The sequence below is a fragment of the Ochrobactrum sp. A-1 genome (assembly GCF_022488005.1).
GTDB lineage: Bacteria > Pseudomonadota > Alphaproteobacteria > Rhizobiales > Rhizobiaceae > Brucella.
Genome location: NZ_JAKVQC010000007.1, coordinates 970503 through 1081445, shown reverse-complemented (window position 1 = coordinate 1081445; position 110943 = coordinate 970503). Strand labels below are relative to the sequence as shown.

Below are 110943 nucleotides of genomic sequence, written 5' to 3'. Positions count from 1 at the left end.
AATCGATCCGTGGCGCGATCCAGAGCGTGGACCGCGGGCAGAGCGAAGCGGCGCGCTCCATCGGCTTCGGGCGCGGCCAGACCATGCGGCTCGTTGTGCTGCCGCAGGCGGCTCGCCTCATGATCCGCCCGCTCGGCGTCAACGCCATTGCTCTTTTGAAAGGCTCGGCGCTGGTCTCTACGATTTCGGTGGTTGAACTGACCTATACGGCGCAGCGTTTCATTGGTTCGACCTACAAGCCGTTCGAGATTTTCGGCGTTGCAGCCGTTCTCTACATGATCATCATCTATGTCATGGCGCGCGGGGTCGATTTTCTCGACAAACGCTTCGCGGCGCAGTGAGGGAGGACTGGATGCAGGCTCTCGATTTCAGTATCGTCACTCCCTATACGGATCTGCTTTTGACCGGACTGTGGTGGACGCTTGTTCTGACCGTTGCATCGGCGTTCTTAAGCTTCGTATTCGGCATCGCATTTGCGCTGGTGGTGCTTTATGCGCCTGCCATACTTGCCTGGCCGGTACGGTTTTTCATGTGGTTGTTCATGGGAACGCCGCTTCTGCTGCAACTGTTCCTGATCTATTTCGGGCTGGTACAGATCGGCATCAATATTCCTGCCCTTGGTGCCGGTATTATCGGCCTTAGCCTGCACTTTGCCGTCTATAATGCCGATATCATCCGGGCAGGCATCGTGGCGGTCGATCCGGGTCAGATGGAAGGCGCCCGTTCCATCGGTTTCAGCCACGGTCAGGCTTTGCGCTATGTCGTCATTCCACAGGCGATCCGCAACACGATCCCGCCGATTGGCAACAACATGATCGTTCTTTTGAAGGATACGTCGCTGGTTTCGATCATCGGCATTGCCGAGTTGGTGCATAGCGCCCAGCTTGCCATCAGCGAAACCTTCAGCCCATTCGAATTCTATATCACCGTCGCGGCCATCTACTACGTGGTCAATCTCGTCCTTGAGGCCGGTTTGCGACGCATTGAAAGAAAAGTGGAGGTCACGCGATGAGCAGCCCCAAAGCCGCAAAACCGATGGTCGAAGTGAAGGGCGCCCGCAAAGCCTATGGTGAGCTGGAAGTACTGAAAGGCATCGACCTTTCGGTGGCGCGCGGCCAGATCGTGGCGATCATCGGCCCCAGCGGTTCCGGCAAGAGCACACTTCTGCGTTCGATCAATCATCTGGAAACGCTGAATGGCGGCGAAGTCTGGCTCGATGGCGTGCAGGTCAACCAGCCGCTGACTGGACAGGCGTTTGAAAAGCACATCAATGCCGTGCGCCAGCAGATGGGCATGGTATTCCAGCACTTCAATCTGTTCCCGCATCTGACGGTGCTCGAAAATATCACGCTCGGCCCGATCAAGCTCAAAGGCCTGGGCAAGGATGCGGCACGCACGCTGGCACTGGAGCTTCTGTCGAAGGTGGGGCTTGCCGACAAGATCGACGTCTACCCCTCGCGCTTGTCGGGCGGGCAGAAGCAGCGTGTGGCTATTGCGCGTGCGCTCGCCATGCAGCCCAAGGTGATGCTGTTCGACGAGGCCACTTCGGCGCTCGATCCCGAGCTGGTGGATGAAGTCAATGCGGTCATGAAGCAGCTTGCCGCCGAACATATGACGATGCTGATCGTCACGCATGAGATGCGTTTTGCAGGCGAGGTCGCCGATCGCATCCTGTTCATGGATGGCGGCGTGGTGGTGGAAGAAGGACCGCCGGATCAGATTCTGAGCAATCCGGTGCAGGAGCGCACCCGCTCTTTCCTCAAGAAATATCTGGCTGCGTGAGGTGTCGGCATGAGCGAGAGAAACGTTAACGAGTTCCCTGATTTCGGGCTGACCCCGGCGCAGCGTCGCGAAGCAGTCCTTGGCCATTATTACGAATATCCCGGCATGGACGGGCCGCGCGGCGAAATCTGGTGCTACACCGATGCCTATTCCTATTTGCCGGGCGCGACCGTCCATCTGCAGGTGAGCGCGACCGCCTCGCGTTTCGATATCGAAATCGTGCGGGACGGGGCGGTGGAAACACCGGTCTTCTCCAAACGCGGGATCGACTGCAAATGGCAGGAAACACCGGCGCAATGTTCGGTTGTTGGCTGCGGCTGGGAAACGACATTTGCCTTCAAGACGGATGAAAACTGGCCTTCCGGCGCCTATCGCATCACGCTGAAAGCGCATGGCAATGACGGACAGCCGATCCATTGCCATCACCTGCTCATCCTGCGTCCTGCGGCGGGCCGCAAGCCCGGACGTATCCTGCAGGTCGCCGCGACCGGCACATGGACCGCCTATAATACCTGGGGCGGTTCCAACCATTATCAGGGCATTACCGGGCCGAATGGCGATCAATATGCGACGACGGTGAGCATCGAGCGCCCGTTCTGTCGTGGCTTTGTTGTCCTGCCATCCGACGCGCCTCGCGTGCCGTTGGAATTTGTGACGCCGCCTGCCGCACCCCCGCGCTATCCGCATATGGAATGGGCCTATGCCAATGGCTATTCCAAGAAATATACCTCTTCCGGCTGGGCAAGCTATGACAGCCTGTTCTTCCGCTGGGCCGAGCGGGAAGGCTTTGCGGTCGATCTCGCCAGCCAGCACGAGCTGCATTTTTCGCCGGAAATCCTCGACGGTTATGATTGCGTGGCCTTTGTCGGTCACGACGAATACTGGACGTGGGAAATGCGCGATGCCGTTGATCATTATGTCGATGGCGGCGGTCGTGCGGCGCGTTTCGCGGGCAATTTCATGTGGCAGACACGGCTTGAGGACAACGGCAAGCGCCAGACCTGCTACAAATATCGCGCCCGCGCCGAAGACCCGGTCTATCGCTCCGCCGATCCGCGTCGCACCAGCGGTTGCTGGGAAGCGAAAGAAACCGGACGGCCCGCAGCGGAGACATTCGGGCTCAACGCACTGCGCGGGCTATATGTCGGCTGGGGCGGTTGCGCCCCGCGCGGCGTGCGCGGTTTCCCGGTCTATCGCCCCGAACATTGGGCGTTCACCGGTACTGGCATCTACTACGGCGATCTTCTCGGTGCCGACGGTCATGCCTTCGGTTACGAAGTCGACGGGCTCGACTATGTGATCCGGGGCGGTCTGCCGGAACCGGAGGAAGGCAGCGGTGCACCGGATGGATTGCAGATTTTGGCGCTCGGCATGTCGTCTCTCAAGGAGGAGAGTGCGGATATTCCAGCCGACGACCAGTTCCTCTCCGATGCCGATGCCAAATTCGTGGCCGATACGCTGATCGGCGACAACGGAGATGCAGCCGTGGAGCGCATCAAGCGCGGCTGCGGCATGATCGTTAATTTCCCGCGCGGCAAGGGCGAGGTTTTCCACGCCGGAAGCTGCGAGTGGGTGGCGGCCCTCAAGCGCGGTGACCGCATGGTCGAGCGTGTGACCGCCAATGTTCTCAACCAATATCTCAAGCGCTGACAGAGTAACGCCATGCTCAACACAAAAGCACAGAACGAACGCCCCGCATCGCATCTTTTCTACCAGTCGCGCCTGCGCAGGCCGCTGGTGGATCGTGCCGAGGGCATCTACATCTGGGATCAGGACGGACGCCGTGTCATCGACGGGTCGAGCGGCGCGATGGTGGTCAATATCGGCCACGGCAATCGCAACGTGCTTGATGCCATGAAAGAGCAGATGGACCGCGTGACCTTCGCCTATCGCCTGCATTTCGAAAACGAACCGGCGGAAGATCTGGCACGCATTGCCGCCGAGCGTATGCCGGAAGGTCTGGACAAGATTTTCTTTGTTTCCGGCGGCTCGGAAGCGGTTGAATCCTGCATCAAGCTCGCCCGCCAGTGGGCGGTCGCGACCGGGCAGGGCAAGCGCTGGAAAGTGATCTCGCGTTTTCCATCCTATCATGGCGGCACGCTTGGCGCTCTGGCTGTCACCGGCTATGCGGCTCTGAGCGAGCCCTTCGCGCCCATCATGCGCGAAATGCCGAAAGTTCCGGCACCGACCGCCTATCTCGACCGGGACAATCTCACGATGGAACAGCGCGGCCAGAAATATGCCGACATGCTGGAGGAGAAGATTCAGGAAGAAGGCCCTGAAAGCGTGCTTGCCTTCATCATGGAGCCGATTGGTGGGGCGTCCACCGGCGCGCTGGTCGCACCCGACAGCTATTATCCGCGTATCCGCGAAATCTGCGACCGTTATGGGATCCTGCTGATCCACGACGAGGTGATGAGCGGCGCCGGGCGTACCGGCAAGTTTCTCGGCGGCGACCACTGGAATTGCAAACCCGACCTCATAGCGCTTTCCAAGGGCTTTGCCTCCGGCTATTGCCCGCTTGGCGCGATGGCGGCACCAGCCCGTATCGTGCAGCCGGTTCTGGATGCGGGCGGCTTCCTACATGGCTTCACCTATGCCGGCAATCCGCTGGCCTGCGCAGCGGGCAAGGCGGTGCTGCAGGAGATTGATCGCCTTGATCTGGTCGGCAACGCTGCCCGTATGGGCGACGCTCTGAAGGGCGAGCTGGAGGGGCTTGCAAAACGCTTTCCCTTCATCGGCGATGTGCGCGGCAAGGGCTTGCTGCTGGCAGCGGAATTCGTATCCGATCCAGAAACCATGAAGCCCCTGCCGAAGGAACTGAACGCCCATCAGCGCATGGTCGATCTCGCCTATGAACGCGGACTGATCATCTATTCGCGCCGCACACGCGGCGGTGTCGAAGGCGATCATTTCCTCGTCTGCCCGCCCATGATCGTGAGCCGCGAACAGGTCGGCGAGATCACCGCCATCCTTGGCGATACGCTGGAGGTTCTGGCGCGTGAACTCCACCTGCCTGTGAATGCTTAAGGAAACCGGATCATGACCGACAAGAAGAAAACGCGTCGCAAGGTGATCATCACCTGCGCAGTAACGGGCTCCGTGCATACGCCGACCATGTCGCCGCATCTGCCGGTGACGCCGGACGAGATTGCGAGCGAAGCCATTGCAGCGGCGGAAGCGGGCGCATCCATCCTGCATCTCCACGCCCGCGACCCACGCGACGGCAGGCCATCCGCCAATCCGGACCTGTTCATGCAGTTCCTGCCGCGCATCAAGCAATCGACGGCGGCGGTGGTGAATATTTCCACTGGCGGCTCGTCGCTGATGACGCTGGAAGACCGGCTGGCCGCGCCGCTCCGGGCAGAGCCGGAAATGTGTTCGCTCAATATGGGCTCGATGAATTTCGCGCTGTTCCCGGCACTCGACAAGCCGCGTGAGTGGAAACATGCGTGGGAGCCGGAACTGCTGGAAGCTACCCGCCATTCGATCTTCAAGAACACTTTTGCGGATATGGAAGGCATTCTGACCAGTCTCGGGCAGGGCTGCGGCACGCGCTTCGAGTTCGAATGCTACGATGTCGGCCATCTCTATTCGCTGGCGCATTTCCGCGACCGGGGGCTGGTGTCCGGCCATCTGTTCATCCAGTTCGTCTTCGGCGTTCTGGGTGGGATCGGAGCCGATCCGGACAATCTCATGCATATGAAGCGGATTGCCGACAAGCTGTTCGGCGACGATTATTCCTTCTCGGTTCTGGCGGCTGGGCGGCATCAGATTCCGATGATTACCATGGCGGCTGCCATGGGCGGCAATGTTCGCGTCGGGCTGGAAGATAGCCTCTATGACGGGCGCGGCCAGCTAGCCAAGAGCAATGCCGATCAGGTGCGGCGCATCCGCGGCATCCTCGATGGCCTGTCGCTGGAAGTTGCGACGCCCGACGAGGCGCGTGAATATCTGGGCCTCAAAGGTGGAGACAGGGTGGCGTTCTAGTGGATTGAATTTGAAGTTTGAATCCCGGCTGACACATATGCTGTTTCAAACGTCAAATTCGAAAAATCCACTAGATACATATACTTGCTAGTGGTCTTTTCGATTCCAACATTTGCTCAGCGCTTGAGCCGAGGGATGCAAATGTTGGAATCAGACCACTAGAGCATGTCTCGCGAAAGTGGGAACCGCTTCCGCGGGAAAATCAGTCCACTGGACTGATTTCTGACCCCGCTACGACGAGATAAAGACATGCGTAAACCAGGAAATGATCTGATGCCGAAGATCGTGTTGGACAGCAAAACAGGCGTTGTGGTCCGGCTTGGCGAGCTTGCCGATGCCGAACAGATTCACGCAGCAATCTGCACGATGGGGGAGGGACTTGGCGCTGCGGGCAAAATCTCCAGCACCGTTGAGGATTTCCGCCGCTACGGCTTCGGTCCATACGCGGCTTTTACCAGCCTGATCGCTGAGGTGGACGAGGGTTTTGCCGGGCTCGCTCTGTTCTTCCCGATTTTCTCGACGTGGTACGGCAAACCCGGCGTCTACGTGCAGGACCTTTACGTTGATGAGGCCTTTCGTAGCAAGGGGATCGGCGAGGTGCTTTTGCGCCATGTCGCCTCCTGGTCGATGGCGCGAGGCGGCGTCTATCTGCGGCTGGCCGTGGACCGGGACAATGTCGCAGCGCAGAGATTTTACGAGCGGCTGGGTATCGGCTGGATCGAAGCCGACCGCGATCATGGCGCCTATGGCGATGATTTCGCCCGTCTGGCGCGCATCAATCAATTTAGGGAGCAGTCATGAAAGCCTTTTACGCTGTCGAACAGAAGCGTCACGACCCGAAAGCCTTTCTTTCCAGCGGTGCGCCGCAGCCGAACCCCGAACAGCCGGAGCGTGTTGAGCGCCTGCTCGCCGGTGCGAAGGCCGCAGGCTACGAGATCATCCGTCCGCAAAAACATGGCCTTGGCCCGATTGCAGCCGTGCATACGCCGGAATATCTCGAATTCCTGCAGCATATTTATGCTCGTTGGCGGCGCATCGAGGAGGCTTCGGAAGAGGTAATCCCGAACATCCACCCGCTGGCGCGTAATGGCCGTTATCCGGCGTCTGCCGTGGGGCAGGTCGGCTATCACATGACCGATACGGCTTGCCCGATAGCCGAGCATACATGGGAAAGCGTGTGCTGGAGCGCATGGAGCGCGGTCGATGCCGCCGATGCGGTGCTCGCAGGCGAGGTCGCGGCCTATGCGCTCTGCCGTCCACCGGGGCATCATGCCTTTGCCGATGTGGCGGGCGGCTTCTGCTTCGTCAACAATTCGGCGGTCGCGGCCCAGCGCCTGCGTTCGAAAGCCGAGCGCGTGGCGATCCTCGACGTCGATTTGCATCACGGCAACGGCACGCAGGGCATATTCTATGCTCGCCCCGACGTGCTGACCGTCTCGATCCATGCCGATCCGGTGCGCTTCTATCCGTTTTTCTGGGGCCATGCCGATGAGCGCGGCGAGGGCGCGGGGCTTGGCTACAATCTCAACCTGCCTCTGCCACGCAAATCGGGCGATGCCGAATTCCTTGCGTCACTCGACACGGCCTTCCGCCGCATTGAAGCCTTTGCGCCGGATGCGCTGGTGGTGGCGCTTGGCCTCGATCCGTTTGAAGGCGATCCGTTCGGCGGATTGTCGGTCACCACCGGTGGTTTCGGCCGCATTGCAGAAGCAATCGCAAAGCTTCGGCTGCCAACCGTCATCGTGCAGGAAGGCGGCTATCTCTGCGACGCGCTGGGCGATAACCTCACGGCGTTTCTGGGCGGCTATCAGTCGGTGGCGCGATGAGTGGTCTTGTTACCTTTGTCGGTGTCGCGCATCCGTGGATGTGCGATGTCATGGGACACATGAATGTCCGGCATTATGCCGGGATGTTCGATGATGCGAGCTTTCAGCTTTTGGGCCACATTGCCGGGAAAATTCCCGATGACGGTTTTGGTTGGGCGGATGTGCGCTCGACAACCGAATATAAACAGGAAGTGCCAGCCGGAGACCTGCTGACGATCCGTTCACATGTGCTGAAAGTCGGGCGCTCGTCGATCACGTTTCGCCAGATGATGGTGGGTTCGCTGGACGGCGAACTGCGCGCGGTTAACGAGACGACTACGGTTTGTTTCGACAAGCTTGTGCGGCGCTCAGCCGAACTCGAACCGGACATGCGCGTCCGGGCAGAAAAGCTGCTTGCGGATCATCCCGCCGGCTGACAGGAAAAATGCAGCACGCTTTTCGTGCAGTCGCATTGAAGGTCTCGCAGCAGGCCATCTTTGAGGCCGTAAATCCAGCCGTGAACGACGATATCCTTGTTCCGTTTCCAGGCTGATTGCAGAACCGGCGTGCGCGACAGGCTTTCCACCTGCGAGGCGACGGTCAGTTCGCAAAGCCTGTTCAGGCGTTCTTCGGAATCGGTAAAGCCGTCCAGTTCCATTTCATTCGCCTGTGCGATATCGCGAACCGGCTGGAGCCAGTTGTCGATGATGCCGTGGCCATAACCGGCCATGGCGGCACGCACGCCGCCGCATCCGTAATGACCGCAGACGATGATGTGTTTGATCTCCAGCACTTCGACGGCGAATTCAAGCACTGATAGCAGGTTGAGATCGGCGCGATGAACGAGGTTGGCGACGTTGCGGTGTACGAACACCTCACCCGGCTGCAATCCGGTGACGACATTGGCCGGAACGCGGCTGTCCGAACATCCGATCCAGAGATATTCCGGACGCTGCATTGATGACAGGCGGCTGAAATATTCAGGGTCTTCCTGGCGCTTTTCCGCCGCCCATTGCCGGTTATGTTCGAAGAGGTCTGATATCATGAGCCCGTCTCATCCGGATGATCTTCATTCTCAGACATAGACGGATATAGAAATATAGTAATTGATGTCGATCAAGTAAGAATTGCTTCGGCATGGAAGGAGCGGGACCAACACCCGCTCCTTATTGTTTCTTATGCCGCTGGCTTATCGCTACGGCCGATACCGAGCAGCTGGTAGAAGACGAGGGCCGCCAGCGTTGACGTCGCAATGCCGCCAAGGGCGAAATCGCCGATCGTCAGCGTGAAGTCGCCAGCGCCGAAAATGAGCGCCACACCGGCGGTGAAGAGGTTGCGGGAATCCGCGAAGTCTACCTTGTTGACGATCCAGATGCGGGCCATGGCCGAGGCAATGAGGCCGAACACCGAAACGGCCAGACCAGCCAGAACCGGGGCCGGGATCGTCTGCAGGATAGCGCCGAATTTCGGTGACATGCCGAGGATCAGCGCCATTATGGCAGCAATCACGAAGATCAGTGTCGAATAAACCTTGGTCATCGCCATGACGCCGATGTTTTCGGCATAGGTGGTGACGCCGGTGCCGCCGCCCGAACCGGAGATCATGGTCGCAAGGCCATCGCCGAGGAAGCCGCGGCCGATATAACGGTCCATGCTCTGGCCGGTGATCGAGCCGAGCGCTTTGATATGGCCGAGATTTTCCGCCACCAGAACGACAGCGACCGGCGCGATGAGGGTGATCGCCTGCCAGTTGAATTCAGGCGTGGTGAAATGCGGCAGGCCGAACCAGGCTGCGTTGCTGACGGCGGTGAAATCGATGCCGGGCACGATGCCGAGGCCGTTGCCGAGGATCAGGACCAGTAGATAGCCGAACAGCAGCGCGAAGAGCACGGACAGGCGCTTCGTTCCACGCGGTCCATAGGCGGCGATCATCCCCATGCAGAGAACGGTGAGCAGCGCGATGGTTATATGCGTGCCGCTTCCCTTCAACTGGCCGACAGCGACCGGCGCAAGGTTGAGGCCGATGGAAACGCCGATGGCGCCGGTGACGACCGGAGGCATCAGCCGTTCAACCCAGCCCGTGCCGATGGCCATGACCACAAGGCCGATAAAGGCATAGAGCGCGCCGCAGGCGATGATGCCGCCGAGCGCGATGGCGATATTGGGATTGGGGCCGGTGCCGCCATAGCCGGTTGCGGCGATCACGACCGCGATGAAAGCGAAGGACGAACCGAGATAGCTTGGCACTCGGCCTGCCGTCAGCACGAAGAACAGAAGTGTGCCGATACCGGAGAAGAAGACGGCCACATTGGGATCGAAACCCATCAGCAGCGGCGCAACGATAGTCGAGCCGGACATTGCAAGAAGATGCTGCACGCCCATCGGTATGGCGGCGGCGGCTGGCAGGCGCTCGTCAGGAAGCACGACGGCGTTTGATGTCAAACGCCAACTTGGAAAATAGCCCATGATGTCCCTCTGGAAAATATTATCCTGTTGCCTTTATCGCCTCATGGCGGCGATTTCCAGAGGCGATCGGCCCAAACAGCAAGCGAGTTGTTGATGAGTGGTCTCCACAGTTTTCAGCCTGTCACCGTCACGTGGCCCTTATCATCCGTCACCGTTCCGATGATGCTGGCAGATGGATAACCGGCGGCGCGAATACTATTCAAAAGCCTTTCGGCTTCCTCCGGCGCACAGGATACGAGAAGGCCGCCGGATGTCTGCGGGTCAGTCAGCAATTGCTGTTTCCAGAGCGGATAATCGTCCGGAAGCCGCACCTCATGGCCGTAGCTTGCCCAGTTGCGGGTGGAAGCTCCGGTCACGAAACCGGCTTGCGTCAGTCGTTCGGCCTGCTTGAGAAAGGGGAGAGCGGCACAATCAAGGGTAATGCCTGCATTCGAACCGCGAGCCATTTCGAGCGCATGGCCGAGAATGCCGAAGCCGGTGACATCGGTGACGGCATGAACGGCATCATCCTTGCCAAGTGCGGCGCCAACCCGGTTCAGAAGCGTGACGGATGCCATCATTTCATCATAACCGGCGCTGTCGAGTTCCTGCTTCTTGAAGGCAGCAGAATATATGCCGACACCGATTGCTTTGGTGAGTATCAGTGTGTCTCCGGCGCGCGCGCCGCTGTTTTTGCGCAGGCTCGAAAGCTTACAGGTGCCGATGACCGCCAGTCCATAGATCGGTTCTGGCGCGTCGATGGAATGCCCGCCGGCGACTGGAATGCCAGCTTCAGCGCAGATGCTGGAGCCGCCTTTCAGGATTTCGCGGATCATTTCGGCGGGCATCTTGTTCACCGGCATGCCGAGGATCGCCAGCGCCATGATCGGTGTTCCGCCCATGGCATAAACATCGGATATCGCATTGGTGGCTGCGATACGTCCGAAATCGAACGGATCGTCCACCATCGGCATGAAGAAATCCGTAGTGGCGATCACGCAATTTTCGTCATCCAGTTGCCAGACAGCGGCATCGTCGCCGGTTTCCGTTCCGACGAGAAGTTGGCTGAAAGGCTGCATGACCGGCTGGTCTGACAGCAGGTCCTGCAGAACGGCCGGAGCAAGCTTGCAACCGCAACCGCCACCATGGGCAAGCGTGCTGAGACGAATAGGCGATGCGATATCCATGATGTCCTCAAAATTTATATCGTTATTTCGCGTGCTGTCATCGCGTAGCGGAAAGCATCCGCATCGAGACAATCAAGACGGGCGCTGGCGACTTCGGCCTGCGGATACATCAGGAAGCCGAGTTCCGGCCCTTGCGCGGAGGGCAAGGCGATATCGCTGCCATCATTGAAGGCGATCCAGTTGCCTTCCCATGAACCGAATAGCTTTTGCCGCACGGCCATGACACGCGGATCGTCGGCGGTCAGCCCGCCCTTTTCCTCTTCAAGCATCACCTTGCGCACATCCGCCGGATCGGTCGCGACCCAGCCAATGCCGTCGAGATAGATTTCGGCGCGGCAGTGCTGAGCCTTGGTGATGACTTCGTTCTTCGCGCCAAGGCTCTTGTAGCCGAAGGCGGAAGGCGCAACGCGCACGCCATAGAGGTCGCGGGCCGGAATTTCCGCCGCCCTGACCAGAGCGACAAACAGCGGATTGATGTCGGCGCATTTGCCGCCGAGATCGCCGCTATCGAGCATGGCGACGATATTGCCGTCACCGCAGCCGCGTGTCGAGGCGCGTCGATAGGTGTTGGCGACGACCCAATCATAGATCAGGCGTGCCTTCTCCTGATCGGTGTCTGCACCCGCAACGATCTTGTCGGACGTCTGTTTGACGATGCCATCGACCGGCGCAAGGCGCGTCCCGGCCAGATAGCGTTCGCGTTCCGCGCGGGTCAGCGGTACGGCCTTTGCCGAGGCATCGAGATTGCTTGCACGGTCGCGGGTGGAGATGAGGCTGATGATTTCGGCTTGCGGGTTTGCTTCGTTTGCGTCCCATTCGAGGTAAAGCAGGCCGGTGCCGCTGGCCGGATCGCGGTCGAGCCGCGCGACCTTGGCGTTTGTCGTCCAGCGATTGCCTTCGGGACGGTTCCAGTCGTTGCCATTGAACCCCGCCATCGGAACCCAGACACGAATGACTTCTCCTGAAGCGGCAGGCGTAACGCTGGTGGTGATCTCGAAGCTGCGCCAGCCCGACGGCTGCGGCGCGAATGTGTTGTTGGCCGCTGACGCAAAATTCGGCAGCATGCTGAAGGCGGCGCAAGCCGCACCGGATTTAAGAAGTTCCCGACGGTTCATGACGATCCCCTTTTTGCTTTGAATTGTTCTTGTTGAAATTGCGCGAGAAAAATCGTTCCGCCCGCCTTCGGTCCGGAAAGCGGTAGGTATGCAATGATTGCAGGAAATCTGGATGCGGCTTTGCCCGATTGAAATGAGGCTGATCTGAGGATCGCAAAACACCGTCGCATCGGGTCAAGGAAGCCGACGCGAGGCAAGAGCCACTCAAAATTCAGGCCCCGAAACTCGGGAGCAACAAAAGAAGCCACGATGTTAGTTTGGCGATTTTACACAGGAACGTCAATCAGTCTGCACTCTTTCAAGTCATTCTTGTGACAATGCCTATGTAATAATACCTGACAAAGAAAGTCATGTTATTGATAAATGTGCTTTATTATTAAATTTTTTAGCCTGCAGTTCGGTTGACAACTTGGTTTTATTGCGGTGAACTGATGGTCAGGCAAGTCCAATTTAAAGAAGAATATGTTTCGGCATTTTTCTTCTGACGATCAGGGAGGTGCAGCGCAATGAATGTGGAGCTCTCACGCCGCCAGTTTCTGGGCGGAACGGGGGCGGTAGTGGCGGCTTCGGCGCTTGGGTCCTTCGGTTTTGGTGCGGTGGAAAGCGCCTATGCCGAATCCATCCGCCCTTTCAAGCTGACGAACACGACCGAAACCCGAAACACCTGCCCTTACTGCTCGGTCGCCTGCGGCGTCATTCTTTACTCCAAGGGTGACGTCAGGAAGAACGAGAAGGCCGAGCTGATCCATGTCGAAGGCGACACGGATCACCCGACCAATCGCGGCACGCTTTGCCCGAAGGGTGCGGCGCTGAAGGATTTCGTCAAGGCGAAGACCCGCCTGCAATATCCGCAGGTGCGCGAGCCGGGTTCATCCGAGTTCAAGCAGATTTCCTGGGAAGATGCGCTCGATCGCATCGCGCGGCATCTGAAAGACGACCGCGATGCCAACTTCATCGCGAAGAATGCGGCCGGCACAACGGTCAACCGCTGGACCTCGACGGGTTTCCTCGCAGCTTCGGCGACCACCAACGAAACGGCGTTTCTCACCTACAAGGTGGTGCGCAGCACAGGCATAGTAGCATTCGACAACCAGGCACGCGTCTGACACGGCCCAACGGTGGCGAGTCTCGCCCCAACATTTGGCCGCGGAGCAATGACCAACTCCTGGACCGATATCAAGAACACCGATCTCGTCGTCGTCATGGGCGGCAATGCTGCGGAAGCGCATCCGTGCGGCTTCAAATGGGTGACGGAGGCCAAGGCCAATCGCGGCGCCAAGCTGATCGTCGTAGATCCGCGTTTCACGCGCACGGCGTCTGTGGCGGATTTCTACGCGCCTATCCGGCAGGGATCGGATATCGCCTTCCTGCTCGGCGTCATCAACTACTGCATCCAGAATGATAAGGTGCAGTGGGATTATGTGAAGCATTTCACCAATGCCAGCTACATCATCAAGGATGGCTTCGAATACAAGGACGGGCTGTTTACCGGCTATGACGAGGAAAAGCGCGACTATGATCGTTCGAGCTGGGATTATGTGATTGGCGATGACGGCTATGCAGTCATCGACGATACATTGCAGAATCCGCGTTGCGTTTGGAATCTCCTGAAGCAGCACGTTTCGATCTTCACGCCGGAAATGGTGGAACGCATCTGCGGTACGCCAAAGGAGAAATTCCTGAAAGTGGCCGAGATGATGTCCGAATGCTCGGCGCCGGACAAGACGATGACATCGATGTATGCGCTCGGCTGGACGCAGCATTCCAAGGGGTCGCAGAATATTCGCTGCATGGCGATGCTGCAGCTCATCCTCGGTAATATTGGCGTGCGCGGTGGCGGCATGAATGCGCTGCGCGGTCACTCCAACATTCAGGGACTGACCGATATCGGCCTGATGTCCAATCTTCTGCCGGGCTATATGAACATCCCGGTCGAAAAGGAAACCGATCTCGAAATCTATATGTCGACACGCGGTTTCAAGCCGCTGCGCCCGAACCAGACGAGCTACTGGCAGAACTATCGCAAGTTCTTCGTCAGTTTCCAGAGGGCGATGTGGGGCAGTGCCGCGACCGTCGAAAACGACTTCGTTTATGACTGGCTGCCGAAGCTCGATGTGCCGAATTACGATATGCTTCGTATTTTCGATATGATGCATGAAGGCAAGGTCAACGGCTATGTCTGTCAGGGGTTCAACCCGCTGATGGCTGTGCCGAACCGCAAGAAGCTGACCGATGCTTTGTCGAAGCTGAAATTCCTCGTGACGATGGACCCGCTGGAAACGGAAACCTCGCGTTTCTGGGAAAACCACGGTGAATATAACGACGTGGATTCGGCTTCCATCCAGACGGAAGTGTTCCAGCTGCCATCCACCTGCTTCGCAGAGGATGAGGGTTCGCTCACCAATTCCGGGCGCTGGCTGCAATGGCACTGGCCTGGTGCTACGCCGCCCGGCGACGCGAAGACCGACAACTGGATCATGGCGCAGATATATTTGCGGCTGAAGGGGCTTTATAGCAAGGAAGGCGGGGCCTTCCCCGATCCGATCCTCAATCTTGTCTGGGATTATAAGGACGAAGGCGAGCCGACGGCGGAAGAACTCGCCAAGGAACTGAACGGTCGTGCTCTTTCCACGGTGACCGACCCGACCGATCCGACCAAGGTTGTTGCCGAGGCGGGCAAGCTTCTGTCCGGCTTCGCGGCACTGCGCGACGATGGTTCGACGGCATCGGGCTGCTGGATTTATTCCGGTTGCTTCACCGAGGCTGGCAATAATATGGCCCGCCGCGACAATCATGATCCGGATGAGACCGGCGCCTATCTCAACTGGTCGTGGGCATGGCCTGCAAACCGTCGCATTCTCTATAACCGCGCCTCTGCCGACCTCAACGGCAAGCCGTGGGATCCGAGCCGCAAGCTCATAGAATGGGACGGTTCGAAATGGACAGGCTATGACGTGCCGGACATTGCGCCGACCGCCAAGCCGGAAGAGGTCGGTCCGTTCATCATGAATGCGGAAGGCTCCTCGCGTCTGTTCTGCCGCGGCATGATGCGCGACGGTCCGTTCCCGGCCCATTACGAGCCGTTTGAATCGCCGCTCGCCAATGTGATCGCACCGAAAATCCGGGGTAATCCGGTGGCGCGCGTTTTCAACGACGACTTCAAGCAGTTCGCGGAAACGGCCTCGGAGGAGTTCCCCTATGCGGCGACCTCCTACCGCTTGACCGAGCATTTCCACTACTGGACGAAGCACGTCACGGTGAATGCCGTTCTGCAGCCCGAGTTCTTCGTGGAAATCTCCGAAGAGCTGGCGAAGGAAAAGGGCATTGCCAAGGGCGACTGGGTGCGCGTGTGGTCGAAGCGCGGTTCGGTCAAGGCCAAGGCCGTGGTGACCAAGCGCATCAAGCCGCTCATCTGCGACGGCAAGACGGTGCATGTGGTCGGCATCCCGCTCCATTGGGGCTTCATGGGTGCTGCCCGCAAGGGCTTCGGCCCGAACTCGCTGACACCGTTTGTCGGCGACGCGAATATCGAGACGCCTGAATTCAAGGCGTTTCTGGTCAATATCGAGCGCTCAAGCGCGCCTGTAGCTTAGGAGGGATTAGAGATGTTTCCACCCGTTCCCAATCCTAGCGTCCAGCCGCAACAGCCGCGTTTCGGTGAAAAGGACCTGATCAGGCGGTCGGCGTCGAATGTGACGCCGCCTGCAGAGCGTCAGACGGAGGTGGCGAAGCTCATCGACGTGTCGAAATGCATCGGCTGCAAGGCCTGCCAGTCAGCCTGCGCCGAATGGAACGACACGCATGAGGAAGTCGGCATCAATGTGGGTGTCTATGACAATCCGCACGACCTGACGCCGAATACCTTCACGCTGATGCGCTTTACCGAGTGGGACAATCCCGATACCGGCAATCTGGAATGGCTGATCCGCAAGGATGGCTGCATGCATTGCGAAGACCCCGGCTGCCTCAAGGCGTGCCCGGCGCCGGGCGCAATTGTGCAATATTCCAATGGCATCGTCGATTTCATCCATGATGAATGCATCGGCTGCGGCTATTGCATCAAGGGATGCCCGTTCAACATTCCGCGCATTTCGGAAGTGACCCACAAGGCCTACAAGTGCACGCTCTGTTCCGACCGCATCGCGGTTGGACAAGGACCGGCCTGTGCCAAGGCCTGCCCGACACAGGCCATCGTCTATGGCACCAAGGACGAGATGAAGGAATGGGCCGACGGTCGCATCAAGGATCTGAAGTCGCGCGGCTTTGAAAATGCCGGGCTTTACGATCCGCCGGGCGTCAGCGGCACACATGTCATGTATGTGCTGCACCATGCCGACAAGCCCGAAATCTACGCCAATCTGCCGAACAATCCGCGCATCAGCCCGGTTGTCGAGGCGTGGAAAGGCATGACCAAATATGCGGGCATGGCCGCAATGGGGCTGGCCGCAGCAGCAGGTCTGCTGCATTATGTCTTCAAGGGTCCGAACGTCGTGACAGAGCATGACGAGGAACAGGCCGAAAAGCTCACGGGAGAAAAAAGCTCATGAGCAAGACCGACTTTGACGATGTTGAACGCGGTGACGGGATAGAACCCGGCAAGCCGGTCAGGGTGCACCGCTATTCAGGCGGCGCGCGTTTCAATCACTGGATCACCGCCATCAGCCTCGTGCTGCTGGCCTTGTCGGGCCTTGCGATGTTCCACCCCTGGCTGTTCTTCCTGTCAGGTCTGTTTGGCGGCGGACAATGGACACGCGCTATCCACCCATGGATTGGCGTGGTGTTGTTCTTCAGCTTCCTTGGGCTTTTCGTGCGTTTCTGGAGTGCCAATCTGTGGAAGCGCGAAGACAGCCAATGGCTGGCACAGGCCAATGACGTGATTGCTGGCCATGAGGAAAAACTGCCCGAAGTCGGCAAATATAATGCCGGCCAGAAGCTTGTTTTCTGGTCCATGTCTTTGCTGATTATCATTCTGATCGTTTCCGGCGTGATGATCTGGAACGAATATTTCGGTTCCTTCACCAGCATCAACCAGCAGCGCTGGGCCCTGCTTGTCCATTCCATGGCGGCGGTGGCGGCGATCTGCGTCTGGATCGTGCATGTCTATGCCGCGATCTGGGTCAAGGGCACAATCCATGCGATGACACGCGGCACGGTTACTGGCGGCTGGGCATGGCGGCATCATCGCAAATGGTTGCGCGAACTGACATCGAAGCAGAAAGTGAAACAGGGTGGCAGCAAGCCTGCGGCCTAGAGCGCATCCCGAAAAGTGAGAAACGGTTTTCGGAACAAGATGCGCGAAAAAACAAAAAGATAGAGCATTTCCAATGATTCAATCAAAACAGGAAATGCTCTAGAAATTCGCACCAACGGGCTGTAATTTCCGTTGGTCGCCTCAGAATGACAGTATTCAGTGGTCCACGTGGCCCGTTGGGTTCGTGAGGAGTGATATGGCAGGCAAGAAAGATCTGGTGCCGGACCCAACGGTCATCGGCGAAATATCGGCCCCACCCTTCGTGCAATTGCCGGACCCCGGCGCGCTTTTTGCTAAAAGAGCAGAGCGTCTGCGTCTTTTGGGATCGGTCAGCCCGCTTAAACCCTATCTCGAATTTATTGCCGATCTGAGCGAGGCGCAGTCCGACATAGCGGCTGGTCTCGGTCCTGTTGCTGTGCCGCAGGGCCAAGAGCGGGGACGAGAGTTCGGCATGCCGTCGATCGATCGTGCGGACGCCATATCGCAAGCAGCGCTCGATACTATCTTCGACCGGCTGTTCGAGCGTGCTCGCAATATTGCCAAGCCGCAGGATGCAGCCGATGCGCTGGAGCGTGTGGCCAATAGCAGTGCGGGTGAACGTCGCCGGATGATTGAGGCAATTTTCGCCGGTGTTTTGCCGCCGGAAGCAATTGCTGAACATATCTATGTCTGGGCAGGCTTGCAGCTCTATTTCACGCGGCTTGCAGCGGCGCTTGACCCGAAATCGGTGAAACCCGTTGCCGATGGCGTTTGCCCGACTTGCGGCAGCATACCGTCAAGCTCGATGGTCGTAGGCTGGCACGGTGCGCATGGCGCACGCTTCTGCTCCTGTTCCGTCTGCAACACGCTCTGGCATTATGTGCGGGTCAAATGCGTGTGCTGCGGCTCCACAAAGGGCATCGGCTATAAGGAAGTCGAGGAAGGCGGCGGCATCATCAAGGCCGAAACCTGCGACGAATGCCAGCGTTGGGTCAAAATCATCTATCAGCAGCTTTCGGCGGATGCCGATCCGATGACCGACGATATTGCGAGCCTCGGTCTCGATATATTGATGCGCGAAACGCCTTACGGGCGAGGCGGCTTCTCTCCGCTTCTTGCCGGGCTGTGAGGTGTCATGGACCAGATCAGGGCTTCGCTGCGTCATCTTCCATCCGTGGATTCCATCTTGCAAATGCCCGAGCTTTCCGGGGCATTGGAGCGTTTCGGCCACGCATCAGTGACGGAGGCTGTGCGAAAGGCGCTGGGCGATGAGCGGGAGGCGGTGAAATCCGGCACCCCGCTTTCAAGCAACACGCATTTGGCTGAACGGGTTCTCCATTTGCTTGAAGCGTCGGGACAATCGAGCCTGCGCCCGCTGTTCAATCTGACCGGAACCGTTCTGCATACCAATCTGGGGCGCGCCATTCTTGCTGAAGCGGCCATCGAGGCCGCTACGCAAGCCATGCGGCAGGCGGTCTCGCTTGAATTCGACCTGTCGTCGGGCGGGCGCGGCGAGCGGGACGACCATCTGCGCGCACTTGTCTGCGAGCTCACGGGGGCGGAAGACGCAACCGTCGTCAACAATAATGCAGCCGCCGTGCTGCTGGTGCTGAACAGCCTTGCCGCAGGCAAGGAAGCCATTGTATCGCGCGGCGAACTGATCGAGATCGGCGGCGCATTTCGCATGCCGGACATTATGACCCGCGCCGGGACGCGGCTTGTCGAAGTCGGCACCACCAACCGCACTCATCCGCGTGATTACGAAAACGCAATCAACCCGGATACGGGGCTGGTACTGAAGGTCCATACCTCCAACTACCGGATCGAAGGTTTTACGCGGGAAGTCACGGCACCGGAACTGGCCACAATTGCGCAAGCCAAGGGCGTGCCGCTGGTCAATGATCTTGGCTCCGGCACGCTTGCCGATCTGACTTCTTTCGGTCTCGCACACGAGCCGACGGTGCGCGAAGCGGTCGCCGAAGGTGCAGATATTGTCACCTTTTCCGGCGATAAGCTTCTTGGTGGGCCGCAAGCGGGGTTCATCGTCGGGCAGCGCGACCTGATTGCCGGCATCAACAAGAACCCGATGAAGCGCGCCTTGCGTGTCGACAAGATCAGGCTCGCAGCACTTGAAGCGACGCTGAAACTTTATCGCAACCCGGAACGGCTTGCGGAAAAGCTGCCGACCATTCGCTATCTGGCGCGTCCGCAGGCTGAAATTGCCGCGCAGGCAGCACGGATCAAGCCGGAGCTGGAGAAAATACTCGGCCCGACTTTTATCGTGACGGTGACAGATTGCGCCAGCCAGATCGGCTCTGGTGCATTGCCGCTCTCGACCGTTCCAAGTGCCGGATTGTCGATTGTGCCGAAGGACGGCAGCGGCTCCGCGCTGACAGCACTTGCCGGTTCATTGCGTGCACTGCCCCTGCCGGTTATCGGGCGGATCGAAAAGGGCGCATTCGTGCTCGATCTGCGCTGCCTTGATGACGAGACTAGTTTCGTTCGGAACCTGTCATCCTATGCGGCTCGCTGATCTTTTCACCCGCAAGCCGAAGCCTGACACGACAGCTCAAGCGCTGGAAAAGGCGCTTGTCGCTGCAAAGGCGGGCGATTACGCAACGGCGCTTTCCATCTGGGAGCCGCTGGCACGTGCAGGCAATGCGCGCGCGCAGAACAATATCGGCGCCTGTTTTGCGGGCGGCATGGGCGTTGAGAAAAATGTCGACCTCGCGCAGCGCTGGCTGGCCTTGTCTGCTGCGGCTGGCGATGCTTCCGGCCAGCGCAATCTCGCTTCGCTGCTGTTCAAGGGCGAAGACATTGAAGCCGACTATCCGGAAGCGGCAAGGCTGTACCGGCTTGCCGCAGAACAGGGCGATCCACAGGCGCAGGACATGCTGAGCTGGATGCTCATGGAAGGCGAGGCAATCTCCGCCGATCCCGTCGAGGCACGCGAGTGGGCGCAGAAGGCGGCGGAGGGCGGTGTTGCGAGCGCCATGACGCGGCTTGGCATGATCTATCATAATGCTCTCGGCGTGCCGCGTGATCCGTCTCAGGCCGTACACTGGTGGCGGAAGGCATCCGCCGCGGGCGACGCGGATGGGGAAGGCATGCTTGGCGCGGCGCTGCATCTTGGCATGGGCGTGGAACGCGACCCGATAGCGGCTTACGAATGTCTCATGCGCGCCGAGGCGGGCGGCAGCGCGCTTGCCGCTCCTTTCATCGAGGCAGCGCGCAATGCGCTGAACGAAAAGCCATGATCGTCGGAACGGCGGGGCATATCGATCACGGCAAGACCTCGCTGGTGCGCGCGCTCACGCAAGTCGATACGGACCGGCTGAAAGAGGAAAAGGCACGAGGCATTTCCATCGACCTCGGCTTTGCCTATCTGCCCTTGTCCGGTGACGAAAAGGATATTCTGGGCTTCGTCGACGTGCCGGGACACGAAAAGTTCGTGCATACGATGTTGGCCGGTGCGGCGAGCATCGATTTCGTCATGCTGGTTGTCGCTGCCGATGACGGGATCATGCCGCAGACCCGCGAACATCTGGCAATCGTCAATCTGCTTGGCATCCGGCGCGGTGTCGCCGTCATCACCAAATCCGACCTTGTCGAACCTGACCGTCTTGCCGAAGTTGAAATCGCTATCCGCAATGAACTGGCGCTGACAGGGCTTGTCGACATTCCCGTTCTGGCGGTCTCGACCGTGTCGGGTGCGAGGATCGACGATCTTAAAACCATGCTGGAAACCGAAGCCCATGCATTCGGCGAGCGGCGGGCAAATGGACGCTTTCGTCTCGCGGTGGACCGCTCCTTTACGCTCAAGGGCGCAGGCACAGTGGTCACGGGTACGGTGCTTTCCGGTAAGGTCGCCATCGGTGACTATCTGGTCATCAGCCCGTCTGGCAAGGACGCGCGCGTCCGCACCATTCATGCGCAGAACAGGCCAAGCGAAACTGCTGAGGCGGGTGATCGCTGCGCGCTCAATCTGGCGGGTGACAGTATATCGAAAGAGGCAGTGCATCGCGGCGATATGCTGGTGTCACCCGGCCTTCATCGCCCGACGGACCGCATTGATGCATCGTTGCAAATCCTGTCCTCGGAGAAAAAGCCGCTTGGTCAGTGGTTCCCGGTTCGCTTGCACCATGCCGCAACCGAGGTCGGAGCACGCATCGTGCTTCTGCGGGAAGAAGAGCTTCGGACTGGCAACGAAAATCGCGTGCAGCTGGTGCTGGATCGTCCTGTTACGGCTGCTGCCGGAGATCGTTTCGTCATCCGGGATGTTTCCGCGCAACGCACCATCGGCGGCGGACGTTTTCTCGATCTGCGCCCGCCGCAACGCAAGCGCCGTAGCCCGGAGCGCATGGCGCAGCTTGACGCCCACTCCATTGACGACCCGGTGGAAGCGGCACGCGCACTTCTGTCTGTCGAGCCTTATTATCTTGATGCGACAGCATTCCTGCGCGACCGCGCTTTGCCGGACGATCCACAAGATCTGACGCAGGCGCTCGATGCCGTGATGCTCCCGCAGGCGAACTCCGTGCTCTTGCTGTTACCAGAACGATGGGATGCTCTGCGCGAGGATATTCTGGCCCGGCTCGGCACTTTCCACGAAGAAAATCCAGACCTGATCGGCATGGGTGTAGAGCGGCTGAGGTTGCTGTTGAAGCCGCGCCTGCCAGCACCAGCCTTTCGCGCGGCCATCGCTGCGCTGATCGAGGCCGACCTGCTGAGGCTGGACGGTGCCTGGCTTCGCCTCCGCGATCATGAAGTGACGATGAGCGATGCCGACGAGACGCTCTGGCAACGCATCGCGCCGCTGCTTGACGGTGAGGCTCGTTTTCGTCCGCCGCGCGTGCGCGATATTTCGGGTCGGCTTGATGAACGGGAGGAAGATATTCGCCGCCTGCTCAAGCTTTCAGGGCGCATGGGCCGGGTGCATGAAGTGGCACACGACCATTTTTTCCTGCGGGCGACAATTGCCGAAATGATCGGCATCCTGTCGGATATGGATGTGGCATTCGATAGTGGCTGGTTCATTGCGGCGCGGTTTCGCGACCGGGTGGATAGCGGTCGCAAGGTGGCGATCCAGATACTGGAATTCTTCGATCGTAACAGCGTCACGATAAGGCGCGGAGACATGCGCCGCCTGAACCGCCGCAAGCTGGACTTGTTCGGCGATTTCGCGCAAGGGGAGACACTGTCGTAGGTAGTAGAAGGAAGAAAGATATTGATACCGCTTGGGTAGCGATAAATTCTTCTATTGTTCGTGGCAGCATATACACGTTCACACTACCTATGTGATTTTTGACCGTTCCTATTTGACCACTTGCAAAATCACTAGATTCACGCTTTGAAGTTGCAGGGGACGGGGATCAATATGCGCGCTATTTTCTATACTGCACTATCATCCATCATAGTCGCGAGCACGCCAGCGGCTGCTTATTGCAGCAAGCCTTCCGCGCCGTATTGCGCAACGAGCTTTGGTGATTTTGACGATCAATGGGAATTTGATCGCTGCAAAAGCGAGATGGAAAGCTATCAGGACGACGTTCGACGATACATGAGCTGTAGGAATGATGAAGCACAAACTGCCGTTGAAGAAGCGCAAAGTGATAACAATCGGGCGTTAAATGAATTCAACGACGCGGTCTCGTCATTCAATAATCGAGCGCGATAATAACAAACACATAATGTGGGGATGGCTATGCGGGGAATAATCTTGGTTGTAGTCGCAATGACGTTGGCGGCATGCACGACGCCGATGCGAGAGGCACGCTTGAAACGTGAAGCGCAGCAATGTGAGGCTTTTGGATTTCAGCCAGGCACGGATGCATATGCAAATTGTAGAATGCAATTTGAGTTGAAACACAAGCAGGAGGCGGCTGAATTTGGACAATCCATCGGGAATGCGGTCAGCAGTTCGTATGGCGGCGGTTCGTCATCAGCGCCTCAACCGAAATCGGTCTATTGTACCTCTCATCAGAGCTACCCAGGCGCAACCGTGCAAACGATGTGTTATTGAGAGCGCTGCAACGCAAACGAGGAAGCAATGAAATCTTTATCGTCAGCCATCTGCCTGATACTGGTTCTGGCCGTCATTGGCGGCTGCGCCAACAGGTCGTGTAGAGACTGGCCGGGAACCTGCATCATTCAGTGATCGGCGGCTGGAAACCAGCCGTCCAGATTGACGCTCTGATTGCTGGTGCTGTAGGAATGAAATGGTAGCAACCGGGCGGAAAACCGCCTGCCGCTACGGTAGCTGATCAATATCTGGAAGGGATGCATGCCCGGTGGCATGTCCGGACTTCAAATCCGGGAGGGGCCGATAGACGGTCTTTGGTGGGTTCGACTCCCATTCTCTTCCGCCTCGTCCATTGATTTTATTACGTTTTTTAGAATTAATTACCCGATGCCATAACTCAGAAATGAGGTGAGCGGCAATTTATGCCGCCCGTTCGTTTATTCTCGCCTCAATCCATGCCTCTACTTCAGCGCGCACATAAGCAATTCGCTTCGCGCCAATCTTAACCGGGCATGGGAATTTCCCCTCCTTCGCCATCATGGCTAACAAGACGCGGGACATAGTCGTGACTTCTGATGCCTCTTTCGGAGACATGAGGCGCGGCTTGTTCTCATTTGCTAGTTCAGAGGCCATATCTCACTCCCTTTCCCGCAGTGCGGCGCGGCCGGCGTCGGTGATCGCGCATGATGCAGTCAGACCAGCATTAAGCATCGCAAAATGCTCGTCTGCGGTTATGGACACCGTTTTATAACCGATGGTTTCCCCGGTCGCATCGCGCTTAATTTTTTTGGCTTGCATAACGGTCCAGTTTTCAGGTGGCCCAAAGCAATCAACGATTTTCCCGTTTGAGCGAGATTTCCATGCGAATATTTCTGGTTCCTCGCATAGAAGGGATAGCATGCGTTTTTGGTTGCGCGTCAGCTTCATTCCCCACCGCCTTTCAGGGCTTGGCGCTGTGCCGTCTCACCGCTTATCTCGATATGATCGGCAATCTCGCGCAACAATGATGCCATTTGGCGCAATTTCTCTTGGTTCGGATCGCTGTCAAGATAAGGGCGAGAGTTAGGAACATCGCCTATCAGCGCAGAAAAGTAAGTCCGCGTCGGGTTGTGAAGATGGCAATATTCTCCGGCAGGGAACAGGCTGTCTACAAAAGCCTGCGCCTGTTCGCGTGTCAGCTTCATTCGCTCTGCTCACCTAGTGCGGATGCGGCGAGCATTACGCGCCAGCAATCGCTGAACGTTATGTCATAGTCTGCATCCCAATCTTCCTCATTGGCTGATGCCAGCATCCTCTCTGTCGGCTCCTGTAGAGCGGCGAGGATTTCGTTGAGGATATTCTCAGCGGTGACAAGAGTTGTTTCCTTGTCTGGAAATTCAAAATGAGAAGCCACCTTCTCAATGAGTTCCTTACTCGGCATTGCTGGAAACCTCCCGGAGAATAGCATCGCGCTCGATAGCAATCGTGTTGATGCAATTGGCGATACTGTCTTCAATACTTTTCTCAATGTTGTGCTTCGCAAAGGCAGAGATGGTCGCCATTGCCTCTCTCACGCCTGTGCCAGTGTGAGTAAAGGTTTGATCAATAGACACGGTAACGGTGAACAGGCCCGAGCTAATCAGCCTCTCGTGGTTGTTCCGAAGCCATTTCAGAGCCTTTTCATTGCTCTCAATGCATTCTGTGGCTTTGTTGATGCGTTCAAGGTTCATGGCTTGCTGGCCTCCTTTGCGCGCAAGATGGCGATGCAGATTGCCAGCGGCAACGTTGGCGCTTGCCCTTGGATAGTTTGGGCACCGTCAGATATTTCGACGGTCCACCCCACAGGCATGACGTCATTATCCAACCCTCTTGCCCGGATGTAATCCTGACCGATGTGTTCAAAGGTCCACCCCAGCAACACCCTCTCAGCCAGCGCGATTGCGGCGTCTATAGAGGCGGTGAGTTCCGGTATGGGACCATGAAGTACGCCACGCGGTTCGCCGGACATAAGATAGCGCCAGATTTCGCCATCCACTTCCCTGTCAGGCGCGTCTAGCTTGGAGAGGCGGGTAATAATCTCTGAAATCATCGTGCGAGCCTTTCCTGACAATCAAGGCCAACGTTCTCATCGCCAGCGCATTGGCGTTGCCAATCTGGGTGACAAGGCGCGACTGGATAGAGCGCATCACGCTGATAGCCTTCGTGGTAAACGTCGATATCGATAAGAATGCCGTTCACGCATTCGACGTCTTGGCCGAAACGATTATCCAACCAGCCGTTTTTGCAGTGCTTGCAGTTCTGGCTCATGACGGCTTCCCTCCCAGCACGGCGCGGGCTTCAACGAAATGACGCATAAGCAGGTATGCATTATTCCAGCCAAGTACGGGCTTATCTGAGGGCGTTCGTTCTGCGTAGCCTTCGGTGAAGCCTTTCATCGCTTCATTGAAGAACGACACGAACGGCTCCAGCGCCCGTTCAGCCGCCGCGAGCTTGGCTTCGAGGGCTTCGGCGCGGTTGTAATGGTGCAAGGTGCTTTCGTTATCGAGTTCGCGCTGCTTATCCAGCGCCTCTGCCAACTCCTTAACCCGCGCAGTCAGCGCCGCGTTGTCGGCTTCAATTGCTGCTATGCATTCATCAAGCTCGGCAGGAAGGTCAACGCCCTCGATTGCGTCGCCGTAGCCGTCATAACCAGATCGCTTCCGGATCACGGCTAGAACCTTCGTCGCCCATTCAGGCCACGGGGTCATCTGAAGCTCGGAAATTTGGTCTGCCTGTGCGTCGTTTTCTGATTGCAGACGGGTATTCTCCGCCCGTTCCGCCGCCAATAGCTTCTCAGCCTGCGAGCGTAGGCACACTTCTGTGCCAATCGACAGCGGTCGATCAATTATTGATAGACGAGACATATCGCCAAGACGGCTATCAACCTTGGCCACCGTCTCCAGTCCCGTATCTGTAGCGGCAGGCGCGGGGCGGGTGTTCCATTGCTCAACTGTGCAGACAATGGCACGACACGGACAATCCATGTTATCGCAGCACGCCATTTTCTTGTTACCCCGTATCCACTCATGGGCTTTGTATTGGCAAAACGGGCAAGGCTTCAGTTCACTCGCCATGACGGTCGCCTCCTGATGGTGCAGAGGGGAGACCGGCGTTATGGGCTTCAACTATCCGGACAAGCGTGTCGCGATGCACCTTAATGGGGTACAAAATCGGCTCATCATCATTGCTCGCCTGTTCAAGCTCAATGCCCCAGTAGCCTCGGGCACATGCCGCTTCGAAAATGCGCCAACGGCCCCCATCCCCCTCGACCTTACCGGCGTCGGCATGGTCCGGGATAATGAAGGACGTTTCGCTGTCGATAACGACGCGCTCTCCGCGCTGATGGAGCATCATGGCAAGGTTTGCAATGTCTACCGGATCGCCTTTCCAGATGTGCTGAATGAGCAAATAGGATAGGTATTCTGCCGAACAATCATCCTTATTTTCCCAACCGCCACGGCCTTCCTCGCGCTTCTTCGCAAGCTTCTGCTTCATGGCAATTGCAAAACGGTCAACTGCAAGATCGTCGGCATGGCCCGGGGAGGATAGGGCGCGGATGGCTGCGGCAATCGTTTGGTGGTGCAAATCAAGACCGGCTCGCTTTGAAGGAACCAAGCGAACCCCGTCAGGAGACGAAGTGTAAATGTGGCTTTCGATAAACTGTGCCGCTTCCTCCAACGCCAGCGAACGCGCTGCGGATGGCTGCTGTCTGCCAAAATCCTTGAGAGCGAAATCACGCTCCGCGCCCTTGTCGTGGTCATATGCCCGCAAGAGCCATTGCGGGTCCGGGTGCCACTCTGTTGAACCGAACCAAGGTCGAATAGGCGTGATGGCACGCTCAGAGGTTTCGCCGCGATAGTTCGTGTAAGTCAGCGTTATGGGATTTCCCATATCGAGAGCGGATGGCTCAAGAGCGGAGAGGATGCGAGCGGAATAATCGGCCTGCGCGGCGGCTTTGGCGGCTTCTTCGTTTGGAGCTTCACCGTTGGCCTCATTCCACCCGCCTTCGACTGACCAAAACCACTTTCCATTGGCTTCGTCATGCGTCCAAGTGCGATAGGTGCCGAAATCGGTGTCGCATCGTGAAAGCGTGTCACTCAGCGGCGGCCTGATCCAAGCCATCTTCTTCACGGCTACTTGCACGGGGAGGAAGGGGAGAGCGCTGAGATATGCGCGGATAGTCCGGGAGATTTCATCAACCGTTCTGGCGAAGATAGGATCATTCGCAGCTCTGATTTCCTCAAATTCACTATCGGTGGTATCCGGTGACGTGATCCGGGCGCATTCGCGTACGGCGGCAATGACGGCATTCGGGTCGAGTTGGATTTCTGCTCTCGTCATAGCTTTTCTCCCGCATTGCGAAATACGGCTTCAATGTTGCCTCGCACTTTCCCAAAATCTCGGCACAGTTCTCCGTCCCGCGACCGGGCGCTTGAACTGAGACGATTGAAGGCAAAAGCCAGAGCTGTGTAGGCTTCTCGAAGCGCCTTGAACGCAGGATCGTGAGCGTTAACGGCCTTCACGATTAGGGCTGCGTCTTTCTCCCGGTTGTCGTAGTTTGCCTGATAGTCTTCCTCATCCAGCAGGGTCGTTGCCACAAGCTGGTTTTCGGGTCCGAGAATAAGTGTCTCGTCTGGCGAGTTATTCTTCCATGGGCGACGGGTTGCACTGGTCACGGCTTCTTCCGGTAGGGTGGTCATGCTTGCGATCCTCCGACGATTTCTCCGGTGCGACGGTCCACGACCTCGCCGGATATGAGCTTCTTGAAGCGGGAGTTCTTTGAACCAGCCATGGACGGCTCTTTCCTGATCCCGCGATGCTTTTTCCTGATTTTGTTGACCTTGGATCGAACCGTGGCTTCTGCCTGGGTCTTGCGCTTGTGTGCGGTATCCAAGACAGCCTGAAGGTTACTCTCCCGGTTCTCGCCACCCAGCCAAAGCGGAATGATATGGTCGTACTCGACCTTATCTCCCGGCATGAACTGGCGTCCGGTGAGGGCGCACTTGTCGCCCTGTCGGTCTCGTATCCGATCCTTCACCTTATCAGGTGGCATGGAGTTGTCGGACTTGCCGACCCATTCAGGTACGGTCCGCATTATCCAGCCCTCGGAAGATCGTTGACCTGTGCAACGTCGATGTTTGCGATATTCGCGATGCGTTCCTTGTCGAACTCTTCATCACCTAGCATGACCTTGGACAAGAACACCGAAACAGCATCAACTCGTATGATCGTCGGCTTATCCACCCAATCGGGAGCGTTCTGCTTAATGCTCCGGTATTGGTCCCGTGCCACGTCCAGATCGCCGCCGACCATTGCCGAGGCGATAAGCATGTTGACCGAGTTCAATACCCAGGCATCGGCGTCAGCATCGGTAAGGGGTAGTTCAGAAGCGCCCTGTTCGCCCGTATCCGGCTCGCTGGCTGGCGTTTCTGGTTCTTCGGTAACAATCTCCGCTTCTTCGACTTTCGCGCTCTGTGGCTCGTTTCCGAATGGATCGGCAACGGTTTGAACCGGCGTGATGTTCTTGGCATTGTCAGCGCCTTGGAAGTCCTGCGCTTCCTCACGGTCATAGACACCGAGCAGAACTTCCGGCACATACCGGCGCGCCCATGAGCGGGCGGCGAAATAGCCAAGCTGCTGTTGCGGGTCTGACTTCCAAAGCGGGCTGTTCTTGGTCGTGATCGAGCCGATTGTCGGGGAGGTGTATTCGTACACTTCGCCATCCAGAATACCCGACACGGTGCAGGTCATATCGTTGCCGGTGCCCTTGTATTCGTACTTCAAACGGCCTTTGATGCCAGAGCGGGTATTGACCACGGCGGCAATAAGCTGGGCTTCATAAGCAATGGTGCCATTGACCGAATAGGACTTTGACGCCACTGCAAAAGGAGACATCTGCCATTCAAGGGCTTGCATGGCCACGGCCATACACGCACCGGCATTACCGCGCAGATGCTTCGGAAGGGCGATATCGGCCTTGCTCATCACCTCTGCAAAGCGAACAACTTCGCCAAGGTTCTGCGGTGCGATGCTCGATCCATTGGCACCAGCCGTTACCGAGACGCTGTTTATCGAGTTTTCGCGGGTTGCTACCTGGTTCATTCTACAGCCTCCAGCGCCTTCTTAAGCGCGATGTTCAGTTCTCGGATTTCTGACAGCCCCAAGGGCTTCCGGTCATTATCAGTATCGCCTATGGCGGCGTTGAAACCGCGTACCCAGCAAGCAATGTCCGATAGGCCGTTCTGCGCCCACTCTGCTTGCTTCTTGGTCATCCTAATGGTGACAATCGGTTCGCCTATCTCGGCATAATCTGCATCAAGGATCATCGTTCACGCTCCGATAAGCTTCTGCTGGTACCAAACCGGCATGTCTGTCTCATAAAGTTCGTCTAGCTGGGTCGTTGGCACCCAAGGCTCATCCGGTCCGAACTCGTCCATGTACCGGCGATAATTGGCGACCGCTTTAGCGATCATTTCTGATGCTCGGTCGTAGATCGGGTTATCCGGCGAGATCATTATTCCGTGCGAGATCGGTGCGGCTGACTTCTGCCAAAACACGAAGACAAACGCGAAGCTCTGGAAGTTGGCGACATTAATCAGCCATCCATCCATTCCAGCGGGCAGGCCAAAGACTAAGCCTTCCTGCAAGAGCCGCTTCATCTGTCTGCGGCCTTCCGAGTAATGGTGAGCCGACACGATGTAGTCATAATTGGCAATGGCGTTTCGACATGCCTGGGTAAACTCGATGCCCTTCTGGTTGTCGATTGATTTCAGATCAACGATTGACCGAGTTTGCAGATAATCGAAGCGCGCCTTGAACCTGATATCGCCATCCGTCCAGAATACTGAAACTTCCGGCAAACCACCCTCGAAAGCCTTTTCCAGCGTCCTGTTCTTCTTGATGAATAGCGAAGCAAGCAAAATCTTGTGGTAGTCCTTGATCTTGATCGGCTCTTTGCCTGCTTCTTTGATGGCCTTTATTTCGGCTATCCCGGCCTTCTCGTTGCCTTTTCCCATATACGGCGCATAGAGAGACTTGAACTTATCGACGCCTTCCAGAACGCACGTATGAAGGCGGCGACCGAATACCTTGGCTTCGGTATCATTGTCCTCGTGGTGCGGGTTCATCCAGCTTTCAAACCAGAAGTCCGGTGCACTATGAACGAGCTTTTTCAGGCCAGTTGATCCCAAAGCCTTATCAGCGTGATATTCTTCGTCGGACATACCGAAAAAGATGCCATCCTCATGCAAGGTGTCAGTCACGATCACCTCCCGCCAGAAGAATATCGTGCAGAGTGCGGCGCACCTGCTCGTTCTCTGGCTTCTCAAGCTCAATGGCGATGTAATCCCACTGGGTTCGGTGAGGCTCCATGTGACTGACCATTGCGGCAAGCACTGCTACCTGTTCTTCGCTGTTCATGTTTGCGAACACTGCGCCGAAGCTGTCAGCGTCTGCGTTGATGAATAGCGGATACCGGCTATCTACGCGTACCTCGATCTTCGACATCACGCGGCCTCCGAAACTATCTTGCTCTTTTCAGCGAGTGCTAGAGACAGCGCGTCATCTAATGTCTTGGCTATTCCGCTTTCACAGAGCCAGGTTCCTTCGTTGTCAACCCAATGCACGTAGACGGCGACGCGGTTAAAACCTTTAGAGGTGAATACCGTGGTGCTGATCGCGCTAAGTCCGTTCTCAGCGCATATGTTCCTGAGCGTGGTTTCCATGCTCACTCTCCCGAAAAATCTGCCAGCCCGACTTCCAGAGCGCGGACGTATTCAGCGTTCTCGGCTGCTAGTTCGCTCTGCATCTGGATTGCTGTCTGGATAACCTGTTGCGTGAACTGATCCGGTTTCTGTCTGTCGTGGCCGGATACGTGGATCGTCTGGGCGCGGTGCTTGCCGCTTACTTGGAGCAGGGCGGCCATCAGAGCACCTTTTTGATGGTCTCATCGATCTTCAAGAAAAGGTCGTTTGCTCGCTCTGGCTTGTAGTCTCCGTTTGCCTGATAGACATTCAGGAACATGTCTTTGCCGAAGGCTTTCCCGAGACGTTCAGACTGCCAGCGAACAGATTTGAGAGCCTCTTCCAACGTGCGGATACGGCTCAATGCAGCTTCCATCGCAGCCTTTGCGCCGGTCATAGCCTTAACAGCTTCCTTGTCCTTAGCGATCTGGGCTTCGGTCTTTGTGATTTCGTCGGACATGATTGCCTCACACTTTCTCGGCCAGATACCCGGCCCATACTGCAAACGTTGCGATGAAGGTTGAAACGGCGATGAAGGATGCGATGTCGGTGATCAGGTCACGCATGGCGGTTCTCCCGGCGCATCTCGCGCATGTGGTCTGCATGATCGTCGGCTGCTTGCTGGGCTTGTTCTTTGGCCTCTGACATCAGCCATTCGTTGAACCCACGAGCATCCATGAAGCGGTCACCAATCGACCAAGGCAGCTTCAATTCATCCTCGCCATCGAGGAAGCGAACGCTGTCTATTTCAACGGTTGGGTTTTCTGCTGGATCAGTCGCCGTTGCTGGCAGGAACCTGGTAACAGTGAACTTGACTTCCATCGTCAGTTCGAATTCAGTGCCACATTCCCAGCCGCTGATATGGACATCCTGACGTGCGGTAAAGCTATTCACGGCCTCGTCCTCTTGCTCTGGCACAGCGCGATAAAAGCGACGATCAGTGCCATGGTGATTAGGTGATCGAATGGGGAGAGGGTCATTTCACCCTCCGCTGACACACAACTTCCGTGGTCATCAGGCGAAGAGCTTCATCAGGCCCGGTCTGGTAGGGCCGGAAGATCAATCCGTTCGCGTGGTTCACGATGCCCTTGCCTACGAACTCGCAATCCTCACGGTCCCAGAATGGGCCGATCTGGCGCGTTACCCGGTTTTCGATCAGCACAAACCCAACGTGCGGATCGTGCGGCCTGGTAGCAGGTACGACGGACAGAGCCGTGGAAATCATCAGTGCAGAGAACATCAGGCTACTCCCCGATAGATCGATGGTGATTTGAAAGACCGCTCGTGGCGGACCTGATTGCGCCGATCCTCTTCTTCTTCGAAAGCCATCTGCTTGAAGAATGGCGTGTCCTTCACCCACAAAGGCGGGGCGTCAAAATCGCCAGAAAAGTACGGTGCGGCCTGTTCGTTGATGATTTCGCCGGTAAGCGTCGATCCATCGAAACGAACGATATCCAGTGCATTCCTGTATGTTGCCTCGTTAGCCACATCGAAGAACGTGGCACCGGAAACCAACATCGGATCGAACCATTCCCAGCCCGAAGACGTGGGCACCTTCAACAAGATGCGATCATCAGTATTCAAGGCTAGGTCTGACATCGCTCGATCCTTTCGGTGAGCAGTTTCACGACTTACTCAGGTCCAGTGTTCTAGTTCTTCCGGTCAAGTTGCGCGCACCGCGCCGCTGTTCACATGGCAACCTCCATCGCCTGTTTCGGCTTGGGTAAACTCTAAGGGTCCAGATCGGCGCGTTTGCTTCTTCGTGGACCGCTTTGATGACCTATCAATGCACTGCGCATAGGAACTAGTCAACACAAATCTATGCGCAAAGCATAAAAAAGTTTGACGCCTATGCATAGATCGGATTATCAATGGCGCATCGAAGCAGCGACGAGGGTGCAATTCCCTTGCTGATGAAGCTGCAAGCGCGGGGGTCGTAAGTCCTACGGTGCTGTCAGAAACAGAGGACGAGTGGCCGAGAGGCGCTCTAGCGTGTGTCCCATTCCCGGCTCCGGCCTTCAGGACATGCTAAACGATCCCCCCACCTCTGGGAAGGCTTTTGTCTTTCTGGGGGTAGGGGGGTCTTTAGCTGGAACCCTTCCCCCACCAACCTTCAGAACAAGAAATCAGAGATAAACACTGAAACGTAAGACAGTATGCGTTGAGAAAAAAACGCGCAACCAGCCCAAAGCGGTGTAGGAGGAAGTGATGACCTTCAGAACAACTACAGAATGCGACGGATGCGGAGGAAAGGTGGAAACACTGCATACCGAATTTGTCGATGAGATTTGGATTGATGGATATTCAGAACTTCGGTTTGCTTTCGGCAAGGAACTGGCGCACGGCTCGCTTCCAATAGAAAAGAAAAGCTTCATTGCCGGTTTCAAAGATGGGGAGGCCATTAGCGGTTTCGCGCATCTCGAATATCTCGGTACTGTCAAATCGCAGATTATCTATCGAGCTACGAAAATGTACGGCCCGGATGAACTCTATAGGTTTGAAACAGCACCAATTCTTCTGTTGCACTCCAACTCGTTAAGAACCAGGGCCGATAGGTGAGCACAATGGAAACCATCAACAATATTCTGGCGTGGCCGTACTACGGTCATCTTTTTATATTGATTTCGTCGTTATCGTTAATGTCCGTATCGATAATGTTATATCGAGTGACGAAGAACGTGTGCGATTTATGGTTAGCTTTAAGCGATACCTTGAATTGCACGTCGAGAGACGTCAACGTTTCGTTCGAAATAAGAAACCCGTCAGAAGATGAATGACGGAAATCGATATTATTAGACCATTCGACGGGGTGGTAGCTCGTATAGTTGCCCATCCCGTCCGAAATACCTTCGCCAGTCAGCGATATAAGCTTCGAATTTTTGGGTCTAATGACCTTTGCTTCGGTCACTTCCCACTTTTCACGGCTGGACGGTGAAAGCCGATAGATTACGTGGATTGGGTCTTTGCCTCGTTTCAGGTCCGTACCGCGAGGAAATTCAACCACCGGGTTATCTCTTTCCAGAGATTTTTCGGCAGCCTTTGCCGATCTTCGGCTGTAGCAATTTGCAAAAACAGTCAGGACTGTGGCGCTTGCAACGCCCCACATTGTCCAATCCAGCCAGTCCATCCCGCCCCCTGTTAGCCTAAGCCACCCCGGCCAATGCGATGAAGTGCACAGACACAACCTGGTCGTGATCGAAAATCAGTTCTTTCGGCGGGTTGAACTGCGACAGCACAAGTTCTTCGGCGTTGTGCCGAACGAACCGTTTCACGTAGGCATGTGGCGGTTCATGCTCATCAAACTGGATTTGAGCGACGACATAATCACCCTTCTTGACACGGCGGCGCGGATCGACAAAGGCAACTTCCCCATCCTCATAGCGTGGGTACATGCTGTCACCGGATATCTGGACGCCATATGCACCCGCGATTTCCGCGATTTGCGGCGGTGCCATCACCTCATACAGAATAGTACCGTTCATCAGAAACTGCCCGTCGATCCCGCCAACTGCCTGACCATAGACAGGGACCATTACACCGGAACCAGTTACTTTTTCGCCAATGGTGGCGTTGGGCTTTTCCTGTGGCAAAACGATCTTCGGGCGAGGTTGCGTTGATATGGCAACGGACGGAACCACATTTGTCTTGCCAGTTAGCAACCAATCAGCTGAGACCTTGAAGCGCCTCGCATAGACTTCAAGAGCTTCTGTCGTCACGCCACGGCTGCCGTTTTCATGACCGGCATAGGTTGGATACGGCACATTGAGCGCATTGGCGGCTTCCGCAGCGGATCGAAATCCGGCGTCTTTGCGGGCTTTTCTGAGGCGGTCAGCAATATTTTCCATCATGATTTGCTTTTTGCATAATTTTCTATGCAGGGGGCATTGACATTCATCTATGCGCAGCGCATAGATTATGCATGATTACGAGCAAGACCATTTCCGACCTACGAACCGCCCGCAAGTGGAGCCAAGAGCGGCTCGCTGAAGAACTAGGCGTTGACCAAGCAACCGTCTCGCGGATGGAGCGGGGCGGACATATGAGCCAGACGGTAGCCAAGCTGCTTGAGCGGCTTCTTGCTGAAAAGCCAGCGGAGGATGCAGCGTGAACATCTCGGACATCAAGATAGGAGATCGTCACCGAAACGATCTTGGCGATCTTTCGGCTCTCGCCAGAAGCATTGGTGCACAGGGACTTCTCCAGCCAATCGGCGTCACATCTGAAAATGTACTGGTATTTGGCGAGCGCCGACTGACCGCATGTCGCGATATTCTCGGATGGACTGAGATCGAGGCACGTATTGTCGATGTGACCTCCATCGTTGAAGGAGAGCACGACGAAAACGAGCTCCGTAAGGATTTCACGCCGAGCGAACGAGTGGCGATTGCGCGGGCGGTCGAAGAAGCGCTTGGCGATAGGCGGGGCGTCAACCAGTATACGAAAGAGGGTCCGCAAAATATTGCGGAAGCTCAAGGTAAAGAAACCCGCCAGATCGCTGCTGAGAAGGCAGGATTTGGGAACCCGGAAACATACCGCCAAGCCAAATCCGTTGTTGAAACTGGCGTCCCTGAATTGGTCGATAAGATGGACGCGGGAGAGGTTTCCGTTTCCGGTGCTGCTCTGATCGCCAAGCAAGACAAGGAAATCCAGAAAAAGATCGTCGCTGAGGACAATCTGAAAAAGGCGGTTTCCGAACTTCGACAGGCTGAAAAGCAGTTGAAGGAAGTCAAGGCCATGCCCGCGCCAGAGCCATTGACTGATGAGGAAAAGCAGCGGGCGTCCGAGATATTCGGAACCCAAGAAGATCGCGCCATCTCGGCAATCATCGATGAAATCATTGAACGCACAGACGGGCTTCCGACGCCAAGTGAGGCGGCGCGCAGAATACCGCAGGCCATTCGATACGCGGTCAACCCTGCTTCGATCCGCAAGTCTGCCGAATGGTTGATCACATTCGCTGAAATCTGGGAACAGGAGAGCATTGCTCATGAGCAAGAAGCGGCTGAGTGACGTTGTTAATGAGATATTCGACGGCATCCTTGCTGGCGAGGTTACAAACCAACGCCAAGCTGCTGTCGAACATTGGGACGATATCGATATCGACGGCCAGTATCTTGCCGGTATCGAAGGACTTTGCGGACGTATCAAGTCGAAGTGTCGGTCAGTAAAACTGATGACGAAGAAACATGCCGCTTCACAAACGGAAATGGTTTTCAGTCTTCCAGCGGTCGTATCTCTCGACGTTGATGGCATCACGCTTCTCCCCACTCGCGCATTGTCTCGCGCTGAATTTGTTCAAGCGATTGAGATTAGAGAACAGCAAATCCGTGACGATCAGAGAGCCGTTCGTGAATGGAAGCAGGCCCTGAAAACAGCAGACAAGTTCTGGTCTGTTCATCCTGACTGGTCATTCGGTCGCTGCCTTGATGCCGCGATGGGCCGAAAGTCATCCCATCGCCGCGCAGATACCGATCTGCACCCAACCATCTAACCCATTGCCTGCCGGGGACACCTCGCCCCCGCCTGTTACTCGGTAGGTAATAAGCCCGGAGATTTGATCTCCCTGACGGGTCTCCGGGCAACCCATTTCACAAAGGACTAGACCTATGAACATCACCGGAAAGGATCGAAAGGGTTGTACGCCGCCAAGCTGTTCCCCTTCGGCTTTCGTGGTGAGTTTTCAGGCCAAGTCCACAAGACGAGCTGAATGCCAGTGTCAGTCTTCCAGGCTTTCCGGGCAATCCGCTTCATCTTCATCTCTAACCGTCCCTTTTAAACACCGGCACGTTTCGTCGCCCGGCTATGGATCAACACATAGCTGGAAGGACGAACAAGGTGTTGTCATTCAAGGACAAGAACATGTTGCAGTGTGACACAGTAGAAGCTCAACGAATGATGCGAGATGCGTTCCCTACGCGCCGGACCGGCAGCGTTAAGGCGTCGATCTATCAAGCTTATCGTGCACTCAAGCCACTGCTTATCAAGGATTTTACCCCGCGTCGGGCGCGCTCGATTTGGGAAGGTGCTGCTCGTCGTATCGACGGGGAGGAAATGAACGCCCTTAGGCAACTGAAAATTATGGAGGCTCGACGTGAGCGAGAAGAGGTCAGTGAAAGACTTGCCCAGCTGGATGCTGCGCTTGCCCTTCTGGATCAGGCGACGGCTAGCGGATCGCTGGCGGCGTAAGTCCAAAAAGTACGTGTTGTGGTCAGAGAAGATCATCCCTGAACACCTTCAGTTTGTAAGCCGGAGGAAAGACCATGAAACCGAGTGAGGAAGCACTGGCAGCCAAGATTAAACAGCGGCTTGCTGCTGGATTTTCCAAGAGGAGCATAGCCACGGAACTCGGTATCAGCGTCAACGTGGTCTACCGGATTGGAAACCCAGAAAGTTACGCGGCCAGTTTGGCAAGAGGCATACAGAGGCGAAAAGAAAAACGAGCCTCTATGCCGGTTGGTGAAGTTTGCCAGCCAAGCGATGCTGCGCTGAAGCGCAAAGCAGAAGCCGAGGCAAGAATGGCCGAGCGCCCACGGTTCGATGACCGCACCAAGACAGGCATCCTGATGGGTGATCCAATTTTTCAGCGCAGCGCGCTTTACCAGAAGCAACAGCAAGAGGCCCCGGCCCGGAGGTTCGCATGAACGACCGTGTAGCCAGCATCCTGATAAATGCAGGGTGGTTTCTGATCGCTATGGCACTCATTTTCGGACCAGTCTCGTGCGTCGTGGCGAGGTATTGAGATGAAACGAAATCAGCCAGAATTACAGGCCCACAAAGCCATTATGGCGTATCTGGACCGTGTGCTTCCGAAGACAGTGCGAGCGTTTCACCCTGCCAACGGCGGGCGCAGAGACGCCAAGACAGGCGCAATGCTTAAGGCCCTCGGTGTGAAGGCAGGAGTTGCCGACATCGTTCTGGTACGTCAGGGCGGCGTCATGGCCTTTCTCGAAGTCAAAGCGGGGAAGGGATCGCCATCGCCAGCACAACGCGACTGGCAAGACTGGTGCGCCGAGAACGCAGTGCCTTACGCCATCGTCAGATCGATAGGCGATGTTCAGACGGTTCTCTTGGACTGGGACATTCAGACGAGGGCGGCAGCATGAATGAGATTTCACTAGGACGACGTCTCTCTGATGTTGTTGCGGAATATGAGTACAAGAAAGCCGCAATTCCGGAAGCTCTGGAAGCCTTTAACAAGGCTGGCAATGCCTTGAAGATGGCTTGCTCGATTGCAGGCACCTACGGTCGAGAGAACCTTGACACAGGTCGCATTCACGACAGCGCGATGGAGCGCAATCTCCTCAAGTCAGCTTGGTTCTTTGTTTATGACAAGTTGCAGATTTCTTATCTGGCGTCGGCAAACGACAAGCGTCGGTTTGAGCAAAGCATGGCTTCGCCGCCAGAGTTCACGCTAGACAACCTTCGCGCCACCTTTGGCGATTACTTGCTGGACCCTCGTGGCAATATTCTGCGCGGTTTGGCTGAGGTCTTCTGCGAACTCGATCAAGCATACAAGAGCCACGACAAGGTAAAGATCGGCGTTAAGGGTTTGCCTAAACGCGTTATCCTGTCCAATGTTGGCGGATATGGCTCGTATGGACGGGATCGTCTCATCAACCTTCTGAATGCTCTCGCTGCTTATCAGGGTAAGCCGTTGATTGAGCAAAAAGATATGGAGCCAGTCGACAGTTACCACAGCTATGCAAACGGTCACTTTACGGGTGTCGCAGAATTAGAAGGCCGTGGCGTAAGCGTTCGCAAGTTCATGAACGGCAATGCTCATGTGATCTTTGATGAGCAGGCGCTTCGCGATATCAATATGGCTTTGTCCGAATATTACGGCGATGTTCTGCCGGACGTGAGCGAAGACAAGCCAGAGCAGCGCAAGGAAAGCACAGCAGTAGCGAAAGACCTTCAATACTACCCAACCCCGCAAGCGGTTGTTGATCGCGTTGTAGGGTCCATCTACGGGCTGAAAGGCCAGCGTGTTCTTGAGCCTTCATGTGGGTGTGGTCGTTTCATGGATGCATTGCGCTCTGCCGGTGCTGATGTTGTTGGCTGCGAGATTGATCCAGTGCGCGTCTCGATGTGTCAGGCCAAGGGCCACAGCGTCATGCGGATGAACTTCCTTGAAACAGTGCCAAAGCCTGAATTTGATCGAGTGATAATGAACCCGCCATTCTACGGGACGCATTACGCAAAGCACGTCAACCATGCACTGCGCTTTCTCAAGCCGGGCGGTACACTGACAGCCATTCTCCCGATAACTGCCCGTTATGACCACGGATTGCTTGACGGTCATTGGGATGACCTGCCGGTCGGCTCTTTCCGTGAAAGCGGCACCAACATCAACACAACAGTGCTGACCATCTTTGCAGATAAGGTGGCAGAGAGGAGGGCAGCATGAGCGTTATAGCAGCAATTCGTCGGATGCTTTCCGATGGCCTTACAATCGAGCAGGCGCTTATCGCAGCCGAAGCAATCGAAAGCGAAGTGGCACCGAGGCGCAAAGCCAAGCCGGTGCAGGATGAGATCGAAACCGAGTTCGAACAACACTTCTGGCCGATCTATCCGCGCCGCGTCGGCAAGGGGCAGGCGCTCAAGGCATACCGATCAGCCCGGAAGACTGCCGACTTGGAGACAATCGTTGTCGGCGTTCGCCGTTACGCAGCAGCCAGAAGCGGCGAGAACCCGGAATTTACCAAGCACCCGGCGACATGGCTTAACGGCCAATGCTGGACCGATGAACCGGCAATGAAGGCGATACAGCACAGCCGCCCAGCAAACCCGCGTCAACAGATGTGGATTGACGAGTTCAACAAGCAGAACGGACCTCTCCATGAACCAGGTAGCGACAACGGATCATTACTGGACCTTGGCGACTGCGAAGGACAAAGCCGCAGCAATGGCGGGCCTGTCCGTCTTGCCTACGCGCGCTCTCGCTAACCCGGAGGCTGAGAAGATGGCTTATCAAATGGCATTGGATGGCGTCACAAAGCACGGGCTTAATACCGCGGTCAAAAACATAATGGCCGGTGCGCTTGGTCACGGATGGATGCCGTCACCTCCAGAGCTTCGCATTCAGATCGATGAAGTGATGCGCCCGCTCAAGGAAGCTCGCGCCCGCGACCAGAAAGAACGCCGCATCCTCGAAGATCAAGCCAAAGATCGCAAGCGGCGCGGCATGACGCCGGATCAGCGCCAGAGAGCCAACGAGAAGTGGCAGACGGCCAGAGCTGCGATGAAGATGCAGACCGAGGAAGAAAACGCCTATGAGGCGGCGCTTTCACGCCTTCAGGCCGCGTCAGAAACCAACGGCAACGAATTCAATCTCGACAGAATAACGAACGCGAAAACAGGGCCGTTCAAGCAGGTAGGGAGGGTACGTTGATGGGTTTCGCAGCCTATTCATCCAGAACCGAACGCGCAGCCCGCGCTTACATCGCCAAGAAGGCGGCAGAGCAGAAGGCAATTGAGGAAGCGAATAAGCCAGTCCAGATCGAGACACAGCCAGAACGAGAACTAACCGCCGTGGAACTGCTTGCAATGGAAGCCGTTCGCCAGTTTGAAGAAACCGGGACGGTAAGTGCCGAGATACGGACGCACAACATACCGGTGAAAGAAATCATCAAGGCCGTGTGCCACGGGACAGACATCACACCGAACGATGTACTCGGACATGGGCGCAGTTATCCAATCCGAGATGCACGACATAGAGCCATGTGCATCGCGGCGCTGGCTAAGAGGCAATCTTTGCCATCTCTCGGACGTGCGTTCAAACGCGATCATACGACCATTCACGCGGCTTTAAGAAAGCACGGTATCGAGCGCGAACCGATCCGCAAGAAGCGAATTCTCACCGACGATGACTTCCTTGAAATTCTCAGAATGAGAAAGCAGGGCATGGGACGGCACCGTATCGCAAGGCTGATGCAGATGGGTACGGCGCGAGTTGATGCAATTCTTAGCGGCAGAGAGGGCGTTGTTATCCAGTCTGTTGTTGTCGAGTTATTCCAGCAAGGACACGACACTTGCGATATAGCCCAGATCATCGGCCTGACAGAAGCGCAAGTATGTCAGCGTCTTTATCAGTCACGTGAGCGATCTCGCCATAACCGTACCAAGAGGGCGGCATGAACGAGTTCGCAGCCTATACGCGTGAAGTTCCGGGCGGCTGGTGGGCAATGCTCCGCTTCGCCAGCGACGGCAGACCGAAACCCGTAATGGGAGAGGGTGACAAGCCCATTGTGTACCGATCCAAGCTGGAAGCCACAGAAAGGGCGCTGCAAGACCTTCTGGCCTACATGAACACCGAATACCTGCGATGCGGTGAAACAGCGTCAGCGGCCCGCATAGAGGCAGAGAAGCTATTCCCGTCGCTCCAGCCAATACGGAAGAATGGGAAGGTTATCCAGGTTGAGCGGAAAAGGGCGGCAGCATGAGAAAGCTTGCAGCAATATTCCTCTACGAAAAGAGCGGACGTACTGCGCAGCCATGGGCAGAAGCCGGGATTGAATGCTGGTGTGTGGATATCGCGCATTCGATCCGCCGTGATAAGAAGGTCGGGAACATCAATTTCGTCTGGGGCGATGCCCGTTCGTGGCGTCCACCGTCTGGCCTGGATATCGTGTTTGTCGCTTCTATGTCGCCATGTACCGATGTCAGCGGAGCCGGTGCACGTGATTTCGTCAAGAAGGGCGGGATAATGCTTCGGGATGCTATCGAGATGTTCGAAGCTGGCCGTCAGGTGGCGGCATGGTCAGGCGCTCCATACTTCTGCGAAAACCCGGTCGGCGTCCTGTCCAGCATTCCGCACATAGGCAAGCCCGACTTCTATTTCCATCCGTGGGAATACGCTGGCTATGCGGATGATCCCGAGATGGAGAATTCTTCAAAGAAAACCTGCCTATGGACAGGAAATGGCTTTGTGATGCCAGAAAAACGTCCAGCTCAGGAACCCCACCGACAGGATTGCTGGAAAACACCGCCGTCAACTGACCGTAGCGACATTCGATCAGCAACCCCGAGTGGATTTGCAAGAGCCGTATTCGAAGCAAACTATTTGAATGGAGATGTCAATGAGAGAGCAGCACGGTATGCGGCACAGCCCGGAGTATCGGATTTGGTGCGCAATGAAAAACAGATGCGGCAATCCCAATTCCCCAGTCTTTTGTAGGTATGGAGGCAAAGGCATTTTGGTCTGTGACCGGTGGCGGAGTTCGTTCTTGGCTTTTTATGAGGACATGGATCCTAGGCCTACACCTAGGCACTCGATTGACCGCATCGATAATACCCTTGGATATGATCCCAGTAATTGTCGATGGACAACACCAGATGTGCAAAGTCAGAACAGGGAAAGATGCCATCTCACATATAACGGTGTGACGCGACCTATAAAGGAATGGGCAAAAATGTATGGCATCACCATCAAGACAATCAGGATTAGACGCCAAGCAGGGTTGCGAATGGATAAAGTCTTAGCGCCACGAACCCCTGCGGACAAAACATGGAATGGTCACAAGTTCTGGGAGGCGTCACCAAACTATCTATCAAGTCAAAATGCCCATTTGAAATGAGGAGGGCGGCATGAGCGACAACGTGAACCGCCCTAAGCACTACACAGCGTCAGAAACAGGGCTTGAATGCATCGACGCTATAGAAGCAGCCCTGACGACAGACGAGTTTCGCGGGTTCTGCAAGGGTAACGCTCTGAAATACATCTGGCGCGAGCGACACAAGGGCAAACCAACCGAGGACTTGGAAAAGGCGGCTTGGTATTCGAACCGGCTGGTTGAAACCATGAGGAAGAAAGCGAGGCTTGATCGATGACAGTTGACCCTCGCATTCCTGATCTGTGTGCAGAGTATGGCATAACCATCGTTGACGGTCGCTCATATCCTGGCATTCGGGAAACGAGGGCCGTAGTCACGATGAGCCGGATCATACAGGCAAAAGGGGAGGATCATTTTCGGATGGTCCTCTCTACCGTTGCAGAGACCGAGAATAATCAGGGGAACATTGATAAACATTTGCTCTTGGCAGTCAGTGATCTGATTACAGTGTGCAATTCTCTCGTAGAGAACCGCCCGATAGAATGGCTGGAGTGCTTCGATGCTGCACCGGTAGCAGAATTACAGTATATTGCGAAACACCTTCCCCATCAGCGATTTGCCTTAGTCGGGATGCTCTATGAGCGTGTAGTGAGAAGGTTTGGGCCAAACGCAGCCCAAGGTGATCTATTCGATGACAGAAGGATGGCAGCATGACCGAGCTTGAAATCATCGATCTGTTCATTCGCGCCGCTGCAATCGATCAGAAGTTGCCGAATGACGCCAAGCCGAAGAAGCTGAGAGGGCAACGGCTGCCAGGTATGTCGCCACAGACCGAGAATGATCAGACTGGATGGTCTCATCCGCCACAGAAGGACATAGTGCTTAAACGCCATGGTAAGAAGGTAAATCTTGGCAAGGCTTCAAAGCTTCACAAGAAGGACGCAGGGCCACACCATGATTTCCGTTGGAGCTTCTGGGAGAGCGACGAAATCAGCCGTAAGGACGTGTCTGACTGGGAACTGGCGATGAACCTGATTACCCTGTCCGCGTCTCCTGAGAACCGTCGCTGCCTCTGGGCGTGGTCGCGAGCAAAGGCCGGATGTCTCTATGTGCCGATAAAGAATAAGCATGGAACGGTCAGGCCAGAGAATGTATCGTTTGCCAAATGGTGCCGCCTAGAAGGCATTCACGAAGAAACCGGCAGAAGGCGCAAAACACGGGCAATAGAGATAATCCATCAACATCTTGTGCGGGGCGAAGCGCTCAATGACGAAATGTGGGATTTTACCCTGTTGCCAGTTGGCCCTATTTTCGAGCATATTTCAGATACAGTCGGAGCCGGTGCGGTTAGCGAAGAAGGCAGACGGCATTTGATGCAAGATGATGCATTCGCACCATTCATCGTACCGGATGATGGAGCGTTTGACTGGGCAGAAGCCCGAAACGAAAGACGCCGCCAGAAGTACGCTGAAAGGCGCAAGGCGGCATAAGCGGGTGCAAGTAGCAGGCGACCGAATGTCCAACCGGTTGCCGGGAGGTGCAAATCCTCCCACAGCGCCAGACACGCCGACATAGCTCAACGGTAGAGCAATGGTTTTGTAAACCGGAGGCTGTGGGTTCAAATCCTACTGTCGGCACCAATTCGGGGCAGCGCCTCAACAGAATGCGAGAGGGAGACACTCATTCCCGCCCTGTCTACGGATAGGCTCGCACACAGGAGCGGTCAGAACCGTAAACGAGCCGCTGTGGGCCGTCAGGCGACCAAACGCGAACGGTGACAGGCGGAGAGAGTGCCGCACAGAATTCGCCCTCATGCAGTACCGCCCCACTTATCCGGGTAGCGCGAGACATGAGGGCAACGAATACCGCACATGGTGATCGGCGCTGTTCCGGGATAGCAGCGGTCCGTTTGAACCGATCACAGACAAGTGGCCCGGCTATGTGCGGGAACTAATCAGAACGGCGGCGCTGAAATCCAGAAGCGCTTTTGCGATGACGCTATAGCCCTTCGGGGCAGCTAGATAGCGGGATGGTGACTTCTGTTCTGATCTAATTCGGTGCCAGTCACATCGTCACCTAATGACATAGGGCAGACTGGTTAAATGCGGGGCATGCGCCAAGCCGAACTATCTCCCAGCCGGAGGTATCCGGGTGCGATCTGATCAATCGCAAGAGAAGACGAGCGGTAAACGCGGTCAGGGTGATAACGTCTTAAAAGAAAGCTTCACCGGGATACCGGCAATCCCTCAGTAGAACCCGGCAAGTATCAGCCGTCGCCTTCAGGTGGCGGCTTTTTCGTATCATGGGGAGCGGTAATCTTTCACTCATCCCGCCGGGCGATAAGGCCATGGCTACACTCGTGTTTGAAGAGAACGCACCGACCGCTCCGGGGTAAGGCCCTCATAGAGCGGTGTGAAGTGGGCAGGCCCGGAACTTACCAACAGAGGATCGGATATGAAGACAGCGGTACGTTGCTTTCTGTCGAAGATGCTGCCGCTTGGCGCATATCTGCTGCCACCGATATCCCGTGAAACCAGAGTGCACCAAGGTAGGCTGTAATGCCCAAGCCCATCCAGTTCATGCAAGCCACATGGCAGGACATCGTAGGACTGCGGCACCATCACCTAGCCGCGATCATGCGAGGGCAGACGGATGAGGCCGACCAGATACGGGCAGAGATGCACGACCTGCTAGACGCCTACCTGGATCACCAGACCGAGGCATCAGTAGCAGCAGAGCTTAAGGCGAAGGGGTAGAGAATGTGGAACGCTGAGCGCGCAATCGTAAGAGCACCAAGGCCGTACGAGCACGTGGGAGTTAATGGTAAGGAAGCCATCAAACGAGTGGCAGACCTAACCTTCGCAGCGGAACGTCTTGGTATAGACGTGCATCTGTTCGCGCATATGAAGCAGCTTGCGCCATGCTTGGTTATCTCGGTCGGCAATGGCTAAGCTCCGCACCCTCAAGCCTCTCGTATCCACGATGAAGCCAAGGCTGGGATATGAAGGATAGACGAATAGCGCGCAGATCAGACCGAGATACAGCGCAGCCCTATAGGCAATGGTACAAGACAGCGAGATGGCAGAAGCTACGTTGGTCCATCCTCGTCCGTGACCTGTTCACCTGCCAGATGTGCGGTGTGATCCTGAGAGAAGGTAGATCGGAGAAGGGCGCAACCGGGTTAAGACCCGCAGTATGCGACCATCTGATACCACACAAAGGCGATGAGGCCCTGTTCTTCGCAGACAGTAACCTATGGGCAGTATGCGATAGCTGCCACGATGGAGCATGCCAGTCTATTGAGCGCCTTCACTATCGAAGCCCTGACCTGATCAGACGCAAGAAGATAGAGCATCGCATCGTCGGGCTGGATGGATACCCAACGGCGCCCAAAGATCGATGGGTTGATAGAAACCTTCATATTTGACCGCTTACAAGCATTTGGCGTGTTTGGCTGTATTGCATGCCGAATGTCGCTAATCTCTCTCTGTGGCCAGATATGAGGCAAACAGCATGGGGCGGGGGCGGTGAAAAGTCTGAGACCTGCTCGGCTGTAGACCCGCGTGCCAGGCATTTACACGCATCTGCAATTCAAAAAAAGGCAAAGGGCTGCAATGGCACGACCGCGAACGCCGACTGCGAAAGCGGCGCTGACGGGCGCTGACAAGGTAAACCCTGGCCGGTTTAAGCCCCGCAGTGAACCAATAACGTCAGGTCGAGGACTGGGGAAAGCCCCGGATTACCTGCCAAAGACGGCCAAGAAGGCGTGGGCCACATTCGCAGACGAATTGCCGTGGCTGACCTTCGAGGATCGGGGTGCGGTGGAAATCGTCTCATTGATGAGAGCGCATATTATGGACGGGAATACCGCTGAACTGCCTGCCAGCTTCTTCGGGAATTACCGCATGGCGCTTTCGTCGCTCGGTGCAACGCCAGTGGACAGAACGAAGGTTTACCAGCCCCACGAGGGCGAGGAAGACGATCCATTCGCAGAATTTGACGGTAGGGCGCATTGAACTATGCGCAGAAGGCGCATCAGTACGCTCGCGGCGTGGTTTCGGGCGCAATACCGGCTTGCAAGTATGTCTATCAGGCGTGTGCAAGACAGTTGAATGATCTGGATAATCCGCCAGCCGGGTATCATTTCGATGCTGTTCGGGCGGATCGGGTGTGCCGGTTTGTCGAGCTTTGTCCGCATATCAAAGGGCCTGCTGCTTCCCGTGGCGATCTCATGATCCTTGAGCCGTGGCAGGTATTCGTCCTGAGCACGGCATTCGGCTGGGTTGACGCTGAGGGCAACAGGCGGTTTCGCCGGGTGTATGTCGAGGTTCCCAGAGGTAACGGCAAGTCGTCTTTCTCGTCTCCGGTGGGTCTCTACATGCTGGCGCTGGATGGCGAAGCAGGTGCCGAAGTATATTCGGCGGCCACAACCCGCGATCAGGCCCGTATCGTATTCCGCGATGCGCAAGCCATGGCTCGCAAGATGCCAGGATATCGCAATCGCTTCGGTGTGGACGTGACGGCGCAAGCAATTGTGCAGTTGAAATCCTCCAGTGCTTTCAAGGCGCTGTCGGCAGAAGGCCACACGCTGGATGGTCTGAATATCCATCTGGCAATAGTGGACGAGCTTCACGCTCATAAGAACCGCGATGTTTACGATGTGCTGGAAACCGGCCTCGGCAAACGTCCGCAGTCGATGCTTTGGATGATCACCACGGCGGGCAGCAACAAGCACGGTATCTGCTACGAGGTGCGCAAGTTCGTCCTTGATGTTCTGGCCGGTCACGTCAGCGGTGAGGCTGCGGAAGCGGTATTCGGGATCATCTACACCATTGATGAGGGCGACGATCCCTTTTCAGAGGAGACTTTGCGCAAGGCCAATCCGAACTGGGGCGTCTCGGTTGATCCAAAGATTGTCATGCAAACGGCAGCAAAGGCCCGGCAGGTCGCGACGGCGAGGGCGAATTACCTCACCAAGCACCTGAATGTGTGGGTTGATGCCAATTCGGCGCTGTTCGACACCGAATGGTGGCGGAAATGCGAGGATCGGACGCTGGATGAGGCAGATTTTACCGAAGATGAATGCGTCATCGGCCTCGATCTCGCCAGCAAGATCGATATTGCAGCCCGCGTGAATACATACCGCAGGTTGATAGATGGGAAGGCACATTACTATGTTTTCCCGCGTTTTTACCTACCACGGGTTGCAATTGACGAAGATCGTCATCCGATGTATCGCGGCTGGGAGTTGCAGGGTGATATTACCGCGACTGCCGGTGAGACAATCGATTTCAGCATCATTGAGGATGACATTCGGGCGGAAGCGCCCGGCTTGAACTTGCAGGCGGTTGCTACCGATCCTTGGCAAGCCCAGCAAATGATCCAGAACCTCAAGCGGGACGGAATGCCCGCGGAGGAATACCGGCAGACAGTGGCAACCATGAGCGAGGCGACAAAGACGCTTGATGCACTCATGCGCGAAGGGCGAATTCATCATACCGGCAATGCAGTGATGAACTGGATGATCGGCAACGTGGTCGGGCATTACGACGCGAAAGAGAACGTCTATCCGCGCAAGGAAATGCCCCAGAACAAGATCGACGGAGCGGTAGCGCTCATTATGTCCCTCGGTTGGTTCATCCAGCAAGAGGCTGATGAAGGCCCATCCATTTACGAAACTCGCGGAATATTGGTGGTTTGATGGACATTTTGAACATATTCCGCCGTAAGACGCAGGCGACTGCGCCGCAGGTTCACGCCCAATCGGACGGACAGTTTATCGGGTTCGATGATCCGCGCTTTAAGGAGTGGATGCGCAACGGCGGCGATGGAGTTGCTTCGCCAATGTCGATCAAAGAGGCGATGCGGAATACTGCGGTGTTCCGATGCGTTTCCCTGATTTCATACTCCATTGGCATGCTGCCGATGCATGTCATTGATACTGAGACGAAAGAGAAGGCCCGCGAAAGCGGGCTTTTTTCATTGCTGCACTCAATGCCGAATGACTGGCAGACGGCCTTCAATTTCCGGCAGTATATGCAGCGGAACGCGCTCGTCCATGGCAACGCCTATGCTCTAATTGTCCGATCAATGGACCGAGTTATTCGCTTGGTGCCGCTTGATCCCACCACGATCCGGGTAAAACAGAACCGCGATTGGTCGGTTGTGTACGAATACACGCCAAAACAGGGCGAATTGCGCATTCTGAAGCCGAAAGACGTTCTGCATGTGTATGCGGACAGCGACGACGGCATTTGCGGCACGTCGATGGTCAAGATCGCGGCTAATGCGATTGATCTGGCGCGGGAACTGGAAACGTCGCAGCGTCGGCTATTCAAGAACGATATGCATCTCGGCGGTGCTCTGCTTCATCCCAATAAGTTGTCTCCTGAAGCTTATGAGCGCCTGAAAACGTCGATGAATGAGCAGTATGGCGGTTCGGAGAACGCCGGAAAGTGGATGATTGCCGAAGAAGGTATGAAACCTGAGCCGTTCACGGGCAGCGCCAAGGACAGCCAGCAGATCGAAAGCCGATCCATGCAGATCGAGGAGATTGGCCGCGCCTTTGGAGTACCACGACCTTTCCTTGGTGTTGATGATACGAGCTGGGGATCGGGCATTGATGTGCTGGGGCAGATATTCGTCCGGTACGCGCTCAATCCTTGGTTTACGGCGTGGGAACAGGCCGTCAAGCGCTCCTGTATGACGGACAAAGAGCGCGAACAATACGATGTCAAATTCAACGCTGGCGCTCTGTTGCGCGGCTCCATGAAAGACCAGGCTGATTTCTTCGCCAAGGCGCTCGGTTCTGGCGGGCATCAGCCATGGATGGATTACGAGGAGGTCCGCGAAACGATGGACCTGCCAGAGAAAGACATTGCGCCTAACCCACTAGCGCAGAAAGGTAATGGCAATGAGCCTCAAAACCCTGCCTGAGATTAAGGCCGAGCGCCTGCCGACGATCTGCGCTTTCGAGCCGGATGCGGATGCTATCGACCGCTGGAATGCTGGCGTACAGGCATCGCAGACCGCCGAAAACACAATCACCATACTTGACGTGATCGGTGAGGACTATTGGTCTGGTGGTGGCGTCACGTCGAAACGGGTCGCAGCGGCACTCCGGGCTATCGGCAACAATGAAATCTTTGTCGATATCAATTCTCCCGGCGGCGATTTCTTCGAGGGCGTGGCTATTTACAATCTCCTGCGCGCTCACCCGGCAAAGGTTACAGTGCGCATTCTCGGTATGGCCGCTTCCGCCGCATCTGTCATCGCAATGGCCGGTGACGAAGTTATGATCGGCAAGGCAGGCTTCGTCATGGTGCACAACGCCTGGGTGGTCGCGATGGGCAACCGCCACGATCTGGCCGAAGCTGCGAAGACGATGGAACCATTCGATGACGCGATGGCAACGCTTTATTCGGAGCGGGCCAACGTCAAGAAGGCAAAGGCCGCCGAATGGATGGACGCCGAGACATGGTTCAACGGCGAACAGGCCATAGAGGCCGGTCTCGCAGACAGTTATCTAGCTGCCGATCAGGTCAAGGAAGACAAGACCAAGGCAGACGCCAATCAGTCGGTTAACGCGGTGCGCCGTGTTGATGCACTGCTGGCGAAGACAGGTATTCCCAGGACTGAACGCCGTGCGCTTCTGTCAGGGGTCAAAGACGGCATGCCAGACGCTGCCGTTCACAGCAAGCACGACGCTGCTGATCTGAAAGCCGACATCGAGCGGCTTATCTCCACACTCAGGTCATAACAGGAGGTTTCCCATGACCAAGCATTTCAACTCGCGCAAGGTGCGCGGGATCGTGGCCGTGCGCGCTGAAACTGGCGATATCAAGGCTGCAATCGACGGTGTGAACCGCGCCTTTGAAGAGTTCAAGGCCGAACACACCAAGGAAATTAAGGACATCAAGGCCGGTCTTGGTGATGTGGTGCAGACTGAAAAGGTTGACCGCATCAATGAGCAGCTTGGCGTCATGTCTGCCGCCATTGACGATCTGAACATCAAGATGGCGCTTGGCAACGTACCCGGCAAGGAAGGCGAAAACGAAACCGCCGAAATGAAGGAATACAAGGCCGACTTTAACGAGTGGGTCCGTACCGGCGAGGGTGAGGGCAAAATCCGCTCTGCCAACAAGTCGGGCGTGATGGCTTCGATGTCGGTTGGTTCCAACCCAGACGGCGGTTATACCGCTCCTGTGGAATGGGATCGCCAGATCACTGACAAACTGGCGATCGTTTCCCCGATGCGCCGCTTCGCTTCGATCCAGAACGTTCGCGGTCAGGGTTTCAAGCACCTGTACAACATGCACGGTGCCGGTTCGGGCTGGGTTGGTGAAACCGATGCCCGCCCTGAAACTGCAACCCCGCAGTTTGCAGAGTATTCCTTCAAGTTCGGTGAAATCTACGCCAACCCCGGCGTGACGCAAATCCTTCTGGAAGACAGCGAAATCGACATTGCCGCCTATCTGGCCGGTGAGGTCGATCTTCAGTTCGCCCAGCAGGAAGGTGTTGCGTTCCTCTCTGGCGACGGCGTGAACAAGCCGAAGGGCGTTCTCATGTACGACGCCACGGCAGAAGGTGCTCTTCCGGCAGGTGAAAAGCATCCGCTCGGCCCAGTTCTGGAAGTCAACACGGGCGATGCAGCCGAACTGACATCGGATGGCCTTATCGATCTGGTCTATGCGATCCCTTCGGAACGCATCACGCCAAGTTCGGCCTTCTATCTGAACCGCAAGACGCATTCCGTCGTGCGCAAGATGAAGGATGGTCAGGGCAATTACCTCTGGCAGCCGCCTTATCAGGCTGGTCAGCCTGCCCAGATTTTGGGTTATGCGGCCAATGAACTGTCGGGCATGCCGGATGTTGCCGCCGCAGCGATCCCGGTCATCTTCGGTGATATGGCGCAGGGTTATCGCATCTTTGATCGCCTTGGCGTTCAGGTTCTTCGCGATCCATACACCAAGAAGCCTTACGTGCTGTTCTACACCCGCAAGCGTGTAGGCGGTGGCCTCTGGAACCCAGAGTTCATCCGCTACCACCGTGTAGCTGCATAAGGTTGGCTTTGCAGTCGGGCGGTTTACGCCGCCCGATCACCAAATTCAACCGGAGCAAGACCGATGAAATTCATCAAGCCATTCAAGGGCGCGACGGGTGGAAGCCCATACCCGACAGATTTCAATATTGGCGACGAATGCCCAGAGAACCTTATTCGGGCAGCGACCGAGGCCGGTGCTATCGAAGTCGAACGCCCGAAAGCAAAGAAATCGGACAAGGAATAAGCCGTGAAGCCGATCCGTGTAACCGCTCCAGCGGTCAAGCCTGTCACTTTGGAAGAACTCAAGGAAGCTGCGCGGGTCGATTTCAACGATGATGATACGATCCTCGGCGTCTATCTGGACGCTGCAATCGATCATTTGGACGGCTGGAGCGGCATTCTTGGTCGGGCGATAGTCAATCAGGACTGGAAGATTACCGCCGCTCTGTGGCCGTCTTTCGGCTTTGTGCTGCCGTTTGGCGATGTGTCTGCGGCTACGATCAAGTATCTCGATGTTTCCGGCGTAGAACAGACGCTGCCGGACACTGATTATGAGATCGTGGAGACGGCTACCGGCGCGATGATCCGATATCGGAACACGTTTGACCGTCCGGCGCTCTCCAACGATACGCTAGAGGCAATCCAGATCACGTTCACCACTGGTTACGGTGCCGACGCCACGAAGGTTCCGCCGTCGATCAAGGTGGCGATCCTGCTCTTGGCTGCACACTGGTACGAAAACCGGGAAGCGACTAGCGCGCTCGACATTCGCAAGATGCCTCACGCGGTCGATGCCCTGATCACTCCTCACCGAAGGGTTCTTTTCTGATGGCCGCAGACAACCGATCCGCAGGAAGCCTTTATTACAAGGTCGCGCTGGATAAGCGCGAAATGGTCTCGGATGGCATGGGCAATGAAGTAGGCCAGTGGGTCGAGCAGTTCCAGACCCGCGCCGAGTTCATTCACCTTCGCGGGTCCGAAGCTGTTATGGCCGCCCGTCTTCAGGGCAAGCACACCCAGGTTATCCGGGTCCGCAACTCGTCAAATACACGCCTTATATCCACGGACTGGATGCTGAAAGACGTTCGAACCGGAAAATCGTTCAATATCAGAGATATAGAGCACGAAGTTAACCGCCAGTTTATATCGCTAACATGCGAAAGCGGCGTAGCTACGGGGTGATGTCATGGTAGATGGCATCAAAGCCCTTGAGAAACGCCTGACCAAAACGATACCAGAAGTTATTCGCAAAGCCGCTTCGGATGCGATGGAGAAGGGCGCTCAGGAAGTCGTTGACATGATGAAGCGCCGGGTTCCGCGTGACACTGGAGAGTTGGCCAGCACCATCGGATGGTCATGGGGTGATGCGCCCAAAGGATCAATGATTATCGGTGAGGTTCGGGGCCGTCAGTATAACACCATGCGTATCGTTATCTATGCAGGCAGCGATAAAACGCGGGTCGGTAGTCGTAACCAGTTTCAGCTTGCACGGTTGCTTGAGTTCGGGACGCTGAAAATGGGGCCTAAGCCATTCTTCTTCGGGTCGTGGCGCGCAAACAAGAAGCGCGTTCGCTCACGAGTAACTCGAGCAATCCGAGAAGCGATCAAGAGGGAAAACGGCCTGTGAATATCTCCGAAGAGCTTCAGCGATACCTCTACGCAAAATTGCGTACCATCCCAGAGGTTGTAACTCTGGCGGGCAGTCGTGTTTACGACCGAGTTCCGGAGAATGTTCAATTCCCATATGTCAGCTTTGGGCCATCCGATATCGTTGATGATGGCGCTGAGTGCATCGAAGCAGAGACGCACACTATTCAGTTGGACGTATGGTCGCGGGCTGTGGGCAAGGGAGAATGCAAGAACCTGGTTGATGGCATCAAAAAGGGTCTTCAAAGAGACGCTCCCGTCCTTTCGGAAAACGCAATTGTGGAAATGATCGTCCCATTCACTCAGGTTGTTTCAGACCCAGATGGGCTGACCTCTCACGGTATTGTGCCGGTCGAGATAAAAGTGGAGATCGCGTGATGGCATGGGCAATCTTCAAGGTCGAATGCAATTGGTCTCGGCCACAAAGTCGGTTCTCATTCAACGCTAAGGCGTCACCAGAGCCGCAGGAACGTCCGCAGGACTTCATCGATTATTGCGTGTCGAAGGGCTGGGCCACCAAGGTTCAAAGCCCATCACGCGATGAAAAACGCGCTCTGAAGAGCCGTAACCGGGCGAAGTAAGCCCATTCACCTGAAACCGGGCCTCAAGCCCTTTTAAGGCTGGCGAATAGCTGGCCCGTTTTCGCATGGAGAAAGCACATGGCTACCAAGCCGATCACCGCCGCATTCCCTGATTTCATCCTCGAAGTCGAGACTGAAACCGCCGGTACATTCACGAAGGTATGCGGCCTCACTCAGCGCGGCATCAACCGTCAGCACAACATGCAAACCACGGAAGTGCCGCAGGATTGCGACGACGAAAGCCTGCCTTCCGCTATCGAGCGCGCTGTGCAGTCCTCGGAAGTGACCATATCGGCAAATGGCATCTGGGCAGCCCAGAGCCACGAAATGATGATGGACTGGTGGTACAACGGACAGGTGAAGAATATCCGCATCCAGCACGTCAAGGCGGCTGTCGGTGATACGGAATATGAAACCGGGCCTGCCTACCTGGTCAACCTCAACAATGCCGTCGAAAAAGGCCAGAAGGTCAGCGCTGATATCGAAATCCAGTTCGACGGCGTTCCGACCCGTACCGCTAAGGTTGCTCCATAATGCGACCAGCCCGTTCATTTGTGTGGCCAGCCGGTGAGCATGATTTCTGTCTCGGCATTGGTGAGCTTCGGGCGCTTGAACAGCGCTCGGATGCCGGATGCTTCGTCATCCTCACGCGCCTTCTGACATCGCAGTGGAAGATTGACGATGTACTGCAACCGATCCGGCTTGGCCTCATTGGTGGCGGTATGGATGAGCGCGAGGCGCAACGAACCATCGACCGGGCGCTAGAGATAGCCAGCCCGTACAGCCTTGCAGTTCCTGCTGCAACCATCCTGCATTCCTTCCTTATGTGGGATGAGGAGGCAGACCAGCCGGGGGAGTTAAAGGCGGGGACGGAAAAAGCAGCGCGCCGCTCCCGAACGGAAAAACAAGATGGTCCCAGTTCTACATGACTGGGGCCGCTCTCGGCCTGTCGCCCAGGCAGATCGATGACATGACGCTGTGGGAATTTAACTGCTGCGCAACTGGCTTCGCCAAGGCGAACGGCGCGGAAGACAAAGCACCTGATTATAGCGACGAAGTTCTAAGCGAACTCGGCATTGCCGGGTTCGAATGACGACTTGGAAGGATTGAACCATGGCTGACGATGCTGCCGCCCTGCTGATCCGCATTGAAGCCTCGCAATCCAAGGTCGAAAAGCAAATGGCCGCCATTGCTCGCCGTGCGGCCAAGGAGGCGCAGGCCGCTGAAAATAGCTTCAAGTCAGCGAATGACAATATGGCGAAGTCATTCAAGGCAGGCAGCGATAAGGCAGTGATGTCAGTCGGCGCAGTGCGAGCGGCCACTACCAATCTGTCTTTTCAGCTAAACGACATTGCCCAACAGTTAGCGATGGGCACATCACCATTTACGGTTATGGTCCAGCAGGGCAGCCAAGTATCCCAGATTTTCCAAGGGTCTGGGGGGGCAACTAACGCACTGAAGATGTTCGGCGGTGCGATCACTTCCATGCTCAACCCTATATCTCTTGCGTCTTTCGCAATCATCGGTCTCACGGGGTATGCCGTTCAATACTTCACTAGCTTGGGCGAAGAGACCAAAGGCGCTGATGAGGTCCTCAAAGGGCATTCTGAACTTATCCGCCGCATCAAGGATGCTTATGGCGAAGCGGCAGCCGGTGCGGAGGAGTATAGCGCCAAAAGCCGTCAGATACTGGCATTTGATATTCAGGAGCGCATTCGCGAGTACAAAGACACCATTGCGAGTGTTGCAAGCGATCTGAACGAACAGCTCTCGTCTATCCCAGCCGGGGAGTTCGAAGGTGCGACCTATACAATTCAAGAGCTTCAGGGCGCGCTTAGCAACCTACGGGAGGGCATCAAGAACGGCGATCCTGATATACGCAAGTTCATCAATCGCCTGATTGATATAGAAAACCAGACCGGAACGCCTGAAAGCATCAAGGCAATTATCCGGGAAATCATCAACTCCGGTAAGGCAGGCGAGGAAGTCCAATCCAAGCTTGAAACGCTAACAGGCGTGATTACGGGCGTTGGCACTGCGGCAAAGCGTCAGGCCGATAACGTCAGTGCCTTCACCAAATCGGTGCGAGAGCTTGCCAACATCGCGATCCCAGCCCTTTCCGAAATGGAGAAGGCCGAAAAGGCATACAGCGATGCTCTGCGCAACGCCACAAGCCGCGAAGAGCGTGATGATGCATATCGAGCTTTCCAGGCTGCGCAAGATCGCATTCGAGTTGCCCAAACGATCCCAACGCCTGGACAACGGCCAAACCCGGAAAGCTTCGCTCCAGAAAAGACGCCAAAGACGCCGCGTAGTAAGAAGGTGAAAGACAGCTTCGATGAGCTAGACGATATCGTGGCGAAATACGTGCGCGATGTGGTGAAGGCTGAAAGCGGCGGTCGTGTTAACGCCAAGAACCCGCTTTCCTCCGCAACCGGCCTCGGCCAGTTCATCGAAAGCACTTGGCTCGATCTATTCAAGAAGAACTTCCCTGACCGCGCCAAGAACATGTCGGATCAGACCATTCTTGCGCTACGCAATGATGCTGAGATTTCCAAGAAGCTGATTGAAGCCTATGCCCGCGAGAATGCGGCAATCCTTCGTCAAGCTGGTGTATCGGTCAATGAAGCTGCGCTTCAGCTTGCCCACTTCCTCGGCCCGAAAGGTGCCATCTCGGTTCTGACTGCGAAGAGCGGCACGTTGGTTAGCCAAGTTCTGCCACAGTCGGCCATATCGGCAAATCAGTCGATCCTCGGCGGCGGTAAGACCGTTGATGACGTGATCGCCTACGCACAGAGCCGTGTGTCGGCCTACGACCAGATGAAGGAAGCAGCGCGGGCCTACAAGCTTGAGCAGAAGGAGTTGAACCGGGAGGCGAAAGAGTTTGCCAACCTGGGCAAAGACCTTCTGGGCGGCTTCATCGATGACCTGCGGAATGGCGCGAGCGCTTCCGAGGCCTTGGCGAATGCGCTCCAGAAGGTCGCCAGCAAGCTCATCGACATCGCGTTAAACAATATCTTCAGCGGCGGCGGCTTGTTTGGCGGTGGCAAGGGTGGACTTTTCGGCGGCGCTATCATTCCCGGCATTCTGCATAGTGGCGGCGTGGCCGGTACGCACGGATATGGTCACGGTCGCGCAGTGTCGCCTTCGGTCTTTGCCGGTGCAAAGCGCTACCATACCGGCGGCGTTGCTGGCCTTCAGCCGGGCGAAATTCCGGCCATTCTTCAGCGTGGTGAAGTTGTCCTTCCTCGCGGTGCAGGGATGGTGAACAAGGCGAGAAGCACGGAAACAATCAACGTTGTTCTGCGGGATGACAGTGGACGAATGGCCCAGATTGCCGATCAGCGCATTCAGACAGCTTCCGGCGCGATTGTTCAGGTATCGGTGCAGCAAAGCGCCAAAGCAGTGCAATCTAACTTCCCGACTATGTTGGCAGACGCACAAGCGAGAAAAATGTAATGGCAACCATTCTCTGGCCCCGTTCGGTGCTCAAGCCGAAGCGCGACCCGTTCAATATTGCCCCGCGTACACTCGCAGGCCCTTCCAGCGTGTCGGGTGTGACGCAAGTTACGGCTTCCGATGCTGGTATCTGGAAGGCGACGTTCAGCGACATCATTATTCGTCGTGGATCGCCTTCCGTTCTCGCATTTCGGGCTATTGCGAACCTGTTGGAAGGCCGTTTGCGCCCGATCCTAGTTCCTCGCTGCTGCGCTTATCAACCGTTCGATCCTGACGGCAACGGCGCGGCTGATAAAGTGCCTCACTCCGATACCAGCCCGTTCAGTGATGGCGGGCTGTACCGCTCCCGATCAATCGATATCCGCCTGACCAGCAACATACCGCTGCGCGGGACGACGGCGAACATATCGCTTGTTACAGCGGGCCAATTGCAGCCGGGGATGGATTTCTCCATCGGCGAACGGATGTACCGTATTCGGACAGTTCAGATGACGGGCGAGAATACTGCGACGATCACATTCCGGCCTCCAGCCCGCGAAGCCGCGCCAGCTGGTAGCGAGATGGAGTTCGACTATCCAGTGTGCCGGATGCGCCTGGCTTCCGATAGCGAAATGGACCTCGATCTTGATCTGATTTCGCAGTGGTCATTCCCGACCGTCAATTTTATCGAGGACGTGTAATGTCGTTCTTTAACACGGCCCAGCTGGCAGAGTTCGCCAAGCATGAAGTGCGGCTGGATTTCCTTGTTGAGTTCCGCTTTGCGTCGGAGACGATGCGTGTCTGGAACGGTAACACTGCGCTGGAAACTGGCGGCAATCGCTATGAACCGATGTACGGCTATGGCTCGATTGACGGCATTGGCATGGCTTCGACCACTGCAGCACAGAATGTCACCTTCCAGCTTTCTGGCCTACCTGATGCTACATTGAACTTTCTCGCCATGGCGCTCAATGCCAATGAAGAGGTCGATCAGCGCATTGTGGTGATTTCCATTCAGCTGTTTGATGAGGAATGGCAACCGCTTGGCAATCCAGCCCCGATCTGGTGGGGCTTTATGCAGCCACCGCGCATCAGCCGCACTGAGATGCAAGGCACAGAAGGCGCGATCCAGTCCATATCGATGACCGCTGAGAATGCATTTTTCAACCGATCTCGCCCAGCTTATGGCCGTTATACAGACCGCGATCAGCAAGCGAGATCGAACGGAGATAAGTTCTTTCAGTTCGTCGGTTCGCTGCTGTTCAAAAGCTTCAAATATCCGGACTACTGATCTCATGAACATCGCTGACTTTATCGCCATGGAGGCTCGTAAGCCTTTCGCGTGGGGCGAAACCGATTGCGTATCGACAACGGATCGCTGGATCCGGCTGGCGACCGGACTGTCTCCGCTAGCATGGATCAACCGGACTTACGCCAGCGAGGACGAGGCCAATTCCATTCTTGCTGATCGCGGCGGTCTTGCCGTACTGGTCAATAGGGCCATGCGGGCGGTCGGTATTGAAAAAACCAGTGCACCCCGCGCCGGTGATGTCGGTCTGATTTTTCATCGTGACAAGCTCTGCATGGCAATTCATGCCGGTGATGTTTGGTTTGCCCATGATGAAAACGGCTTGATCGGTGCACCGTTGAACGCTGTCTGGAAAGCATGGAGAATTGAATGCCGGTAGCGCTATCAGGGTTGATTGCCACAATTGTTGGAACGGGTGCTGTAGGTGCCGCATTGCAGACTGGACTTGCGGCGCTCACCATGTTTGCTGGAACAACCCTTGGCGGATTGGCGCTGTCATTGGGACTGTCTTATCTGGCCTCGTCTTTGTTTCGGCCATCACAGCCAAAGCCGGAAGATGTGCAGCAACAAGTCCGCCAACCCACTGCACCGCGTGTGCGCCATTATGGCCGTGTCAAAACATCCGGCACATGGGCTTTTGCAGAAACCAAAAGCGGGAATTTCTACAAGGTCCTCGCGCTGGGGCAGGGGTCGTTCGATGCGATTGAGGAAATCTGGATCGATGATCTGAAGCTCGATCTGCTGCCAGATGGAACGCCTGTGCCCCCGAGCAAGTTTCGCGAAGGCACTGACAAACGCTCGCTTCTCCGCATTGAGACAAGGCTCGGGCAGGCCACTGAAACCGCCTATGATGAGATTGTTTCCAATTTTCCGCAATGGACAGCAGCGCATCGCGGTGATGGCGTGGCGTCTCTTCTGGCCTGTCAGTATGCAGTGGGACAGGAGTATTATCTCAGCCTTTTCCCAAATGGGATCAACACCAATTATCGCGTGGTTGCCAGAACCTCGAAGATCAGGAATCCGGTGACGGGCGCCATTGCGTGGAGTGATAATGCCGCTGCCGTCATCCGCGATTATATGAGCCATCGCGACGGCATGCGCCTGCCAGAAAACCTGTTCACAACGCCGCTGGCGCAAGCGGGCTGGGTCACCGCCTTTAACCGTGCCAATGAAGCAGTGGCACTTGCGGCAGGCGGCACGGAACCGCGCTATCGCCTGTGGGGATCGTATCAGCTCAATGAGCGCCCTGCTGATGTGCTGGGCCGGATGCTGTCCTGCTGCGATGGTCGCATTGTGCCTACGCCGGATGGCGGGCTGACCTTGGATATCGGCACATGGGCCGAACCGACGGTGGTCCTCGATGCTGATGCGATTATCGGGTTTTCCGATGTCGGGCGCGGTCGCGATGTGATGACCACCGCCAACACGATCCGCGCCACCTTCCTCGACCCCAGTCAGGATTATCAATCTACTGACGCTGATCCGTGGATGGATGAAAATGCGGTTGCCGAGCGTGGCGAGGAAGCCAAAGACGTTCAGTTCAATATGGCGCCATCGCATTCTCAGGCACGACGCCTGATGAAGCTCGAATGGTTTCGCGCAAATCCGAATTGGGTCGGCACGTTCAACACCAACCTGCGCGGGTTGGCGGCCTTTGGCGAGCGCTTCATTCGCATACAATACCCGCTGTTTGGCATTAACAGTGTTTTTGAAGTCCTTGATTTCAAATTCATTCTTGGTGAAGGCGGGATATTGCAAGGTGCGACCATTCAGGTTCAATCCATGCCGCAAACTGCTTACCAGTGGGACACCTCGCAGGAAGGCACGGCACCGGTTTCGGATCACACTGATGTCGATGACGATCTGCCAATTCCTGCTGAACCAACTGTGTTGTTTAGTGGAGCATCGGCAGAGCTGAGCTTCTCACCAAGCCCCAGTGCAATTCTCACATATATGGTGCGTTGGAAGAAAACAACAGATACCGATTGGACCACTGTTGGACCACTGACCAATGATGCTGAAAGTTTCACCACACCGGTGCTCGATGCGGTGACAGAATACGAATTCCAGCTGGCCTATCGCACCGAAAAAGGCCGGGTAGGCAACTACTCGCCAAGCACCGTAGCGACGACGCCAGCAGAAGAACCAGAAGAGCCGTAAGGCTCAAGCTCACCCCACACCACCACCTTCCTTCACCCTGCCTCGGCGGGGCGCTTCCACTTGGAGAATAAGAATGGCCTTTCCGAGCCTCGATCCTAGTCAGGTCTTTCGTGATTTCGTTATCCGCGGCATGCCTTCGTCTGGCGCGTGGAAGCCGAAAAAGACAGAAATCCGACAGATGCTAAAGAGCTATGAGGGCGCCATCCTTTCGCTCATTGCTGGGCAGGGCGGCGACATAGAGCTTACGCGAGGCGTGATTTATTTCAGTGTGACTGGCGGGACGGATAACGAAATCATCGCCGAACCCGATGCGGAATTACCGGAAGGGCCTGGTTCGGCCCTCTTCATTCTTGGGGGTCTCACGTCTGAGAACAGCGGCGCTGTCACCATCAATGGAAAGGAACTTCGGACGAACTCCGGCGGCCCGGTTCCAGCCGGCTTTCTCAACCCCGGCATGTTGATCGTCTTCGCGGATATGGGCGACCACTACCGGATGGCTTTCTTCGGCGATGCAGATGCAGCGGCAACGCGAGTAGAGGAAATTGCGGCACAGTTCGGGAATGTCGCTGAGGCGGTTGGGCAGGCGCAAGAGGCGGCTATTGCCGCGCAGACTGCCGCCACTTCGGTTATCGATGCGCTGGAATTCCTGAATACTCCGCGTTCTTTGCTGGAAGCTCTCTCAGATCCTCTACTGCCCACACCGTATTTCATCGATGGATGGACATCTGGCGACTTCGCGGGGTTCAATATGGCTAACCCCAATGGCGTCACATCCCTGCCAACGGACAGTATGCTTCAGCCCATCCTAGAGTTCAACGTGACGGGGACGGCAGGCACACAAACGCTGACAGTCAACTCAGGCGATGGAAGCAAAGGCCAAGGCGTTTGGGCGGCTGTAATCCAGCACGACGATAACACATATGGCGCGTACATGGTCACTGCGCTGGGATCAGGCTCATGCACAATCTGGCCGAACCTGCGGGCAACCGTCACCGCCAAGACCATGCGAAATATGGGGGGGTCTTCGAATGGGCAGCACTACACTGAGCCGGGATACAGAGCGCTCGCACATCGCGTATTCCGAGCGACGAAAGCTGACGCTTATCGCGTTCGCTATGTTGATGCATGGGATGCGCAGACCGGTGATGCATGGGATCCGGTCAATCCTCTTTCGCCGACGAGTGTATTAACTATCAATAACGTTATTGCAAACGCAGCCAATCGCGCACGGTGGGCATTTGTATCGCGGTCAAGGAGAGTTAGCAGGGGGTCTGGAACCGTAGGTAGAGGCCAAACGCGAGACTTTGACTTAAAGGGTAAGTCCGGAATGCTTGAAGTGTTCGCTAGTCGCGCTGACATATCTGCAAGCGGAAAGTTTTATAACGTCAGGATCATGGCGAGCGTCGACGGAACGCCGTTCCACGATCAGACATACACCGAAAATGATGGCTTGGTTCGCGTGTTCGTGCCGTTCCCCGCTGGGTCTGTTGGAACGGTGCTGATCGATCCTGTTGATGAGGCGGGGGGCAATACGTATGTGGATAATACCACATGGTGGGTCTATGACAGGCTTGAAACGTGGACCAATCGCGCCATCGATATCAACGCGAAGACAGTAGTTATTGGCGACAGTTGGACAACGTTCTACCCAACCGATCCCGCTTTGGTTGATGGTATTCTCGGCAGAGAACTGCGTTCCCTAATGGCTGCGGCAGGTGGTTCCGGTCAGGTCGTATCGGTCGGACAAGGCGGTCAAACGGCTGAATGGGGGCTTGCCAATTTCGATGCGCGAGTTTTGCCGGAAAACCCTAAGCAGGTCTTGATCCTGTTCTTCACAAATGACGCTGTTCAATATGGTCAGAATGGCTACTCGCGATGGATGACCGCAATGTTCAAGATTGGGCGAAAGTGCCAGATGATTGGGGCAAATCCGATCTATGTCATGCCGCTGCCAACTTCATCATTCGCGCAGAGTATCGATCACGGCATATGGGCAAGTGCGCTTGGGAAGGGTTTGCCTTTAGAGAGATGATGCTACGGCATCGTTGCCAATGCCTCACGCCAAGCCATAAAGCCCGAACCATTGAGATGGAGGCCGTCGAAAGTATATTCGGCCTTCAGCGTGCCTTCGGGGGAGAGGTGATCGTTAAGATCGATGTATCGGCAATTGGCTGCGGCTAGGCACAAAGCTTCGATCTGCGTGTTCAGGCTGTCTGCGACGGAATTTGCCAAAGCATTCCGTTGCGTCTTGATGATCGACTGGACACGGAGATCGCGGTCCCCGAAAGCATCGATAATCCGGCGGTAATTCGCTACGATGTCATCCTGGTCAATGCCAAGCAAGATGTCGTTGATGCCGATCAGGACGAACACTTGCTCTGCCGCAATGGTGTCCAGACGTTGCAGCAACCCACCAGTCGTATCTCCTGAGATGCCGCGATTAACGACATTTTTGCCGGGGAACATCTCAGTCCATTCCCCATGGTCGGTGATCGAGTCTCCCACCATAGCAACGTCACCGTGGTCCAAGGACTGCCGGTAGATATCCACCTTCTGTCGCCAATAGGATCGCTGCGAAGGATCTTGATCCTGTGCTGAATGGAACGCCTTGCGCGCCAGTCGGTAAACTGGATTGTCCTTGTCGGCAGCGGTGTAGACCCCGACCGCGAAAAATACCGCGCACCCTGCGACTACGGCCGCGACTTTGACAACCCATCTCATATAAGCAAGCCCCCGCTTACGAACCAGAATGAAGGGCAGCGTACATAACTGGCTGAACGCGCGCAATGGTTGCGCACTTGAACCCCGCCTGATCGTGCTGTACAGTTTGGCGATTGACAATATGGAATAATCCGAATGGCCGAGCCGACGAAATATGAACGTGGGTACTCATTTTCCGGCTTTCAGGCCATGAACCCACGCTTTAAAAGGCTCGCTTGTGATCTCCTGATCATACAAAGCAAGATGCCAAGCATCTGCATAAAACATCATTTTCTGTAGCTTTAACGGTGTGAGTATTTCACCATGCTCGCGCATCTCCGACAAAAGATAGTCGGCCAACAGATTTGATGCGTTGTTAACCCCCGGCTCAAACATCGCTTTCTCCATGGACTCGGCATTGCGTAACACAACCTCGCTGAGTCGTAAAATCACATTTATCCACAGGTAATCCACAAACACGGAAATACAATGGCTCTCCTAACTTTGGAGGCGGTCGCTCGTTTGCAGCCCTCAGCCTGTTCTTGTTACTAAAGGAAAATCCAACATGAATATGCATCTTGGCGATACCCGCCTCTTGATTGAGGCAGGTCGAAAGTACGGCCTATTGCGCAACCAGATGGCCTACGTTCTCGCGACCGCTTATCACGAGACGGCGCATACGATGAAACCGATCATCGAAAAGGGCGGAGAGAAATATCTCCGATCAAAGAAGTACTGGCCGTTCTTCGGGCGCGGGTACGTTCAGATCACCTGGAGGGATAATTACGAACGGGCTGGGAAAATCCTTGGCGTAGATTTCATCCGAAGCCCGGAACTGTTGCTGAAGCCTGAATATGCAGCACCGATCATTATCGCGGGCATGGCTGAAGGCTGGTTCACCGGCAAGAAGCTTTCCGATTACATCACCTTGCAGAAGTCGGACTTCAAGAACGCCCGCCGGATCGTGAACAAGATGGATCGGGCCGAACTGATCGCCGGATATGCGAGGGAATATGACAAGGCGCTTCTGTCCGAAGGCTATGGCGTCGAGCAGGTCGTGACCGCTTCCGCTGCGGAAGTGGTTCCCGTACCGGTCGAGGAAAAGCCCATATCGAAATCCTCCCGCTTCTGGACTTGGTTCGGATCGGGCGGCGGCGCGGCTGTCATGCCGTTTGTCGACTGGAAAGTGCAGTTGGTCATCGTGGCGGCGATCATCCTCGTTGCAGGCTATGCGATCTTCACCATGCCCCAGGCGAGGGCCAAGCTTGAAAAGCTGGTTGATGCGATATGACGGCAATCTGGGCGCTCATTCCCTCATGGCTGAAATACTCGCTCGCTGCCCTTGTGGCGGCGCTTCTGCTTCTGGCGGGTGGATACACTGCCGGAACCATCAAAGAGCGCCAGCGGGCCGCATTGGCGGCGGCAGAGGCCACAGCCAAGGCAATTCAGAAAAGGGCGAACATAGATGAAAAGATTATCGGTATGGATGCTGTTGCTCTCTGCCTCGAGCTTGGCGGGGTGCCAGAGCAATGCAACGAACTGCGCGGGTTGGAAGCCGATCAGCCTTAAACCGGCAACGGCTGTCTATCTCGCAGGAAACGATACACCGGCGGGTCAGGGTATCGCTTCTCACAACGCATTTGGGAAAACGCGGGGCTGCTGGTGATGGAGGACAATCCCATGGGCGACCGTCAGGTGATGGGGATGAACATCGATATGAAAATGTCTATCGGCAACGTCATCACAATAGGAGTTGTCGTGGTCGGCATTACTGGCAGCTATTACGCGGTGAAGGGTGGAGTTGATCAGAGCAAGATCGATATCACGAAGCTTGAAACCCGCATTGAACGGCTGGAAACCCAGAACGGTGATGTGCGGGACCGTATGACCCGCATGGAAGTCACCTTACAGAATATGGCTATCAATCTGGATCGTGTGGCGCGCTTTGTGGATAGCACAGAGCAGCGGAATATTCAGCCCGGAAATCGGTGAAGGGCGGATTTCATATACCTGGGTAATGCCAGTCACAGCCTTCTCGTAAATAACTAAGCCAGAAACGATGCCCAATCCTGCATCATCTCGCGGCGCTTGGCTAGCGCCGTGCCCCGGCGATATGCTGCTTCTGTTTTATCCCGCAGGCGGTGCGCAAGAGCGGCCTCTGCAATATCACGCGGATAATCTGTTTCGTCGCCCGCCCAATCGCGGAACGAACTTCGTAGGCCATGCAGGGTAGCATCACCAGCCCCGGCAGCACGGAATACCTTCACCATAGCCGTGTCGCTTATCGGCCTGCCTTCTTTCTCCCCTTCAAATACCAGATCGCCGGTCGTGCGCTGCTTCTGCGCCATGAGGATGGCTATCGCCCGATCCGATAATGGAACCTCATGCGGTCGTGATGCCTTCATCCGTTCGGCTGGAATAATCCAAAGTCGTTCATTGAAGTCGATTTCATTCCATGTTGCGGAACGCGCTTCGTTGGAACGTGTTGCCGTGAGTGCCAAAAACTCCAAAGCCCGCGCAGATACGGCAGTCGTCTCCCGAAGTCTTTTCATCACCGCCGGTAAGTCCTTATACGGCAATGCAATGTGATGACCTTTTGTCAGTTTTTTGCGCGCTGGCAGCAATTCCTTCAAGCCGCCGCGCCATGCTGCCGGATTATTACCGGCAAATAGACCACGGGCCGTTGCATGTTCAAACACGAGCGCGATGCGCTGTCGGGTACGGTCAGCGGTTTCGGGAATTTTCGTCCAGATTGGCTTGAGAACTTCAAGGACATCGTCGCGTGTAATGTCTGCTATGGCCTTATTATGGAGCGGCTTGGCATAGGTCCGCAGGGTCATGTTCCATTGGTCCTGATGCTTCTTGTTCTTTGACGATGCTAATTTGACGTCGAGAACGTCATTCATGACCTCGGCAAATGTTTTCCTGTCATGAAGCTTTTCACCACGCGCCAGCCTTTTCCGCATTTCATCGGCTTTCTCCCGCGCCAGTGCGAGAGAAACATGGGCGGTTCCTTGTCCATATCCGCCAAGGCCGGTTTCGGTGCGCTTGCCGTCTCGTTTATGGATGAATACCCACTGACGGCTTCCCCCTGCCCTGACACGCAGATATAATCCGTCGCCGTCGCTGTAAATGCCCGGCTTCGTGAGGCCCTTTATCTTCGTTTCGGATAACTTATTGCGGGCCATTTCCCATGTCCGGTTGTCATAACTTGGATATGGAAAATACGAAAAAGCAGGGAAAATGCAACAAGACGCGTCAACAATAACAATAGCTTATGGAAACCGGGGGACATTCTCTTCCGCCAATCGGCTTTTCAGGTCATCTCGAGCGTACGATGCTGAGCACATTGCGCACTACCTCGTCCTGAAGCGGACGCTGCTTCTCGATGTTGAAATGGCCGATATCCTTCATGCCCGAGAAATCGCGATTGTCGAGACTTCCCTTGAAACGCGGACCGGCGGTCAGCGGTAGACCCCAGCCATGCTGCTTGAAATAGAAGTTCACGACACGCCTTATATTGCCAGGAAGGGGATCTGGACCTGTTGCGGCAAAGATCGCCATATAGTCAACCTGAATGCCCTTCTTCTCGAGAGCCTCGGCAACATCGATGACGGCATTGGCGCCAAGCGAATGGCCGATCAGGATAACGGGCGCTCGGGGATTATGTTGCTGATCAGCGAGTATTTGATTCAATACGAGACGCCAGGCCACGTGGCTTTTGACATGTGCATCGACGCCATTGGCCTGCAATTGCTTGCCGATCTCGTCGATGCCAGCGGAGAAGATATCCCCGAAGCCACGCAGGAGGTAGACATCGGCTTGCGGCGAGTTTCTGGACGGTGTTGTTATTTTGGGCGCTGCCTGCGCGGCGCTGCCGTAAAGGGCAACAGCAATCCCGGCAAACAGCAGGCCACGACGGGTCAGGGCTTTCGAACGCAATGTATTCGGTTTTGAAATCATCTTCGACTACCTGTTGGAGCGCGTTCGAGAACCGTGAACGAGCTTTCGAACAAAGTGCATCAAGGCAGATATCTAGAGCGCCGGATTGTTTCAGCCAAATCACTAGAACTTGAGTTTTGGAATGACCCGGCCGGTTCGGCTGGCATATTCGTCATAGGATGTACCGAATGCCGCGCGCATCATCGCTTCCTCGTGATCGACCCGATAGAAATAAAGGATAGCGACGCCGACGAGCCCGGCAAGACCGGCGAACCAGTTCGGCAGCAGGCAGAATTGCGCAGTCGCCCACAGCCAGAATGACAGATACATCGGATGACGGACATATTTGTAGAGGCCATCGGTGACCAGCTTGTGCTCTCGGCGGATTTCAAGCGAGACGGACCAGTTTTTGCCCAACTGTCGATGGCTTGCATAGAAAAGCCAAAGGAAAGCGATTTCGACAAACAATCCGATCCAGGCCAGCCATGGCTGGAAAGCATAGTCGGCAAAAGCGGGAAAGCCGGTTGTGACATAGACGATCGGAATCAGCGACAGGCCGACGGTCGCCGCACCCAGCGCCAGCCTGTCAGCCAGCGTTTTTGCATTGTTGGCAACCTTGATCTTGCGCGCACGTCGCTGGTGCGGAATGCGGATAACGACCCAGGCGACAAGCCCGATGCCCCAAACGATTGCGGCCAGTGTCGGTGTCATTCGGCAATAGTTTCCTTCGTTGGCAAGGCACCGATTATTCGGTCGTCTGTCCGGTCTCTCAGCGAAATCGGCCCACAGCAAATCTGAAAGAAATCATACCAATAGGGCTTCGTATTTCCGAATACATATTGATAGTGCACGCGAAAAAGATTCCGCTTAACACGCTTGTAGATTTCCGGCTGCAGCATATCCTTTATTCGCACGGTCTTTGTGACAGGAAAGGGCCGTTGCGGTTCGCGTTTCAGGCCCATTTCAGCCACGGGATCGGTCTTGTAGAAATTGATGGCATCGGTCAGGCACTGGATTTCCACCCAGTCGATCTTGCCGTCGTCCACCAGCCGTTGCACGCCTTCGCGAAAATGCTTGCCTGCGGGGTGATAGCCCGCCTTGAGCGCGGTCGATCCAAGGGTGAGCACCGTCACTTTGGATGCGCGGCTGCTGAATGCCGGATCGATGGCAAGGCAGCGCGCTGCAACGTCCAGCATCAGCATGCCGCCGGTGCTATGGCCGATCAGAATGACCTCGTCATAATGTTTCGTGGTGACCCGCTCGACGATACCGGCAGCAAAACGCTGCATCAGGGATTCGCCGTCCTGCCGTCGTCCCCGAATGAAATTGAGTGAAAACGACCACAAATCCATCAGATGGTTGGTCGACCAGCGCTTGCCCAGAACGGCGAGTGCTACGGAGAAAACCACCAGACCGACGAGCCAGCTGATAACGCCCAGCCATTGGACCGTCCAGCGCGCCACTGCATAGCCCGCGGCAGCAAACAAGGCGAGGACGAAAAACGGGTAGAGGAAATAGAGCCCGAAGCGCCACGCCTTGGCAAAAAAACGAAAGGCTGTGCCCGTTAGGACAAAATCGCCGAATGCAACGAGATATTTGGCCAGCCTGACAGCAAGAGGGCGGTCGAAATCCGCCAGCACTATTCTGTCCAGCACGAGAAAATTGAAGTCTGTCTCTGTGGTCCAGCTCTTGTCGTCGGGCGCCGTTTCAATGGAAACGGTGCCGACCTCGCGCTCAGGCGATACATCCACAGGCGAAACGACGGAACGAACGCTCCAGAGCGCTTCGAACCGTTTGATTTCTCTATTCAATCGCCCGAAGAACGCCTCCGGCGTTTTCGGGTCGTAGCCGCCAATGAAGAAGACAGCGCGTCGTCGAACCGGTTGCTTCATGAGCAAACCGTAATTTGGGGTTCTCGGATTGTCGAGATCATTGCCGGTCATCCCCAAACAAATATGCTTGAACCGTTGCGGTGGCTTATCTCATATCGACCAGACCGCGCTTTATGGCTTCGCGGGTTGCTTCGGCGCGAGAAGAAACGCTCAGCTTTTGATAGATGGCCTTCACATAGTCGCTGACGGTGTGCTCCGATAGTCCAAGTTTGCGGGCGATCTCGCCATTCCGGTGCCCGGCTCCTATCTCCTTCAGCACTTCGGTTTCCCGGCGCGAAAGATGGATGAACTCGCCTTCCGGCTCCGTAGGTGCCGGATGGGCGGATATGGCTTTCACCCGCGCGACCAGATTGAGCCTTGCGCGGATCGTGAGGATGAGAACGTCGAAGTCGATCGGTTTCGTAAGATAATCGTCAGCGCCTGCCTCCCGGCCTGTCAGCTCATGGCTGCGGTCGGCAAGTGCGGTCAGGAACAGGAACGGCGTGCTGGCAAGGTCCGCGCGGGAGCTGCGAATCTGTTCCAGAAATTGCAACCCGTTGGTGCCAGGCATTAATATATCGCAGATGATGATGTCGGGTGTCGTCGTGTCCAGCACACGCAGCGCTTCGGTCGCATTGGCGGCGCCGACGGCGTTGAAACCCGAGGTACTCAGTTCATCGATCAGTTCTTCCAGTATGTGTGTTTCGTCCTCAATACACAGGACGGTGGGCATGGGGAGGATTTCAGGCAGTCGCATGCTGGGCCACCTTTGGTAGAGTCAGAATGAACACCGTACCTTGTCCTTCAATCGAAGTGAAGACAAGCGTTCCGCCGTGCAATTCGGCCAATGCGCGCGACAGACTGAGGCCAAGGCCGGTGCCTGCCATATGCGATGCGTTGCTGGCACGGAAAAAGCGCGTGAAGATACGATCCGCATCTTCCGCGGGTATGCCGATGCCGTAATCGCGAACGATGCAGCGGAACTCGTTTTCGTCTTCTTCCGTCGTGACTTCGATGGGCTTGTCGGCAGGGGAATATTTGGTGGCATTGCCAAGCAGGTTGACCAGAATTTGCTCGACCAGAATACCGTCGCAATAACAAAAGGTCTCGCTGTCCTGAATGTCTGTCACCAGCTCCAGCTCGGGATGCAGTTCCTGATGGTAGGCGCAGGTGTTGCGGACCAGTTCCGAAAAATCGACCGGTTGCCGGTTGATTTGAAAGCCGTTCTCATCGAGACGTTCCGCATTGGCCGTGCTCTCCAGAAGCAGGATCAGGCGCCGGCTGGCATTGCGCATGCGCTTGGCCTTATCAATGATGATTTCAGGCGTGAACTCGTCGGCGCGGCGGATGAAGCGTTGCGCAATGATGTCGATGATCGATACGGGCGTACGGAACTGGTGCGACACCGTGGTGATGAAACTCTTGTAAAGCTCCTTGGCCTTGCGTTCGTTCTCCAGCGCTTCACGTAAGGCGGCGGTGCGGTCGGCAACGGTGTGTTCCAGCTGCTGCTTGTACTCTTGCAGCGCCTTGTGGGCGCGCTCGGCCTTGCGCATGTTGGAAAATACCTGCCATGACAGAATACCTCCGGTGGCCATGATGCCCAACACCGCAAACATGATGAGATAGATCGATTGCAATTGCTGGTCGCGCTGCGCGCCGCCTCGGTCGCGCTCCAGGATCATCGCATCATTGGCAACTTTGGTCAGCTCCTCGCGCATGGGGACCAGTGCTTCGTAAATGGCAATCGGGTCGAATTTTTCCGGCTCCGCGTCGATCATCGCCTCGATCTCGGGAAGCCGGTCGGCATTGCGCTGGATGGTTTGGGCGCCGCCCGGAATGCGTGCGAAATATTTTTTCTGCGGAGCATCGGCCAGAAGCGCAAAACGGCTGTAAAGCACATCGAGACGGAGCGAGAGATCGGCGGTGTTGGCGTTACCGCTCGGAAATGTCAGCGCCGTTTCGCCCAGTCGCCCGGCGTCCCGCTCGGTCTGGGTTATCGCCCAGACCATGTTTTCGCCGACATAGGTTGCGAGCGATTTCTGGATGACGAGGAGCTGAATGAAAGCATAAGCGAGCAGGGCCGCAAAACCCACCATGACCAGGCCGGAAAGAATATAGCCCCGCTTGAGTTTCATTTCACCTCAATCTGCTTCAGCTGCCATGCCCAGCGATGATCATAGCGCGAATCGTTCAGTTCCTCATGCTGGTCGCGCGGGTAGACGATCCAGTATGGTCCCTTGTCACGCCGGTTCAGCTCCTTGCCGTTCATCTTGTGCGCAACGAGGACGTCGTATTTATAGGCGTCTTCCAGCGGAATGCTGATGCTGTAATCATTGAGCGCCAGCACGGTTATGGAGTGGCTGGTGGCATCTTTTCCGTCGACGCCCACCGTCGCCAGCACGTCGCGCAGCAGAACCCCGTCAAAGCTCTGCGGTCCCTCGGTCCAGGCGGTGTTCGTCTGCAGCGTGCTCTGCGGCAGTTTCGTGAAATCTTCGCCAGACAGCACGCGTGTCGTTCCGTCCGGAGCGACGATGGTCAGCGTGACGGGCGGCGCAGCTTCAACCGCGCCGGTGAAATATGTGATTTGGCAGATGGCGAAAAACGCGATCAGTGCCGGGAGCGCCAGAATACGCCGGAAAGCGAACATCCAGTTTGCGCATGACACGTGAGGTTCTCCAGAAACGAAAAATTGCGAATGTATCCAAGCTTAAACGGGAGGACGCGCACAATTTCAAGATTGTCTTGAACTTGCCGAGCGAAATTCCCCTTCAAAAGCGTCAATTCACACATAACATTAAAAAATTTTGGTCCAATTCCAAATAAATATCAAACTGATTCACGAGATCTTTCAATATCTACCGGTGGTTACAAGTCATTTTTGGATGAAATGGCCGGTTCTTCTTTGTGGTGCATCCCCCTGAATAGGGGAATTGTTTTTAGCTACTAGAGCGTTCACTAAATGAGCGCCGGCCTGTTGGGGCTTAGGAGGCTGGCGCAAAAATTGGGCGGGGGCTGCTTATCGACCGCGGGGAGTCGGGGTCGATAGGCAGCCAACCAGTCCGGATAGCGCGGAAGCGGCGATAACGGTTACTCTCGAAGCGAAGCGTTTCGAGCTACGAATAAAAACCGATCCTGCCTTTATCGAATGCTTTCTGGACAAGAATGGCCGACTGGCATCTGGTCGAGCCTTGTGAACCTGCCGTTCGGGTTCCTCGATCAGAGCGAGCTTGCACCTCTTTCGCGTCCTTCATCTGGAGGGCGCGCTTTTTTTTGTCCTCCAGATGAAGGCCACATTAGTCTTTCACCTATGTCTGGCAAATGCCCCCAATGCTTGGCGTGCGGGAATATACACCTATCGGTTGCAAGCATATAAAAGCAACTTTTTGAAAAAATTATTATTCTTCTTAGAAAGATGATACTTTCTTCTTTTTTTTCAGTGGTTTGCAATATAAGAGCGATGAAGCGTGTTCGCGCCGTCGAGTAAAATCTATACATTGCAGCCGGGTATCCGGGGGGATTCACATGACAGGCGTATTACGTCGTAGAGCGTGGCTGTTGATGACAACGGCGCTGATGGGGTTGACCGTAGAGCCAGCGGGTGCCCAGGGGGCTTCGGGAGGCGGCATTAACCTCGGAACAGAAGGCGCTGGTTTTAACATCAGTGGGGCAGGCAGTGACCAGACCATTGCATTCTTGAGCGGCGTTTCCCGCACCTTTGTTGTGCTGGGTTCCAATAGATTGACGTTCGGGGATGCTAACGATTACACCTTCGCTGGCTCGATCACCGGCACTGGCGGTATCGTCAAACAGGGAAGCGGAACACAGACCCTTGCTGGCGTCAGCACGTTTACCGGCGGCTTGACCATTGCCGAGGGAGCGGTTGCTTTGGGCATGGGCGGGTCTCTGTCGCCCATTGGCCCGGTAAACCTCGCAAATGCGGGAACCTATTTCGATATCAGAGCGGCAGGCGCCCAAACAATAGGCGGGCTGTTTGGGGTATATGGAAGCACGATCTGGCTCGGTGCCAATGATCTAACATTCGGTGACGCGACTAATACTGCTTTTGGCGGCATGATTAGTGGTACTGGCGGCATAATCAAGCAAGGCACCGGCACGGCAGTATTCACGGGTGCAAATATTTATACCGGCGGCACAACGGTCAACGGTGGTGTCCTTGCGCTGGGTGCAGGGGGGGGCGCTTGCAGCAATCAGTGCGGTCAATCTCAACGGTGTAGGCGCTTCTTTTGATATAAGCGCCGCAGGTGCCAATCAGACTATCGGCGGCCTGGACGGCACCGCCGGTACAACGGTCACACTCGGTGCCAATACACTTTTATTTGGCGATTGGATCAACCGGACATTCGCTGGGACAATCATTGGCACGGGGGGAATCGTCAAGAACGGTCTCGGAACAGAGACGTTGACCGGTGCCAACACCTTCACAGGCGGTACTACAATCAATGGTGGAACGCTGGCACTTGGTGCCGGAGGCTCACTTGCAGCGGGCAGTGACGTTAACCTCGGCGTACCCGGGGCCAATTTCGATATCAGCGGGGCCGTGGGTAACCAGACTATCGGTGCGCTGAATGGCGTCAGCGATACGGGCGTATCGCTGGGCGCCAACACGTTGACGTTGGGCAATGCGACCAACCGGATTTTCGACGGGGTGATCAGTGGCACGGGAGGTATCATCAAGCAAGGCAGCGGACAGCAGGTTTTCAACGGCGTCAACACCTATAAGGGGCTTACCGATGTCAATGCCGGTAGTCTCATCATAGGAGATACAAGCGGCAGCAACGCATCCGTTGCCGGTGATGTCACTGTTGCTTCCGGTGCAACAATTGGCGGACATGGTCGCATAGGCGGCAATCTGACGCTGAACTCGGGGAGTCATTTGAGCCCCGGCGCAAGCATCGGCACGCTTACTGTGGGCGGCAATTTCACAGCAGAGCAAGGTAGCCAACTTGATTTCGAGATCGGCGCACCCGGCGCGAATTTCTCGACTTTAGGCCAGAGCGATAGTGTCAAAGTCGAAGGTAACCTGACTTTGAACAGTGCCGTCTTCAATATCATCAATGGCGGCGGCATGGGGCCGGGCGTCTACAATCTGTTTAGCTACGATGGGTATTTACAAGCCCCGTCTGTTATATTTCTCGGCATTCCAGCCGGCGGTTATGTCGATTTTCTTTACAGCGCGCGAAATATAAATCTGATCAACCCGAAGGGGTTAAACCTAAATTTTTGGAACGCAAACGGTTTGGCCACTTCAGGACAAATGGGCGGTGGTACCGGTGTGTGGTCGAGCGTTGAGCGGAATTGGGCAGATGAACATGGTGCGATCACAGGGCCTTTAACCCCCCAGCCAAACTTTGCAATATTTGGCGGTACTCCAGGCGTCGTGACAGTGTATAATGATTACGGTCTGGTGCAGGCGACCGGAATTCAGTTTCTCAGCGATGGTTATCGCCTTAATGGTCAGGTTTTAACTTTGGTGGGCAGCGGCGGTGCCGCACCGCTCATTCGCGTAGGGAGCGGTTCGGCGGATAGTCGAACATTGATAGCGACCATTGACAATATCGTCGACGGTTCGGACGGTATCTCAAAAACCGACGCAGGAACGCTCGTACTTAATGGCGACAATAGGTATCGTGGTGGCACACAAATCAACGGTGGTACGCTTTCTGTTTCGCGCGACAGCAATCTGGGTAATGCCAGCGGCGGTATTGTCCTTGACGGCGGCACGCTGCGGATCACAGGAACCGGATTTTCGCAAACCGTCCGCGATCTGACCATGACCGGCAGTGGAGGCGGCTTCGACATTGCCGATGCGGTAGCGCGCTTTACGGTCTCGCAGGCTCTTTCGGGCAGCGGCGCTCTGGTCAAATCGGGCGACGGCACGTTGGTCCTGTCCGGCCCAAACAGCTATAGCGGCGGCACGCTCGTCAGCGGCGGCACCTTGCAGGGTGATACGGGAAGCTTGCAGGGCAATATCACCAACAATGCACAGCTCGTCTTCGACCAGCAGAGCGACGGCACATTTGCAGGCGGCCTTTCCGGCACTGGCGCATTGGTCAAATCGGGCGGCGGCACGCTGACCCTGTCGGGTATCAGCAGCTATAGCGGTGGCACGCTTGTCAGCGGCGGCATCTTGCAGGGCGATGCGGGAAGCCTTCAAGGCAACATCACCAATAATGCGCGGCTTGTCTTCGACCAGCAGGACGATGGTATATTTGCAGGCAGTCTTTCCGGCAGCGGAAGCCTTGTGAAGCAGGGTTCGGGCATGCTGGTTTTCAATGGCAACGGTGCGAGTTTTACAGGCTCCACTGTCATTGAAAACGGTATGCTCAAGGTCGGCGATGCCGATCCATCGGCTGCGGTTTTGGGTGGCGATGTCGCCATCGGGGCAGGCGGCACCTTGCGCGGTCACGGCGCAATTCTTGGATCGGTCACCAATGACGGTGTGCTGCGTCCCGGTGGTTCCGTCGGAACGCTGACCATCGACGGCAATCTGGTGCAGACAGCAAACAGTGTCCTGCAGATCGACACGACGCCTGCGGGAGAAGCCAGCAAACTCGTCATCGGCGGTTCGGCACAGCTTGGCGGTGACCTTTCGATTATCGGTGAAAATGGCGGCTGGGCACCGCAGACCAATTATTCGATCCTGACTTCGGCAGGCGGTATCAGCGGAACCTTTGCAACAATCGACAGCAATCTGGCGTTTTTGACGCCGAGCCTGAATTACGGTGCGACGACGATCGATCTCCGTCTTGAGCGCAACGATGCCAGCTTTGCCAGCGTCGGCGAGACGCGAAACCAGAAAGCGGTGGCTTTTGCTGCCGACGGGCTGGGCAGCGGCGCAGTTTATAATGCGCTTGTCAGCCTGACTGCCGCTGAGGCGCGCGCTGGTTTCGATGCGCTTTCGGGCGAAATCCACGCCAGCGTCAAAGGTGCATTGATCGACGAAAATCGATTTGCACGTGACGCCATCGGCGACCGCCTGCGCGGCTCGTTCGATGCAAATTGCAAGGCGGGCGATCCGGTATGGACCGGCAAAGGCAGCACTGGTGTCTATGGTCAGGCCTGTGCCAATACCGCTGAAACGGCCTTCTGGCTGCAGGGCTATGGTGCCTGGGGTTCCAATGACGGCGACGGCAATGCCGCCAAGCTCTCAACTTCGGCAGGCGGTATGTTCATTGGTGCAGATATGTCGGTCGGCAGCTGGCGTACCGGCATGATGGCAGGCTATGGCCATTCCTCCTTCGATGCCGATGACCGTTTCTCAAGCGCTTCGGTCGATACCTATACGCTTGGCACCTATGCCGGAACGGTCGTCGAAAAGGTCGGCGCAGGCGATATCGGGCTTCGCTTTGGCGCAACCCATAGCTGGTACAATATCGACACCGGACGCTCGGTTTCCTTTGCCGGCTTCAATGCGGCGGAAGAGGCTTCATATGACGCAAGGGCGCTGCAATTGTTCGGCGAGGCCGGTTACAAGATGCGGGCCGGTCGCACGAGCTTCGAGCCGTTCGCCAATCTGGCCTATGTCCGGCTTCATACTGACGGATATGATGAGGACGGTGTTGCCGGTCTTCACAGCGACAGCGACAATAGCGATGTCACCTACACGACGCTTGGTCCGAGAGCCGCGACCGATCTGACGCTTGGCGGTATCGCCTCGACATTGCACGCAATGGTCGGCTGGCAGCATGCGGTCGGGGACACTACTCCCGTTGCAAATCATGCATTTACCGGTTCGGATGCCTTCACTGTAGCGGGTGTGCCGATTGCTGAGGATGTAGCCTTGATTGAAGCTGGTCTGAACTTCCAGTTCAGTGAAAACGCTTCGCTTGCAGCCGGTTACAAGGGGCAATTCGGTGATGGAGCCGTGCGAAACGGCTTCAACGCTTCGTTCAACGTGAAATTCTAGGCTCAAAAAATTTGTGACGATTGTTGCTCATGGCAACGATCGTCACAAATGAAGATATGGCAATTACTTCTGTTCGGGTGCCGTTGTCTGAATGCTGGCAGTTGTCTGAGGCTTCTCCATCTTCGTGGAGGATTGGGCACTATGATAGGTGCAGTCTGCCATCGCCGCTGTAACCGACAGAGCGAGGACAGCGGTAGTCACGAATACGACTTTCATGTCTGTCTCCCTTCAGTTTGGATGTGGCATTGCAACGGCAAGTTTAGCAGAGCCTGATCGTCCTGTCGCATCACATCACCCCTAAAATGCCATACGCCGTATTTTGGCCATGATTTCGCCGGGCGTTCGCCACAGATTTCTATGGTGGAATGTATTGGTTCTCGTCGCAAAAACGTATTTGGCGCGAAAATCGCGCCAAATCATGGTTTTGCCTTAATGTGATTTCGGCTCGCTCAGGAAGAGCAGCGGCTCACCACTGCGCGCTTGCCGCCGAGCGACAGGAACGAGATATGCAGGGACTGGCCGACAGGTGAAATGGTGATGTTTTCGTTCGAGTGCTGGCCGTTGGCGGTGCAGGACATGGCCACGGTAAACGTACCTTCGTAATTGTTCATTCGCGTGACCGAACATTGGCTGTCGCGGCTATCGAAACGCTCGCCGGAAATGGAGAACCGCTGGCCATCGGAACTGCACCAGTTGCCGGTGATGGGTGTCGGATCGACGGGCGGTTTGGCAGGAGCGGTACTTGCCGACGGGCGGGGTGTCGTTTCGGAACATGCAGTCAATGCTGTGACAACGAGGGCGAGGGCAAGCAAACCGGGTTTCTGCAACAATCTTCTCCTTCATGCATCGGACAAGCCCCTCCTAAAAAATGAGATTCGGGCGATATCGCGACGGCGGGATGCCAGTCCACAAGTTGTATGGAGAAAGGGCCGGATTGCTCCGGCCCTTCTGTTTGGACATAAGGGAAGACTCCGGATTATTCCCCCGGCGCCAGATGCGGGGCTTCAATCTTGGCGCCTGCATGCTTCAGCGGACGTTCGCCGGAGAGCTTGCGGATCAGCACATAGAACACCGGCGTCATGAAGATACCGAAAGCCGTCACGCCGATCATGCCTGCAAAGACCGCGATACCCATGGCCGAGCGCATTTCAGCACCGGCGCCGGTTGACGTCACCAGAGGCACCACGCCCATGATGAAGGCCATCGAAGTCATCAGGATCGGGCGCAGACGCAACCGGCTTGCCTCGACTGCAGCCTGCACGACACTTCGTCCGGACAATTCCAGCTCGCGGGCGAATTCCACGATCAGGATCGCGTTCTTCGCCGATAGCCCCACAAGGACTATCAAGCCGATCTGGGTGAAGACGTTGTTGTCACCTCCCGTCAGCCAGACGCCGGTGAGCGCCGCCATGATCCCCATTGGCACGATCATGATGATCGAAAGCGGCAGGGCAAGGCTTTCATACTGTGCAGCCAGCACCAGATAGACCAGCAGCAGCGCCAGCGGGAAAACGAGGAAACCGGAACTGCCAGCCAGAATCTGCTGGTAGGTCAAGTCGGTCCACTCGTAAGCGATGCCCGGAGGCAGGGTTTCTTCCGCGATCCGTTCGATGGCAGCCTGAGCCTGACCGGACGAGAAGCCGGGAGCCGGGTTGCCGTTGATATCGGCGGAAAGGAAGCCGTTATAACGGATGGCGCGTTCTGCACCCACGGTCTGCTCGACTTTCAGAAGAGCCGACAGCGGGATCATCTCGCCCGACTGCGAACGAACCTTCAGCTTGCCGATATCCTCGGCATGGCTGCGATAATTCGCATCGGCCTGAATGCGCACGCTGTAGGTCCGCCCGAAGGCATTGAAGTCGTTGACATAGAGTGAACCCAGATAAATCTGCAGGGTTTCGAACACATCGGTCACCGCCACACCAAGCTGACGTGCCTTCGTGCGGTCAAGATCGGCATAGAGCTGCGGCACATTGATCTGGTAGCTCGAATAGAGACCGGCCAGCTCAGGTGTCTGATAAGCCTTGGCGAGAAACGCCTTGGTCGCATCGTCAAGCGCTTTGAAGCCAAGTCCGTTGCGATCCTCAAGCTGAAGCTTGAAGCCGCCTGTCGTGCCGAGACCCTGAACGGGCGGCGGCGGGAACATGGCGATGAAAGCATCCTGAATGGCACCGAACTGCTGGTTCAGGTCTGCCGTGATTGCATTGGCTGAAAGGTCCGGGGTTTTACGTTCCTCGAACGGCTTCAGCGTCACGAAAACGATGCCGGAGTTCGACGAGTTGGTGAAACCGTTGATCGACAGGCCGGGGAAGGCGATGGCATTGGCCACGCCCGGATGTTTGAGGGCAATGTCGCTCATGCGGCGGATCACATCTTCCGAACGGTCGAGCGTTGCCGCATCCGGCAATTGCGCGAAGCCGATCAGATATTGCTTATCCTGTGCCGGAACGAAACCACCGGGCACCGCACGGAATAGCACGAAGGTGACGCCAAGCAGCACGACATAGAGACCCATGACCAGCGACTTGCGCGAGAGAATGCTGCCAACACCGCGTCCATAGGCTTCCGAACTTGCACCGAAGAACCGGTTGAAGCCACGGAAGAACCAACCGAACGCCTTGTCCATGATGCGGGTAAGCCGATCCTTCGGCGCATCGTGACCGCGCAGCAGCAGGGCTGCCAGAGCAGGCGAAAGCGTCAGCGAATTAAACGCGGAGATCACCGTCGAGATCGCGATGGTGAGAGCGAACTGACGGTAGAACTGGCCGGTCAGGCCGGTGATGAAGGCAAGTGGCACGAAGACCGCAACCAACACCAGTGCAATGGCGATGATTGGCCCGGACACTTCCTGCATGGCGCGATAGGTTGCCTCGACCGGCGACAGGCCCTGTTCGATGTTGCGCTCGACATTTTCCACCACCACGATGGCGTCATCGACCACAATGCCGATGGCAAGCACAAGGCCGAAGAGGCTGAGCGCATTGATGGAGAAGCCGAACACATACATGACCGCGAACGTGCCGACGATGGAAACGGGAACGGCAACCAGCGGAATGATCGAGGCGCGCCATGTCTGCAGGAACAGGATGACGACGATCACCACCAGCACGATGGCTTCGAGCAGTGTGTGAACGACCGACTCGATGGAGGCTTTCACAAAGGCCGTCGTGTCATAGACGATGTCGAAATCCACACCCTCCGGCATGGTCTTCTTCAGATCGGCCATGGCGGCGTGGACGTTCTCAGAAATCTCAAGTGCATTGGAGCCGGGGGCCTGGAACACGCCCATGCCCACAGCCTGCTTGTTGTCGAGCAGCGAGCGCAGCGAATAATCAGCAGCCCCCATTTCAACGCGCGCAACATCGCCCAGCCGGGTGATTTCACCTTCGCTGCCCGATTTTACAACGATGTTGGCAAATTCTTCCGGTGACTGGAGACGGCCTTGCGCATTGACAGAAAGCTGAAGGTCGAGACCCGAAACCGACGGCGATGCACCGATGACACCGGCAGCGGCCTGAACATTCTGCTGGCGGATGGCATTGGCGATGTCGCTTGCGGAAAGTCCGCGCTCGGCAGCCTTCTGCGGGTCTATCCAGACGCGCATCGAATAATCACCACCGCCGAATATCTGCACCTGACCGACACCCGGAACGCGGGCGATGCGGTCCTTGACGTTCAAAACAGCATAGTTGCGCAGATAGTTCACGTCATATCGCCCATCGGGCGAAATAAGGTGAACGACAAGCGTGAGATCGGGCGAGCTTTTGGCGGTTGTGACGCCCAGCGTGCGCACTTCTTCCGGCAGGCGTGGTTCGGCCTGCGAAATACGGTTCTGCACCAACTGCTGGGCCTGATCGGGATCGGTGCCAAGCGCGAAAGTGACGGTCAGCGTCATGACGCCATCGGCGGTCGCCTGGCTCTGCATGTAGAGCATGCCTTCGACACCGTTGATCTGTTCTTCAAGCGGCGTTGCGACGGTTTCGGAAATAACAGCCGGGTTGGCGCCGGGATATTGGGCGCGGACCACGATCTGCGGCGGCACGACTTCCGGATATTCCGAGATCGGCAGACCTGTCATGCCGATCAGACCGGCAACGAAGATCAGGACCGACAGAACGCCAGCGAAGACCGGGCGGTCGACGAAAAAGCGTGAAAAGTTCATCTGTTTATCCCCCTTAAGCGGGAAGGCAAAGACTCTCCTGTCCCGCAGGAACTAGCGTTCTCGCGGGTTGATGAGGCTGAGTTCTTGCGTCTAGCGCGCGCCGTAAGACGCGCCGTTTCAACTAATTCTTGGCAAGTGTTTCGGTGACAGGCTGCGGTACGACGACCACGCCCGGACGAATGCGTTGCAGGCCGTTGACGACGATGTTCTCGCCGGGCTTCAACCCGCTTTCGACAATGCGCAGGCCGTCATAATTGCGACCGAGCACCACCTGCCGGTATTCAACCTTGTTATCCGCGCCGACCACGAAGACGAATTTCTTGTCCTGGTCGGAAGAAATCGCCCGGTCGCTCACTACCAGTTTTTCATCCGGTTCCGGTTCGCCGAAACGAATGCGGACAAACTGGCCCGGTATGAGCCTTCCATCCGGATTGTCGATTGCCGCGCGAACGCGGATCGTGCCGGTCGTGGCATCGACTTCATTGTTGATGAGTTGGATATGGCCGGAAATCGGAGTGCCTTCATCGGAAGCGGTGCCGATCTGGACGGGAATGCGCTCGATGGCACTTCCGCCGGGTGAGGCGGCAAGCTTGGCAAGCGCCTTGGTGACGACTTCCTCATTGGCGCTGAAGCTTGCATAGATCGGATCGACCGAAACAAGCGTGGTCAGGACCGGCGAGGCGGAACTTGCGGCAACCAGATTGCCCGCCGTGACTTCCAGCCGTCCGACGCGACCGGAAATCGGCGCGCGCACTTCCGTATATTGAAGGTCAAGCTCGGATGAACGAAGTGCTGCCTTGGCGGAACGCAGGCTTGCCTGCGCCTCGTCATAGGCGCTGGAGCGCTGGTCGAGGCCGCTCTGGGCAATGGTGCGGGTGGTCACGAGCTGACGCCCGCGTTCCAGTTCCGTTTTGGCCAGCGCAACGCGGGCTTCTTCGGCTGAAACCTGCGCTTTCGCCTTTTCGACTGCCGCCGCATAGGGCTCGGGATCGATGGTGACGAGCAGGTCGCCCTGCTTTACCAGCGCACCTTCGCGGAAATGAGCTTTCAGGATAGCGCCGCCGACGCGCGGGCGAATTTCAACCCGGTCAATCGCTTCCAGACGACCGGAAAATTCTTCCCAGCTCACGATGCGTCGCGATTCCGCCTTGGCGACCGAAACCGGTACGGCAGGCGGCGGAGCGGAAATATCGGTTGCGGCGTCGGCCTTGAGGTGCGGAACACCAAAGAGAATGGCGCCGCCGCCGGCTGCAGACAATAGGATACTCAGGCCGGCGCCCCAGAGGGCCCGGCGGGCTGTGATCGATGTCATTGTTGTATCTCCTAACCGGTGGGGGCCGGCTTCAATGTGAGCATCAGATCAAAGCTTGGGAGGACTTCAAAACTGATGTTATGCTGCGATTGGCTTTGCTCCTGCCTGCCGGAAGAAATCGGCAAACAGGTCGATAAGTTTATGTTCCTGTGGCGACCAGTCGGTGCCCGCCACCTTGTTTTCGGGTATCCAGCCGGCTTTTCCGGGCAGGACATGAGACTGAACCTTCACGCCCGCCTGACGGAGACGCTCGGCATAGGCCTGCGTTTCATCGCGCATCGGACATTGGGCGCTGGTGACAAGCAAAGTGGGTGCCAGGCCAGCAAGACGCGTACACAAGGCGGGTGCAGCATAGGGGTGGGTGAAACCCGCACACTCGCCCAGATAATGCTGCCAGCCATCCGACATCGTCTGGACGGCGCTTTCCGGGCAATATTTGCGGAAAGACGCCGTGGCGAGGCAGGGGTCGAGCATGGGCGAAAGCAGTATCTGACCCTTGAGATCGGTCAGATATTGATCGCGCGCCATGAGGGCCACGCCGGCAGCAATATTACCGCCCGCCTCTTCACCGGCGACGAACAGCATCGACTTCTTGTGCGCAAATTCACGGCAACGCTCGCGCATCGAAGTCAGAATGGAGTAGGCTATCTCAAGCGCCGCCGGGAACGGGTTGAGGCAGGCCGACGAATATTCCGGCGAGACGACCACCGCACCTGCCTCGGCAAGTGTTTCGGCAACGCGTTCGCAAGCGCCAAGGCAGTTGACCGAGAAAGCCCCACCGTGAAGGTGCAACACCACCGGCGGCGGAGAGAGCAATTTGGCGCCCTTATAAATGCGCGCCGTGCAGTTGGTGTTACCCGCCTGCATTGTCTCAACCGTAAACTTCTCACACATCTTTCCTGGCCTTCATGTATAGCGGCAAACCGCCATGTTTAGATATTATCATTGTCTATAGACTGGAATAGTCCCCTATAATTGGTTACACTGTCCAGAATCTCGAACAATGACGGCTTTTTGATAATGGACCAGCTTTCGGCCATGCGCGCTTTTCTCCGGGTTGTTGAAACCGGTAACTTCACGCGCGCCTCCGCCTCGCTCAATATGCCCAAGGCGACGATCAGCAATCTCATCCAGGGATTGGAAGCCCATCTGCGTACAAAACTCCTTAATCGTACAACCCGCCGTGTTCTCGTAACACCGGACGGCGCGCTTTACTATGAGCGTGCAGCGCGTTTGCTGGCCGATCTCGCGGAGCTTGACGGCAGCCTGTCGAGTGCCCAGACCTTGCCGAAAGGTCGGCTGCGCGTTGAAATGGCGAGCGCGGTCGCCAATCTCATCATCATTCCGGCGCTGATCGAGTTTCACCAGCGTTATCCCGATATCCAGATCGATCTCGGCGTATCGGACCGGCCTGTCGATTATGTGGCGGAAAATGTCGATTGCGCCATTCGTATCGGTGAGTTGACCGACCAGTCGCTGATTGCGCGCCGCATCGGCGACATGCATTTCACTGCCTGTGCTTCCGCCGAATATCTCGACCGTTGTTCCACGCCGCTCCATCCTTCCGATCTGAGCCGTAACTGCACGGTGGTTGGCTATTTCCGGCCCTCGACGGGCCAGCAGATGCCCTTCCGTTTCAAAAAGGGGACGGAGGAAATCGAGGTCAACGGGCGCTACGTGGTGGCGGCGAACGAATCGACCACCTATCTCGCCGCCGCGCGAGCAGGGCTCGGCGTGGTGCAGGCACCATTGTTCATGGTGCGCGAGGATCTTGAAAACGGCACGTTGCGCCCTGTCCTGCAGGAATGGGAAATCGAACCGATGCCGATCTATCTGGTCTACCCACCAAATCGGCATCTCAGCAACCGCCTCCGCGTCTTCGCGGACTGGGTCGTCAAGACTGTTGCAAAGTCTCAACTGACCGATAGCTGACGCATCTGCAACTTTGTCGGGAACAAAACCGCTTCAGATTCATTTACTTCGAGCGTTTGTCCGGGAATCACCGGATGATCAGCTGTGTCCAGGTTTCCGGTCGTCACAAATCGGGAGTTTGGGGGCATATCGATTTTCAACGATTGGAGTTCATTATGGGGATTTTCGATAAGATTAAGAACGCCATTTGGGGAGAGGCACAAGCGGCTACTCCTGGGACGGAAACGGCTGCACAGCCTGCGCCGACACCAACCGCTTCACCTACTGCCGCCGCTCCGGCGCCATCCGCATCCGCACCCGCTTCGACGGGCGCCGTCGATGTTGGCGCCATTCTGGACGCTGCTGTTGCCAAAAGCGGTCAGAAGCTCAACTGGAAGACTTCGATCGTCGATCTGATGAAGGCCCTTGGCCTCGACAGCAGCCTGGAACACCGCAAGGAGCTCGCCAAGGAGCTGGGCTATACCGGCGATACGGGCGATTCCGCGACCATGAATGTCTGGCTGCACAAGCAGGTCATCCAGAAACTCAAGGATAATGGCGGCAAAGTACCCGCCGGATTGTAATCAGGAGGGTTCCCGATGGGAAGCGCAGGAATAGGCTGGATTGCGGCAATCATCATCGGCGGTTTGGCCGGCTGGATTGCCTCCAATTTCATGAACAGCAATACCGGGATATTCATGAACGTCATACTCGGTATCATCGGCGCAGCCGTAGCGAGTTTTATCTTCGGATTTCTCGGTGTTTCGTTCGGCGGCTGGCTGGGCTATCTGATCGCGGGCTTTATCGGTGCCTGCATATTGATATGGCTGGGCCGATTGGTAAGTTAGCAAAAAGGCGCCGCAAGGCGCCTTTTTCTTTGCGGGATTAATTTCGAGCCCGATGCTCTGCGAGAAAAATGCGGTCATCCCGATTAGAGCAGATTACCGCGAAGATGATCGCCAGAGCCGCACCCAGAAATGTATCGAGGATACGTTCGGAAATCATGCCGTCGTGCGGCACTCCCGGTGTCGCCAGATAGGTCATCAAAAGCGCCATCGGCGTCACCAGAATCTGTCCCAGCGCATAATTGCTGCCGATAATGACTTCGGTAGCGAATTGCAGTCCGGCCAGGATTGCAATGACGGACCAGAGGCTAGGCCCTTGCGCAAGCACCAGCCATGTAATCAAAGCGCCCAGAAGAGTGCCCGCCATGCGCTGCAAGGCCCGGTTCATGCTGATGTGCAGATGCGCACCCTGCATCACGGCGACAGCGCCCATGGCCGCCCAGGCGGGATGCGTAGCACCCAGAGCATGGGCAGTCAGGGCAGCAATTGCGGCACCAAGCGCAATCCGACCAGCGGCAACAAGCCGGTGAGCGGCCGGTCGCGACGGCTCGGACGGAAACGGTCTTTCCGGCGACGCCTGATGACGAAACTTCTCGGTCAGGGCACAGATCAGGCAGGCGAGAGCCGAGACAATTGCCGTCGCGTCGGTGCGCTCGAAGACATCATGCAGCGATCCGACCGGCGCCATGGAGGCACCGGCTGCGAAGATGAATATGAGCGCGCCGGGCGGCCCGAATTTTCCGGTGACGGTTATGAAAGAGAAGATGCCCGCGGAAAGTGCGAGCAGCACAAGCTGGCCGGGCAGGGGCAAGCCGACCCATGTGGCGAGCGACATGAAAAATACCGCGAGCGTCTGGCAAATCGCGCACAGGAAGACGATCCATTCGCGTTTTGCCTCCGGAGCGAACCGGCCAAACAATGCGACAAGTGAGCCAAGCGAAGCAAAGCCGATCAGATGCGACCACGAGGACAGGCTGACCAGCGGAAGCGCGATAGCGACGGTGGCGGCAGCCTGAAGCCCGGCAAGCGACGAGTTTCGGAGTGAAGGCTGGCCAGCAAGGGCAATGCTTTCCCGAAACTGCTGCGGCTTCAAAAGATTATAGGCGGCGTGGCGCCGCCCGGAAAGAAATCCGTCCGTTTTCATTGTTCCGGGTCCTGCTCGCGGTCGGATTGTATCTGCGACAGCCGGTGCTCGATGCTGTCGAAGCTGCGAAGTATGGTTGCAATGTCATCGTCCGACAGATCGGCAAGCATTTCTTTCTCGCCTTTTGCCAGTTCCTGACGAATTTCGGCGACCCGCTTTTCCCCTTGCGCCGTCAGATGGACCAACCTTGCACGACTGTCCCTTTCATCGACGCGGCGTTCCGCCAGGCCTTGACGGCATAGAATGTCGAGAAGGCGCACGAGGCTGGAGCCGTCTATCCCAACCAGAGCAGCCAGTTCCTTTTGCGTCAGGCCGCCTCCTGTCTGGTGAAGATGGACAAGGGGAACCCAGGTCGCATCGGTCAGTCCGGCTTCGGCAAGCCGGATGTCAAGCGCACGCCGCCAGCGTCGCGCCAGCAGTGAAAAGCGAATACCAAATTGGGAACGGGGAGAGTCTGAAATCATGCAATGATTAAGGCATAAAATAGTTTGAATTGCAAATCAAATTATAATTGAGGGCGCATGGGGAGCGACCGGAACGGGATCGACCGTTCCGGCGTAACGGTTCAGAGATTGCCTGTTGTGCGTGCGATGACCTTGATTTCAAAGTCGAAACCGGCAAGCCAGTTGACGCCAATCGCTGTCCAGTTGGGAAAAGGTGGATTGCTGAAAATCTGGTTCTTGATCTGCATGATGGTTTCGAACTGGTTTTCCGGATCGGTATGAAAGGTGGTCACATCGATGATATCGTCGAAGGTGCAACCGGCAGCCTTCAGCGTTGCTTCAAGATTTTCGAAAGCGAGCTGAACCTGCTTTCCAAAGTCTGGTTCAGGTGTTCCGTCGTTGCGACTTCCAACCTGACCGGAGACGAAAACCAGATCGCCTGAGCGGATCGCGGCGGAATAACCGTGCGCTTCATAAAGGGCATGGCGGTTGGCCGGAAAGATAGCCTCTCTTTTTGTCATTCTCGTTTTCCTTCGTCGTGTTACGGCGTGGGTCGCTGGGAGAATTTACCCGTTGGTGGCTTCACAAGCGGTCGGTTTATTTGATATACGCCATGTATATTAAACAGCACATATACGGCCTGTATGTCAATTCATATACGTATCGTATATAAAAATGGGTGTGACAATGGCGGTGAACCTGCGCATCAAGGCGATGGAAGAAAACCGGGTGAAGCTGATTGCAGCGGCCCGGAAAGCTTTTGCGGAAAAAGGTTACGCCGCCGCCTCAATGGATGAATTGACCGCTGAGGTGGGCCTGACGCGCGGTGCGCTCTATCACAATTTTGGTGACAAACGTGGGCTTTTGGCAGCCGTGGTTAGCCAAATGGACAGCGAAATGGCTGCGCGTGCGCAAGCGATTGCTACGCGGGCAGATAATCTGTGGGACGAGCTTCTCGCGGAAGGTGTGGCCTATATAGAGATGGCGCTCGATCCGGATATCCAGCGCATCGTGCTGCTTGATGGACCGGCGTTTCTCGGCGATCCATCACAATGGCCGAGCCAGAATAGCTGTCTGCAAGCGTCGCGGCAGAAGATGGCGAAGCTGATCGAGCAAGGCGTGTTGAAACCGGTTGACCCGGAAGCCGCCGCGCGATTGCTCAACGGCGCTGCACTGAACGCCGCGCTCTGGATTGCTGCCAGCGACGATCCGAAAGCCGTTCTTTCCAAGGCGATTGAGGCCTTTCAGTCACTCGCGACCGGCCTGCTGGCAAAACCGGTTTAGGGTCAGGACCTTTTGATGGAAATGGCGCCTGAAACGACACCAGCAGATCGCGCGTTATTTAGGTGTCCAGAGGATGTGATCCATCCGCCCGGCTACTTCGTCGAAAAAGCTCGGAAATGAACCACATTTCCTTCGCCTTTTCTCCTCGTGTCCAAACGGATGGCCTCGTACCATTTTCACCAAATTAATAGGTCCTGCCCCCTTGATATCTGGCAATACGGTTGACGGAGATGTGGTAATTGTTCAGTTTTTATTGACTTGTTATATTAGGAAAACAGAACAAACCGATCCCGACACGGAGACCCTATGGCGACTGAAGGACTTGGACAGACACTTGGGCCTGCTGTGGTTCTGCTTGCCGCCGGTGTCGTGGCGGTGCCGCTGTTTCGGAAGCTTGGTCTCGGTTCGGTGCTGGGGTATTTCGCTGCCGGTGCCCTGGTCGGGCCGTCGGTTTTCGGGTTCTTCACCGACCCCGCAACGATCCTGCATTTTTCCGAGCTTGGCGTGGTCATGTTCCTGTTCGTCATCGGACTTGAAATGCGTCCCGGCAAGCTCTGGACAATGCGGCAGCAGATATTCGGTCTCGGTCTTGCACAGGTTCTGAGCTGCATTGCCCTTCTCACCGGCGCGGGCGTTCTTCTGGGCTTGTCGCCGATAACAGCCCTGATTGCCGGCTCCGGCTTCGTCTTGTCTTCCACGGCCGTCATTATGTCGATGTTGCAGGAGCGGGGGGAAATAGCCACGCCGGATGGCCAGAAGGCCGTCTCCATCCTCCTGCTCGAAGATCTCATGATCGTACCGCTACTGGCACTTGTCGCCTTTCTTTCACCTGCTCAGCATGAATCTGGCGGGGTTTTGGGTATTGCGATAGCCATTGGCGCCATTTTGCTGCTGATTGCTGTCGGGCGCTGGTTGCTAGATCCGTTCTTTTCGTTGCTGGCGCGGGCCCGGACACGGGAGGTTCTGACAGCGGGCGCCTTGATCGTCGTGCTTGGCGCTGCCTTGTTGATGGAAGCGAGCGGGCTTTCCATGGCAATGGGCGCCTTCCTGGCCGGGGTGATGCTGTCCGGTTCCAGTTACCGGCATCAGATTGAAAGCGACATCGAGCCGTTCAAGGGGCTCTTGATGGGGCTGTTCTTTCTGGCAGTCGGCATGTCGCTCGATCTTGGCGTGGTTGCATCGGATTGGCCGTCGGTTCTCATCTTCCTTGTCGCCTATGTGATTACGAAGGCAATCGGCATCTATGCCGTCGCCCGTATTTTCGGCTCCAGCCATCATTCGGCGCTCGAACGGACACTGCTCTTTGCGCAGGGCGGCGAATTCGCCTTTGTTCTCTATACGTCGGCATTCGGCAACGGGCTGATTTCCGCGCGAGACAACGCCCTGTTTTCAACCGTCATCATTTTGTCGATGGCTGTGACGCCATTCGTTCTTATTCTGGGTTCCCGGCTTTTGCGTGAGGAAGCGCCGTCTCTCGAAGGCATTGAAGCCGCGCACAATCTCAAGGGCCGTGTACTGATGATCGGCTTCGGGCGGTTCGGGCAAATCGCATCGCAATTGCTGCTCGCACAAAGGTCGGATGTTTCGATTATCGAAGCCGATCCCAACCGTATCCGTGAAGCCGGGCGGTTCGGTTTCAAGATATTCTATGGCGACGGATCGCGGCTCGACATCCTGCATCACTCAGGCGCGGACGAAGCCGAAATCATCATGGTCTGCGTGGACGACCGGAAGACGGCCAATCGGATCGTCGAGCTGGTCAAGTCCCATTTCCCGGCGGCAAAGCTCATGGTGCGTTCCTATGATCGCACGCATTCCATCGAATTGCTCAAGGCAGGAGTGGATTTCGAGCTGCGCGAAACATTCGAATCCGCGCTCCTTTTCGGAAAGGAAGCTCTTTGCGAGCTTGGGCTGGACGAGGTGGTCGCAGAAGACACGCTGCGCGATATTCGCATGCGCGATGCCGAACGGCTGACGGCGCAGGTGCAGGGCGACATCTATTCCGGTGCCGATCAGCTGCTTACCGGCGTTCCTGTCCCTGAACCTCTGACGCCTCCCGGCAAGGTTACGAAACTCGCCGGGGAAGAAGGTTCAAGCTGAACAATATGCTTTGAAGTGCCGAATTAGCGCGCATCCCGAAAAGTGTGAAACGGTTTTCGGAATAAGATGCGCGTCAAAACGAACAGGTAGAGCGTCGATCTGATTCGAACAGATCGAAATGCGCTCTAGTCCCGCACTGCCATTTGCAGTTCGGCATGACGCCCCAGCGTCGTCATCCATTCGCTGTACTGGGGGTTCCGCTCGATCTGGCGCCCGTAATGCCTGCGCAATGCGGCTGTCAGTTCGCCTTTACGCCCAAGCTGTTCGTCCGCAAACTCGATCATCTGGGAGTTCGGCCAGGCCTGCGGGCGAATGGCGACAAGGCGGGTGAAGAGGCTTTCGGCCGTCTCGTCCTGATTGGCCTGCGCCATAAGCGAAACCATAGCCGCCGTCGAGCGCGACACGCCCATGTGGCAATGGACCAGCAGATGGCTTGGCGCTTCCGGGTTTTGCGTGGCAAGGAATTCCGAGCCGAACTGGAGGATCGCACTCATATGATCTGGCGTCGGCATTGTGTGGTTGTCGGCGGCATTGATGATGTCATGAAAACGCAACGTCACGCGATGATGTCGCTCGAAAGTCTGAAACGCATCGAGTTCCGGAAGGTCCGGATCGACCAGCGAAAGAACATGGGTGACTTTGCGCGTCCGCTGTTCGGGTAGTTCCTGAATTCCACACACGGTCAGTTGCGGGGCAAAATGCACAGTCATGCCAGTCTCCTTGGATTTCAGTTATGCCGTCCAGAGCATTTCCTGTTTTTTTGAATCATCAGGAATGCTCTATCCATTTGTTTTTACACGCATCTTTTTCCGAAGGCCGCTTTGCGTTTTTCGGAGTGCGCTCTGGTTTGAAAATGACGGGATGGTGATACATCGCATAGACGACATTTTCATGTTCGATGTCCCAAGCCCGTCTCATCGTCGTTGGTGCTCCCAAGTCCCATACCGCCGCCCATGCCACCTCCCATTCCCATGCCGCCGCCTTTCCCGCCTTCGCCCTTCGCGCGGTCATCCTTGCCGCGTCCACTGCCGCTCGACGGTCGTGTCGGACCCTGAGACGGGATTTGCAGATCCAGCGGGATAGGATCAAGATCAAGGGCGGTGCGAATGAAATTGCGCAATGACGTGACCAGCTCACCCGTATGAACCGGGTGTCCTGCCACCAGTTCGCGGGCCGCCTTTTCTGCAAGCCTTACATGCTCTTCCGTCCCCAGAAGAAGAACATCCGAAAGCGCCGCCTCGACAGAATCGCGAATACGCCGGCGGCGCTCGGAATGCGCAACGATCTCCACCGTCTCGGCTTCTTCCGTCTCCGGTGGATGCCGTAACTCGCGCAAATGGCGCGGATCGACGGAAAGGTCGCCCGTAAACGAACCGCCAAGCGTCTTATAGGCAGCGATGAGTGTCTTCAGCCGTTCGTTGATCTGGCGATTCATGCGCTCGCGTCGCTGTTGTATCGTCAACATCATAAGCAGACGGATGCCAACGCCGATCAGCGTAAAAAGTGCGAGGCCCAACAAAGTGGCTGTCAGACTTTGCCAGGAGCTGAAATCAATGCCGCGCAGCGAAAATCTCCATGGGGAAGGTGTGCGGTTCCTACTAAAGCCCGAAGTGTGGTGCGTTGCAACACTTGTTGCGGCTACACGCATGTTCATTTGGGCCGTGCAAAGGGCAGTTTGAAATCGCTGATGCTAATCCCTTGGAAGCTGCCTTCTGGCCCATTCTCCTTCGGGAATGGCCCGTCCGATATTGTAGCTGAAAGTGTCGATCACCATCGTTTCCGCATCGACCTTGCACGTGAAATCGATAGCATACCATTTGCGCTTGCTACGAAAGGCGCCGTCGCTGACCGTCAGGCCAGTTGCTGAAACGGAACCGCCTTCACGCGCAAGCATATCCGGAAACGCGCCAGGTTGATGGCGGCGCACCTGTTCGAGCGCCTCGATACCGCATATCTGGATGATCCTGTCGTTGGGCGCGAGCTTGCCCAGCGCCTGTTTCACACGCGGATCGGACATGGCATCCTTCGAATAGATTTCGCGCGCTCGCGTCAGCTTTTTGGCTGGCGTCGCCGGTTTGGGAGCGTCGGCTTTCTGATCCTGCGCCTTTTGAAGTTTTTCGGACGTAGCTGGCTTTTCTTGTGGTGCGGGTGGCTTCTTTTCTTCAGCTGCCGCGATCTGACCGGTTTCGGATGGTTTTTCCTTAGCCTGCTCAGCATCCGTTGCCGCATCAGCCTCGGAGGGCTCGTCCGGCTTTTGCGTCTCTTCAGGTGTCGTGGGCGGCAGGTCCTGCTCCGGGGGGGATTTCACTTCCTGTTTAGCTGCCGCGGACTCGAACGCCTGCGGTTGCGGTGGAGGAGCGGCCTGTTCCGGTGTCTTTGGTGCCTTTGGCTGCGGCTTCTTTTCAGGGGGCGGCGGTTGAACCAGCTCCACATTGACGCTTTGTTCGGCAGCGGGCGAGGGAAGCTCCGGAAGGCGGACCAGAAACAGCAATGCCAGCATCAGATGCAAGGCGACCGAGGCGGGTAGCCCCCAACCGGCCTCTTGCAAAACTCTTCTGGTGAACTGCAGCATGGCTCCAACGATCAGGGACTCGAAAAGTTCAATCTAGAGCGCATCCTGAAAAGTGTGAAACGGTTTTCGGAAAAGATGCGCGTCAAAATAAACAGTTAGAGCCCGACATTCGGCCTGTCGATAATTTCACGCAGGGCAAAGCTGGAATTGATCTTCACAACATGCGGAAGAGCCGAAAGCCAGTCGCGATGGATGCGCTCATAGTCTTCCAGATCGCGCGCCGCAACCCGCAGAATATAGTCATATTCGCCCGACATGAGGTAGCAGACCAGTACGTTAGGACACCGTTTCACCGCCGCCTCGAATTCGGACAGCGTCTTGGCGAATTGTCCCGAAAGCGAAATATGGACAATCGCAATCATCCGGTACTCGAGCGCCTTCTGGGAAAGGCGGGCGTGATAGCCCGCGATCACACCGCTCTTTTCAAGAATATCGAGGCGGCGCGAACAGGCTGAAGGCGACAGTCCAACCTTCTCCGCAAGTTCTGCATTGGTGATGCGTGCATTGGCCTGCAATGTCCTGAGAATTGCAAGATCGATAGGATCAAGATTGCTCATTCGAAGAACCTTCGAAAAAGAGGATCACTTGCGCAATAATTCACCAAAAAGACGGGACGGGCAAATCTTCTTTGCAAGGACATTGCGAGCCGCAGGTGTTCTCATTTTCGGATCGACAACGACCCACGGCAAGTGGGCAAAAAATGAGAGGAACGCTTATGCGTGTCGGTTGCCCGAAGGAAATCAAGAACCATGAATATCGTGTCGGACTGACCCCCGCCGCAGTTCGTGAATATGTGGCTCATGGCCACGAAGTCTGGATTGAAACAAAGGCAGGTGCCGGTATTGGTGCCGATGATGCCAGCTACATCGCCGCTGGCGCGAAAATTGCCGCTTCTGCAAAAGACATTTTCGAGAAGTGCGACATGATCGTGAAGGTCAAGGAGCCGCAGCCCTCCGAATGGGTGCAGCTTCGCGAAGGCCAGCTTCTCTACACCTATCTCCATCTTGCGCCCGACCCGGAACAGACCAAGGGGCTGCTTGCCTCCGGCGTAACGGCAATTGCCTATGAAACCGTAACGGATGATCGCGGCGGACTGCCGTTGCTCGCTCCGATGTCGGAAGTGGCGGGTCGCCTGTCGATACAGGCGGGTGCGACAGCGCTTCAGAAGGCAAATGGCGGCCATGGCATTCTGCTGGGCGGTGTGCCCGGCGTACTTCCGGCAAAAGTCACGATCATCGGCGGTGGCGTCGTCGGGCTTCATGCAGCCAGAATGGCAGCGGGCCTTGGCGCCGACATATGCATTCTTGATCGCTCGCTGCCGCGTCTGCGCCAGCTCGACGATATATTCGCCGGTCGCGTTCACACGCGCTATTCCAGCATTCAGGCGCTGGAAGACGAAGTCTTCTCTGCCGATCTCGTCATCGGCGCCGTGCTGATCCCCGGTGCTGCAGCGCCGAAGCTTGTCACCCATGAAATGCTGTCGGGCATGAAGAAGGGTGCGGTTATCGTCGACGTGGCTATCGATCAGGGAGGTTGCTTCGAGACCTCCCATGCCACGACACATTCCGATCCCACTTACGAAGTGGACGGGATCGTGCATTACTGCGTGGCCAATATGCCGGGCGCCGTTCCCGTAACTTCTGCCCACGCCCTCAACAATGCGACCCTTCATTACGGTCTGGCGCTTGCCGATCGTGGTCTAAGGGCGCTTGCCGAGGACAAGCATCTGCGCAACGGCCTGAATGTCTACAAGGGACGCATCACCAACAGACCCGTCGCGGAAGCGCTGGGCTATGAGGCTTTTGCGCCCGAAAGCGTTCTGAACGTGGCCTGAAGCTTTGCGAGGCGGCGCCGGTCATTCGGCGCTGCCTTCTCAGTCTGGGTGTGGATAGTCAGCGTATGTGTGGATTGACAAGCTGTCCGAACCGTCTATAACCGTAAATGCAGACTGAAGATTTAAGACCATCTGCAAGGGTGGTCTTATTGCGTCTGGAATCCGGATAAGTCCTCTTGCAGATGTCTTAGCGACGTTGGGAGGACGCCGTAATGCACGGTAGTAAAATAGCCCTGAGGGGCGTGCCGGATATTATTTCCTACATTGATGCGAATGACGGTATTCGAGGCCGCGCCGGTATTATCTGGTGGCTTGCCCTCGGTGGCCTGTTCCTTGATGCCTTCGCCAATTCGGCGTTGAGCGCAGGGCTTGGGCCGATGACACGCGATCTGGGACTGGATGCGGCGCAGGTCGCGCTGATGACCTCCTTCGCTTCGTGGGTAGCGATTGCATTCAATCCGATTGGTGGCTGGATCGCCGACCGCTGGGGCCGCATGCGCCCGCTGGTCTTCGCAAAGTTCATCGCCCTCATCGGTGCGGTGCTGGTGATGACGGCCCATTCCTATGAAGTTATTCTTATGGGGCGCTTCTTCGTGGGCGCCGCTTACGGCATCGATTTTGCCATTGCGATGGCCGTGCTCGCCGAATTCACACCGGCGCGCCTGCGCAGCCGTCTCAACACCTGGCAGGGCATCTGGTACACAGCCGTTTGTACAAATGTGCTTCTGGCCATGCTGTTCTATAGCTGGGATGTCGGTGACTCGATCTGGCGCTATTCGGTCGCGGCAACCGGTGTCTTCGCTTTCGCGATCATGATGCTGCAGCTCGTCTTCATGGTTGAAAGCCCGATCTGGCTTGCCCGCAAGGAAAGGCTGGAAGAGGCCGCCCGTGCGATGACCCGTATCTATCAGCGTGATTTCGTTGCCGCCCTGCCGGAAGACCGTTTGCCGGTTCTCAATCAGGCTCGCCGTGGCATTGCCAATGTCGCCCTGATTTTCCGTGGCATCTATCTGCCGCGCACCATTCTTGCCGCAACCGTCCAGATCGGGCAGTCGATCCAGTATTTTGCCGTGGGCTGGTACCTGCCGCTCATCAGTGCGGCGCTGTTCGGCAAGGATTTCCTCTATGCCATGCTGGGCACGCTGGTGTTCAACGTCTTCGGCATCATCGGCGGTTTCTCTTCGCCGGTCATCGGGCGCGTACTTGGCTTGCGCAAGGCTTCCGCCATCGGCTTCGGTGCGGTCTTCGTCATGCTGGTCATCATGGGGCTGTTCCATGACACCATGCCGACCTGGCTTGCGGTGATCGTGCCTTCGCTGTTCATCCTGTTCCATTCCGGTGGTCCGGGCGCAAACGGCAAGAGCCTGTCGTCGCTCTCGTTCCGTAGCGAGCTGCGTGCAGGCGCCAACGGCATCATCGGTGCCCTCGGCGCCATGGGCGCGGCGCTTGGGCTGCTGGTTTTCCCGCTCTTCCGCGAGAATTACGGCCTCGGCCCGACGTTCCTGATCCTGTCGGTCGTTCCGCTGATTGCCTGTATCATCTGCTCGATCATTCAGTGGGACCCGACCCGTACCAAGGTCAGCCCGGATGACGAGCCGAATGCGCCGCAGTTCGAAGGCGACCGGTAACAACGGAGGATAATGTGAACGGACGCAAACAGGCCATTCTGGCCATTGATGAAGGAACGTCCGGAACCAGGGCCGCGCTTGTCGCGGCCGACGGTTCGGTCTCCGCCGTCAATTACACGACGCTTGCCGTCTCTTCCCCGCGTCATAACGTGGTGGAACAGGACGCCGATGTTCTTTTGCAAAAGACCATCGAAGTGTGCGGCAAGACGATTGCTGCGGCGCGTGATGCTGGCGTGGAAATCGCTGCAATGGCAATCGCCACGCAGCGCGCGACCGGTGTTCTGTGGGATACGCAAACGGGTCGGGCGCTGGTCCCGGCCATGGTCTGGCAGGATTCACGCTATGCCGAAGAGCTGAAACCGCTCGGGGCCATATGGGACGCGAAACTCGTGTCGCTTGCCGGGCGTCCTGTGGGCGGACGGGCGATCTATCTATGGGCGGCGCGCCATATGCAGGAAACGCCCGCCGTGCGCGAGGCATGGAAGGCAAAAAGGCTTGCTTTCGGCACCGTCGACACCTGGTTGCTCTGGAACCTGTCAGAAGAACGCAAAGCCGTCACCACGCCGACGAATGCGACCTCTGCCGGTGCCTATATTCTCGGTGAGAACCGCTATTTCACTGACTGGGTTGAGGCACAGGATTTTCCGCTGGAGCTGTTGCCCAAGCTGAAGCAGGACGCTGACGATTTCGGTTATACGCGGCAGGATATTCTGGGCATTCGGGTGCCGATCAAGGCGTCCTGCGGTGATCAGCTGGGCGGTCTTGTCGGTCTTGGCTGTCACGATGCGGGGCAGGCCATGTGCGTGCATGGCACGGGCAGCTTCGTTGATCTTGTGATCGGAAAGCAGACGCCGAAAAATCCCGGCCTCTATGAAGCAACTTTCACCATGACGGCCTGGCGGAGCGAGAACCTCTCGCATTTCGCGGTCGAGACCTATGCCGCCACAACAGGATCGGCGCTCAACTGGCTCTGCAATGAAATGCGCTGGTTCGAGAATGCCAGGGAAATCAGCGAACTGGCTGCAACCGTGCCGTCTTCCGATGGCCTGTTCTTCATGCCGACCCTGACGGGATTACGCCAGCCGAACATCGTTCCGGATGGTCGGGCATCACTGACCGGGCTTTCGATGGCACACAGCCGGGCGCATCTTGCTCATGCCATATTGGATGGCATTGCCCATTCGGTTGTCTCCTGTGCGGAGGCGAGCTCGGAAGTGGCTGGCGTTCCTGTGCGGGAAGTGGTGGCAGGCGGAGGGCTTTCCTCCAGCGATACGCTGCTGCAATTGCAGGCTGATCTCAGTGGTGTGCCAGTAAGGCGCATGGCGGATCAGGATCGCGCGAGCTTGCGGGGCACCGCGTTTCTGGCAGGTAGCGATGGCTTGCTGTGGAGCGACCTTACGGAAGCCCGCGCCACGCTGCCCGAAGGCAATCTTTTCATCCCCAAGACCAGCGAAGCGGAAAGACAGGACCGTAGAGCGCGATGGCACTCCCTCACGGATGAGGAAGTCGCACGCGTCCGATCCGGTCATTATGAATAAACAGGAGTTGAAATGCTGAATCTGCGCTCCCGGCGCGCGGACAAGGATCGCGCCCGGATGATCCGCACCGAGCCGCTGAGGCTGAACCGGTCGGAACAGGAAGACCGTCTTGCCACTGAAACCTACGATATTCTGATCGTCGGTGGCGGCGTGACCGGTGCTTACTGCGCCTTTGACGCAAGTCTGCGCGGCTTTCGTGTGGCGCTGGTCGAGAAGGATGATTTTGCATCCGGCACGTCGTCAAAATCCTCCAAGATGGTGCATGGCGGTTTGCGCTATATCGAGCAGGGCAATCTTGGCCTGGTGCGTCATTCCCTGCTGGAGCGCCAGCGCCTGCGCCGCAATGCCAGCCATCTGGTGCAGCGCTTGCCTTTCCTGTTCCCCATTCTGGAACGGGATGGTGTGTTCGATTCACGCTTTGCCAAGGCGTTTGAAGGCTTGCTCTGGACCTATGATCTGGCCGGCGGCTGGCGCGAAGGCATTCTGCACCAGAAGCTGACCGCTGCCGAAGTGCTCGCCCACTGCCCGACCTTCAAGGACGAATATCTGCGCGGCGGCCTCATGTATTTCGACGCCCGTGTCGATGATGCTCGCCTGACGCTGGCGCTTGCCCGCTCTGCCGGTTTTCATGGGGCGACGGTCCTCAACCATTCGAAGGTCGCCGAGATTACCCGCAGTTCGGGCCGGGTCGATGGCGCTATCGTTCAGACGGTCGAGGGCAAGGAAATCCGCGTGCGCGCCAAGACCGTCATCATGGCGACTGGTGTATGGCTGCGCGACTGGATGGGGCTTGGCAAGAATGGCGAAAAGCCTTTGCATGTGCGCCCGGCCAAGGGCGTTCACGTGGCGATCCCCTGGCTGAAAATCCGCAACGACTGCACGGTGACCGTGCCGGTTCCGGGACGCAGCCGCCGTGCGACCATCACGCGCTGGGGCAACGTCTCCTATCTCGGTACGACCGATGAGGATTATCAGGGCGACCTTGATGATGTGCATTGCACGCGTCGCGAGCTCGATTTTCTGATCGAGGGTGCATGCAGCGCGCTCAATATCGACCTGACGCCGGATGATGTCGTCGGCAGTATCGCCGGGTGCCGTCCGCTGGTGGCCGCTTCGTCAGGCGGCAGCACCATGGACGTCAAACGCGACCATTCCGTGCATGTTGCGCCGGATGGCCTTGTCACGATTGTGGGCGGCAAGCTGACGACGTCGCGCCATATGGCCGAACAGACGGTGGATGCTGCTGCGAAAGTTCTCGGCGATCGTCGTCGCTGTACCACGAAAAAGGCATTTCTGCTGGGCGCTGCCGGTTATGACGCGCAGGCAATCGTGGCCTCCGGCGGCATGGAAGCGCATCTGGGCGAACGTTACGGCACGGAATCGCGCTTTGTCAGCGATCTGATGGCTGCCCGTCCTGAACTGGCCGAGCCCGTCGTGGAAGGACTGCCCTATACCGGCGGCGAAGTCGTCTATGCCGCCCGGCACGAACTTGCCCGAACAATCGATGACGTGCTGTCGCGGCGCATGCGTGCCCGCCTGATGGCGCGCGATGCCTCCGCCCGCGCTGCCGCAAAGGTTGGCGCCTTGCTGGGCGAGGAACTTGGTCTTCCCCAGGCCGAAATCGACCGTCAGGTCGCCGCTTATGTGGCCGCGACCGAAAAAGAAAAATCCATTCTCACAGGAGCGAACTGAACATGATCAGCAAGGAAGCCATCAAGCGCGGTTATAATCGCGGAAATTATGTCGTCGGCGCCCCGACCCAGCCGCACTATGCTGGCAGCATCAATAAAATCGGTACCGAGGCCGAACTGGCCCAGAACGCCGTTTCGGTGGATGCTGCTCTCGTCGAGAAACTGCAGGGCGTTGCGGACGAAGTTCTGACCGCGCGCGAAGATGTCGTCGTGAACACCCGCGACTGGTGGGCGCGCACGATGGTCGCGGAAACCGGCGGAAAACCTGCAACGGTTGACGGCGTATTCGTTCGCGTTTCGACGGTGGAACAGGTTCAGGCCGTCATGCGTCTTGCGCATGAAGCCAAGGTTCCGGTTACCGTTTCTGCCGGGCGTTCCAACGTTACGGGCGCTGCGCTGCCGCTGCGCGGCGGTATCGTGCTCGATGTCTGCAATCTCAACCGTCTTGTCAGCTTTGATGCGGACAGCCAGATCGTTGAAGTTGAAGCTGGCATGTTCGGCGATATTTTCGAGGAAACGATCCAGCGCGACTATGGCATGACCATGGGGCACTGGCCGTCTTCATACGGTATCAGCACCGTGGGCGGCTGGATCGCCTGCCGCGGCGCGGGTCAGCTTTCCACGCGCTATGGCAAGATCGAGGATATGGTCTACGGCATGGAAGTCGTGCTGGCCGACGGTTCGCTGGCAACGGTTGGAAACTATGCACGCGCAGCGATCGGACCCGATCTGCAGCAGATCTTCATCGGTTCGGAAGGCACGCTCGGCATCATCGTGAAGGCGCGCCTGAAACTGCATCGCCTGCCGGACTATGCCCGCGCTATCGCCTATGGGTTCAAGAGCTTTGCCATCGGTCTGGAAGCCTGCCGCCGTATCATGCAGGGCGGTGCCAATCCGGCTGCGCTGCGTCTTTACGACGAGCTGGAAAGCGGCGTGCAGTTCGGTCTGCCGGAAAGCAACGTTCTGCTGATTGCCGATGAAGGCGCGAAGGAAATGGTCGATGCCGTTATGGCGATCAGCGAAAAGGTTTGTGCCGAACTCGGTGACAAGCTCGATGGCGACGTTATCTTCGAGAAGTGGCTCGATACGCGCTATCTGACCGGCAAGAGCGCCGAGGGCTTCAAGCGCAGCCCCGGTTTTGTCGCCGATACGCTGGAAATGACCGGTTGCTGGCGCGATCTGCCTGCGATCTATGATGAGGTGGTTGCCGCCATCAATGCAGTGCCGGGTACACTCGCCGGTTCGGCGCACCAGTCACATGCCTATGTCGACGGCGCCTGCCTCTATTTCTCGCTGCGCGGTGACGTGGACGTGGAAAAACGTGCCGAATGGTATCGCGCTGCATGGGGTGCTGCCAATGCCGTTCTAATCAAGTATGGTGCAGCATTGAGCCATCACCACGGCGTCGGACTGCTCCGTGCGCCTTACATGAAGGACGCTCTGGGATCGGCATTTCCGCTGCTGGAAACGGTGAAGAAGGCGCTCGACCCGGACAACCTGCTTAACCCCGGCAAGCTCGGACTTTCGCTCGACATGCCAAGAGACGGAAAATGATGGAATGACATTGGACAGAACGATCGGTGAGCGGCTTTTGCGGGCGCCAGTCATGGCAACGCTCTACGGCGTGGACAATCTTCAGGCATTTCTGGACAGCAAGGCGGAAGTGGGCATCGTCGCCAACATCGCACTGCGCCATGTGGCTGAAGTGCTGAATGCGCTGAAGAAAAGCAACAAGCTGATCGTTCTGAACATCGACAGTTGCGAAGGCCTGTCGCAGGACAAGGGAGCCATTGAGTTCCTTGCCGAAATAGGCATTTCGGTTCTGCTGTCGACCCGCGTTCCAACAATCCAGAAGGCCGCGCAATGCGGCCTTCTGACCATGCAGAAGGTGTTTGTGACCGACCGCTCCACATGGCCGCGCAGCCTGAAGGCGATCTCGCAAAGCGCACCCAATCTGGTGCAGATCATGCCATCGCCGATGCTGGGTTATCTCTCGGTGGAGGACAAGCGCCGCCTGCCGCCTATCGTGGCGTCAGGATTCATCTGCAACGAAAGCGATGTCGGTACAGCGATGGCACAGGGCGCAATCGCTGTTTCCTCAAGCAACAAGTCGCTCTGGAACTATTCCGGTGCTGCGGCCTTGCGCGGGAAGGGCAAAAGCTAGATTAGGCTGCTGCGAACTAAATTGTTGCACGACCTTGTTTTGAACAAGATGTGCACCTATATGGCTGTCATAGGCATTGCTTAAGAGCGCTGGAACGCGTCTGTCGCTCGCAATAGTCTTCATCGCTTGATGCTTTTGACCACGGATGTACTGGCACTGGTAGGAAAGCGATGATCAGGAAGGTCGGTGCGTTTTCGCCCCGGCCTTTTTTGTTGTCTGCAGTTTCGCGAGAATGAAGCAAAACGGCCTGTTGAATTTTTCAGCAGGCCGTTTTGCTGAAAATTAAGCAGCGAGTGCTTCGTCTTCCGAGGTCGGGACTTCGGAAATCGTCTTCAGAACCTGCGAAGCGATCTGGTACGGGCAGCCCTGCGAGTTCGGGCGGCGATCTTCCAGATAACCGCGATATCCATCCCTGACGAACGCGTGTGGAACGCGGATCGAAGCGCCACGGTCGGCAACGCCGTAGGAGAACTTGTTCCATGGGGCGGTTTCATGCTTGCCGGTCAGGCGCATGTGGTTGTCCGGGCCGTAAACGTCGATATGGTCCTGCAGGTTCTTGTCGAACTGCGCCATGAGCGCCTCGAAATAGTCCTTGCCGCCCACTTCACGCATATGTTTGGTCGAGAAGTTGCAATGCATGCCCGAACCGTTCCAATCGGTGTCGCCGAGCGGCTTGCAATGGAATTCGATATCGATTTCGTACTGCTCGCAGAGGCGAAGCAGGAGATAGCGGGCCATCCAGATCTGGTCGGAGGCGTTCTTGGAGCCCTTGCCGAAAATCTGGAACTCCCACTGGCCCTTGGCCACTTCCGCATTGATGCCTTCGTGATTGATACCGGCATCGAGGCAGAGATCGAGATGTTCCTCGACGATCTTGCGGGCGATGGAGCCGATATTCTTGTAGCCGACGCCGGTGTAATAGGGACCCTGCGGGGCAGGGAAACCCTGTTCCGGGAAGCCCAGCGGACGGCCATCCTTGTAGAAGAAATATTCCTGCTCGAAACCGAACCATGCATCATCGTCTTCGAGGACGGTCGCGCGGCTGTTGGATGGATGCGGCGTGATGCCATCTGGCATCATGACTTCGCACATCACCAGAACACCGTTCTTGCGCGCAGGATCGGGATAGATCGCGACCGGCTTCAAAACGCAATCGGAGCTGCGGCCTTCGGCCTGCATTGTCGATGAGCCGTCGAAGCCCCAGAGCGGCAGTTGCTCAAGCGTCGGGAAAGCGTCGAATTCCTTGATCTGCGTCTTGCCGCGCAGGCCAGCAGCAGGGGTGCATCCATCGAGCCAAATGTATTCGAGCTTGTACTTGGTCATCGCTAGTCTCTCTGTCATCCTCGGTTGATCAATCACCACAAGTCATGCGGTGTCGCGCGGCTCGGTGTTCTATTTAATAGAAGCAAGGACCGTGCCAGTTTCGAATTTGGCGCATTTTTAAGGTGGAAACGGCAATTGCGACCGAGCGGGCAAGATTTACGCAACAGAAAGCGGAGAATGTCTGCTCAAAAAACAGGCAACGGATTACAATTTCATCACGCCTGATATTCAGCTTGCATCATCCCGGTCTCGCCGCTTGTCATTCGGGAGCAGAAAGCCGGGAAATTCAAAGGCATAAAGCAAAATCGAACAGGCGGACAGAATAAGTCGTTGGACGCTCCGGCCACCATTCTTCACCTTATCCTCAAACAAAAGGGGAGTGACTGATGGCACGTTCGATCAACAGAAAATCGGCTTTTCTGGCAAGTTTAGCGTTCAGTGTTTCGGCAATGACAGTTTTCGCGGCCAATGCTGCGGAAATCACCGTTATGGGTTATCGCGGCGCATTCCAGGACAATTACGTCAAGGCCGTCATCGAACCGTTCCAGAAGGAACATCCCGACATCAAGGTCACCTATTACGGGGTGCAGAATGCAGCGACATCGCTCGGCAACATGCGCGCCCAGAAATCTTCGCCTCAGACGGATGCGGTGATCTACGACCTTTCGGTCGCCAAGATTGCCGATGAGGAAGGGCTGGTCGAAAAACTCGATCCGGCATCGCTCAAAAATTATGCGGATGTCGCCGATCTCGGTAAGGAACTCGCTGGTTCCGCAATTCCCATTACATATGACACGCTTTCGCTTCTTTATAATCATGATGCATTTGCGGAAAGTCCACCGGTTAGCTGGGAAGCGCTCTGGGACAAGCAGCAAAGCGGCAAGGTCATCATCCCGGCACAGGGCGGCGGCGATATTCAAGCCATCCTGCTGACGATCATCGCGAACCGTCTCGCCGGTGAAGACGACTATACGAAAACTGTGAAACCGGGCGTCGACAAGCTGGTGGAACTCGCACCTGCCGTGCAGACATGGGAACCGAAGCCCGATGCCTATACGCTGGTTGCAAACGGCACGGCGACCTTGTCCATCGGCTATAATGCACGCGCCCAGTTCTACTTCGACCAGACTGGCGGAAAGCTTCAGTCGGTTGGACCGAAGGAAGGTACGGCTGCACAGGTGAACGTCATCAGTGCGATTGCCAACGGCAAGAACATGGATGCAACCAGGATATTCATCGATTACGCAATAAGTCCCGAGGCGCAGGCCCGTTTCGCCGAGATCATGTTCTATGCGCCATCGAACACGAAAGCGGATGTGAACGACGAAACGAAGAAGCGCATTCCGTACATGGATACGGCTCAACGCGAAAAGCTTATTCCGGTCAACTGGATGACAATCGGCGATATGCGCGACAAGCTGCTCAATCCCTGGCGTCGCCAGATCATTCCGGCTGGTCGTTAAAATCCTACCTCACCCTGAAATTCACGCTTCCGCCCCGTTTCGCCGGGGCGGCAACGACCCCTCACAGGTTTCGATATGGTAGCAGAAAACTCATTTCTACAGTTGAAGGCTCTTACCAAGCTCTACGGTAACAATTACCGCGCAGTGGACGACCTTCATCTCGATCTGCCGCGCGGAAAACTGCTCGGCCTCCTCGGCCCATCCGGTTGCGGAAAGACGACAACTTTGCGCATGATTGCCGGTCTCGCATCGATCTCGGACGGCAACATCCTGATCGATGGCAACGATATTTCGCACAGGCCGCCCCATCAGCGCGATATCGGTCTGGTTTTCCAGAACTACGCCTTGTTCCCGCATATGACCGTGGCCGAAAATGTCGCTTTCGGTCTCGATATGCGCAAGGTTGGCAAGGCTGAGGCGAAGAAGCGGGTCGAGGAAGCACTCGAAATGGTGCGGCTTCCCGGCTATGGGTCGCGCAAGCCCAAGGAAATGTCTGGTGGTCAGCAGCAGCGCGTGGCGCTGGCACGTGCGCTGGTCATTCGCCCGCGCATTCTTCTGCTGGATGAGCCCCTGTCCAATCTGGATGCGAAGCTGCGCGACGACATGCGGATCGAAATCCGCGAGATTCAGAAGCGCCTCGACATCACCACGGTTTTCGTTACGCATGACCAGGTCGAAGCGCTCACAATGTGCGATGTCGTCGGCGTGATGGATAGCGGCAAGCTGGCGCAGCTCGGTTCGCCGGAAGAAATCTATGAAAAGCCGTCCTCCCTGTTTGTGGCCAAATTTGTCGGTCGCGCCAATGTCCATGATTGCGAGATCGTCGACGAAAATGTCTGTCGGCTGGGCAGCGGCACCTATCGCTGCAACACGCATGGAAAGTCGCGCGGCTCAGGGCAGATTGCCATTCGTCCGCATCGCATCAATCTCACGCCCAACCGCGATCGCAATCTTGTCAGTGTCGTGACCAACAGCGCGCACGGCGTGGTCGAGCGCACGACCTATATCGGGGATATCGTTCAATACGACATCGAGATCGAGGGCGCTTGCCTGAAAGTCGAAGTACCGACCGCCAGCGCGGGACATGCGTTCCATACCGGTGACCGGCTGCTGTGCGAATGGAAACCGGAAGATATGCTGGTTTTCGGGAGTTGATGTCATGACAGCGATCACGTCAACCGATATCATCCCGGCAAAGCCATCGAGACGCAGGCGCTATAGTCTCGTCGCAGTTGCGCTCCTTCTGCCGATGGCCTTGATCAATCTCATTGCCTTCATTGCGCCGGTTGCCCACCTGGCGCAGATATCCTTCCTGCAGAGCGAGAGCGGCGGTGTCCTGACAGACCGCTATACGTTCGAGAATTATATCAATTTCTTCACCGACAGTTTCAATTGGGGTCTGGTGTTCAACTCGCTCTGGCTGAGCGCGTTCATCACGCTGGCAACGCTTATCTGTGCCTATCCGATTGCGCTTTTCCTGCACCGTGTTTCGCCGGTCTGGCGCAACTTCCTTTTCGTGGTGACGGTCTCGCCGCTGCTCGTCAGCAGCGTGGTGCGCACCTATGGCTGGATGGTGCTTCTCGGCGATCAGGGGCTCGTCAATGGAGCCTTGATGAATCTCGGCATCATTTCCTCCCCCATCAGGCTCGTCAACAATACGCTCGGCGTATTCATCGGCATGGTGGAAATCCTGATCCCCTATATGGCGCTGTCGCTGATTGCCGGTTTCGGGCGTCTGAACGCCTCGCTTGAGGAGGCTGCGGCATCCCTTGGCGCCAATGCCTTCACGCGGTTTCGTCGGATCATCCTGCCGCTTACCTTGCCGGGTATCGCACTTGGCTGCCTGCTTTGCTTCGTGCTGGCGATCAGCTCCTTCATCACGCCGAAATTGCTGGGCGGCGGACGCGTGTTCCTGCTGGCGACGGAAATCTACGATCAGGCTGTGATCCAGCTTGAATGGCCGCGTGCCGCCGCAACCTCCGTCGTTGTCCTGATCATCTTCGGTCTCGCCTTGATGGTCTATTCCCGCATCGCACGTCGTATCGACTGACTGGCAAAGGAGAAACGAGATGATTGGTTCAACTTCATTGCCATTCCGCCTTCTGGTCGGCCTGCTCTATCTGTTCCTGCTGGCCCCCATTCTGGTCGTCGTGCCGCTATCGTTCAGCAACGACAACTATCTCACTTTTCCGCCGCAGAGTTGGGGTGTGCGGTGGTATGCGGAAATGCTGCACCATGAAACGCTCATTCAGGCGTTCTGGATCAGCCTCGGCATTGCATCTGTCGTCACCGTCCTGTCGCTGCTGGCGGGTATCCCGGCGGCCTATGCGATCCGCCGCTATCAGTTCCGTGGACGCGAAGCAGTGCTGAACCTCTTCACCGCGCCGCTGCTTCTGCCGTCCATCGTGCTTGGCCTTGCCATTCTGCTGGTCTTCGTGCGGCTGGAACTGCTCGGAACGTTCACCGGTCTGGTGATCGCCCATCTGATCGTGACGACCCCTTACGTCATCCGCATCATGATAACGGCATTCTCGACTTTGCCGCCATCGGTCGAAGAGGCCGCCACGATGCTGGGCGCATCGCCGTTCACCGTGTTTCGTCGCATCACCCTGCCGTTGATGATGCCGGGTCTGGTGGCAAGTGCGGCTTTGTCCTTCCTCCTGTCATTCGATGAGGTGGTGATCTCGCTCTTCATCACCGGACCGCGCATGACGACGCTGCCGGTTGAAATCTTCAACTATGTCGAAAGCCGCACCGACCCCATGACCGCTTCCATCTCGGTCGTGCTGATCGCAGCCACGCTGCTCATCATCTTCGTCATCGAACGCACACTCGGATTGTCACGCACAATCGGCAAATAACCTCCCAACTGAAAGTGACTGCAAGCATGGAAAATATCGCCCTCTGGATGTCGCAACCGCATTTCAGCTATCTCGAAATTGCCCGGACCTGCGGCTTCTCATCCTTCGTTCTCGAACTCGAACACGGAACCTTCGACCTGTCGACGCTGGACCAGTTTCTGGCTTTCACCAAGGCACAGGGTCTCTCCACCCTGACCAAGGTGCTGGCACCGACGCCGGAAGCCATCCAGCAGGCGCTGGACTTCGGATCGGACGGCGTCATCGTTCCGCATATCCTCGGCGTGGACCATGCGCATCAGGTGACAAAAGCCGCAAAATATCCGCTGGTCGGCACGCGTTCTTATACCGGCGGTCGCATTTTCGGCTATGCCCGTCCGGCGACCGATGCCTTCGAAAAAGAGAACAGGCGCACCAAATGCTTCGCCATGATTGAGACGGCGGAAAGCCTTGCCGACGTCGAGAAGATCATTGCGCTGGATACGGTCGACGGCTTGTTTCCCGGCCCTTCGGATCTGGCGCTTGCGCGCGGTCGGGGAGCCTACGCTTTCAATGATGACGACAAGGCCGATTTGCGCCGCTGTGCGGCGGCTGCACGCGCTGTCGGTAAGCCATGGATCATGCCTGCCTGGACCGAAGCCGAACGACGCTTCGCGCAGGAAGAGGGCGCCGCGATGCTGGTCGTCGCCACACAGAACATGACGCTTCGCCAGGGCATGGTTTCAACCGTGAACATGCTGAAAAGCGAAGCCCTCGTTGCCTGATGATTACCTGAACTGAATACCCACTCATTCGCTGGAGGAAAAAATGAAGATTAGCCTGATCCAAACGAGCCCGCAGACCGACAAGGCAGAAAACCTGCGTATTACGCGGGGATTGATGGAAGATGCCGTGCGCACGGATTCTCCGGACCTGATCGTGCTGCCCGAATATTTCGAATACTACGGCGGTACTCCGGAAGAAAAGCTTGCAGCGGCAGAGAGCGTCCCCGGCGGTCCTGCCTACAAGATGGCGCAGGATTTTGCCCGCGAGCATAAGGTCTTCGTCCATGCCGGAACCCTGATGGAAAAGGTTCCAAACGAAAAGCGGATCTACAATTCCACCTTTGTCTTCAATCGCGAAGGCAAGGAGATCGCGCATTATCGCAAGATCCATATGTTCGACATCGTCGGGCCGGACGGGACGGCCTATAAGGAATCCGCAACCGTCAAGCCGGGCGAGAATGTCGTTGTCTACGACCTCGACGGGTTCAAGATCGGCTGCGCGATCTGCTACGACATCCGCTTTGCCGAACTTTATCTGGAGCTGGAAAAGGCTGGTGCCGATGTCATCGTGCTGCCCGCCGCATTTACGCTGCAAACCGGCAAGGATCATTGGGAAGTGCTGGCGCGTGCCCGTGCCATCGAAACCCAGACCTATTTTGCCGCCTGTGGCCAGACCGGCAGCACGGTTTCGAATGGCGAGCGGCGTCATACCTATGGTCACTCGCTCGTCTGCGATCCGTGGGGCCATGTCGTGGCGCGCGCATCCGATGGCATCGGCTTCGTGACGGCGCGCATCGAGCGCGCGCAGATCGAGCGTGTGCGTTCGCTTATCCCCATGGTCAGCCATCGCCGCATCGGCAAGCAGTTGCAAGCCTGCGCTTAGGAGGCGCCATATGTACACGATCAATCCCATGCCGGAGCAGATTCCTGCCGGTGATCTCCAGCTTCTGTCGGGGGTCGAGACGGCCACCGTCGGGCACTGGCGCTTCCTTGGCTTCATGCACCGTTCCATCCAGCCGCTCCTCCCGAAGCGCCGTGTGGTTGGCACCGCCGTCACCATCGCCATACCGGGCCCGGATTCCACCCTGCTTCACCACGTGACCGGAATGCTCCGTCCCGGCGATATTCTGGTGGTGGACCGGATGGGCGACGACCGCTATGCGTGCTGGGGCGGCGGTGTGACCATCGCTGCGAAGGCCTCGGGTGCTGTCGCAGGCATCGTGGATGGTCCCTGCACCGACCTGACGGAAATCGAGGATTCCGATTTTCCGATGTGGGCAAGGGGCATCTCGCCCATCACCACCCGGCTTTATGATCTGGGGGGCGGCATCAACATTCCGGTCTCCTGCGGCGGCGTCGTCGTCAATCCCGGTGATGCCATTCTGGCCGATGAGAGCGGGGTTCTGGTCCTGCCGCGTGACGAGGTGAATGCGGTCGCCTCGCGTGCGCTCGACATACAGGACAAGGGCAAGGTGCGCGAGGCGTCGGTTAAGACCGGTCTCAAGCTCGGTGACGTGTCCGGTGCCACCAATAAAATTCTCGCCCACGCGGGAAGCTGATCCGATACGGGCCGGTTTTGACCGGCCCCTATCATTTGTGGGGTAGAATATGACTATTTGCTTATTTTCACCCCGCAAGTGTCTTAGAAGGAAAGCACGAATCTGGTTGCCCGAAGCGCAATAAGGGACTTCAAGAAACGCAGGCGCGCGGGTGATTGAAATGGGAAGGGACATGCCCGTCCATGAATATCCGTTTTCTGGAAACGGTGATCTGGTTGTCGGAACTGCGTAATTTCCGGGCGACGGCGGCTCGCCTCAACATGACGCCTGCGGCAATATCCAATCGTATCGGCGCCATGGAGCAGGAACTGGGTTTCCGGCTCTTCGACCGCGATGCCCGCGACGTCAACCTGACGGCGGAAGGCGAAGCTTTTGTCGAGGGCGCGCGTGACGTGGTTCGCCGCTACCACGATCTGGTGGAAAGCCTGAGCCCGCAGAACGGGCTTGAAGGCACGCTGAAGATCGGCATCGTTCCGAGCCTCGCCATGACCATCTTGCCGGGCATTCTCGATATTGTCCGGCAGCGCTACCCGCAAATCCGCATCTCGATCACGACCTCGTCATCAAAAGGGATCGTGCAGAAGCTGGAGCAGCGAGAGCTCGATATTGTCTTCGCCATCAAGCCCGAACCGACGTCTCACCTGCGTATCGTAGACATATGTACTTTCGGCATGTTCTGGATATCGCGCAGTAATCAGTTTCCGGGCGGGGCAGAAGACATGCTGTCCCGCGATGACCTGCTCGGCTGCAATCTCATTTCCTATGAGAGCGGTTCCTACAATTATCAGCAGATCATCAATTATTTCACGGAAGAACGGCTGAAAGATGCGACCGTTCACTAT

General features: G+C 56.6%; 125 protein-coding genes and 2 tRNA genes (2 of these 127 running past the window's edge). 77 read left to right on the top strand and 50 right to left on the bottom strand.

Annotated elements, in window-relative coordinates:
• The 9 genes from MKS82_RS23240 to MKS82_RS23200 all read left to right on the top strand — a co-directional run.
• Positions 1-341, top strand: the 3' portion of a protein-coding gene (locus MKS82_RS23240) for an amino acid ABC transporter permease (protein ID WP_109988112.1). Its footprint begins 307 nt before the window's first position; only the last 341 of its 648 coding nucleotides appear in the window; its start codon lies off the left edge, out of view; it ends in the stop codon at positions 339-341.
• Positions 342-352: 11 nt separating this feature from the next.
• The gene (locus MKS82_RS23235; protein ID WP_109988111.1) at positions 353-1012 is read left to right on the top strand and encodes an amino acid ABC transporter permease; all 660 of its coding nucleotides are present in this window, start codon (positions 353-355) and stop codon (positions 1010-1012) included.
• A gap of 23 nt (positions 1013-1035) precedes the next feature.
• Entirely contained in the window at positions 1036-1782 is a 747-nt protein-coding gene (locus MKS82_RS23230) for an amino acid ABC transporter ATP-binding protein (protein ID WP_109988130.1), read from the top strand.
• 9 nt (positions 1783-1791) lie between these two features.
• Entirely contained in the window at positions 1792-3432 is a 1641-nt protein-coding gene (locus tag MKS82_RS23225; protein WP_109988110.1) for a N,N-dimethylformamidase beta subunit family domain-containing protein, read from the top strand.
• A gap of 12 nt (positions 3433-3444) precedes the next feature.
• On the top strand, positions 3445-4812 hold the full coding sequence (locus MKS82_RS23220; RefSeq protein WP_109988109.1) for an aminotransferase family protein: 1368 nt from the start codon (positions 3445-3447) through the stop codon (positions 4810-4812).
• 12 nt (positions 4813-4824) lie between these two features.
• Complete coding sequence (locus tag MKS82_RS23215) at positions 4825-5772, top strand: BKACE family enzyme (RefSeq protein WP_109988108.1); 948 nt, start codon at positions 4825-4827, stop codon at positions 5770-5772.
• A gap of 273 nt (positions 5773-6045) precedes the next feature.
• Positions 6046-6573 (top strand): GNAT family N-acetyltransferase, encoded by a 528-nt coding sequence (locus MKS82_RS23210; protein WP_109988107.1) that lies wholly within the window; start codon positions 6046-6048, stop codon positions 6571-6573.
• Positions 6570-7598, top strand: a complete 1029-nt coding sequence (locus MKS82_RS23205; protein ID WP_109988106.1) for a histone deacetylase family protein — start codon at positions 6570-6572, stop codon at positions 7596-7598. The genes MKS82_RS23210 and MKS82_RS23205 overlap by 4 nt, the downstream gene beginning before the upstream one ends.
• Positions 7595-8014, top strand: a complete 420-nt coding sequence (locus tag MKS82_RS23200; RefSeq protein WP_109988105.1) for an acyl-CoA thioesterase — start codon at positions 7595-7597, stop codon at positions 8012-8014. Before MKS82_RS23205 ends, MKS82_RS23200 begins: the two co-directional genes overlap by 4 nt.
• On the opposite strand, the gene can is transcribed toward MKS82_RS23200, so the two are convergent.
• From can to MKS82_RS23180, 4 genes are all read right to left on the bottom strand, one after another.
• Entirely contained in the window at positions 7999-8622 is a 624-nt protein-coding gene (can, locus tag MKS82_RS23195) for a carbonate dehydratase (protein WP_109988104.1), read from the bottom strand. The two genes, MKS82_RS23200 and can, sit on opposite strands and share 16 nt — an antisense overlap.
• A 131-nt stretch (positions 8623-8753) precedes the next feature.
• Complete coding sequence (locus MKS82_RS23190; RefSeq protein ID WP_109988103.1) at positions 8754-10043, bottom strand: solute carrier family 23 protein; 1290 nt, start codon at positions 10041-10043, stop codon at positions 8754-8756.
• 113 nt (positions 10044-10156) lie between these two features.
• Positions 10157-11209 (bottom strand): selenide, water dikinase SelD, encoded by a 1053-nt coding sequence (gene selD / locus MKS82_RS23185; protein ID WP_109988102.1) that lies wholly within the window; start codon positions 11207-11209, stop codon positions 10157-10159.
• 14 nt (positions 11210-11223) lie between these two features.
• A complete protein-coding gene (locus MKS82_RS23180) occupies positions 11224-12324 on the bottom strand; it encodes a transglutaminase domain-containing protein (RefSeq protein ID WP_109988101.1) in 1101 nt (366 codons plus the stop codon).
• A 506-nt stretch (positions 12325-12830) separates the two neighbouring features.
• Here MKS82_RS23180 and fdnG point away from each other — a divergent pair.
• From fdnG to MKS82_RS23135, 9 genes are all read left to right on the top strand, one after another.
• Complete coding sequence (fdnG, locus tag MKS82_RS23175; RefSeq protein WP_240579358.1) at positions 12831-15917, top strand: formate dehydrogenase-N subunit alpha; 3087 nt, start codon at positions 12831-12833, stop codon at positions 15915-15917.
• Between the two features lie 12 nt (positions 15918-15929).
• On the top strand, positions 15930-16871 hold the full coding sequence (fdxH, locus tag MKS82_RS23170; protein WP_109988099.1) for a formate dehydrogenase subunit beta: 942 nt from the start codon (positions 15930-15932) through the stop codon (positions 16869-16871).
• A complete protein-coding gene (locus MKS82_RS23165; protein ID WP_109988098.1) occupies positions 16868-17575 on the top strand; it encodes a formate dehydrogenase subunit gamma in 708 nt (235 codons plus the stop codon). Before fdxH ends, MKS82_RS23165 begins: the two co-directional genes overlap by 4 nt.
• A gap of 196 nt (positions 17576-17771) precedes the next feature.
• Positions 17772-18683, top strand: coding sequence for a formate dehydrogenase accessory protein FdhE (gene fdhE / locus MKS82_RS23160; protein ID WP_109988097.1), 912 nt, complete (start codon positions 17772-17774; stop codon positions 18681-18683).
• A gap of 6 nt (positions 18684-18689) precedes the next feature.
• A complete protein-coding gene (gene selA / locus MKS82_RS23155; protein WP_109988096.1) occupies positions 18690-20087 on the top strand; it encodes an L-seryl-tRNA(Sec) selenium transferase in 1398 nt (465 codons plus the stop codon).
• Entirely contained in the window at positions 20074-20811 is a 738-nt protein-coding gene (locus MKS82_RS23150) for a tetratricopeptide repeat protein (RefSeq protein WP_109988095.1), read from the top strand. The genes selA and MKS82_RS23150 overlap by 14 nt, the downstream gene beginning before the upstream one ends.
• Positions 20808-22760 (top strand): selenocysteine-specific translation elongation factor, encoded by a 1953-nt coding sequence (selB, locus tag MKS82_RS23145; RefSeq protein WP_109988094.1) that lies wholly within the window; start codon positions 20808-20810, stop codon positions 22758-22760. The genes MKS82_RS23150 and selB overlap by 4 nt, the downstream gene beginning before the upstream one ends.
• A 171-nt stretch (positions 22761-22931) precedes the next feature.
• Positions 22932-23231, top strand: coding sequence for a hypothetical protein (locus MKS82_RS23140; protein WP_146206485.1), 300 nt, complete (start codon positions 22932-22934; stop codon positions 23229-23231).
• 595 nt (positions 23232-23826) lie between these two features.
• Positions 23827-23919: transfer RNA gene (locus MKS82_RS23135), tRNA-Sec, on the top strand.
• 77 nt (positions 23920-23996) lie between these two features.
• On the opposite strand, the gene MKS82_RS23130 is transcribed toward MKS82_RS23135, so the two are convergent.
• The 21 genes from MKS82_RS23130 to MKS82_RS23030 form a co-directional block, all read right to left on the bottom strand.
• Complete coding sequence (locus tag MKS82_RS23130; RefSeq protein ID WP_276313481.1) at positions 23997-24170, bottom strand: AlpA family phage regulatory protein; 174 nt, start codon at positions 24168-24170, stop codon at positions 23997-23999.
• Positions 24171-24212: 42 nt separating this feature from the next.
• The gene (locus MKS82_RS23125) at positions 24213-24503 is read right to left on the bottom strand and encodes a hypothetical protein (protein WP_240579357.1); all 291 of its coding nucleotides are present in this window, start codon (positions 24501-24503) and stop codon (positions 24213-24215) included.
• Positions 24500-24760, bottom strand: a complete 261-nt coding sequence (locus MKS82_RS23120) for a hypothetical protein (RefSeq protein ID WP_240579356.1) — start codon at positions 24758-24760, stop codon at positions 24500-24502. Before MKS82_RS23120 ends, MKS82_RS23125 begins: the two co-directional genes overlap by 4 nt.
• Positions 24757-24996 carry a hypothetical protein gene (locus MKS82_RS23115; RefSeq protein ID WP_240579355.1) on the bottom strand — a complete coding sequence of 80 codons (240 nt, stop codon included), beginning with the start codon at positions 24994-24996 and terminating at the stop codon, positions 24757-24759. Before MKS82_RS23115 ends, MKS82_RS23120 begins: the two co-directional genes overlap by 4 nt.
• Positions 24986-25285: a hypothetical protein gene (locus MKS82_RS23110; protein WP_240579354.1), complete on the bottom strand. Its 300-nt coding sequence runs from the start codon at positions 25283-25285 to the stop codon at positions 24986-24988. The genes MKS82_RS23115 and MKS82_RS23110 overlap by 11 nt, the downstream gene beginning before the upstream one ends.
• Positions 25282-25644, bottom strand: coding sequence for a hypothetical protein (locus tag MKS82_RS23105; RefSeq protein ID WP_240579353.1), 363 nt, complete (start codon positions 25642-25644; stop codon positions 25282-25284). Before MKS82_RS23105 ends, MKS82_RS23110 begins: the two co-directional genes overlap by 4 nt.
• On the bottom strand, positions 25641-25862 hold the full coding sequence (locus MKS82_RS23100; protein WP_240579352.1) for a hypothetical protein: 222 nt from the start codon (positions 25860-25862) through the stop codon (positions 25641-25643). Before MKS82_RS23100 ends, MKS82_RS23105 begins: the two co-directional genes overlap by 4 nt.
• Positions 25859-26668: a hypothetical protein gene (locus MKS82_RS23095; protein ID WP_240579351.1), complete on the bottom strand. Its 810-nt coding sequence runs from the start codon at positions 26666-26668 to the stop codon at positions 25859-25861. The genes MKS82_RS23100 and MKS82_RS23095 overlap by 4 nt, the downstream gene beginning before the upstream one ends.
• On the bottom strand, positions 26658-27935 hold the full coding sequence (locus MKS82_RS23090; protein ID WP_240579350.1) for a hypothetical protein: 1278 nt from the start codon (positions 27933-27935) through the stop codon (positions 26658-26660). Before MKS82_RS23090 ends, MKS82_RS23095 begins: the two co-directional genes overlap by 11 nt.
• Complete coding sequence (locus MKS82_RS23085) at positions 27932-28294, bottom strand: hypothetical protein (protein WP_240579349.1); 363 nt, start codon at positions 28292-28294, stop codon at positions 27932-27934. Before MKS82_RS23085 ends, MKS82_RS23090 begins: the two co-directional genes overlap by 4 nt.
• Positions 28291-28689 carry an HNH endonuclease gene (locus tag MKS82_RS23080; protein WP_240579348.1) on the bottom strand — a complete coding sequence of 133 codons (399 nt, stop codon included), beginning with the start codon at positions 28687-28689 and terminating at the stop codon, positions 28291-28293. Before MKS82_RS23080 ends, MKS82_RS23085 begins: the two co-directional genes overlap by 4 nt.
• The gene (locus tag MKS82_RS23075; protein WP_240579347.1) at positions 28689-29696 is read right to left on the bottom strand and encodes a recombinase RecT; all 1008 of its coding nucleotides are present in this window, start codon (positions 29694-29696) and stop codon (positions 28689-28691) included. Before MKS82_RS23075 ends, MKS82_RS23080 begins: the two co-directional genes overlap by 1 nt.
• Positions 29693-29920, bottom strand: coding sequence for a hypothetical protein (locus MKS82_RS23070; protein WP_240579346.1), 228 nt, complete (start codon positions 29918-29920; stop codon positions 29693-29695). The genes MKS82_RS23075 and MKS82_RS23070 overlap by 4 nt, the downstream gene beginning before the upstream one ends.
• A gap of 3 nt (positions 29921-29923) precedes the next feature.
• Positions 29924-30856 (bottom strand): PD-(D/E)XK nuclease-like domain-containing protein, encoded by a 933-nt coding sequence (locus MKS82_RS23065; RefSeq protein ID WP_240579345.1) that lies wholly within the window; start codon positions 30854-30856, stop codon positions 29924-29926.
• Positions 30849-31100: a hypothetical protein gene (locus MKS82_RS23060; RefSeq protein ID WP_240579344.1), complete on the bottom strand. Its 252-nt coding sequence runs from the start codon at positions 31098-31100 to the stop codon at positions 30849-30851. Before MKS82_RS23060 ends, MKS82_RS23065 begins: the two co-directional genes overlap by 8 nt.
• Positions 31100-31318 (bottom strand): hypothetical protein, encoded by a 219-nt coding sequence (locus MKS82_RS23055; protein ID WP_240579343.1) that lies wholly within the window; start codon positions 31316-31318, stop codon positions 31100-31102. The genes MKS82_RS23060 and MKS82_RS23055 overlap by 1 nt, the downstream gene beginning before the upstream one ends.
• A 2-nt stretch (positions 31319-31320) precedes the next feature.
• Positions 31321-31518, bottom strand: coding sequence for a hypothetical protein (locus MKS82_RS23050; protein ID WP_240579342.1), 198 nt, complete (start codon positions 31516-31518; stop codon positions 31321-31323).
• Positions 31518-31796: a hypothetical protein gene (locus MKS82_RS23045; RefSeq protein ID WP_036586430.1), complete on the bottom strand. Its 279-nt coding sequence runs from the start codon at positions 31794-31796 to the stop codon at positions 31518-31520. The genes MKS82_RS23050 and MKS82_RS23045 overlap by 1 nt, the downstream gene beginning before the upstream one ends.
• Before the next feature lie 98 nt (positions 31797-31894).
• Positions 31895-32230 (bottom strand): hypothetical protein, encoded by a 336-nt coding sequence (locus MKS82_RS23040; RefSeq protein WP_240579341.1) that lies wholly within the window; start codon positions 32228-32230, stop codon positions 31895-31897.
• Positions 32231-32312: 82 nt separating this feature from the next.
• Positions 32313-32576 (bottom strand): hypothetical protein, encoded by a 264-nt coding sequence (locus MKS82_RS23035; protein WP_240579340.1) that lies wholly within the window; start codon positions 32574-32576, stop codon positions 32313-32315.
• Positions 32576-32935 carry a hypothetical protein gene (locus MKS82_RS23030; RefSeq protein ID WP_240579339.1) on the bottom strand — a complete coding sequence of 120 codons (360 nt, stop codon included), beginning with the start codon at positions 32933-32935 and terminating at the stop codon, positions 32576-32578. The genes MKS82_RS23035 and MKS82_RS23030 overlap by 1 nt, the downstream gene beginning before the upstream one ends.
• A 609-nt stretch (positions 32936-33544) precedes the next feature.
• Between MKS82_RS23030 and MKS82_RS23025 the strand changes: the two genes are divergently transcribed.
• Positions 33545-33895: a hypothetical protein gene (locus tag MKS82_RS23025; protein WP_240579338.1), complete on the top strand. Its 351-nt coding sequence runs from the start codon at positions 33545-33547 to the stop codon at positions 33893-33895.
• 46 nt (positions 33896-33941) lie between these two features.
• On the opposite strand, the gene MKS82_RS23020 is transcribed toward MKS82_RS23025, so the two are convergent.
• Positions 33942-34463, bottom strand: coding sequence for a hypothetical protein (locus tag MKS82_RS23020; protein ID WP_240579337.1), 522 nt, complete (start codon positions 34461-34463; stop codon positions 33942-33944).
• A 16-nt stretch (positions 34464-34479) separates the two neighbouring features.
• Positions 34480-35181, bottom strand: a complete 702-nt coding sequence (locus MKS82_RS23015; protein ID WP_240579504.1) for an XRE family transcriptional regulator — start codon at positions 35179-35181, stop codon at positions 34480-34482.
• Positions 35182-35255: 74 nt separating this feature from the next.
• Here MKS82_RS23015 and MKS82_RS23010 point away from each other — a divergent pair, with 74 nt between their 5' ends.
• From MKS82_RS23010 to MKS82_RS22995, 4 genes are all read left to right on the top strand, one after another.
• Complete coding sequence (locus MKS82_RS23010; RefSeq protein WP_043062347.1) at positions 35256-35444, top strand: helix-turn-helix domain-containing protein; 189 nt, start codon at positions 35256-35258, stop codon at positions 35442-35444.
• Entirely contained in the window at positions 35441-36346 is a 906-nt protein-coding gene (locus MKS82_RS23005) for a ParB/RepB/Spo0J family partition protein (RefSeq protein ID WP_240579336.1), read from the top strand. The genes MKS82_RS23010 and MKS82_RS23005 overlap by 4 nt, the downstream gene beginning before the upstream one ends.
• Entirely contained in the window at positions 36324-36827 is a 504-nt protein-coding gene (locus MKS82_RS23000; protein ID WP_151664781.1) for a hypothetical protein, read from the top strand. Before MKS82_RS23005 ends, MKS82_RS23000 begins: the two co-directional genes overlap by 23 nt.
• A 344-nt stretch (positions 36828-37171) precedes the next feature.
• A complete protein-coding gene (locus MKS82_RS22995) occupies positions 37172-37522 on the top strand; it encodes a hypothetical protein (protein WP_240579335.1) in 351 nt (116 codons plus the stop codon).
• Between the two features lie 32 nt (positions 37523-37554).
• Here the strand turns inward: MKS82_RS22995 and MKS82_RS22990 are convergent, their stop codons facing one another.
• Positions 37555-37950 carry a hypothetical protein gene (locus tag MKS82_RS22990; RefSeq protein WP_240579334.1) on the bottom strand — a complete coding sequence of 132 codons (396 nt, stop codon included), beginning with the start codon at positions 37948-37950 and terminating at the stop codon, positions 37555-37557.
• 126 nt (positions 37951-38076) lie between these two features.
• Between MKS82_RS22990 and MKS82_RS22985 the strand changes: the two genes are divergently transcribed.
• From MKS82_RS22985 to MKS82_RS22840, 30 genes are all read left to right on the top strand, one after another.
• Positions 38077-38439 (top strand): VRR-NUC domain-containing protein, encoded by a 363-nt coding sequence (locus MKS82_RS22985; RefSeq protein ID WP_240579333.1) that lies wholly within the window; start codon positions 38077-38079, stop codon positions 38437-38439.
• Positions 38436-39743, top strand: a complete 1308-nt coding sequence (locus tag MKS82_RS22980; protein ID WP_240579332.1) for a DUF4942 domain-containing protein — start codon at positions 38436-38438, stop codon at positions 39741-39743. The genes MKS82_RS22985 and MKS82_RS22980 overlap by 4 nt, the downstream gene beginning before the upstream one ends.
• Positions 39740-40282, top strand: coding sequence for a hypothetical protein (locus MKS82_RS22975; RefSeq protein ID WP_240579331.1), 543 nt, complete (start codon positions 39740-39742; stop codon positions 40280-40282). Before MKS82_RS22980 ends, MKS82_RS22975 begins: the two co-directional genes overlap by 4 nt.
• A 16-nt stretch (positions 40283-40298) precedes the next feature.
• Positions 40299-40727 carry a hypothetical protein gene (locus tag MKS82_RS22970; protein WP_240579330.1) on the top strand — a complete coding sequence of 143 codons (429 nt, stop codon included), beginning with the start codon at positions 40299-40301 and terminating at the stop codon, positions 40725-40727.
• Positions 40727-41473, top strand: coding sequence for a helix-turn-helix domain-containing protein (locus MKS82_RS22965; protein WP_240579329.1), 747 nt, complete (start codon positions 40727-40729; stop codon positions 41471-41473). The genes MKS82_RS22970 and MKS82_RS22965 overlap by 1 nt, the downstream gene beginning before the upstream one ends.
• Positions 41470-41778, top strand: a complete 309-nt coding sequence (locus MKS82_RS22960) for a hypothetical protein (RefSeq protein WP_240579328.1) — start codon at positions 41470-41472, stop codon at positions 41776-41778. The genes MKS82_RS22965 and MKS82_RS22960 overlap by 4 nt, the downstream gene beginning before the upstream one ends.
• Complete coding sequence (locus MKS82_RS22955) at positions 41775-42512, top strand: hypothetical protein (protein ID WP_240579327.1); 738 nt, start codon at positions 41775-41777, stop codon at positions 42510-42512. The genes MKS82_RS22960 and MKS82_RS22955 overlap by 4 nt, the downstream gene beginning before the upstream one ends.
• A 410-nt stretch (positions 42513-42922) precedes the next feature.
• Positions 42923-43165 carry a DUF3310 domain-containing protein gene (locus MKS82_RS22950; protein WP_240579326.1) on the top strand — a complete coding sequence of 81 codons (243 nt, stop codon included), beginning with the start codon at positions 42923-42925 and terminating at the stop codon, positions 43163-43165.
• Between the two features lie 433 nt (positions 43166-43598).
• Complete coding sequence (locus tag MKS82_RS22945; protein WP_240579325.1) at positions 43599-44378, top strand: hypothetical protein; 780 nt, start codon at positions 43599-43601, stop codon at positions 44376-44378.
• A gap of 75 nt (positions 44379-44453) precedes the next feature.
• A tRNA-Thr gene (locus MKS82_RS22940) sits at positions 44454-44528 on the top strand.
• A gap of 1974 nt (positions 44529-46502) precedes the next feature.
• Complete coding sequence (locus tag MKS82_RS22935) at positions 46503-46904, top strand: hypothetical protein (protein WP_036586388.1); 402 nt, start codon at positions 46503-46505, stop codon at positions 46902-46904.
• Entirely contained in the window at positions 46901-48589 is a 1689-nt protein-coding gene (locus MKS82_RS22930; protein WP_240579324.1) for a terminase TerL endonuclease subunit, read from the top strand. Before MKS82_RS22935 ends, MKS82_RS22930 begins: the two co-directional genes overlap by 4 nt.
• Complete coding sequence (locus MKS82_RS22925; protein WP_240579323.1) at positions 48589-49824, top strand: phage portal protein; 1236 nt, start codon at positions 48589-48591, stop codon at positions 49822-49824. The genes MKS82_RS22930 and MKS82_RS22925 overlap by 1 nt, the downstream gene beginning before the upstream one ends.
• Complete coding sequence (locus MKS82_RS22920) at positions 49802-50647, top strand: head maturation protease, ClpP-related (RefSeq protein WP_240579322.1); 846 nt, start codon at positions 49802-49804, stop codon at positions 50645-50647. Before MKS82_RS22925 ends, MKS82_RS22920 begins: the two co-directional genes overlap by 23 nt.
• Positions 50648-50660: 13 nt before the next feature.
• Positions 50661-51950, top strand: coding sequence for a phage major capsid protein (locus MKS82_RS22915; protein ID WP_240579321.1), 1290 nt, complete (start codon positions 50661-50663; stop codon positions 51948-51950).
• A gap of 63 nt (positions 51951-52013) precedes the next feature.
• Positions 52014-52175 carry a hypothetical protein gene (locus tag MKS82_RS22910; RefSeq protein WP_176588419.1) on the top strand — a complete coding sequence of 54 codons (162 nt, stop codon included), beginning with the start codon at positions 52014-52016 and terminating at the stop codon, positions 52173-52175.
• Positions 52176-52178: 3 nt separating this feature from the next.
• Positions 52179-52760 carry a head-tail connector protein gene (locus MKS82_RS22905; protein ID WP_240579320.1) on the top strand — a complete coding sequence of 194 codons (582 nt, stop codon included), beginning with the start codon at positions 52179-52181 and terminating at the stop codon, positions 52758-52760.
• Positions 52760-53113, top strand: coding sequence for a phage head closure protein (locus tag MKS82_RS22900; protein ID WP_240579319.1), 354 nt, complete (start codon positions 52760-52762; stop codon positions 53111-53113). The genes MKS82_RS22905 and MKS82_RS22900 overlap by 1 nt, the downstream gene beginning before the upstream one ends.
• A 4-nt stretch (positions 53114-53117) precedes the next feature.
• Positions 53118-53558, top strand: a complete 441-nt coding sequence (locus tag MKS82_RS22895; protein ID WP_240579318.1) for an HK97-gp10 family putative phage morphogenesis protein — start codon at positions 53118-53120, stop codon at positions 53556-53558.
• Positions 53555-53956, top strand: coding sequence for a DUF3168 domain-containing protein (locus MKS82_RS22890; protein ID WP_240579317.1), 402 nt, complete (start codon positions 53555-53557; stop codon positions 53954-53956). Before MKS82_RS22895 ends, MKS82_RS22890 begins: the two co-directional genes overlap by 4 nt.
• A complete protein-coding gene (locus MKS82_RS22885) occupies positions 53956-54159 on the top strand; it encodes a hypothetical protein (RefSeq protein WP_113368259.1) in 204 nt (67 codons plus the stop codon). The genes MKS82_RS22890 and MKS82_RS22885 overlap by 1 nt, the downstream gene beginning before the upstream one ends.
• Before the next feature lie 78 nt (positions 54160-54237).
• Positions 54238-54693 carry a phage tail protein gene (locus MKS82_RS22880; RefSeq protein WP_011982439.1) on the top strand — a complete coding sequence of 152 codons (456 nt, stop codon included), beginning with the start codon at positions 54238-54240 and terminating at the stop codon, positions 54691-54693.
• Positions 54693-55088 (top strand): gene transfer agent family protein, encoded by a 396-nt coding sequence (locus MKS82_RS22875; RefSeq protein WP_011982440.1) that lies wholly within the window; start codon positions 54693-54695, stop codon positions 55086-55088. The genes MKS82_RS22880 and MKS82_RS22875 overlap by 1 nt, the downstream gene beginning before the upstream one ends.
• Positions 55085-55252, top strand: a complete 168-nt coding sequence (locus MKS82_RS22870) for a hypothetical protein (RefSeq protein ID WP_167874485.1) — start codon at positions 55085-55087, stop codon at positions 55250-55252. Before MKS82_RS22875 ends, MKS82_RS22870 begins: the two co-directional genes overlap by 4 nt.
• A 20-nt stretch (positions 55253-55272) precedes the next feature.
• A complete protein-coding gene (locus MKS82_RS22865; RefSeq protein WP_240579316.1) occupies positions 55273-57618 on the top strand; it encodes a phage tail length tape measure family protein in 2346 nt (781 codons plus the stop codon).
• Positions 57618-58298: a hypothetical protein gene (locus MKS82_RS22860; protein WP_240579315.1), complete on the top strand. Its 681-nt coding sequence runs from the start codon at positions 57618-57620 to the stop codon at positions 58296-58298. The genes MKS82_RS22865 and MKS82_RS22860 overlap by 1 nt, the downstream gene beginning before the upstream one ends.
• Complete coding sequence (locus MKS82_RS22855) at positions 58298-58888, top strand: hypothetical protein (RefSeq protein WP_240579314.1); 591 nt, start codon at positions 58298-58300, stop codon at positions 58886-58888. The genes MKS82_RS22860 and MKS82_RS22855 overlap by 1 nt, the downstream gene beginning before the upstream one ends.
• 4 nt (positions 58889-58892) lie before the next feature.
• Positions 58893-59285: a DUF6950 family protein gene (locus tag MKS82_RS22850; RefSeq protein ID WP_240579313.1), complete on the top strand. Its 393-nt coding sequence runs from the start codon at positions 58893-58895 to the stop codon at positions 59283-59285.
• Entirely contained in the window at positions 59276-61066 is a 1791-nt protein-coding gene (locus MKS82_RS29685; protein WP_445558093.1) for a phage tail protein, read from the top strand. Before MKS82_RS22850 ends, MKS82_RS29685 begins: the two co-directional genes overlap by 10 nt.
• Positions 61067-61139: 73 nt before the next feature.
• On the top strand, positions 61140-63098 hold the full coding sequence (locus MKS82_RS22840; RefSeq protein ID WP_240579312.1) for a hypothetical protein: 1959 nt from the start codon (positions 61140-61142) through the stop codon (positions 63096-63098).
• 2 nt (positions 63099-63100) lie between these two features.
• Here the strand turns inward: MKS82_RS22840 and MKS82_RS22835 are convergent, their stop codons facing one another.
• A complete protein-coding gene (locus MKS82_RS22835) occupies positions 63101-63907 on the bottom strand; it encodes a GDSL-type esterase/lipase family protein (RefSeq protein ID WP_240579311.1) in 807 nt (268 codons plus the stop codon).
• Between the two features lie 48 nt (positions 63908-63955).
• Positions 63956-64246, bottom strand: a complete 291-nt coding sequence (locus tag MKS82_RS29680) for a type II toxin-antitoxin system antitoxin SocA domain-containing protein (RefSeq protein WP_240579310.1) — start codon at positions 64244-64246, stop codon at positions 63956-63958.
• Between the two features lie 85 nt (positions 64247-64331).
• Between MKS82_RS29680 and MKS82_RS22825 the strand changes: the two genes are divergently transcribed.
• The 3 genes from MKS82_RS22825 (at position 64332) to MKS82_RS22815 (ending at position 65758) form a co-directional block, all read left to right on the top strand.
• Complete coding sequence (locus MKS82_RS22825) at positions 64332-65057, top strand: glycoside hydrolase family 19 protein (RefSeq protein WP_240579309.1); 726 nt, start codon at positions 64332-64334, stop codon at positions 65055-65057.
• Entirely contained in the window at positions 65054-65335 is a 282-nt protein-coding gene (locus MKS82_RS22820; RefSeq protein ID WP_240579515.1) for a hypothetical protein, read from the top strand. The genes MKS82_RS22825 and MKS82_RS22820 overlap by 4 nt, the downstream gene beginning before the upstream one ends.
• A 111-nt stretch (positions 65336-65446) precedes the next feature.
• Positions 65447-65758, top strand: coding sequence for a hypothetical protein (locus tag MKS82_RS22815; protein WP_240579308.1), 312 nt, complete (start codon positions 65447-65449; stop codon positions 65756-65758).
• 53 nt (positions 65759-65811) lie between these two features.
• On the opposite strand, the gene MKS82_RS22810 is transcribed toward MKS82_RS22815, so the two are convergent.
• The 7 genes from MKS82_RS22810 to MKS82_RS22780 form a co-directional block, all read right to left on the bottom strand.
• Positions 65812-66954, bottom strand: coding sequence for a tyrosine-type recombinase/integrase (locus tag MKS82_RS22810; protein WP_240579307.1), 1143 nt, complete (start codon positions 66952-66954; stop codon positions 65812-65814).
• 133 nt (positions 66955-67087) lie between these two features.
• Positions 67088-67729, bottom strand: a complete 642-nt coding sequence (locus tag MKS82_RS22805) for a thioesterase domain-containing protein (protein WP_109988080.1) — start codon at positions 67727-67729, stop codon at positions 67088-67090.
• Between the two features lie 102 nt (positions 67730-67831).
• Positions 67832-68419 carry a protein-S-isoprenylcysteine O-methyltransferase gene (locus MKS82_RS22800; RefSeq protein WP_109988079.1) on the bottom strand — a complete coding sequence of 196 codons (588 nt, stop codon included), beginning with the start codon at positions 68417-68419 and terminating at the stop codon, positions 67832-67834.
• Entirely contained in the window at positions 68416-69600 is a 1185-nt protein-coding gene (locus MKS82_RS22795) for an alpha/beta fold hydrolase (protein ID WP_109988129.1), read from the bottom strand. The genes MKS82_RS22800 and MKS82_RS22795 overlap by 4 nt, the downstream gene beginning before the upstream one ends.
• A gap of 85 nt (positions 69601-69685) precedes the next feature.
• Entirely contained in the window at positions 69686-70336 is a 651-nt protein-coding gene (locus tag MKS82_RS22790) for a response regulator transcription factor (RefSeq protein WP_109988078.1), read from the bottom strand.
• Positions 70323-71714, bottom strand: a complete 1392-nt coding sequence (locus tag MKS82_RS22785) for a sensor histidine kinase (RefSeq protein WP_109988077.1) — start codon at positions 71712-71714, stop codon at positions 70323-70325. The genes MKS82_RS22790 and MKS82_RS22785 overlap by 14 nt, the downstream gene beginning before the upstream one ends.
• Positions 71711-72244: a molybdopterin-dependent oxidoreductase gene (locus MKS82_RS22780; RefSeq protein WP_235969149.1), complete on the bottom strand. Its 534-nt coding sequence runs from the start codon at positions 72242-72244 to the stop codon at positions 71711-71713. Before MKS82_RS22780 ends, MKS82_RS22785 begins: the two co-directional genes overlap by 4 nt.
• An 857-nt stretch (positions 72245-73101) precedes the next feature.
• Here MKS82_RS22780 and MKS82_RS22775 point away from each other — a divergent pair.
• Positions 73102-73827, top strand: coding sequence for an autotransporter-associated beta strand repeat-containing protein (locus MKS82_RS22775; RefSeq protein WP_146206483.1), 726 nt, complete (start codon positions 73102-73104; stop codon positions 73825-73827).
• A complete protein-coding gene (locus MKS82_RS22770; protein ID WP_181394289.1) occupies positions 73748-77506 on the top strand; it encodes an autotransporter domain-containing protein in 3759 nt (1252 codons plus the stop codon). The genes MKS82_RS22775 and MKS82_RS22770 overlap by 80 nt, the downstream gene beginning before the upstream one ends.
• 63 nt (positions 77507-77569) lie before the next feature.
• On the opposite strand, the gene MKS82_RS22765 is transcribed toward MKS82_RS22770, so the two are convergent.
• From MKS82_RS22765 to MKS82_RS22745, 5 genes are all read right to left on the bottom strand, one after another.
• Positions 77570-77722 carry a hypothetical protein gene (locus tag MKS82_RS22765; protein ID WP_155723819.1) on the bottom strand — a complete coding sequence of 51 codons (153 nt, stop codon included), beginning with the start codon at positions 77720-77722 and terminating at the stop codon, positions 77570-77572.
• 233 nt (positions 77723-77955) lie between these two features.
• Entirely contained in the window at positions 77956-78333 is a 378-nt protein-coding gene (locus MKS82_RS22760) for a hypothetical protein (RefSeq protein ID WP_109988074.1), read from the bottom strand.
• Positions 78334-78482: 149 nt separating this feature from the next.
• The gene (locus tag MKS82_RS22755; RefSeq protein WP_109988073.1) at positions 78483-81668 is read right to left on the bottom strand and encodes an efflux RND transporter permease subunit; all 3186 of its coding nucleotides are present in this window, start codon (positions 81666-81668) and stop codon (positions 78483-78485) included.
• 121 nt (positions 81669-81789) lie between these two features.
• Positions 81790-82980 carry an efflux RND transporter periplasmic adaptor subunit gene (locus MKS82_RS22750; RefSeq protein ID WP_176038224.1) on the bottom strand — a complete coding sequence of 397 codons (1191 nt, stop codon included), beginning with the start codon at positions 82978-82980 and terminating at the stop codon, positions 81790-81792.
• Positions 82981-83058: 78 nt separating this feature from the next.
• Positions 83059-83874 carry an alpha/beta hydrolase gene (locus MKS82_RS22745; RefSeq protein WP_109988071.1) on the bottom strand — a complete coding sequence of 272 codons (816 nt, stop codon included), beginning with the start codon at positions 83872-83874 and terminating at the stop codon, positions 83059-83061.
• 126 nt (positions 83875-84000) lie between these two features.
• Here MKS82_RS22745 and MKS82_RS22740 point away from each other — a divergent pair, with 126 nt between their 5' ends.
• The 3 genes from MKS82_RS22740 to MKS82_RS22730 all read left to right on the top strand — a co-directional run bounded on the left by MKS82_RS22740 (position 84001) and on the right by MKS82_RS22730 (position 85739).
• Positions 84001-84912 carry a LysR family transcriptional regulator gene (locus MKS82_RS22740; protein WP_109988128.1) on the top strand — a complete coding sequence of 304 codons (912 nt, stop codon included), beginning with the start codon at positions 84001-84003 and terminating at the stop codon, positions 84910-84912.
• 155 nt (positions 84913-85067) lie between these two features.
• Positions 85068-85475 (top strand): DUF3597 domain-containing protein, encoded by a 408-nt coding sequence (locus MKS82_RS22735; RefSeq protein ID WP_109988070.1) that lies wholly within the window; start codon positions 85068-85070, stop codon positions 85473-85475.
• A gap of 15 nt (positions 85476-85490) precedes the next feature.
• Positions 85491-85739 carry a GlsB/YeaQ/YmgE family stress response membrane protein gene (locus MKS82_RS22730; RefSeq protein ID WP_010659353.1) on the top strand — a complete coding sequence of 83 codons (249 nt, stop codon included), beginning with the start codon at positions 85491-85493 and terminating at the stop codon, positions 85737-85739.
• Between the two features lie 37 nt (positions 85740-85776).
• Here MKS82_RS22730 and MKS82_RS22725 read toward each other — a convergent pair whose 3' ends face one another.
• The 3 genes from MKS82_RS22725 to MKS82_RS22715 all read right to left on the bottom strand — a co-directional run bounded on the left by MKS82_RS22725 (position 85777) and on the right by MKS82_RS22715 (position 87844).
• Positions 85777-86880 (bottom strand): FUSC family protein, encoded by a 1104-nt coding sequence (locus MKS82_RS22725; RefSeq protein ID WP_240579306.1) that lies wholly within the window; start codon positions 86878-86880, stop codon positions 85777-85779.
• The gene (locus MKS82_RS22720) at positions 86877-87344 is read right to left on the bottom strand and encodes a MarR family winged helix-turn-helix transcriptional regulator (RefSeq protein WP_109988068.1); all 468 of its coding nucleotides are present in this window, start codon (positions 87342-87344) and stop codon (positions 86877-86879) included. Before MKS82_RS22720 ends, MKS82_RS22725 begins: the two co-directional genes overlap by 4 nt.
• A 101-nt stretch (positions 87345-87445) precedes the next feature.
• Positions 87446-87844 carry a RidA family protein gene (locus MKS82_RS22715; RefSeq protein WP_109988067.1) on the bottom strand — a complete coding sequence of 133 codons (399 nt, stop codon included), beginning with the start codon at positions 87842-87844 and terminating at the stop codon, positions 87446-87448.
• A gap of 166 nt (positions 87845-88010) precedes the next feature.
• Here MKS82_RS22715 and MKS82_RS22710 point away from each other — a divergent pair, with 166 nt between their 5' ends.
• The gene (locus tag MKS82_RS22710) at positions 88011-88607 is read left to right on the top strand and encodes a TetR/AcrR family transcriptional regulator (RefSeq protein ID WP_109988127.1); all 597 of its coding nucleotides are present in this window, start codon (positions 88011-88013) and stop codon (positions 88605-88607) included.
• Between the two features lie 306 nt (positions 88608-88913).
• On the top strand, positions 88914-90707 hold the full coding sequence (locus tag MKS82_RS22705; RefSeq protein WP_109988066.1) for a monovalent cation:proton antiporter-2 (CPA2) family protein: 1794 nt from the start codon (positions 88914-88916) through the stop codon (positions 90705-90707).
• 125 nt (positions 90708-90832) lie between these two features.
• On the opposite strand, the gene MKS82_RS22700 is transcribed toward MKS82_RS22705, so the two are convergent.
• The 4 genes from MKS82_RS22700 to MKS82_RS22685 form a co-directional block, all read right to left on the bottom strand.
• Positions 90833-91417 carry a tyrosine phosphatase family protein gene (locus MKS82_RS22700; protein WP_240579305.1) on the bottom strand — a complete coding sequence of 195 codons (585 nt, stop codon included), beginning with the start codon at positions 91415-91417 and terminating at the stop codon, positions 90833-90835.
• A 179-nt stretch (positions 91418-91596) separates the two neighbouring features.
• Complete coding sequence (locus tag MKS82_RS22695) at positions 91597-92361, bottom strand: hypothetical protein (RefSeq protein WP_240579304.1); 765 nt, start codon at positions 92359-92361, stop codon at positions 91597-91599.
• A gap of 36 nt (positions 92362-92397) precedes the next feature.
• Positions 92398-93279 (bottom strand): DUF930 domain-containing protein, encoded by an 882-nt coding sequence (locus MKS82_RS22690; protein WP_109988064.1) that lies wholly within the window; start codon positions 93277-93279, stop codon positions 92398-92400.
• Positions 93280-93374: 95 nt separating this feature from the next.
• Positions 93375-93836, bottom strand: a complete 462-nt coding sequence (locus MKS82_RS22685; RefSeq protein WP_109988063.1) for an Lrp/AsnC family transcriptional regulator — start codon at positions 93834-93836, stop codon at positions 93375-93377.
• A 158-nt stretch (positions 93837-93994) separates the two neighbouring features.
• Between MKS82_RS22685 and ald the strand changes: the two genes are divergently transcribed.
• From ald to MKS82_RS22655, 6 genes are all read left to right on the top strand, one after another.
• Positions 93995-95113, top strand: coding sequence for an alanine dehydrogenase (ald, locus tag MKS82_RS22680; RefSeq protein ID WP_109988062.1), 1119 nt, complete (start codon positions 93995-93997; stop codon positions 95111-95113).
• A gap of 212 nt (positions 95114-95325) precedes the next feature.
• Positions 95326-96741, top strand: coding sequence for an MFS transporter (locus MKS82_RS22675; RefSeq protein ID WP_109988061.1), 1416 nt, complete (start codon positions 95326-95328; stop codon positions 96739-96741).
• Positions 96742-96755: 14 nt separating this feature from the next.
• Positions 96756-98279, top strand: a complete 1524-nt coding sequence (locus MKS82_RS22670) for an FGGY family carbohydrate kinase (protein ID WP_109988060.1) — start codon at positions 96756-96758, stop codon at positions 98277-98279.
• Between the two features lie 12 nt (positions 98280-98291).
• Complete coding sequence (locus MKS82_RS22665; RefSeq protein ID WP_109988059.1) at positions 98292-99971, top strand: glycerol-3-phosphate dehydrogenase/oxidase; 1680 nt, start codon at positions 98292-98294, stop codon at positions 99969-99971.
• A gap of 2 nt (positions 99972-99973) precedes the next feature.
• The gene (locus tag MKS82_RS22660; RefSeq protein ID WP_109988058.1) at positions 99974-101524 is read left to right on the top strand and encodes an FAD-binding oxidoreductase; all 1551 of its coding nucleotides are present in this window, start codon (positions 99974-99976) and stop codon (positions 101522-101524) included.
• A 4-nt stretch (positions 101525-101528) separates the two neighbouring features.
• On the top strand, positions 101529-102134 hold the full coding sequence (locus tag MKS82_RS22655; protein ID WP_109988057.1) for a glycerol-3-phosphate responsive antiterminator: 606 nt from the start codon (positions 101529-101531) through the stop codon (positions 102132-102134).
• A gap of 282 nt (positions 102135-102416) precedes the next feature.
• Here the strand turns inward: MKS82_RS22655 and MKS82_RS22650 are convergent, their stop codons facing one another.
• A complete protein-coding gene (locus MKS82_RS22650) occupies positions 102417-103457 on the bottom strand; it encodes a glutamine synthetase beta-grasp domain-containing protein (protein WP_109988055.1) in 1041 nt (346 codons plus the stop codon).
• A 386-nt stretch (positions 103458-103843) separates the two neighbouring features.
• Here MKS82_RS22650 and MKS82_RS22645 point away from each other — a divergent pair, with 386 nt between their 5' ends.
• The 8 genes from MKS82_RS22645 to MKS82_RS22610 form a co-directional block, all read left to right on the top strand.
• Positions 103844-104920, top strand: a complete 1077-nt coding sequence (locus tag MKS82_RS22645; RefSeq protein ID WP_109988054.1) for an extracellular solute-binding protein — start codon at positions 103844-103846, stop codon at positions 104918-104920.
• A 75-nt stretch (positions 104921-104995) separates the two neighbouring features.
• Positions 104996-106075: an ABC transporter ATP-binding protein gene (locus MKS82_RS22640; RefSeq protein ID WP_109988053.1), complete on the top strand. Its 1080-nt coding sequence runs from the start codon at positions 104996-104998 to the stop codon at positions 106073-106075.
• Positions 106076-106079: 4 nt separating this feature from the next.
• Positions 106080-106970, top strand: a complete 891-nt coding sequence (locus MKS82_RS22635) for an ABC transporter permease (RefSeq protein ID WP_109988052.1) — start codon at positions 106080-106082, stop codon at positions 106968-106970.
• A gap of 19 nt (positions 106971-106989) precedes the next feature.
• The gene (locus tag MKS82_RS22630; protein WP_006470062.1) at positions 106990-107781 is read left to right on the top strand and encodes an ABC transporter permease; all 792 of its coding nucleotides are present in this window, start codon (positions 106990-106992) and stop codon (positions 107779-107781) included.
• A gap of 26 nt (positions 107782-107807) precedes the next feature.
• Positions 107808-108542 carry an aldolase/citrate lyase family protein gene (locus MKS82_RS22625; RefSeq protein ID WP_109988051.1) on the top strand — a complete coding sequence of 245 codons (735 nt, stop codon included), beginning with the start codon at positions 107808-107810 and terminating at the stop codon, positions 108540-108542.
• 43 nt (positions 108543-108585) lie between these two features.
• The gene (locus MKS82_RS22620) at positions 108586-109425 is read left to right on the top strand and encodes a carbon-nitrogen hydrolase family protein (RefSeq protein WP_109988050.1); all 840 of its coding nucleotides are present in this window, start codon (positions 108586-108588) and stop codon (positions 109423-109425) included.
• A gap of 10 nt (positions 109426-109435) precedes the next feature.
• Positions 109436-110101, top strand: coding sequence for an RraA family protein (locus tag MKS82_RS22615; RefSeq protein WP_109988049.1), 666 nt, complete (start codon positions 109436-109438; stop codon positions 110099-110101).
• A 182-nt stretch (positions 110102-110283) separates the two neighbouring features.
• Positions 110284-110943: the 5' portion of a LysR family transcriptional regulator gene (locus MKS82_RS22610; protein ID WP_109988048.1), read on the top strand. The gene runs 264 nt beyond the window's last position; only the first 660 of its 924 coding nucleotides appear in the window; the start codon lies at positions 110284-110286; its stop codon lies beyond the right edge, outside the window.

Coding starts and splice junctions, on each gene's coding strand:
- MKS82_RS23235 (WP_109988111.1), top strand. CDS start 353: ATGCAGGCTCTCGATTTCAGTATCGTCACTCCCTATACGGATCTGCTT.
- MKS82_RS23230 (WP_109988130.1), top strand. CDS start 1,036: ATGGTCGAAGTGAAGGGCGCCCGCAAAGCCTATGGTGAGCTGGAAGTA.
- MKS82_RS23225 (WP_109988110.1), top strand. CDS start 1,792: ATGAGCGAGAGAAACGTTAACGAGTTCCCTGATTTCGGGCTGACCCCG.
- MKS82_RS23220 (WP_109988109.1), top strand. CDS start 3,445: ATGCTCAACACAAAAGCACAGAACGAACGCCCCGCATCGCATCTTTTC.
- MKS82_RS23215 (WP_109988108.1), top strand. CDS start 4,825: ATGACCGACAAGAAGAAAACGCGTCGCAAGGTGATCATCACCTGCGCA.
- MKS82_RS23210 (WP_109988107.1), top strand. CDS start 6,046: ATGCCGAAGATCGTGTTGGACAGCAAAACAGGCGTTGTGGTCCGGCTT.
- MKS82_RS23205 (WP_109988106.1), top strand. CDS start 6,570: ATGAAAGCCTTTTACGCTGTCGAACAGAAGCGTCACGACCCGAAAGCC.
- MKS82_RS23200 (WP_109988105.1), top strand. CDS start 7,595: ATGAGTGGTCTTGTTACCTTTGTCGGTGTCGCGCATCCGTGGATGTGC.
- can (WP_109988104.1), bottom strand. CDS start 8,622: ATGATATCAGACCTCTTCGAACATAACCGGCAATGGGCGGCGGAAAAG.
- MKS82_RS23190 (WP_109988103.1), bottom strand. CDS start 10,043: ATGGGCTATTTTCCAAGTTGGCGTTTGACATCAAACGCCGTCGTGCTT.
- selD (WP_109988102.1), bottom strand. CDS start 11,209: ATGGATATCGCATCGCCTATTCGTCTCAGCACGCTTGCCCATGGTGGC.
- MKS82_RS23180 (WP_109988101.1), bottom strand. CDS start 12,324: ATGAACCGTCGGGAACTTCTTAAATCCGGTGCGGCTTGCGCCGCCTTC.
- fdxH (WP_109988099.1), top strand. CDS start 15,930: ATGTTTCCACCCGTTCCCAATCCTAGCGTCCAGCCGCAACAGCCGCGT.
- MKS82_RS23165 (WP_109988098.1), top strand. CDS start 16,868: ATGAGCAAGACCGACTTTGACGATGTTGAACGCGGTGACGGGATAGAA.
- fdhE (WP_109988097.1), top strand. CDS start 17,772: ATGGCAGGCAAGAAAGATCTGGTGCCGGACCCAACGGTCATCGGCGAA.
- selA (WP_109988096.1), top strand. CDS start 18,690: ATGGACCAGATCAGGGCTTCGCTGCGTCATCTTCCATCCGTGGATTCC.
- MKS82_RS23150 (WP_109988095.1), top strand. CDS start 20,074: ATGCGGCTCGCTGATCTTTTCACCCGCAAGCCGAAGCCTGACACGACA.
- selB (WP_109988094.1), top strand. CDS start 20,808: ATGATCGTCGGAACGGCGGGGCATATCGATCACGGCAAGACCTCGCTG.
- MKS82_RS23140 (WP_146206485.1), top strand. CDS start 22,932: ATGCGCGCTATTTTCTATACTGCACTATCATCCATCATAGTCGCGAGC.
- MKS82_RS23130 (WP_276313481.1), bottom strand. CDS start 24,170: ATGTCTCCGAAAGAGGCATCAGAAGTCACGACTATGTCCCGCGTCTTG.
- MKS82_RS23125 (WP_240579357.1), bottom strand. CDS start 24,503: ATGAAGCTGACGCGCAACCAAAAACGCATGCTATCCCTTCTATGCGAG.
- MKS82_RS23120 (WP_240579356.1), bottom strand. CDS start 24,760: ATGAAGCTGACACGCGAACAGGCGCAGGCTTTTGTAGACAGCCTGTTC.
- MKS82_RS23115 (WP_240579355.1), bottom strand. CDS start 24,996: ATGCCGAGTAAGGAACTCATTGAGAAGGTGGCTTCTCATTTTGAATTT.
- MKS82_RS23110 (WP_240579354.1), bottom strand. CDS start 25,285: ATGAACCTTGAACGCATCAACAAAGCCACAGAATGCATTGAGAGCAAT.
- MKS82_RS23105 (WP_240579353.1), bottom strand. CDS start 25,644: ATGATTTCAGAGATTATTACCCGCCTCTCCAAGCTAGACGCGCCTGAC.
- MKS82_RS23100 (WP_240579352.1), bottom strand. CDS start 25,862: ATGAGCCAGAACTGCAAGCACTGCAAAAACGGCTGGTTGGATAATCGT.
- MKS82_RS23095 (WP_240579351.1), bottom strand. CDS start 26,668: ATGGCGAGTGAACTGAAGCCTTGCCCGTTTTGCCAATACAAAGCCCAT.
- MKS82_RS23090 (WP_240579350.1), bottom strand. CDS start 27,935: ATGACGAGAGCAGAAATCCAACTCGACCCGAATGCCGTCATTGCCGCC.
- MKS82_RS23085 (WP_240579349.1), bottom strand. CDS start 28,294: ATGACCACCCTACCGGAAGAAGCCGTGACCAGTGCAACCCGTCGCCCA.
- MKS82_RS23080 (WP_240579348.1), bottom strand. CDS start 28,689: ATGCGGACCGTACCTGAATGGGTCGGCAAGTCCGACAACTCCATGCCA.
- MKS82_RS23075 (WP_240579347.1), bottom strand. CDS start 29,696: ATGAACCAGGTAGCAACCCGCGAAAACTCGATAAACAGCGTCTCGGTA.
- MKS82_RS23070 (WP_240579346.1), bottom strand. CDS start 29,920: ATGATCCTTGATGCAGATTATGCCGAGATAGGCGAACCGATTGTCACC.
- MKS82_RS23060 (WP_240579344.1), bottom strand. CDS start 31,100: ATGTCGAAGATCGAGGTACGCGTAGATAGCCGGTATCCGCTATTCATC.
- MKS82_RS23055 (WP_240579343.1), bottom strand. CDS start 31,318: ATGGAAACCACGCTCAGGAACATATGCGCTGAGAACGGACTTAGCGCG.
- MKS82_RS23050 (WP_240579342.1), bottom strand. CDS start 31,518: ATGGCCGCCCTGCTCCAAGTAAGCGGCAAGCACCGCGCCCAGACGATC.
- MKS82_RS23045 (WP_036586430.1), bottom strand. CDS start 31,796: ATGTCCGACGAAATCACAAAGACCGAAGCCCAGATCGCTAAGGACAAG.
- MKS82_RS23035 (WP_240579340.1), bottom strand. CDS start 32,576: ATGTTCTCTGCACTGATGATTTCCACGGCTCTGTCCGTCGTACCTGCT.
- MKS82_RS23030 (WP_240579339.1), bottom strand. CDS start 32,935: ATGTCAGACCTAGCCTTGAATACTGATGATCGCATCTTGTTGAAGGTG.
- MKS82_RS23025 (WP_240579338.1), top strand. CDS start 33,545: ATGACCTTCAGAACAACTACAGAATGCGACGGATGCGGAGGAAAGGTG.
- MKS82_RS23020 (WP_240579337.1), bottom strand. CDS start 34,463: ATGGACTGGCTGGATTGGACAATGTGGGGCGTTGCAAGCGCCACAGTC.
- MKS82_RS23015 (WP_240579504.1), bottom strand. CDS start 35,181: ATGGAAAATATTGCTGACCGCCTCAGAAAAGCCCGCAAAGACGCCGGA.
- MKS82_RS23010 (WP_043062347.1), top strand. CDS start 35,256: ATGATTACGAGCAAGACCATTTCCGACCTACGAACCGCCCGCAAGTGG.
- MKS82_RS23000 (WP_151664781.1), top strand. CDS start 36,324: ATGAGCAAGAAGCGGCTGAGTGACGTTGTTAATGAGATATTCGACGGC.
- MKS82_RS22985 (WP_240579333.1), top strand. CDS start 38,077: ATGAAACGAAATCAGCCAGAATTACAGGCCCACAAAGCCATTATGGCG.
- MKS82_RS22980 (WP_240579332.1), top strand. CDS start 38,436: ATGAATGAGATTTCACTAGGACGACGTCTCTCTGATGTTGTTGCGGAA.
- MKS82_RS22975 (WP_240579331.1), top strand. CDS start 39,740: ATGAGCGTTATAGCAGCAATTCGTCGGATGCTTTCCGATGGCCTTACA.
- MKS82_RS22970 (WP_240579330.1), top strand. CDS start 40,299: ATGGCTTATCAAATGGCATTGGATGGCGTCACAAAGCACGGGCTTAAT.
- MKS82_RS22965 (WP_240579329.1), top strand. CDS start 40,727: ATGGGTTTCGCAGCCTATTCATCCAGAACCGAACGCGCAGCCCGCGCT.
- MKS82_RS22960 (WP_240579328.1), top strand. CDS start 41,470: ATGAACGAGTTCGCAGCCTATACGCGTGAAGTTCCGGGCGGCTGGTGG.
- MKS82_RS22955 (WP_240579327.1), top strand. CDS start 41,775: ATGAGAAAGCTTGCAGCAATATTCCTCTACGAAAAGAGCGGACGTACT.
- MKS82_RS22950 (WP_240579326.1), top strand. CDS start 42,923: ATGAGCGACAACGTGAACCGCCCTAAGCACTACACAGCGTCAGAAACA.
- MKS82_RS22945 (WP_240579325.1), top strand. CDS start 43,599: ATGACCGAGCTTGAAATCATCGATCTGTTCATTCGCGCCGCTGCAATC.
- MKS82_RS22935 (WP_036586388.1), top strand. CDS start 46,503: ATGGCACGACCGCGAACGCCGACTGCGAAAGCGGCGCTGACGGGCGCT.
- MKS82_RS22925 (WP_240579323.1), top strand. CDS start 48,589: ATGGACATTTTGAACATATTCCGCCGTAAGACGCAGGCGACTGCGCCG.
- MKS82_RS22920 (WP_240579322.1), top strand. CDS start 49,802: ATGAGCCTCAAAACCCTGCCTGAGATTAAGGCCGAGCGCCTGCCGACG.
- MKS82_RS22915 (WP_240579321.1), top strand. CDS start 50,661: ATGACCAAGCATTTCAACTCGCGCAAGGTGCGCGGGATCGTGGCCGTG.
- MKS82_RS22910 (WP_176588419.1), top strand. CDS start 52,014: ATGAAATTCATCAAGCCATTCAAGGGCGCGACGGGTGGAAGCCCATAC.
- MKS82_RS22900 (WP_240579319.1), top strand. CDS start 52,760: ATGGCCGCAGACAACCGATCCGCAGGAAGCCTTTATTACAAGGTCGCG.
- MKS82_RS22895 (WP_240579318.1), top strand. CDS start 53,118: ATGGTAGATGGCATCAAAGCCCTTGAGAAACGCCTGACCAAAACGATA.
- MKS82_RS22885 (WP_113368259.1), top strand. CDS start 53,956: ATGGCATGGGCAATCTTCAAGGTCGAATGCAATTGGTCTCGGCCACAA.
- MKS82_RS22880 (WP_011982439.1), top strand. CDS start 54,238: ATGGCTACCAAGCCGATCACCGCCGCATTCCCTGATTTCATCCTCGAA.
- MKS82_RS22875 (WP_011982440.1), top strand. CDS start 54,693: ATGCGACCAGCCCGTTCATTTGTGTGGCCAGCCGGTGAGCATGATTTC.
- MKS82_RS22870 (WP_167874485.1), top strand. CDS start 55,085: ATGACTGGGGCCGCTCTCGGCCTGTCGCCCAGGCAGATCGATGACATG.
- MKS82_RS22865 (WP_240579316.1), top strand. CDS start 55,273: ATGGCTGACGATGCTGCCGCCCTGCTGATCCGCATTGAAGCCTCGCAA.
- MKS82_RS22860 (WP_240579315.1), top strand. CDS start 57,618: ATGGCAACCATTCTCTGGCCCCGTTCGGTGCTCAAGCCGAAGCGCGAC.
- MKS82_RS22855 (WP_240579314.1), top strand. CDS start 58,298: ATGTCGTTCTTTAACACGGCCCAGCTGGCAGAGTTCGCCAAGCATGAA.
- MKS82_RS22850 (WP_240579313.1), top strand. CDS start 58,893: ATGAACATCGCTGACTTTATCGCCATGGAGGCTCGTAAGCCTTTCGCG.
- MKS82_RS29685 (WP_445558093.1), top strand. CDS start 59,276: ATGCCGGTAGCGCTATCAGGGTTGATTGCCACAATTGTTGGAACGGGT.
- MKS82_RS22840 (WP_240579312.1), top strand. CDS start 61,140: ATGGCCTTTCCGAGCCTCGATCCTAGTCAGGTCTTTCGTGATTTCGTT.
- MKS82_RS22825 (WP_240579309.1), top strand. CDS start 64,332: ATGAATATGCATCTTGGCGATACCCGCCTCTTGATTGAGGCAGGTCGA.
- MKS82_RS22820 (WP_240579515.1), top strand. CDS start 65,054: ATGACGGCAATCTGGGCGCTCATTCCCTCATGGCTGAAATACTCGCTC.
- MKS82_RS22815 (WP_240579308.1), top strand. CDS start 65,447: ATGGGCGACCGTCAGGTGATGGGGATGAACATCGATATGAAAATGTCT.
- MKS82_RS22810 (WP_240579307.1), bottom strand. CDS start 66,954: ATGGCCCGCAATAAGTTATCCGAAACGAAGATAAAGGGCCTCACGAAG.
- MKS82_RS22805 (WP_109988080.1), bottom strand. CDS start 67,729: ATGATTTCAAAACCGAATACATTGCGTTCGAAAGCCCTGACCCGTCGT.
- MKS82_RS22800 (WP_109988079.1), bottom strand. CDS start 68,419: ATGACACCGACACTGGCCGCAATCGTTTGGGGCATCGGGCTTGTCGCC.
- MKS82_RS22795 (WP_109988129.1), bottom strand. CDS start 69,600: ATGAAGCAACCGGTTCGACGACGCGCTGTCTTCTTCATTGGCGGCTAC.
- MKS82_RS22790 (WP_109988078.1), bottom strand. CDS start 70,336: ATGCGACTGCCTGAAATCCTCCCCATGCCCACCGTCCTGTGTATTGAG.
- MKS82_RS22785 (WP_109988077.1), bottom strand. CDS start 71,714: ATGAAACTCAAGCGGGGCTATATTCTTTCCGGCCTGGTCATGGTGGGT.
- MKS82_RS22775 (WP_146206483.1), top strand. CDS start 73,102: ATGACAGGCGTATTACGTCGTAGAGCGTGGCTGTTGATGACAACGGCG.
- MKS82_RS22765 (WP_155723819.1), bottom strand. CDS start 77,722: ATGAAAGTCGTATTCGTGACTACCGCTGTCCTCGCTCTGTCGGTTACA.
- MKS82_RS22755 (WP_109988073.1), bottom strand. CDS start 81,668: ATGAACTTTTCACGCTTTTTCGTCGACCGCCCGGTCTTCGCTGGCGTT.
- MKS82_RS22750 (WP_176038224.1), bottom strand. CDS start 82,980: ATGACATCGATCACAGCCCGCCGGGCCCTCTGGGGCGCCGGCCTGAGT.
- MKS82_RS22745 (WP_109988071.1), bottom strand. CDS start 83,874: ATGTGTGAGAAGTTTACGGTTGAGACAATGCAGGCGGGTAACACCAAC.
- MKS82_RS22740 (WP_109988128.1), top strand. CDS start 84,001: ATGGACCAGCTTTCGGCCATGCGCGCTTTTCTCCGGGTTGTTGAAACC.
- MKS82_RS22735 (WP_109988070.1), top strand. CDS start 85,068: ATGGGGATTTTCGATAAGATTAAGAACGCCATTTGGGGAGAGGCACAA.
- MKS82_RS22730 (WP_010659353.1), top strand. CDS start 85,491: ATGGGAAGCGCAGGAATAGGCTGGATTGCGGCAATCATCATCGGCGGT.
- MKS82_RS22725 (WP_240579306.1), bottom strand. CDS start 86,880: ATGAAAACGGACGGATTTCTTTCCGGGCGGCGCCACGCCGCCTATAAT.
- MKS82_RS22720 (WP_109988068.1), bottom strand. CDS start 87,344: ATGATTTCAGACTCTCCCCGTTCCCAATTTGGTATTCGCTTTTCACTG.
- MKS82_RS22715 (WP_109988067.1), bottom strand. CDS start 87,844: ATGACAAAAAGAGAGGCTATCTTTCCGGCCAACCGCCATGCCCTTTAT.
- MKS82_RS22710 (WP_109988127.1), top strand. CDS start 88,011: ATGGCGGTGAACCTGCGCATCAAGGCGATGGAAGAAAACCGGGTGAAG.
- MKS82_RS22705 (WP_109988066.1), top strand. CDS start 88,914: ATGGCGACTGAAGGACTTGGACAGACACTTGGGCCTGCTGTGGTTCTG.
- MKS82_RS22700 (WP_240579305.1), bottom strand. CDS start 91,417: ATGACTGTGCATTTTGCCCCGCAACTGACCGTGTGTGGAATTCAGGAA.
- MKS82_RS22695 (WP_240579304.1), bottom strand. CDS start 92,361: ATGAACATGCGTGTAGCCGCAACAAGTGTTGCAACGCACCACACTTCG.
- MKS82_RS22690 (WP_109988064.1), bottom strand. CDS start 93,279: ATGCTGCAGTTCACCAGAAGAGTTTTGCAAGAGGCCGGTTGGGGGCTA.
- MKS82_RS22685 (WP_109988063.1), bottom strand. CDS start 93,836: ATGAGCAATCTTGATCCTATCGATCTTGCAATTCTCAGGACATTGCAG.
- ald (WP_109988062.1), top strand. CDS start 93,995: ATGCGTGTCGGTTGCCCGAAGGAAATCAAGAACCATGAATATCGTGTC.
- MKS82_RS22675 (WP_109988061.1), top strand. CDS start 95,326: ATGCACGGTAGTAAAATAGCCCTGAGGGGCGTGCCGGATATTATTTCC.
- MKS82_RS22665 (WP_109988059.1), top strand. CDS start 98,292: ATGCTGAATCTGCGCTCCCGGCGCGCGGACAAGGATCGCGCCCGGATG.
- MKS82_RS22660 (WP_109988058.1), top strand. CDS start 99,974: ATGATCAGCAAGGAAGCCATCAAGCGCGGTTATAATCGCGGAAATTAT.
- MKS82_RS22655 (WP_109988057.1), top strand. CDS start 101,529: ATGACATTGGACAGAACGATCGGTGAGCGGCTTTTGCGGGCGCCAGTC.
- MKS82_RS22650 (WP_109988055.1), bottom strand. CDS start 103,457: ATGACCAAGTACAAGCTCGAATACATTTGGCTCGATGGATGCACCCCT.
- MKS82_RS22645 (WP_109988054.1), top strand. CDS start 103,844: ATGGCACGTTCGATCAACAGAAAATCGGCTTTTCTGGCAAGTTTAGCG.
- MKS82_RS22640 (WP_109988053.1), top strand. CDS start 104,996: ATGGTAGCAGAAAACTCATTTCTACAGTTGAAGGCTCTTACCAAGCTC.
- MKS82_RS22635 (WP_109988052.1), top strand. CDS start 106,080: ATGACAGCGATCACGTCAACCGATATCATCCCGGCAAAGCCATCGAGA.
- MKS82_RS22630 (WP_006470062.1), top strand. CDS start 106,990: ATGATTGGTTCAACTTCATTGCCATTCCGCCTTCTGGTCGGCCTGCTC.
- MKS82_RS22625 (WP_109988051.1), top strand. CDS start 107,808: ATGGAAAATATCGCCCTCTGGATGTCGCAACCGCATTTCAGCTATCTC.
- MKS82_RS22620 (WP_109988050.1), top strand. CDS start 108,586: ATGAAGATTAGCCTGATCCAAACGAGCCCGCAGACCGACAAGGCAGAA.
- MKS82_RS22615 (WP_109988049.1), top strand. CDS start 109,436: ATGTACACGATCAATCCCATGCCGGAGCAGATTCCTGCCGGTGATCTC.